This is a genomic window from Gilliamella sp. B2824 (assembly GCF_026536245.1).
Classification (GTDB): domain Bacteria; phylum Pseudomonadota; class Gammaproteobacteria; order Enterobacterales; family Orbaceae; genus Gilliamella.
Map to the genome: position 1 here is coordinate 1 of NZ_JAFNON010000007.1, position 115,343 is coordinate 115,343.

General features: G+C 35.4%; 101 protein-coding genes (1 of these 101 running past the window's edge). 39 read left to right on the forward strand and 62 right to left on the reverse strand.

The window, feature by feature from the left end; genetic code table 11:
- Positions 1–257 precede the first annotated feature (257 nt).
- Positions 258–680 carry an STY0301 family protein gene (locus J3U56_RS07745; RefSeq protein ID WP_267333832.1) on the forward strand — a complete coding sequence of 141 codons (423 nt, stop codon included), beginning with the start codon at positions 258–260 and terminating at the stop codon, positions 678–680.
- 7 nt (positions 681–687) lie between these two features.
- On the opposite strand, the gene J3U56_RS07750 is transcribed toward J3U56_RS07745, so the two are convergent.
- The 6 genes from J3U56_RS07750 to murA form a co-directional block, all read right to left on the reverse strand.
- Entirely contained in the window at positions 688–1,758 is a 1,071-nt protein-coding gene (locus J3U56_RS07750; RefSeq protein ID WP_267344878.1) for an acyltransferase, read from the reverse strand.
- A 150-nt stretch (positions 1,759–1,908) separates the two neighbouring features.
- Entirely contained in the window at positions 1,909–2,160 is a 252-nt protein-coding gene (locus J3U56_RS07755; protein WP_065634940.1) for a GNAT family N-acetyltransferase, read from the reverse strand.
- A 295-nt stretch (positions 2,161–2,455) separates the two neighbouring features.
- The gene (pfkA, locus tag J3U56_RS07760) at positions 2,456–3,418 is read right to left on the reverse strand and encodes a 6-phosphofructokinase (protein WP_267333834.1); all 963 of its coding nucleotides are present in this window, start codon (positions 3,416–3,418) and stop codon (positions 2,456–2,458) included.
- A 92-nt stretch (positions 3,419–3,510) separates the two neighbouring features.
- Entirely contained in the window at positions 3,511–4,407 is an 897-nt protein-coding gene (locus J3U56_RS07765) for a cation diffusion facilitator family transporter (protein ID WP_267367257.1), read from the reverse strand.
- 7 nt (positions 4,408–4,414) lie between these two features.
- The gene (gene yajL / locus J3U56_RS07770; protein WP_267344882.1) at positions 4,415–4,990 is read right to left on the reverse strand and encodes a protein deglycase YajL; all 576 of its coding nucleotides are present in this window, start codon (positions 4,988–4,990) and stop codon (positions 4,415–4,417) included.
- Positions 4,991–5,044: 54 nt separating this feature from the next.
- A complete protein-coding gene (gene murA / locus J3U56_RS07775) occupies positions 5,045–6,298 on the reverse strand; it encodes a UDP-N-acetylglucosamine 1-carboxyvinyltransferase (RefSeq protein WP_267367259.1) in 1,254 nt (417 codons plus the stop codon).
- 291 nt (positions 6,299–6,589) lie between these two features.
- On the opposite strand from murA, the gene J3U56_RS07780 reads away from it, so the two are divergent.
- The 4 genes from J3U56_RS07780 (at position 6,590) to can (ending at position 9,808) form a co-directional block, all read left to right on the forward strand.
- Entirely contained in the window at positions 6,590–6,787 is a 198-nt protein-coding gene (locus J3U56_RS07780) for a YbdD/YjiX family protein (RefSeq protein ID WP_065577812.1), read from the forward strand.
- A gap of 25 nt (positions 6,788–6,812) precedes the next feature.
- A complete protein-coding gene (locus J3U56_RS07785) occupies positions 6,813–7,853 on the forward strand; it encodes a CobW family GTP-binding protein (protein WP_267367262.1) in 1,041 nt (346 codons plus the stop codon).
- A 169-nt stretch (positions 7,854–8,022) separates the two neighbouring features.
- Positions 8,023–9,081: an FAD-binding protein gene (locus tag J3U56_RS07790; RefSeq protein ID WP_267333839.1), complete on the forward strand. Its 1,059-nt coding sequence runs from the start codon at positions 8,023–8,025 to the stop codon at positions 9,079–9,081.
- Between the two features lie 67 nt (positions 9,082–9,148).
- Complete coding sequence (gene can / locus J3U56_RS07795; protein ID WP_065634946.1) at positions 9,149–9,808, forward strand: carbonate dehydratase; 660 nt, start codon at positions 9,149–9,151, stop codon at positions 9,806–9,808.
- A gap of 12 nt (positions 9,809–9,820) precedes the next feature.
- Here can and nrdG read toward each other — a convergent pair whose 3' ends face one another.
- The 5 genes from nrdG to trxA form a co-directional block, all read right to left on the reverse strand.
- Positions 9,821–10,288, reverse strand: coding sequence for an anaerobic ribonucleoside-triphosphate reductase-activating protein (gene nrdG / locus J3U56_RS07800; RefSeq protein ID WP_267349145.1), 468 nt, complete (start codon positions 10,286–10,288; stop codon positions 9,821–9,823).
- 16 nt (positions 10,289–10,304) lie between these two features.
- Complete coding sequence (gene nrdD / locus J3U56_RS07805) at positions 10,305–12,440, reverse strand: anaerobic ribonucleoside-triphosphate reductase (protein WP_267367265.1); 2,136 nt, start codon at positions 12,438–12,440, stop codon at positions 10,305–10,307.
- 379 nt (positions 12,441–12,819) lie between these two features.
- Positions 12,820–14,235 carry an NADP-dependent phosphogluconate dehydrogenase gene (gene gndA / locus J3U56_RS07810; protein ID WP_267333841.1) on the reverse strand — a complete coding sequence of 472 codons (1,416 nt, stop codon included), beginning with the start codon at positions 14,233–14,235 and terminating at the stop codon, positions 12,820–12,822.
- 163 nt (positions 14,236–14,398) lie between these two features.
- The gene (gene rho, locus J3U56_RS07815; protein ID WP_065617994.1) at positions 14,399–15,661 is read right to left on the reverse strand and encodes a transcription termination factor Rho; all 1,263 of its coding nucleotides are present in this window, start codon (positions 15,659–15,661) and stop codon (positions 14,399–14,401) included.
- Between the two features lie 365 nt (positions 15,662–16,026).
- Positions 16,027–16,353: a thioredoxin TrxA gene (gene trxA, locus J3U56_RS07820; protein ID WP_267333842.1), complete on the reverse strand. Its 327-nt coding sequence runs from the start codon at positions 16,351–16,353 to the stop codon at positions 16,027–16,029.
- 161 nt (positions 16,354–16,514) lie between these two features.
- Between trxA and rhlB the strand changes: the two genes are divergently transcribed.
- A complete protein-coding gene (gene rhlB / locus J3U56_RS07825) occupies positions 16,515–17,744 on the forward strand; it encodes an ATP-dependent RNA helicase RhlB (RefSeq protein ID WP_267333843.1) in 1,230 nt (409 codons plus the stop codon).
- A 103-nt stretch (positions 17,745–17,847) separates the two neighbouring features.
- Here the strand turns inward: rhlB and J3U56_RS07830 are convergent, their stop codons facing one another.
- On the reverse strand, positions 17,848–18,462 hold the full coding sequence (locus J3U56_RS07830; RefSeq protein ID WP_267333844.1) for a TfoX/Sxy family protein: 615 nt from the start codon (positions 18,460–18,462) through the stop codon (positions 17,848–17,850).
- 340 nt (positions 18,463–18,802) lie between these two features.
- Between J3U56_RS07830 and J3U56_RS07835 the strand changes: the two genes are divergently transcribed.
- Complete coding sequence (locus J3U56_RS07835) at positions 18,803–19,426, forward strand: hypothetical protein (RefSeq protein WP_267333845.1); 624 nt, start codon at positions 18,803–18,805, stop codon at positions 19,424–19,426.
- Between the two features lie 6 nt (positions 19,427–19,432).
- On the opposite strand, the gene glnB is transcribed toward J3U56_RS07835, so the two are convergent.
- The gene (gene glnB, locus J3U56_RS07840; protein WP_267333846.1) at positions 19,433–19,771 is read right to left on the reverse strand and encodes a nitrogen regulatory protein P-II; all 339 of its coding nucleotides are present in this window, start codon (positions 19,769–19,771) and stop codon (positions 19,433–19,435) included.
- A gap of 2 nt (positions 19,772–19,773) precedes the next feature.
- The gene (locus tag J3U56_RS07845; protein WP_267367267.1) at positions 19,774–21,402 is read right to left on the reverse strand and encodes an NAD+ synthase; all 1,629 of its coding nucleotides are present in this window, start codon (positions 21,400–21,402) and stop codon (positions 19,774–19,776) included.
- Between the two features lie 120 nt (positions 21,403–21,522).
- Between J3U56_RS07845 and aroB the strand changes: the two genes are divergently transcribed.
- Positions 21,523–22,602 (forward strand): 3-dehydroquinate synthase, encoded by a 1,080-nt coding sequence (gene aroB, locus J3U56_RS07850; protein ID WP_267367269.1) that lies wholly within the window; start codon positions 21,523–21,525, stop codon positions 22,600–22,602.
- A gap of 97 nt (positions 22,603–22,699) precedes the next feature.
- On the opposite strand, the gene J3U56_RS07855 is transcribed toward aroB, so the two are convergent.
- Genes J3U56_RS07855 through J3U56_RS07865 form a run of 3 tightly spaced genes read right to left on the reverse strand, consistent with a single transcriptional unit; the run spans position 22,700 to position 26,989 of the window.
- Entirely contained in the window at positions 22,700–23,926 is a 1,227-nt protein-coding gene (locus J3U56_RS07855; protein ID WP_267333849.1) for an OFA family MFS transporter, read from the reverse strand.
- The gene (locus tag J3U56_RS07860) at positions 23,910–26,366 is read right to left on the reverse strand and encodes a flavocytochrome c (RefSeq protein WP_267333850.1); all 2,457 of its coding nucleotides are present in this window, start codon (positions 26,364–26,366) and stop codon (positions 23,910–23,912) included. The genes J3U56_RS07855 and J3U56_RS07860 overlap by 17 nt, the downstream gene beginning before the upstream one ends.
- Complete coding sequence (locus tag J3U56_RS07865) at positions 26,363–26,989, reverse strand: NADPH-dependent FMN reductase (RefSeq protein WP_267367272.1); 627 nt, start codon at positions 26,987–26,989, stop codon at positions 26,363–26,365. Before J3U56_RS07865 ends, J3U56_RS07860 begins: the two co-directional genes overlap by 4 nt.
- A 242-nt stretch (positions 26,990–27,231) precedes the next feature.
- On the opposite strand from J3U56_RS07865, the gene J3U56_RS07870 reads away from it, so the two are divergent.
- Entirely contained in the window at positions 27,232–28,158 is a 927-nt protein-coding gene (locus J3U56_RS07870) for a LysR family transcriptional regulator (RefSeq protein WP_267333851.1), read from the forward strand.
- A 51-nt stretch (positions 28,159–28,209) separates the two neighbouring features.
- Here the strand turns inward: J3U56_RS07870 and J3U56_RS07875 are convergent, their stop codons facing one another.
- Entirely contained in the window at positions 28,210–29,130 is a 921-nt protein-coding gene (locus J3U56_RS07875; protein ID WP_267367273.1) for an FAD:protein FMN transferase, read from the reverse strand.
- Positions 29,131–29,448: 318 nt separating this feature from the next.
- Between J3U56_RS07875 and J3U56_RS07880 the strand changes: the two genes are divergently transcribed.
- Positions 29,449–30,534 (forward strand): 3-deoxy-7-phosphoheptulonate synthase, encoded by a 1,086-nt coding sequence (locus tag J3U56_RS07880; RefSeq protein WP_267367276.1) that lies wholly within the window; start codon positions 29,449–29,451, stop codon positions 30,532–30,534.
- Between the two features lie 49 nt (positions 30,535–30,583).
- Here J3U56_RS07880 and purL read toward each other — a convergent pair whose 3' ends face one another.
- From purL to J3U56_RS07905, 5 genes are all read right to left on the reverse strand, one after another.
- A complete protein-coding gene (gene purL, locus J3U56_RS07885) occupies positions 30,584–34,486 on the reverse strand; it encodes a phosphoribosylformylglycinamidine synthase (protein ID WP_267367278.1) in 3,903 nt (1,300 codons plus the stop codon).
- A 442-nt stretch (positions 34,487–34,928) separates the two neighbouring features.
- Positions 34,929–36,614 (reverse strand): glutamine--tRNA ligase, encoded by a 1,686-nt coding sequence (glnS, locus tag J3U56_RS07890; protein WP_065634533.1) that lies wholly within the window; start codon positions 36,612–36,614, stop codon positions 34,929–34,931.
- Positions 36,615–36,912: 298 nt separating this feature from the next.
- Positions 36,913–38,124, reverse strand: coding sequence for an MFS transporter (locus J3U56_RS07895; protein WP_267348777.1), 1,212 nt, complete (start codon positions 38,122–38,124; stop codon positions 36,913–36,915).
- Between the two features lie 122 nt (positions 38,125–38,246).
- Positions 38,247–39,590 (reverse strand): ATP-binding protein, encoded by a 1,344-nt coding sequence (locus tag J3U56_RS07900; protein ID WP_267367280.1) that lies wholly within the window; start codon positions 39,588–39,590, stop codon positions 38,247–38,249.
- Positions 39,587–40,315 carry a winged helix-turn-helix domain-containing protein gene (locus J3U56_RS07905; protein WP_267333868.1) on the reverse strand — a complete coding sequence of 243 codons (729 nt, stop codon included), beginning with the start codon at positions 40,313–40,315 and terminating at the stop codon, positions 39,587–39,589. The genes J3U56_RS07900 and J3U56_RS07905 overlap by 4 nt, the downstream gene beginning before the upstream one ends.
- Before the next feature lie 156 nt (positions 40,316–40,471).
- Between J3U56_RS07905 and J3U56_RS07910 the strand changes: the two genes are divergently transcribed.
- The 4 genes from J3U56_RS07910 to J3U56_RS07925 are packed head-to-tail and all read left to right on the forward strand — an operon-like array spanning position 40,472 to position 42,793.
- Complete coding sequence (locus J3U56_RS07910; RefSeq protein ID WP_267367283.1) at positions 40,472–41,200, forward strand: MtnX-like HAD-IB family phosphatase; 729 nt, start codon at positions 40,472–40,474, stop codon at positions 41,198–41,200.
- A 12-nt stretch (positions 41,201–41,212) separates the two neighbouring features.
- Complete coding sequence (locus J3U56_RS07915; protein ID WP_267367286.1) at positions 41,213–42,046, forward strand: alpha/beta hydrolase; 834 nt, start codon at positions 41,213–41,215, stop codon at positions 42,044–42,046.
- Positions 42,046–42,402 carry an EamA family transporter gene (locus J3U56_RS07920; protein WP_267333870.1) on the forward strand — a complete coding sequence of 119 codons (357 nt, stop codon included), beginning with the start codon at positions 42,046–42,048 and terminating at the stop codon, positions 42,400–42,402. Before J3U56_RS07915 ends, J3U56_RS07920 begins: the two co-directional genes overlap by 1 nt.
- 1 nt (position 42,403) lies before the next feature.
- Positions 42,404–42,793 (forward strand): DMT family transporter, encoded by a 390-nt coding sequence (locus J3U56_RS07925; RefSeq protein ID WP_065634527.1) that lies wholly within the window; start codon positions 42,404–42,406, stop codon positions 42,791–42,793.
- Positions 42,794–42,868: 75 nt separating this feature from the next.
- Here J3U56_RS07925 and J3U56_RS07930 read toward each other — a convergent pair whose 3' ends face one another.
- From J3U56_RS07930 to J3U56_RS07940, 3 genes are all read right to left on the reverse strand, one after another.
- Positions 42,869–43,741 carry an arginase family protein gene (locus tag J3U56_RS07930; protein WP_267333871.1) on the reverse strand — a complete coding sequence of 291 codons (873 nt, stop codon included), beginning with the start codon at positions 43,739–43,741 and terminating at the stop codon, positions 42,869–42,871.
- The gene (locus tag J3U56_RS07935) at positions 43,738–44,787 is read right to left on the reverse strand and encodes a GNAT family N-acetyltransferase (protein ID WP_267333872.1); all 1,050 of its coding nucleotides are present in this window, start codon (positions 44,785–44,787) and stop codon (positions 43,738–43,740) included. The genes J3U56_RS07930 and J3U56_RS07935 overlap by 4 nt, the downstream gene beginning before the upstream one ends.
- An 80-nt stretch (positions 44,788–44,867) precedes the next feature.
- On the reverse strand, positions 44,868–46,277 hold the full coding sequence (locus tag J3U56_RS07940; protein WP_141671563.1) for an aspartate aminotransferase family protein: 1,410 nt from the start codon (positions 46,275–46,277) through the stop codon (positions 44,868–44,870).
- Between the two features lie 176 nt (positions 46,278–46,453).
- On the opposite strand from J3U56_RS07940, the gene J3U56_RS07945 reads away from it, so the two are divergent.
- From J3U56_RS07945 to gyrB, 7 genes are all read left to right on the forward strand, one after another.
- Entirely contained in the window at positions 46,454–47,203 is a 750-nt protein-coding gene (locus tag J3U56_RS07945; protein WP_267344431.1) for a MipA/OmpV family protein, read from the forward strand.
- A gap of 130 nt (positions 47,204–47,333) precedes the next feature.
- Positions 47,334–48,242 (forward strand): recombination-associated protein RdgC, encoded by a 909-nt coding sequence (locus J3U56_RS07950; RefSeq protein WP_267367288.1) that lies wholly within the window; start codon positions 47,334–47,336, stop codon positions 48,240–48,242.
- Between the two features lie 192 nt (positions 48,243–48,434).
- Positions 48,435–49,532 (forward strand): porin OmpA, encoded by a 1,098-nt coding sequence (gene ompA / locus J3U56_RS07955; protein ID WP_267344429.1) that lies wholly within the window; start codon positions 48,435–48,437, stop codon positions 49,530–49,532.
- A 162-nt stretch (positions 49,533–49,694) separates the two neighbouring features.
- Entirely contained in the window at positions 49,695–51,053 is a 1,359-nt protein-coding gene (dnaA, locus tag J3U56_RS07960) for a chromosomal replication initiator protein DnaA (RefSeq protein ID WP_267367290.1), read from the forward strand.
- Positions 51,054–51,068: 15 nt separating this feature from the next.
- Complete coding sequence (gene dnaN, locus J3U56_RS07965) at positions 51,069–52,172, forward strand: DNA polymerase III subunit beta (protein ID WP_267333878.1); 1,104 nt, start codon at positions 51,069–51,071, stop codon at positions 52,170–52,172.
- A 52-nt stretch (positions 52,173–52,224) separates the two neighbouring features.
- The gene (gene recF / locus J3U56_RS07970) at positions 52,225–53,298 is read left to right on the forward strand and encodes a DNA replication/repair protein RecF (protein WP_267367292.1); all 1,074 of its coding nucleotides are present in this window, start codon (positions 52,225–52,227) and stop codon (positions 53,296–53,298) included.
- Positions 53,299–53,340: 42 nt separating this feature from the next.
- Positions 53,341–55,752 (forward strand): DNA topoisomerase (ATP-hydrolyzing) subunit B, encoded by a 2,412-nt coding sequence (gyrB, locus tag J3U56_RS07975; RefSeq protein ID WP_267333880.1) that lies wholly within the window; start codon positions 53,341–53,343, stop codon positions 55,750–55,752.
- Between the two features lie 137 nt (positions 55,753–55,889).
- Here the strand turns inward: gyrB and J3U56_RS07980 are convergent, their stop codons facing one another.
- The 13 genes from J3U56_RS07980 to gss all read right to left on the reverse strand — a co-directional run bounded on the left by J3U56_RS07980 (position 55,890) and on the right by gss (position 76,135).
- Positions 55,890–57,374 (reverse strand): hypothetical protein, encoded by a 1,485-nt coding sequence (locus J3U56_RS07980; RefSeq protein WP_267367295.1) that lies wholly within the window; start codon positions 57,372–57,374, stop codon positions 55,890–55,892.
- Positions 57,375–57,473: 99 nt separating this feature from the next.
- Positions 57,474–58,862, reverse strand: a complete 1,389-nt coding sequence (locus J3U56_RS07985) for a VWA domain-containing protein (RefSeq protein WP_267367297.1) — start codon at positions 58,860–58,862, stop codon at positions 57,474–57,476.
- Positions 58,863–58,924: 62 nt separating this feature from the next.
- The gene (locus J3U56_RS07990; protein WP_267333883.1) at positions 58,925–59,407 is read right to left on the reverse strand and encodes a hypothetical protein; all 483 of its coding nucleotides are present in this window, start codon (positions 59,405–59,407) and stop codon (positions 58,925–58,927) included.
- A 2-nt stretch (positions 59,408–59,409) separates the two neighbouring features.
- Positions 59,410–60,102 (reverse strand): hypothetical protein, encoded by a 693-nt coding sequence (locus J3U56_RS07995; RefSeq protein WP_267367300.1) that lies wholly within the window; start codon positions 60,100–60,102, stop codon positions 59,410–59,412.
- Positions 60,102–61,715: an SUMF1/EgtB/PvdO family nonheme iron enzyme gene (locus J3U56_RS08000; RefSeq protein WP_267344425.1), complete on the reverse strand. Its 1,614-nt coding sequence runs from the start codon at positions 61,713–61,715 to the stop codon at positions 60,102–60,104. The genes J3U56_RS07995 and J3U56_RS08000 overlap by 1 nt, the downstream gene beginning before the upstream one ends.
- Positions 61,672–62,895: an ABC transporter permease gene (locus tag J3U56_RS08005; RefSeq protein WP_267333886.1), complete on the reverse strand. Its 1,224-nt coding sequence runs from the start codon at positions 62,893–62,895 to the stop codon at positions 61,672–61,674. The genes J3U56_RS08000 and J3U56_RS08005 overlap by 44 nt, the downstream gene beginning before the upstream one ends.
- Positions 62,888–63,616, reverse strand: coding sequence for an ABC transporter ATP-binding protein (locus tag J3U56_RS08010; RefSeq protein ID WP_267367302.1), 729 nt, complete (start codon positions 63,614–63,616; stop codon positions 62,888–62,890). Before J3U56_RS08010 ends, J3U56_RS08005 begins: the two co-directional genes overlap by 8 nt.
- Before the next feature lie 5 nt (positions 63,617–63,621).
- The gene (locus tag J3U56_RS08015) at positions 63,622–65,595 is read right to left on the reverse strand and encodes a vWA domain-containing protein (RefSeq protein ID WP_267367304.1); all 1,974 of its coding nucleotides are present in this window, start codon (positions 65,593–65,595) and stop codon (positions 63,622–63,624) included.
- A 14-nt stretch (positions 65,596–65,609) separates the two neighbouring features.
- Entirely contained in the window at positions 65,610–66,620 is a 1,011-nt protein-coding gene (locus J3U56_RS08020) for a hypothetical protein (protein ID WP_267367305.1), read from the reverse strand.
- A 130-nt stretch (positions 66,621–66,750) separates the two neighbouring features.
- Positions 66,751–69,429, reverse strand: coding sequence for a putative virulence factor (locus J3U56_RS08025; RefSeq protein ID WP_267367306.1), 2,679 nt, complete (start codon positions 69,427–69,429; stop codon positions 66,751–66,753).
- The gene (locus J3U56_RS08030) at positions 69,426–72,452 is read right to left on the reverse strand and encodes a virulence factor SrfB (protein WP_267367308.1); all 3,027 of its coding nucleotides are present in this window, start codon (positions 72,450–72,452) and stop codon (positions 69,426–69,428) included. The genes J3U56_RS08025 and J3U56_RS08030 overlap by 4 nt, the downstream gene beginning before the upstream one ends.
- Positions 72,453–72,460: 8 nt before the next feature.
- The gene (locus J3U56_RS08035) at positions 72,461–74,002 is read right to left on the reverse strand and encodes an SrfA family protein (protein ID WP_267333892.1); all 1,542 of its coding nucleotides are present in this window, start codon (positions 74,000–74,002) and stop codon (positions 72,461–72,463) included.
- 258 nt (positions 74,003–74,260) lie between these two features.
- Positions 74,261–76,135 carry a bifunctional glutathionylspermidine amidase/synthase gene (gene gss, locus J3U56_RS08040; protein WP_267333893.1) on the reverse strand — a complete coding sequence of 625 codons (1,875 nt, stop codon included), beginning with the start codon at positions 76,133–76,135 and terminating at the stop codon, positions 74,261–74,263.
- A 195-nt stretch (positions 76,136–76,330) separates the two neighbouring features.
- Here gss and ybeD point away from each other — a divergent pair, with 195 nt between their 5' ends.
- Both ybeD and J3U56_RS08050 read left to right on the forward strand, forming a co-directional pair.
- Complete coding sequence (gene ybeD / locus J3U56_RS08045) at positions 76,331–76,600, forward strand: DUF493 family protein YbeD (RefSeq protein WP_065634508.1); 270 nt, start codon at positions 76,331–76,333, stop codon at positions 76,598–76,600.
- A 74-nt stretch (positions 76,601–76,674) separates the two neighbouring features.
- A complete protein-coding gene (locus J3U56_RS08050) occupies positions 76,675–77,952 on the forward strand; it encodes a bifunctional O-acetylhomoserine aminocarboxypropyltransferase/cysteine synthase (protein ID WP_267344418.1) in 1,278 nt (425 codons plus the stop codon).
- 53 nt (positions 77,953–78,005) lie between these two features.
- Here the strand turns inward: J3U56_RS08050 and adk are convergent, their stop codons facing one another.
- The 11 genes from adk to putP form a co-directional block, all read right to left on the reverse strand.
- Complete coding sequence (gene adk, locus J3U56_RS08055; protein WP_267333895.1) at positions 78,006–78,650, reverse strand: adenylate kinase; 645 nt, start codon at positions 78,648–78,650, stop codon at positions 78,006–78,008.
- 39 nt (positions 78,651–78,689) lie between these two features.
- Positions 78,690–78,938, reverse strand: a complete 249-nt coding sequence (locus J3U56_RS08060; RefSeq protein ID WP_267333896.1) for a zinc-ribbon domain-containing protein — start codon at positions 78,936–78,938, stop codon at positions 78,690–78,692.
- 3 nt (positions 78,939–78,941) lie between these two features.
- On the reverse strand, positions 78,942–80,408 hold the full coding sequence (gene der, locus J3U56_RS08065; RefSeq protein ID WP_267348791.1) for a ribosome biogenesis GTPase Der: 1,467 nt from the start codon (positions 80,406–80,408) through the stop codon (positions 78,942–78,944).
- Between the two features lie 15 nt (positions 80,409–80,423).
- Positions 80,424–81,596: an outer membrane protein assembly factor BamB gene (gene bamB, locus J3U56_RS08070; RefSeq protein WP_267333898.1), complete on the reverse strand. Its 1,173-nt coding sequence runs from the start codon at positions 81,594–81,596 to the stop codon at positions 80,424–80,426.
- Between the two features lie 26 nt (positions 81,597–81,622).
- On the reverse strand, positions 81,623–82,339 hold the full coding sequence (locus tag J3U56_RS08075; RefSeq protein WP_267333899.1) for a YfgM family protein: 717 nt from the start codon (positions 82,337–82,339) through the stop codon (positions 81,623–81,625).
- 18 nt (positions 82,340–82,357) lie between these two features.
- Positions 82,358–83,635, reverse strand: coding sequence for a histidine--tRNA ligase (gene hisS, locus J3U56_RS08080; protein WP_267333900.1), 1,278 nt, complete (start codon positions 83,633–83,635; stop codon positions 82,358–82,360).
- A 24-nt stretch (positions 83,636–83,659) separates the two neighbouring features.
- Positions 83,660–84,769 carry a flavodoxin-dependent (E)-4-hydroxy-3-methylbut-2-enyl-diphosphate synthase gene (ispG, locus tag J3U56_RS08085; protein ID WP_065634500.1) on the reverse strand — a complete coding sequence of 370 codons (1,110 nt, stop codon included), beginning with the start codon at positions 84,767–84,769 and terminating at the stop codon, positions 83,660–83,662.
- Between the two features lie 86 nt (positions 84,770–84,855).
- On the reverse strand, positions 84,856–85,290 hold the full coding sequence (locus J3U56_RS08090) for a helix-turn-helix domain-containing protein (protein ID WP_267367310.1): 435 nt from the start codon (positions 85,288–85,290) through the stop codon (positions 84,856–84,858).
- Between the two features lie 58 nt (positions 85,291–85,348).
- Positions 85,349–86,215, reverse strand: coding sequence for a pyridoxal kinase PdxY (gene pdxY / locus J3U56_RS08095; protein WP_267367312.1), 867 nt, complete (start codon positions 86,213–86,215; stop codon positions 85,349–85,351).
- A 4-nt stretch (positions 86,216–86,219) separates the two neighbouring features.
- A complete protein-coding gene (gene tyrS / locus J3U56_RS08100) occupies positions 86,220–87,491 on the reverse strand; it encodes a tyrosine--tRNA ligase (RefSeq protein ID WP_267367315.1) in 1,272 nt (423 codons plus the stop codon).
- A 53-nt stretch (positions 87,492–87,544) separates the two neighbouring features.
- A complete protein-coding gene (gene putP, locus J3U56_RS08105) occupies positions 87,545–89,038 on the reverse strand; it encodes a sodium/proline symporter PutP (protein ID WP_416379671.1) in 1,494 nt (497 codons plus the stop codon).
- Positions 89,039–89,293: 255 nt separating this feature from the next.
- Between putP and nth the strand changes: the two genes are divergently transcribed.
- Complete coding sequence (gene nth / locus J3U56_RS08110) at positions 89,294–89,932, forward strand: endonuclease III (protein WP_065634495.1); 639 nt, start codon at positions 89,294–89,296, stop codon at positions 89,930–89,932.
- 6 nt (positions 89,933–89,938) lie between these two features.
- Entirely contained in the window at positions 89,939–90,469 is a 531-nt protein-coding gene (gene smrB / locus J3U56_RS08115; RefSeq protein ID WP_267333904.1) for an endonuclease SmrB, read from the forward strand.
- A gap of 639 nt (positions 90,470–91,108) precedes the next feature.
- Here the strand turns inward: smrB and cgtA are convergent.
- The 4 genes from cgtA to rplU form a co-directional block, all read right to left on the reverse strand.
- Positions 91,109–92,275: an Obg family GTPase CgtA gene (gene cgtA / locus J3U56_RS08120; protein WP_267344414.1), complete on the reverse strand. Its 1,167-nt coding sequence runs from the start codon at positions 92,273–92,275 to the stop codon at positions 91,109–91,111.
- Positions 92,272–93,240, reverse strand: a complete 969-nt coding sequence (locus J3U56_RS08125) for a DMT family transporter (RefSeq protein WP_065634545.1) — start codon at positions 93,238–93,240, stop codon at positions 92,272–92,274. Before J3U56_RS08125 ends, cgtA begins: the two co-directional genes overlap by 4 nt.
- Before the next feature lie 87 nt (positions 93,241–93,327).
- Complete coding sequence (rpmA, locus tag J3U56_RS08130; protein ID WP_034915250.1) at positions 93,328–93,588, reverse strand: 50S ribosomal protein L27; 261 nt, start codon at positions 93,586–93,588, stop codon at positions 93,328–93,330.
- Between the two features lie 15 nt (positions 93,589–93,603).
- Positions 93,604–93,912 (reverse strand): 50S ribosomal protein L21, encoded by a 309-nt coding sequence (rplU, locus tag J3U56_RS08135; RefSeq protein WP_025314436.1) that lies wholly within the window; start codon positions 93,910–93,912, stop codon positions 93,604–93,606.
- A 739-nt stretch (positions 93,913–94,651) separates the two neighbouring features.
- Here rplU and J3U56_RS08140 point away from each other — a divergent pair.
- The 4 genes from J3U56_RS08140 (at position 94,652) to J3U56_RS08155 (ending at position 98,854) form a co-directional block, all read left to right on the forward strand.
- Entirely contained in the window at positions 94,652–95,674 is a 1,023-nt protein-coding gene (locus J3U56_RS08140) for a DUF4272 domain-containing protein (protein ID WP_267333907.1), read from the forward strand.
- A gap of 307 nt (positions 95,675–95,981) precedes the next feature.
- Entirely contained in the window at positions 95,982–96,479 is a 498-nt protein-coding gene (locus J3U56_RS08145) for a MarR family winged helix-turn-helix transcriptional regulator (protein ID WP_267333908.1), read from the forward strand.
- Positions 96,480–96,554: 75 nt separating this feature from the next.
- The gene (locus J3U56_RS08150) at positions 96,555–97,673 is read left to right on the forward strand and encodes an HlyD family secretion protein (RefSeq protein WP_065634490.1); all 1,119 of its coding nucleotides are present in this window, start codon (positions 96,555–96,557) and stop codon (positions 97,671–97,673) included.
- Entirely contained in the window at positions 97,673–98,854 is a 1,182-nt protein-coding gene (locus tag J3U56_RS08155; protein ID WP_267367318.1) for an ABC transporter permease, read from the forward strand. Before J3U56_RS08150 ends, J3U56_RS08155 begins: the two co-directional genes overlap by 1 nt.
- Positions 98,855–99,062: 208 nt before the next feature.
- Here the strand turns inward: J3U56_RS08155 and J3U56_RS08160 are convergent, their stop codons facing one another.
- Positions 99,063–99,488: a lipoprotein gene (locus tag J3U56_RS08160; protein ID WP_267367320.1), complete on the reverse strand. Its 426-nt coding sequence runs from the start codon at positions 99,486–99,488 to the stop codon at positions 99,063–99,065.
- An 808-nt stretch (positions 99,489–100,296) separates the two neighbouring features.
- Between J3U56_RS08160 and agaR the strand changes: the two genes are divergently transcribed.
- The 8 genes from agaR (at position 100,297) to agp (ending at position 107,472) form a co-directional block, all read left to right on the forward strand.
- Complete coding sequence (gene agaR, locus J3U56_RS08165; RefSeq protein ID WP_416379600.1) at positions 100,297–101,067, forward strand: transcriptional repressor AgaR; 771 nt, start codon at positions 100,297–100,299, stop codon at positions 101,065–101,067.
- A 50-nt stretch (positions 101,068–101,117) separates the two neighbouring features.
- Positions 101,118–102,284 carry an SIS domain-containing protein gene (locus J3U56_RS08170; RefSeq protein WP_267367322.1) on the forward strand — a complete coding sequence of 389 codons (1,167 nt, stop codon included), beginning with the start codon at positions 101,118–101,120 and terminating at the stop codon, positions 102,282–102,284.
- A 42-nt stretch (positions 102,285–102,326) separates the two neighbouring features.
- Positions 102,327–102,815, forward strand: coding sequence for a PTS N-acetylgalactosamine transporter subunit IIB (gene agaV, locus J3U56_RS08175; RefSeq protein ID WP_267333913.1), 489 nt, complete (start codon positions 102,327–102,329; stop codon positions 102,813–102,815).
- A gap of 16 nt (positions 102,816–102,831) precedes the next feature.
- Positions 102,832–103,608, forward strand: a complete 777-nt coding sequence (gene agaW / locus J3U56_RS08180) for a PTS N-acetylgalactosamine transporter subunit IIC (protein WP_065634485.1) — start codon at positions 102,832–102,834, stop codon at positions 103,606–103,608.
- Positions 103,598–104,494, forward strand: a complete 897-nt coding sequence (locus tag J3U56_RS08185; RefSeq protein WP_267333914.1) for a PTS system mannose/fructose/sorbose family transporter subunit IID — start codon at positions 103,598–103,600, stop codon at positions 104,492–104,494. Before agaW ends, J3U56_RS08185 begins: the two co-directional genes overlap by 11 nt.
- Before the next feature lie 10 nt (positions 104,495–104,504).
- Positions 104,505–104,942, forward strand: coding sequence for a PTS galactosamine/N-acetylgalactosamine transporter subunit IIA (gene agaF / locus J3U56_RS08190; RefSeq protein WP_267333915.1), 438 nt, complete (start codon positions 104,505–104,507; stop codon positions 104,940–104,942).
- Positions 104,932–106,092, forward strand: a complete 1,161-nt coding sequence (nagA, locus tag J3U56_RS08195) for an N-acetylglucosamine-6-phosphate deacetylase (RefSeq protein ID WP_267367324.1) — start codon at positions 104,932–104,934, stop codon at positions 106,090–106,092. Before agaF ends, nagA begins: the two co-directional genes overlap by 11 nt.
- 120 nt (positions 106,093–106,212) lie before the next feature.
- Positions 106,213–107,472, forward strand: coding sequence for a bifunctional glucose-1-phosphatase/inositol phosphatase (gene agp, locus J3U56_RS08200; protein WP_267344410.1), 1,260 nt, complete (start codon positions 106,213–106,215; stop codon positions 107,470–107,472).
- Positions 107,473–107,544: 72 nt separating this feature from the next.
- Here the strand turns inward: agp and J3U56_RS08205 are convergent, their stop codons facing one another.
- The 7 genes from J3U56_RS08205 to gatA form a co-directional block, all read right to left on the reverse strand.
- Positions 107,545–108,204 (reverse strand): HAD-IA family hydrolase, encoded by a 660-nt coding sequence (locus J3U56_RS08205; RefSeq protein WP_267367327.1) that lies wholly within the window; start codon positions 108,202–108,204, stop codon positions 107,545–107,547.
- A 327-nt stretch (positions 108,205–108,531) separates the two neighbouring features.
- Complete coding sequence (locus tag J3U56_RS08210; RefSeq protein ID WP_267333919.1) at positions 108,532–109,476, reverse strand: hexose kinase; 945 nt, start codon at positions 109,474–109,476, stop codon at positions 108,532–108,534.
- A gap of 184 nt (positions 109,477–109,660) precedes the next feature.
- Positions 109,661–110,434 (reverse strand): DeoR/GlpR family DNA-binding transcription regulator, encoded by a 774-nt coding sequence (locus tag J3U56_RS08215; RefSeq protein WP_267348801.1) that lies wholly within the window; start codon positions 110,432–110,434, stop codon positions 109,661–109,663.
- Between the two features lie 92 nt (positions 110,435–110,526).
- Positions 110,527–111,570: an alcohol dehydrogenase catalytic domain-containing protein gene (locus J3U56_RS08220; RefSeq protein WP_267367329.1), complete on the reverse strand. Its 1,044-nt coding sequence runs from the start codon at positions 111,568–111,570 to the stop codon at positions 110,527–110,529.
- A gap of 102 nt (positions 111,571–111,672) precedes the next feature.
- Positions 111,673–113,049, reverse strand: coding sequence for a PTS galactitol transporter subunit IIC (locus J3U56_RS08225; RefSeq protein ID WP_267333922.1), 1,377 nt, complete (start codon positions 113,047–113,049; stop codon positions 111,673–111,675).
- A 4-nt stretch (positions 113,050–113,053) separates the two neighbouring features.
- A complete protein-coding gene (gatB, locus tag J3U56_RS08230; RefSeq protein WP_065634476.1) occupies positions 113,054–113,338 on the reverse strand; it encodes a PTS galactitol transporter subunit IIB in 285 nt (94 codons plus the stop codon).
- Positions 113,339–113,353: 15 nt separating this feature from the next.
- On the reverse strand, positions 113,354–113,806 hold the full coding sequence (gatA, locus tag J3U56_RS08235) for a PTS galactitol transporter subunit IIA (protein ID WP_267333923.1): 453 nt from the start codon (positions 113,804–113,806) through the stop codon (positions 113,354–113,356).
- Between the two features lie 269 nt (positions 113,807–114,075).
- Here gatA and J3U56_RS08240 point away from each other — a divergent pair, with 269 nt between their 5' ends.
- Both J3U56_RS08240 and edd read left to right on the forward strand, forming a co-directional pair.
- Positions 114,076–114,606 (forward strand): gluconokinase, GntK/IdnK-type, encoded by a 531-nt coding sequence (locus J3U56_RS08240; protein WP_267333924.1) that lies wholly within the window; start codon positions 114,076–114,078, stop codon positions 114,604–114,606.
- A gap of 46 nt (positions 114,607–114,652) precedes the next feature.
- A protein-coding gene (gene edd / locus J3U56_RS08245; protein WP_267367332.1) for a phosphogluconate dehydratase crosses the window boundary here: on the forward strand, positions 114,653–115,343 show its beginning. It continues 1,115 nt past the right edge of the window; the window shows 691 of its 1,806 coding nt (coding positions 1–691); it begins with the start codon at positions 114,653–114,655; the stop codon falls past the right edge of the window.

The following is a 115,343-nucleotide window of genomic DNA, read 5'->3' on the forward strand; positions in this document are numbered from 1 at the left end:
TAACGCCGTGTCAGTGGATGCGCATTATAGGCACTTAAAAAATTCCTGCAAGTGTTTATTGCTATTTTTTTTCTGTTTGTGTTTTATTTGCTCAATTTAATTGTTGTATAGACAATTATCGTAAAATAAATAAACATTAATAAGTTTATTAAAAAATAATTTATTACTTTAATATTAGTTTATTAACTTGAACAGGAATTAATATCCTCGTATTATCTGATAATAATAGAAAGCTTAATAAGATATTGGGTTAAACAATGAAGAAGTTTGTATTATTAACTACTGGTCTACTTTTTACGTTCAATAGTTATGCTGATGAAATGGTATTTGATTGTCCTGAAGTGGTTTATATTGATTCAGTTGTATTAGAGCATAATCGTCCTTTACCTTTTAATATCGATGTGAATGCTTTTACTAAACCAAAAGCACATCTAACTAGCATTAATCTTTATAATAATGATAAACCCATACCCTCTGAAAACAAGGGCAATAAAAACTATCATTGGAAAGATTTAAATTCTTATAATCAGGGATTTAATGATTGGATTTACTTCGTTTGCCAGTATGAAAATAGTATTCAATTAACCAAAAAAGCTATTTATGTTTCTGATTGCAAAGCACTTACTGTGCCGTCAAATAATAACAAATATCTCATAAGCGCTGAATTTCAATGCGAATAATTGAGGATTAGCGACTTCCCCCAATAAAAAATTTAGCTTTATCTTTGAAGATAAATTTTATTGCATTAGCTATAACAATACTAATAGATAATGTTAATACTAAAAAGCTAATTGCACCTAATGATGCGAGTTGACCATTATCAGTTTTAATGACATCTCCTATAGCTGAATTAATCACTTGCTGCTCAAGTTCTAATACGATAATTTCATGTATAAAATAAATTGGAAAGCTGATATTAGCCATGTAAGAGAAAAATTTATAAACTCGACCATCGTTGTTTTTATGATTTAGTGGATCCAATAAATAGAGTGCTAATATGAATAAAATAATTTTTTGCAATGTATCAAAATAAAGATTTTCAATACCCAATTGGCTAATATATCGATAAGCAAAGGGCACAAAAAAGCATAAACAGAAAAAGGATATAAACAAAAATAGGTTATCTTTCACTGCCTTCATAATAGTTTGATAATTTTGCTTAATCATCATACCAATTAGATAAACCGGACCATAATGCAATAAATTTAAAATAGGCTGAGTAAAATCAGGTTTGGTAAAAATCACGACCCAAAACATAGACATTAAACCAGCAACAATTAAATTTTTATGTGACCACATATACAATAAAGGAGCCATTAAATAAATAATAATAATCATTGGCATAAACCATAACGGTAATAACTGTGTTCCAGTCAACATCATTTTAGTTATTGTGCTTAATATGCTAGGCTCTGTTGATGAAATCCACGGTAAATCAGATAAATATTGATAATGAAAAAACAGAAAACAAAAAATAGAGACTGAAATATATGGGCATACTACTGTTTTAAATTTCGATAAATAGTAAGTTTTAGTATTAAATTTATAAGTCAAATGTTGAAATAAAAATCCGGCAATGAGTACAAAAAATGTTGTGAAATTAAAGGCAAATAGATTTAAAAAAGAAAATAAGTAACTGTTTGCAATTAAATTACTATTTTTAAACACACCTAAACAGTGGCTAAAAACAATCATGATAATAGCAACACCACGTAAAACGTGGATTGAGTGAATTTTTTGTGATTTTGCAGATTCCATCTTAAATATCGAAATTCTACGTTTAGGAAATTGCTATACATTAGCACATATTCACTTAACTATAATTAAATTTGTAAAAAATAATAATCAAAATAAAACTTGACAGTATTTGATTCAAATTTTTTAGTTTATTTGAATATGGTTCCAGTATTATTTCATCAATTTTTTAGCTGCATAAGAACAGATAGGAATAATTTCACGTTGTTCTTGTTGCAATTTGGTCACAACCAAATTTAATAATTTATCTGCAATCCCTTTGCCACGATATTCAGGATCAATATAAGTATGATTAATTGTTGCTTTATTTTGACCAACTCTAGTAAACGTCATTTCTGCTATTTGCTTATTGTTAGCATCACAAACATAGAAACGCTCATGATCTTCTAAATAATTTAATGCCATTATTTATCTCCCCTCTTCAATAATTAATTACTTATAATTGATAATAATAATGAAATGAAACTTTATTGAAGCATTTATCAATGCTAATGACTAAAGTGGTGCATAAACCAGTTAATTTGCACTTTTGTAAAGACTATTATTTAAGAATAACGAACTAACTTAATTTTATCAGCTGATAACTAAGAACTTCAATGAAAAAAGTGAATACTTATTTGGTTAAATTATTACCAATAAGCATTCACCTAAATTGTTTTATTTTCATAACACTATTAATCGTGCGGGATCAAACTCACCGCTAGAAAAGACGTTTTGCTGTATTATAAAGATCCATATCAAATGGTCGTTTCATATTGTTAATTGCATCAATAATATCATGATGAACTAACTTACCATTTTGCACACCGACACTTCTACCTGCATGCCCTTCTAGAAGTAATTGAACGGCATATGCACCCATACGTGAGCCAAGTATACGATCATAAGGAACAGGACTTCCACCACGTTGCACATGTCCTAAAACAGTAGCACGAGTTTCATGATCTACCGCATCTTCAATGTCTTTAGCTAGCTGATTAACATCACACATATGCTCAGTGACAGTGACAATGGCATGTCTCTTACCTTTAGCAAAGCCTAATTTAATTTCTTCAATCAAATCTTCTTTAGTATAAGAAACCTCAGGAATGATCATGAACTCACACCCGCCAGCTACCGCTGCATTTAAGGTTAGATCACCACAATCGCGCCCCATGATTTCAATAACTGAAATTCGATGATGTGATGAACAAGTGTCACGCAGTCTATCAATAGCTTCAACCGCTGTACTTAACGCAGTGAAATAACCAATAGTATAATCAGTACCACGAATATCGTTATCGATAGTACCCGGTAAACCGATACATGGAAAACCTTCTTCGGTTAAACGCATGGCGCCCATATAAGAACCATCACCACCAATAACTACTAATGCATCAATACCGTGTTTTTTTAAATTCTCGATACCTTTTTTTCTAACTTCTTTATCTTTAAACTCAGGAAATCTAGCCGAACCCAAGAAAGTACCGCCACGAGTGATAATATCGGAAACACTATAACGATCAAGTTGAGATATGCGATCCTCACACAGCCCTAAATAACCATCATAAACACCATAAACATCTAAACCTTCTGTTAACGCAGTTCTAACTACTCCTCGAATAGCAGCATTCATTCCCGGAGCATCACCACCACTCGTTAAAATACCTATTTTTTTTATCATACAAAATAACTCCAACTAATTAAATTTTAACTATTATAGAGTTTAAACAGATATCTAACAATAGATGATAAAAGCTATTTTGCTGAAATTGTCTACTGCATCATTTCGATAGGTACAACAGAAATAGGATCTTGATGGATAATAACAGTTGCCGGTGAGAACTCTTCTGAAATACGTTTTTCAACACTATCGGCAATAGCATGGGCTTGAATTAAAGGCATATCATCATCTAGCTCAAGATGTAATTGAATAAATTTTAATGGTCCGGCTTGTCTGGTTTTAAGATCATGAAAACCACGCACATCGGGATAGGCAGCAATAATTTCAGCAATTTTGGCATTATCACTATCCGGTAAAGAGCGATCAAGTAAATCTTGAATAGCATTATAAGCTATTTGATAAGCGCTATAGCAAATATATAAAGCAATAAAGAAAGCAAAAAAAGCATCAGCATAAGCCACGCCATACCAACTTAAAGCTAAGGCAAATATGACAGCAATATTCATTAACATATCCGAAGAATAATGCAACATATCAGCTTCAATTGCTTTACTTCTTGTCAATTTTATGACGTACTTTTGATATAAGACTAAAAATGCAGTTATGACAGTCGATATAATTGAGATAATGATACCGAGTAAAGGAACCTGAATTTCACTAGGCGAAATAACTGATTTTACACTCGACAACAATACAATTGTTGCCGACCCTATAATAAAAGTACTTTGTGCTAAAGCAGCTAGTGATTCAGCTTTACCATGTCCAAAAGTATGATCATCATCTGCCGGCTTTAACGCATAACGAACCAAAAAAAAATTCAATCCTGAAGCAAGCAAATCAATACTTGAATCTAATAAAGATGCCAACAAACTTATTGATCCTGTAATCCAACAAGTTAGCAGTTTTATTATGATCAAAACAATAGAAATTAAAACAGCACTAAGTGTCGCGCGTTTTACTAACTTTTCATACAAATGTGAATTTAACATTTGATACCTATTGATAGCATTCAATACCTGATGGTAGAACAAGTTGCTGTGCAACTTCAGCGGCTTTTTTACGACCGAGTAAAACATCAATAATTTTTAGCGCAAAATCAATCGATGTGGCAGGACCTTGACTGGTAATCACGTTATTTTTTTGATCAAAATAAACTCTTTCATCTTTCCAAAGTTGAAAGGCATCTTTCGTTGTTGGGTACCCAGTCATATAAGCGTTAGGAAATAAATGATGATGCTGTAAAACCATTGCTGGTGAAGCACAGATTGCAGCAACGATATTTCCAGCTTGATGGGTTTGCTGTAGTTTTTCAATAAGCGCAGGACAATCACGAAAATTTTCTGCGCCTTTTAATCCACCAGGTAAAATAACAACATCAAAATTAAGTTCTTTAACTTCAAGCCAAGTTTTTTGAGCTAAAATAGTCACCCCTCTTGAGCAATGCACTTCTCTATCCTGCGAAATACTTGCGGTGGCAACATTAATACCCGCTCGGGTTAAAAGGTCAATTGTTGTTACAGCTTCTGTTTCTTCACAACCATTTGATAAACAGACCAAAGCTTGTTTTGTCACGATTACACTCCTTTATCACCTTACGTTGTATTTACAAGTATTTTAAGTTAAAAACTACTTAATTCTTTCAATATTAGCGCCTAATTTTCTAAGCTTATCTTCAATATTATCATAACCACGATCTATGTGATAAATACGATCAACCAATGTCGAACCTTCAGCAATACAACCGGCTAAAACCAAACTAGCTGAAGCGCGTAAATCAGTTGCCATAACTTGGGCACCACTTAGTTTATCAACTCCATGCGTGATTAAAGTGTTACCTTCAATCTCGGCTCTAGCCCCCATTCGAATAAGTTCAGGAACATGCATAAATCGATTTTCAAAAATTGTTTCTTTAATAATTCCTGTACCTTGAGCAACCATATTAAGTAAAGAGAATTGAGCTTGCATATCAGTTGGAAACCCAGGATAAGGAGCAGTATGGATATTAACTGCATTAAGCTGTTTACCTTGCATATCTAAGCAAATCCAGTCATCGCCAGTTTGGATATCAGCGCCCGCTTCTTTTAGTTTAGATAATACAGCATCGAGCAATTTTGGATCTGTTTTACGACAGGTAATTTTACCTTTTGATATCGCTGCTGCAACCAAAAAGGTACCGGTTTCGATGCGATCTGAAACCACTTCATGTACGCCGCCGCCTAATCGCTCTACGCCTTCTATCTCAATACGCACGGTACCAGCACCCGAGATTTTAGCACCTAACGTATTTAAAAATTTAGCAGTATCAACAATTTCAGGCTCACAGGCAGCATTTTCGATTATCGTTTTTCCTTCCGCTAAGGTTGCAGCCGACATAATAGTCACAGTAGCACCAACACTGACTTTATCCATTACGATATGCGCACCTTTTAATCGACCATCGACAGTTGCTTTAACATACCCCTCATCAAGAGTAATTGTAGCCCCTAATTGTTGCAAGCCAATAATATGTAAATCAACAGGTCGAGCGCCAATAGCACATCCCCCTGGTAAAGATACTTGACCATGACCAAATCGAGCAACTAATGGGCCTAATGCCCAAATGGATGCGCGCATAGTTTTGACTAGCTCATAAGGTGCGCAATAATTATTAACTTGCCCTGCATCTAAATGAATCGAGCCATTGCGGGTACATTTCACACCTAACTGACTGAGTAATTCTAACGTTGTATCAATATCTTTTAACTTAGGGATATTTTGAATTTCAACGGGTTTTTCAGCTAAAATTGCAGCAAATAAAATAGGTAGGGCTGCATTTTTAGCCCCAGAAATCACAACTTCACCATTTAAAGAAGTTGGACCAGTAAGGTGAAACTTTTCCATTATAGACTCTTATTAGAATTAAATTGCCCGATATTATAAAAGTTATTTACTCATAGATAAATCAATTTATTGAAACCTTTTTTAAAACATCACCACTTGAATTTAATTAATCAAAATTATACTTTCTTTTTAGCTTTTATAGCATTGTATAAATTAGTATTAATCAGCAATTGACTCAAACAAATTAGCACTTTATAGTGAATCAACAGTAATTCGTGATTTATGTGTCACAGATTATAATGAAGAAATAAGATCTACTTATCAATATCTTTAGCTAATAAGAGATAAAATATGTTTGATTCAATCGCCAAAGCAGGAAAATATCTAGGCCAAGCAGCTAAACTTATGGTCGGTATTCCAGATTATGATACTTATGTTCAACATATGAAACTTACCCACCCAGAACAAACGCCTATGACTTATGAAGAGTTTTTTAAAGAAAGGCAAGATGCACGTTACGGTGGTAAAGGCGGATTCAAATGTTGCTAGTTGCTAAATAGTAAAGAATGAAGAAATGACAATACAAACCAGTTCCCCATCAATACCTGTCACTTTATTAACTGGATTTTTAGGTTCAGGTAAAACCACATTAATTAATCATTTGTTAGCACAGAATCCTAACGAAAAAATAATTATTATCGAAAATGAGTTTGGCCCGATAAACGTTGATAGCCATCTGCTAAATGTAACAACCGACATTAAAATTGTTGAAATGACTAATGGATGCATCTGCTGTACAGTACAAGGAGAGCTAACCGATGCCTTATACCAATTACACGATCAGCGCATAGCAGGAGAGTTATTATTTGATCGATTAATAATTGAAACAACTGGACTTGCCGATCCTGCACCAATTATTCAACTATTTTTTATTGATGATTTGATTCGTCAAAGCTTTCAACTTGATGCAATTATTACTTTAGTCGATGCCCAGCATATCTTACAGCATCTTGATGAGCATCGCGTCACGCTTTCACAAATTGGGTTTGCAGATCGCATTATTGTGACTAAAACTGACTGCATTAGTAATTCAGAAAAATTAAAAGTGATTAATCGAATTAACAACATCAACCATAAAGCCACAATCATTGAAGCTGTAAACGGGCAAATACCTAAATCGCAGTGGATTGATATACATGCTTTTGATCTAACGGATGATCTAAGTATTCATAAAGGCTATTTTGTCATTAATCCCGCCAAAAAATTTATGGCCGATTTCACTGTTCTGCCTCGACAAAAGCAAACTCAATCATGGAATGATGATATTTGCTCTTATCTTTTTGAAGCAGGTGAGCTTGATATCAAAAAAATTGGCTCTTTTATGGAAAATTTAGTCGAGCAATACGGCAATGACATGCTACGATACAAAGGTGTACTTGCTATCAAAAATAATCCACAACGCTTAATTGTTCAAGGCGTCCACAAAGTCGTTGGCTTTGATTATGGTTCACCCTGGCAAGATTCTGCAGAAAAACTATCACGTTTAGTCATAATTAGCCGAACTTTACCCTTTGAAGAATTAAATCACGCTTTCTTGACCACCGTTGCCAGTTAAAAAAAGCCAATTTTAACTTAGCTATATGGATTAATATCCATATAGCTTAATAAATACTATGTCAACGATACCTAAGTTACCCTATTCTCGTCCTTGATTAGCCACATTTCACTTTAAATGTGATAATATAACATTAGTCAAAAATTGATAGGGCAAATAACATAATTTTATGGATTACGATATTGCAATTATTGGTCTAGGGCCTGCCGGTAGTACGTTGGCACGATTACTTAGTCCTTCATTTAAAATTATTGCACTAGACAAAAAAAACCAAACAGGTCATGATGGCTTTCATAAACCATGTGGTGGATTACTGGCAAATGATGCGCAAAAATCTTTTGTCAGACAAAAATTAAACATACCTGCTGACATTTTAACCGATCCACAAATATTTAGCGTTAAAACCATCGATTTGCAAACTCAACTAGTTCGTAATTATCAACGCAGTTATATCAGCTTTGATCGACATAAGTTTGATCTATGGCTAAAGTCACTCATTCCCGAAACCGTTACTGTTTTACATAATACGTTATGCAAAGAAGTAAGAAGAATCATTGATGGATACCAAGTCACTTATGTTGATGAAAATAATAGAGAACAAAAATTCACTGCTCAATATGTCGTAGGTGCTGATGGTGCTAATTCCATTGTAAGGCGAATGCGTTACCCTAAACATTCCATTAGACAATATGTCGCTATTCAGCAATGGTTTGCTGAAAAACATACTACACCTTTTTATTCTTGCATTTTTGACAACAATTTAACTAACTGTTATGCATGGAGTATGTCTAAAGATGGTTACTTTATTTTAGGTGGAGCCTTTGCAAAAAAAGAAGCAAATCAACATTTCGAAAAGTTAAAACAAAAATTAACGCAACAAGGTTTTATTTTTAGTGATTTAGTCAAAACTGAAAAATGCCTCGTTATCTATCCAAATCGTTTACGTGATTTTTACACGGGCAATGAGAACATATTTTTAATCGGTGAAGCGGCTGGTTTTATTAGTGCAAGTTCTTTGGAAGGAATTAGCTATGCACTCGATAGCGCTGAGATTCTAAGTAAAATATTAAATAGCGGCCAAGCAAAACCCAATAAACTGTATTACCAAAAAACACTACTATTACGTCTAAAATTATACAGCAAAATTATCAAGGCCAAAATTTTAACCACACCAATGTGGCGAAAATTAATAATGAAAAGTAAAATCCAACACATTGAAACCAATTAAATAATATAAAGTTTATTTTCAAAAATAATACAATCTTATAATAATGAAATATTAAAGGAATAGATGAATGGTAAATGTAAACGATTTAATTCGTTTTAATCACGAGTGGTCAGAAAAAATTGAGCAAGAAGATCCCGAATTTTTTAAACAACTAGCAATTGCCCAAAATCCTAAATTTTTATGGATCGGCTGTTCTGATAGCCGGGTTCCTGCCGAAAAACTGATTAAATTGCAACCTGGTGAATTATTTGTCCATCGAAATGTAGGTAATTTAGTCATTCATACCGATCTCAATTGTTTATCTGTCGTCCAATATGCCGTTGATGTACTTAAAATTGAAGATATTATTGTCTGTGGCCATTTAGGATGTGGTGGAATACGCTCAGCTGTTGAAAACCCAGATTTAGGTTTAATTAACAATTGGCTTCTACATATTCGAGATTTATGGTTTCGATATAGCTCACTTATTGGTGAATTTCCAGCGCATATTCGCCTAGATATTTTATGTGAACTCAACGTCATTGAGCAAGTTTATAATTTAGGTCACTCAACCATTATTCAATCGGCATGGCAGCGCGGTCAAAAAGTTAATTTGCACGGATGGGTTTATGGTATTGATAATGGTAAAATTACTGACTTACACATCACCTCGTCTAGCAGTGAAAATCTAGAAATTAATTATCGTGAAGCGATTTCTTATCTTTTAAACTTACACAAATCGCAATAATGGCAAATAATTTTATTGTTTAAATCGATGTATGATTTGATTGCTGCTTCCTCGCCATAACAGCCGAGGATCAGCAAGTTCTTGAATAAATTTACCATCAATCAATACATCAATATAAGGCACTACTACTTGTTGTTCGGCGGTTAATTCATCAAGTTTATACCCTGTCCAAAGCCAAATATCTTTGTTTATACATTCTGATTTAACCCGTTGAACTAATTTTAATATAGCTGGAACATTTTGTGGATGCAAAGGATCACCACCAGAAAGCGATAATCCTTGGCGTTTAATCTCTGTGTCTTGCAGATCTTTGATAATTTGATCTTCAAGCGATTGTGTAAAAGGTACGCCTGAATTGATTCCCCATGTACTTTTGTTATAACAACCAGGACACTGATGTACGCAACCTGCGACAAACAATACACAGCGCGTACCTTCACCATTTACAACATCTACAGGATAATAACGATGATAATTCATAACTATTTAATTAATATTATCCAATTTGACCATTGTTCAAATGTTTAACTCGTCGTTTTACTTCCTCTTGTTTACCGGCATTAAATGGACGGGCATCAGGACTACCTAAATAGCCACAAACTCGGCGAGTAACAGAGACTTTTGACGAATCATGATTACCACAACTAGGACAAACAAAACCTTTACTTGTACACGAAAATTCACCGGTATAACCACACTCATAGCACTCATCAATCGGGGTGTTAGTCCCATAGTAAGGAACTCGACTATAACTATAATCCCAAACATCCTCTAATGCTTTAATATTATTCATCATGTTAGGGTATTCACCATAACAAATGAATCCGCCATTAGCTACTTCAGGATAAGGCTTTTCAAACTCTATTTTTTCGTATGGATTGACTTTCTTCTCTACATCTAAATGAAAACTATTTGTATAATAACCTTTGTCAGTTACCCCTGGAATAACACCAAATTCAGCAGTATCAAGTCGACAAAAACGATCACAAAGGTTTTCGCTTGGCGTACTATACAAACTAAATCCATAACCCGTTTCAGCTTTCCACTGTTCCACAGCTTGTCGTAAACGTTGAACAATAGCTACGCCTTTTTCGCGTAATGTATCATTATCAAATGGATGCGTTTTATTTCCATAAAGTGCATTTAATGTTTCGTGAATACCAATATAGCCTAAAGAAATCGAAGCTCGACCATTTTTGAATATTTCACAAACACTATCATCTTCTTTTAATCTCACACCACAAGCCCCTTCCATATATAAAATAGGCGCGACGCGAGCTTTTACCCCTTCAAGACGAGCAATACGTGTCATTAAGGCTTCTTTACATAACTCTAAACGCTTATCTAAAATCTGCCAGAAACGAGATTCATCACCTTGGGCTTCAATGGCAATACGCGGCAGATTCAAACTAATCACGCCAAGATTATTACGGCCATCGTGAATTTGCTGACCATCTTCTTCGTAAACACCTAAAAAGCTTCGACATCCCATTGGAGTTTTAAATGATCCGGTGACTTCAACCACTTTATCGTAATTCAAGATATCAGGATACATACGCTTACTTGCGCACTCTAACGCTAGCGCTTTAATATCGTAATTAATATCACCTTGTTTGTGATTAATACCATCTTTAATGGCAAATACCAATTTTGGGAAAACTGCTGTTTTATGATTTTTACCTAAACCCTTAATGCGAACTTTTAGAATAGATTCTTGAATTAAACGTGATTCCCAACTTGTTCCTAAACCAAAACCAAAAGTAACAAAAGGAGTTTGGCCATTAGCAGTATGTAAAGTATTAACTTCATACTCTAAAGATTGAAACGCATCATAACACTCTTTTTGAGTACGGCTTTCTGCATATGCCTCTGGATTAGGTATATCCCACTCTTGAGCGATTTGTTTATGTTTTTGATAACTAATGGTAACAAATTTCGCTAGCACTTCATCGATACGATTAATAGTTGTACCACCATAAATATGGCTCGCAACTTGTGCAATTATTTGTGCGGTGACCGCTGTCGCTGTTGCAATCGACTTTGGTGGCTCAATTTCAGCGTTACCCATTTTAAAGCCATTGGTCAACATACCATCTAAATCAATTAACATACAGTTAAACATAGGAAAAAATGGTGCATAATCTAAATCATGATAATGAATCTCGCCACAATCATGAGCGCGTGATATTTCTTTTGGTAATAAATATTGTTTAGCATAATGCCTTGCTACAATACCGGCTAACAAATCGCGTTGTGTTGGAATAACTTTACTATCTTTATTAGCATTTTCATTCAAAATTGCAACATTACTCTGTTCAATTAAGCCGCGAATATCTTGAGTCAAACGACTACGTTGGTCTCGCGCTCGGTCACGATCATGTCGATATTCAATATAAGTCCTTGCCAGTTTTTTATAAGGTCCTGACATTAACTGATTTTCAACCGCATTTTGAATTTCGTTAATATCAACACTTTCACGTTCTGTCATTTGATTAGTCACAACGCGAGCAACAGCAGCACAATAATCAGGATCATTCACATTAGCAGCAACAGCTGCTTTAACTATGGCATCTTTAATCCGACCTTCATTAAATGCGGTTTGACAACCATCACGTTTGATGACTACGGGCATATATACTCCTCAATATTCATGGTTTATTAGCGGTTAATGGGTCATATATCAATGTTAATACTCATTATAATTATCGGGATTTCTTAAATCTTTATTAGAATATTAGACTTAATTTGATATACGCCGGAATTTTCACATCGCTTGACTGATACTATATATAGTAAATATATTATGATTATACACCATATATTGTGTTTTTCTACAATTTAAAAAAAATAAAATTGCTTGACAAGCCTAAGATTAATGCACGCAACGGTTTTTATTTTTAATAATAGAAATGAGCTTAATAAAGCGGGGCGGATTCAAAGAATTTTTTAGTTAGAGCGGAAGGTATACTTACACTCTAACTAAAAAATAGATGTAACAGTATTACGACCAATTACGATTCAATATTTAACCAATCAGTGTGAAATACACCTTCTTTGTCTAAACGTTTATAGGTATGCGCACCAAAATAATCTCGTTGTGCTTGAATTAAATTCGCTGGTAAAACAGGTGAACGATAACTATCGTAATAAGCAATAGCAGCAGAAAGCGTTGGCACTGCAATACCTTGTTGAACGGCTAAACAAACCACATCACGTAATGCTTGCTGATAAGCTTGAGCTGTTTGAGAAAAATAAGGTGTTAATAACAAATTATCTATATCATTATTGTCTGCGTAAGCATCAGTAATTTTTTGTAAAAATTGTGCACGAATAATGCATCCTGCTCTAAATATTTTAGCAATTTCACCAAAATTTAACTGCCAATTATAATGAGTTGATGCAGCTTTGAGTTGTGCAAAACCTTGAGCATAAGAGATAATTTTTCCCATATAAAGTGCTTTGCGAACCTTCTCAATTAATTCTTTTTTATCACCAGTATAAGTCACTTGTTGTGGCCCTTTTAAAACTTTTGCCGCAGCAACACGCTGATCTTTAATAGCCGAAATGTAACGGGCAAATACTGATTCAGTAATCAATGATAAAGGCTCACCTAAATCTAATGCACTTTGACTGGTCCATTTACCGGTTCCTTTATTACCTGCTGCATCTAAAATCACATCTATCAGATATTGACCTTGTTCATCCTTATATTTAAAAATATCAGCAGTAATTTCAATTAAATAACTATTTAACTCGCCCTTATTCCAGTCAGTAAACACACTTGATAATTGCTCATTATCTAATCCGACCACATGTTTTAATACTGAATAGCTTTCAGCAATTAGCTGCATATCACCATACTCAATACCATTGTGAGCCATTTTCACATAATGGCCTGCGCCATCGGGTCCAATATAAGTAACACATGGTTCACCGTCAGCTTTGGCAGCGATTTTCTCTAATATTGGTGCAACTAAATCATAGGCTTCTTTTTGACCACCAGGCATAATAGATGGTCCTTTAAGTGCTCCTTCCTCACCACCAGAAACACCAGTACCAATAAAATTAAAACCCTCATCTGAAAGCATTTTATTGCGACGGATGGTATCTTCAAAATAGGCGTTACCACCATCAATAATAATGTCGCCTTTATCTAACAGGGGGCGTAGCTCATCAATTACGGCATCCGTTCCTTTACCTGCTTGTACCATTATCAGAATACGGCGCGGTTTTTCTAATGAAGCAACAAAATCTTCAATCGTAAAATGGGGAACCAATTGTTTATCGGGATGTTCAGCCATCACTTGCTCGGTTTTATCTTTAGAGCGATTATAAATCGCGACAGTATATCCACGGCTTTCAATATTAAGAGCAAGATTTCGCCCCATTACTGCCATTCCAATAACACCGATTTGTTGTTTAGACATGATTTGGCTCCTTTATATAATCTCACATGACCTTGATAATAAGGTTTTTACAACTTAAAACTTAAACGGGTTTTATAAATTATCTTATATTTTGCCATAAAAAAACCGTATCAAGATATAATACGGCTATTTTATTTTTGACTAAGCTAATTGATTCCCAAAATCATGAGCGTTTCATCATTTCAAAAAACTCGTCATTGGTTTTGGTCATCGCTAATTTATCAATTAAAAATTCCATCGCATCAATTTCACCCATTGGGTTTAAGATCTTACGTAGAATCCACATTTTTTGTAGTTCATCAGGCGAAGTCATTAAATCTTCTTTACGTGTACCTGAACGATTAAAATCAATAGCAGGGAAAACACGACGCTCAGCAATCTTACGAGATAAGTGTACTTCCATATTACCGGTACCTTTAAACTCCTCGTAAATAACTTCGTCCATTTTTGAACCGGTATCAATTAATGCTGTTGCAATAATGGTTAAGCTACCGCCCTCTTCTACATTACGTGCTGCACCAAAAAAGCGTTTAGGGCGATGTAAAGCATTTGCATCCACACCACCTGTTAATACTTTGCCCGATGAAGGAATAACAGTATTGTAAGCACGCGCCAAACGAGTAATTGAGTCTAATAGAATAATCACATCTTTTTTATGTTCAACTAAACGTTTTGCTCGTTCAATTACCATTTCCGCAACTTGAACATGTCTTGCTGCTGGTTCATCAAAAGTTGAAGCAACCACTTCACCTTTAACTAAACGTTGCATCTCGGTAACTTCTTCAGGACGTTCATCAATCATCAAGACAACTAACTCACATTCAGGATGATTTACCGCTAAACTTTGTGCGATATTTTGCAGAAGCATGGTTTTACCTGCTTTCGGTGGAGCAACAATCAAACCACGTTGACCTTTACCGATAGGTGATGCTAAATCAAGTACTCTTGCTGTGATATCTTCTGTTGAACCATTACCTCGTTCCATACGTAATCGAGAATTTGGGTGAAGCGGAGTTAAGTTTTCAAAGAGGATTTTATTGCGGGCATCTTCAGGTTTATCATGATTAACTTCATTAACTTTTAATAAAGCAAAATAACGTTCACCTTCTTTAGGCGGTCTTATTTTACCGGCAATTGTATCACCCGTCCGCAAGTTAAATCGTCTGATTTGACTAGGTGAAACATAAATATCATCAGGACCCGCTAAATACGAACTATCAGCAGAACGTAAAAAGCCAAATCCATCTTGCAAAATTTCAAGCACACCGTCACCAAAGATATCTTCACCACTTTTGGCATGCTGTTTTAAAATAGCAAAAATAATGTCTTGTTTTCTAAGGCGAGCAAGATTTTCAAGACCCATTGTTTTTTCGCCAAGCGTTACAAGCTCGGAAACAGAAGTGTTTTTTAATTCAGTTAAATTCATAATTTTAAAAATTCTTGAGGATAAAATTGATATGTTTGCAATTACTGCTATTTTTGTATATTTCTTTCATTTATTAATAAAAAAATCTCTTTCTTACAATATACAAACGCAATGAATTACTAAGTTTTCAATGATAATTATGCGTTTAAATATAGACTGTTCACCCACTTAATCAATAAAAACAATGGATTGCAGAAAGGAGCTTTCGTAAGAAGTTAGCAATTTACACTAAAAAAGGTAGTCTGTCTATATTTAATTATGTTATTGAAAATAACAACGCACTTGATTTAAGCAGTAATAAGCGTAATTTTTATTACGCTTATTACTGTTTTTTATTGATTTTGTGAGGGCAGCAATCACAACTATTACAGTTGTGCTTCAATAAAACTTTTCAATTGGGCTTTAGATAACGCGCCAACTTGTGTTGAAACAACTTCACCATTTTTGAAAATGAGTAATGTAGGAATGCCACGAATACCAAACTTAGGTGCTATATTAGGATTTTCTTCAACATTTAGTTTAGCAATAACGATACGATCACTATATTCTTGAGCTATTTCTTCTAAAATAGGCGCAACCATTTTACAAGGACCACACCATTCAGCCCAAAAATCAACTAGTACGGGTTTAGTTGCTTCGTTAATGGTTTTCTCAAAACTTGCTTCAGTTAACGCAACAATATTATGACTCATTTTATTATCTCCAATAATAATATAATTTTTATGGTTTTAAATGTTAAAATATTTTCAAAGCACGCGCTAGTAATTATTATAATAGGAGATAATTATTAGTGATGTCAGTATGACTAATATGTTATAATTAAAAAACTTTGATAATTAACTTTGAAACCATAATGATTCAATCCTATCTCACCAAAACGACTTTTAGTCAGTTTCCTTTACATCCATTAGTACTAAAAGCCCTTGATCAAAATGGCTTTACTTATTGTACGCCAATTCAAGAAAAGACGTTACCGTTAACCACAAAAGGAATTGATATTGCTGGGCAGGGACAAACAGGGACAGGAAAAACCATCGCGTTTTTAGCCTCAACGTTTAATTATTTATTGAATCATCAACCATTACCTGATCATCAAACCAACCAACCTCGAGCAATCATTATCGCGCCAACTCGCGAACTCGTTGTGCAAATCTATCATGATGCTCAAGTATTATCAGAACAAACAGGTCTAAAACTAGGTTTAGCATTTGGTGGTGATGGTTATGATAAACAATTAAAAATGTTATCAGCTGGCGTCGATATTCTCATCGCAACGACAGGTCGTTTGATCGATTATGCTAAACAAAATTATATAAATCTTGAGTCAATACAAGTTGTTGTTTTAGATGAAGCTGACCGTATGTTTGACTTAGGATTTATTCGGGATGTTCGTTGGATTTTTAGACACATGACGCCACCACAAAAACGATTAACTATGCTATTTTCTGCAACACTCACGCATAATGTCCGTGAATTAGCATTTGAGCATATGAATAATCCACAATATGTTGAAGTGGAACCAGAACAAAAAATTGGTCATCGTATAAAAGAAGAACTATTTTTCCCATCGAATGAAGATAAATTAGCGCTGTTACAAACACTAATAGAAGAAGAGTGGCCAGATCGCTGTATTGTGTTTGCCAATACCAAAGTTGCGTGTGAAAAAATATGGCGCCATTTAGTTGCAGATGGCCATCGAGTTGGATTATTAACTGGTGATATTGCACAAAAGAAACGTTTATCGATTCTTGAACAATTTACGCAAGGCGATTTAGATATTTTAGTGGCAACAGATGTGGCTGCGCGAGGTTTACATATTCCTCATGTAACACATGTTTTTAATTACGACTTACCCGATGACTGTGATGATTACAGACATAGAATCGGGCGTACTGGTCGTGCTGGTGCAGAAGGTTATTCTATTTCACTTGCTTGTGAACGTTACTCACAAAATTTACCCGCTATCGAAAAAGCGATTGATCATGCTATTCCTGTTAGCCAATACGATCCAACAGCACTATTAACGAATTTACCTACACCAAAGCCATTTAAACGAACATCACGTCGTAGAACGTCTTCATAACAATATTTACAAAAAAACAGTTATCCTAACATGAATTGATTTCAGGATAACTGTTATTTTCATGGTTGACTGATAATCATAATAATAGATAAAAGTTTACAACTTAATTATCCGATATATTGTCTAAAAAATCTTGATATGCAACTTCAATATCAGTTTTTGTCGATTTAGATAATACTTCTACATGGCAATAATTTAATGCACTATATAAAACAAATAGAACATTGTCCGAAATAGTCGATTTTATACTCTTAATTCGGTAAAAAGCCTCCAGATAACCAACTTTATTAAATATTTCTATATTGGTTATACCAACGCTAAATAATAGTTTTTCCAAAGATAAGTTGATATTAGGTAAAGTCTTAATTTGCTGATTTTTTAATTGAATTTTCTCACTATGTTCTAAAATAGCATATTCAATGACCATTTTGACCATAGCGTGAAGCTTATTAGGATGTTTTAACAATTCATCACTCACTTTATAATAATCAAGTGATTTTCTAGACATTGCGGTTGGTAGTGTTAATGTGGGCATATCCAAATCAATAAAAACTGAACGATAGTGATCATGCCCCCTTAAATATATCTCACCTTTACCAATCCATCCAAACATGACTCCTTTGCTATTGATACTAAATCCACCAAAAAATGTTTTGATTGAAATATCCTCAAAGCAAGAAAAATCTTCTAGTATTTTATTTGCAAATGTTGAACTCATAATTTATTTCCATTTAAAATTAATTGACTGAATAACATAAACAACTTACTGCTCAAATAAAATTATAGTAATTTTTCTAATACTCAAACTATTTTTCAAATAAATTCATCATTTTGGGATCAGTCTTCCATAAATAAAGATAAATAAGATTATTGCTTGATAAAATATATAATTATATTGTTAGATTTACTCAATACCTTTAATAAAGGTTAAGTATTCACCAATCTTAATAATTCTTTAAAAAAGAAAAGGGGGATTAACATTGTTATTATTCTTTAAAAATTATACAATCAAGGCAACTTAACTTAATAATTTTTATTTTTTGTCAACTCCAACCAACATGATCAAAAGCGTTATTACAGTAATACTAATAGTTTGTTCTTTTGTCGCATCAGCCGATAAATTACCATTAATAGAGTCATTATCTCTCTGTAATACCAATTTTTTCAAAGCTATATATGATAATAAAGATGAGTTACTAAAAGTAACAAATGTCAATGTAATTAATAATAATCAGGCCTTTATTCCCGTTGAAAATCGCAGTGACACTAATAAAAATTATGTTTATTTTCAAACCCCTATCCACTATAACAATCTAACAATTAAAGGTTATTATGATAGTGCGATGGATTTAGGCAAAATAGGAAAATATTATTTTTGGGGTTTTATTATTGATAACGATATAAATCAAATAAAAGAGACATTAAATTTTATCAATTGGAAAGATATGGAAGATGACTTACTGTACATCGCCAATCCAATGATTCGTAACATTAATGATGATGTTCATGTATGGAAAGAAAACACCGGTACTGTAGTTGGTGTAAAAACAATTCCAGCACCGGATACAACAGAAAAATTACTCTTAATTGAAAAAGGCACAAATATGAATCTGCTTATTTGTTCTATGCAGGGCATTGTGACTAATGAATTACTCAAACAAGAGCGACCTGATATCAAATAATCTCAATTAAATTGCAGAATCATCCATCTCACCAGTACGAATACGGATAACTTGTTCTACATTATAGACAAAAATTTTACCGTCACCAATTTTGCCTGTTTGCGCTGTTTTCATAATGGTATCAATGCACATTTCTAAAATATCATCTGATACAACCAGTTCGATTTTTACTTTGGGTAAAAAGTCCACCATGTATTCAGCGCCACGATAAAGCTCAGTATGGCCTTTTTGACGACCAAAGCCTTTAACCTCAGTCACGGTCATCCCCGTAATACCTTGATCAGCTAGTGCCTCACGAATATCATCTAGTTTAAATGGTTTGATGATAGCTTCTATTTTTTTCATATCTATTTGCCCTTAATTGCCGATGGCCAATTGTTAAATCCAAAAGCAGAAGTAATTGGATAGCGTCTGCCTTTTCCAAAGTTGCGCGTTGTAATTTTAGGACCGACAGCTGCTTGACGTCTTTTATATTCATTTATATCAACCAGTTTAATTACCTGTCTTATGGTTTGCTCTTCATACCCTTGTGACTTAAGTTGTAAAACGGTAAGATCTTGCTCAACATAACCTTTTAATATGCCATCCAAAATTTCATATGGCGGTAAACTGTCTTCATCTTTCTGATCGGGTGCAAGCTCCGCTGAAGGTGGACGAGTAATAACTCTGTCAGGAATAACATAAGAACGTGTATTGCGGAATTGAGATAATGCAAACACCATCGTTTTAGGCACATCTTTAAGTACGTCAAACCCACCTGCCATATCACCATAAAGCGTTGCATAACCAACCGACATTTCACTTTTATTGCCAGTAGTTAAAACCAGTCTACGGCGTTTGTTAGAAAGTGCCATTAAAATAACACCTCGACAACGTGCTTGCAGATTTTCTTCGGTAGTATCTTTTTGTGTTCCTGCAAATAAGGGAGTTAATGAAGACATAAATGCATCAAACATTGGTTCAATCGAGATAATATCAAATTCAACACCTAATATTTCAGCCTCTTCTTTAGCATCAGCAATACTAATATCGGCCGTATATCGAAATGGCATCATGACGGCTTGTACTTTATCTTTACCAAGCGCATCAACGGCAATAGCAAGCGTCAAAGCAGAATCGATCCCACCAGATAGTCCCAATACCGCCCCTTGAAAACCATTTTTAGTAATATAATCACGGGTTGCCAAAACTAATGCATCATATACCGATGCTAATTGAGATTGTTCTGTTATCTCAACTTGTTGAGATGGGTAATTAGAAGAAAACGCAAAAAAGGCAACTTGCTCTTGAAAGGATTTCAATTGGCAAATGATATCGCCATGCTCATTACAGACAAAAGAATCACCGTCAAATATCAGCTCATCTTGCCCCCCTACTTGATTAACATAAATAATCGGTAATTGAGTACGAGTAGCATGTGCTTTAATTAAATCTTGTCGTTGCTTTTGTTTTTGATAATCATAAGGTGAAGCGTTGATAGTGATAACAAAATCGGCTTGTGCTTGTTTGATATCATCAATAGGTTGATTTTGCCAAAGATCTTCACAAATTAATAAGCCTATTTTTTGACCTTTAAATTGCACTACACAAGTTTGTGTTCCAGCAGTAAAGTAACGTTTTTCATCAAATACATCATAATTAGGAAGCAACTGTTTATGATAAGCCGCTAACAATTTTCCTTCGGCAAAAAACGAAAGTGAGTTATAAATTTTATCACCTTGCCAATCAGGATGACCAACAATCACAGCACATTTTGTGCTAGCTTGTTGGATATTTGATAAAGCTTTTTGGCAACGTTGTTTAAAATCTGAACGAAAGATAAGATCTTCAGGTGGATAACCACATAACGCTAATTCTGAAAAGATAATAAGATCACAAGATACATGGCTATTGATTAATTCAATAATTTTTTGAGCATTGCCTTCTATATCGCCTACGCGCCAATTTTTTTGAGCTAAAACAAGAGATATTGACATATTAAATTTAATATTACTAAACAAAATTGGCGATAAGTTTAAATGATTCTAAGTTGCACTGCTACTTTTTTATCGCTAACATGCAACAATAAATTAGCTTTGACTTGTCTGGGTATTATTATGCAAAAAATTTTAAATGTGGCGCTAGCAAAACGTAGTTATCCTATTACTATTGGCGAAAATCTTTTAACTCAATTTAAACATTTCAAACTCCAGCCAGGTCAACGTGTATTAATCGCAACAAATGACACCATTGCTCCACTATATTTACAAACTTTAATTGATATGCTTGAAGACAACGGTATAAAAACTGATTCTGTCATTTTGCCTGATGGTGAACAATATAAAACCATGGAAACATGGAATAAAATTCTTACCGCTTTGCTTGCCAATAATCATACGCGCAATTCCAGACTAATTGCATTAGGTGGTGGTGTTATTGGTGATGTCGCTGGATTTGCGGCATCAGCGTATCAACGAGGAATTAAATTTATACAGGTGCCCACAACTTTACTTTCGCAAGTAGACTCGTCTGTTGGTGGTAAAACCGCCATTAATCACCCTCTTGGTAAAAATATGATTGGCGCATTTTATCAACCTCAATCAGTGGTTATCGATCTCAATTGTTTAAAAACGTTACCACAGCGTGAATTATCAGCAGGTCTGGCCGAAGTCATAAAATATGGCATTATTATGGATGCTGATTTTTTTTATTGGTTAGAATTGCACATTGACCAGTTACTTAAATTAGATGTCGAAGCACTCAGTTATTGCATTTATCGCTGCTGCGAACTCAAAGCACAGGTAGTTGCGGCCGACGAAACCGAACAAGATATGCGTGCAATTTTAAATCTGGGTCATACTTATGGTCATGCCATCGAAGCAGAATTAGGTTATGGTAATTGGTTACATGGTGAGGCTGTCAGTGTCGGTATGTTGATGGCTGCTCAAACAGCTAAACTGTTGGGTAAATTTACAACCGCTGATATTGATCGTATTAAAACACTACTTATTAGAGCAAAACTTCCAGTTACTCGGCCATCTCAAATGACAAGTGATGCTTATATTCCTCACATGTTACGCGATAAAAAAGTTTTATCAGGCAAACTCAGGCTAGTTATTCCGACACAAATTGGACAAGTTGAAGTGCTTGATGGCATTGATAAAAACATCGTCCTTGAGTCGATAGAACGAACATAATAATGTATATAATAGTGAATTATTAGATTGGTAGTTAAGTATACAAAATAAGGAGCACAGAAATCTGTGCTCCTTTAGCTTAAATGCGAACTTATTATTAATTGTTCGATTGTCTTTGTTTAGTAAATTTATAAATCATGTTTAACACTAAGCCAACAAAGGCTACAGCGATCGCAATATAAAATGCGTAAGTATAACTGCCATTATTATTGATAAGGATATCCGCCGTTAATTTTGGTGCAAAAAATGCCGCTGAAGAATAACCCACAAAAATAATACCGTAGTTAACACCTTGGTGAATCGGTCCATAATTTTCCATAACCATTGGTGGGAACACGCCCATCACACCACCAAAGCATAAACCAAGCGCGATAATTCCTATTGCAAATCCTGCTTGTGTTGGAATAAATAAAAATGCCATAAAAGCCAAAATAATTACCGAAAAGATAATATCTAATGTTCGATTACGACCAAGTTTATCCGATACCGTTCCCCAAACAACTCGCCCAGCACAATTACTTAATGAATATAAACTGACATAAAATGCTGCTGCCACAGAAGATAGCCCAAACATGTTTTGCCCAATACTCGATGCATTCGAAGCTATCATCAACCCAGAAAATGCACCAGTACCTAACATAAAAAATATGAGGTAAAAATATGGCGTTTGTAGCATTTGTTGCCAATTTTTGTTAACAATAGGCGCATTTTGTTGGCTGTGTGCTTGAGTCCAACCTTGCGGTTGATAATTAGCGGGTGCTACCTTTATAAAGAAACTGGCAACAATAACCACAGCTATATAGGTACAACCTAGAATTTGGAAAGCATATAGCACATCAAAACGCTCAATCAAATGGTTACCGATTGGTGCTGATATAATTGCAGCGCCCCCCATACCTGCTGTAATGATACCTGAAGCGAGACCTTTTTTATCAGGAAATAATTTAATGGTATTACTTAAACAGCCCGAATAAGCAAGCCCTTGACCAAAGCCACTTAATAAGCCATAAGTCACATAAAGCATTAGTGGACTGGTCACATAACCCGTCAGAAAAAAGCCTAGTCCAAACAGCAAACCACCTAAAACACTAGACCATTTAGCTAATCCTCTATCCGTTAAAAAGCCACCTAAAATCATAGGAATTGGGCCAACAGCTGAATTAATAGCAAACGCTGTCATCACCTCTGACATACTCCAATTTTTAGCGGCACTTAAAGGACCGGCAAAAACACTAAAAGCATAAATCGCACCAGTACAAAGCAAGATTGATGTTGATGCTATCAGTACAAGCCATCGATTGAGATTTCTAGTTTGTTGTTCCATGTCCAGACTCCATTCTTGACTTGATATCTTTCAAAGCAGTTTTTCCCGCAATTCGTCCAAAGGTAAAAATATCGGTTAGTGAATTACCACCCAATCTATTACCCGCATGGATACCCCCTGCTACTTCTCCTGCCGCATATAAGCCAGAAATTTTTTGTCCTGATTTATCCAAAACATGGGTTTGTGTATCGATTTTTAGTCCACCCATTGTATGATGCACCGCTGGTTTTCTTGGTGTTGCATAAAATGGAGCGACTTCTACTTTCAAATCAAATACATCTTTACCAAATTCAGGATCATACCCAGCATCAGCATACGCATTATAGTTGGCAATCGTTTGTTTAAAAATATCAGCATCCATTCCCAGTTTTTCGGCCAATTCTTCTAAAGTGTCTGCACAAAATAGCGTACCAGCCGCAATTTGCTTATCAATTTTTTCTTGTGATGTGTTGTAAGCCGTCTTTTTGATTTCTTCATCAGCTATTAAATAAAATAATCCACCATTATCAATAGCGGCTTGTGTAAGTTTGTCTCGGCTGCCATATTCATTAACAAAACGTTTTCCTTGTTTGTTAACCATAATGAAATTTTGTGGTGGAACTTGTAACCCACTAAATAATGCCCCAGTCTCTGGGTCAGAAACAGGCATCATTTGTGAAAAGCCCATACCAACCAGATCCGCACCAACACTTTGTCCTAACAAAATACCATCACCAGTGATTGCCGGAGAATTAGAGGTTTTAATATTGTCATCAATTTCAGTCCAATAAGTGTTATACTCTTTGAGCATTTTGGTATTAGCACCAAAACCACCCGATGCCAAAATGACAGCATCGGCTTTAACGGTAACTTTTTTACCATTTAAACCTTGTCCAATTACCCCAGACACATGCCCATCTTCAACAATTAACGATTTAACAGCCGTATCGGTTATGATAATTCCTCCCTTATCTTCTACATATTTTTGCAATGCAGAAACATAAGCATAACCTTCACTTTTTAACGGTTTATGACCTCGACGCCATAAAGCTCCTACAGGCATAGTGACATCATGTTTATCAAATTCAACACCAATATTTTCAAGCCATTTAACCGATTCTAGCGCCTCATCAGTCAAGATTTTAACCAGATCATATTGTCCATAAATTACATTTCCTAATTGGTCGGTACGCTTACCGCCAAGATAGGTTTGAATACGATGAAGTAGTGCCGAATCAAATAGGTAACCGGTTTTGCCTTTATTTTCTGATAAATAATCATTAATTTGCTGTTTTAAGCTTCTAAAATCTTGCAAATATTCAGGATCAATCACGGACTCATCAATTGCTACTATTTCAGATAAAGTATGGCTTTCGCCCGCGATAGCATCGAAAGTATTTTGCCATTTAGGATTGGCGGCATTCATTGGACCACCAGTACGGACAGTATTCCCACCAACGGCTGGAAATTTTTCAACAACGACAACGCGCTTGCCTTCTTGTAAAATACTTGCCGCGGCTGATAATCCTGCACCACCAGCACCAACCACAACGACATCTGTTACATATTGCGCATCACTATTATCAAGCGCGCTTGGTGCTTTTGGTCTTTTCCTTAATACATCAGGATTAGCACCTGCCATTTTAATGGCTTTTGCCACACCATCAATAACACCATTACTTGTAACCGATGCACCAGAAATCAAATCGACATTCAGTGTCTGACCTTCAAGGATTTGGGATGGAATACGTTTAAACACAACGTCAGCAATACCTTCTGACTCGCCTTCGGTATCAATATCAATCGATTCAATGCGGTCAGTTGATAAAGTAACAACCATAGGTAAATCGCCATTATGACCCGGTGCTGTTACACAATATTTACCTGGTTCATACGAGATTTCTTCCGGCACATTAAGTAAATTGACAACTTGAGTAAATCGCAAAAAACGTAAAAAACAGCTTTCTAAAAAATCGACTGTTCGTTCTGATTTAAGATTACCTTGCTCATCAAAAGCTTGATGGGCTCGACCAAGTAAAAATTCAGAACCCGGCATAACCGTTGCATTAACCCCTGGCGCATCAAGGATTTGACGTAAATGTAATTGTGCTCGAGAAGAGCCTTGTACATCATAAGATGCACCAACAATCATAACCGGTTTACCATCAAACGGATGCAAATTAAATGACAACCATTCAATGATACTTTTTAAGGCTGATGGAATTGAGTGATTATGCTCTGGCGTGGCAAGAATAACACCATCTGCTTGAATAATTTTATTATTAAAATTCTGAATGATAGGACTATTAGATTGGTCATCTGACTCATTAAACATTGGAACATCAGTCAACTCTAATATTTCAATTTCGGCTTTATGACTAAAATGTTTTTGCATAAATTGCAATAACATGCGGTTATAAGATTCTTGAGCATTTGTTCCTACTATACCAATAAATTTCATAACGATGCTCCTTCTTCTGCGGCCTGTTTCCAACTAAATTTTTTATTTTGATCTGTATTAATTTTTGCTGTTTTGAGTAATTGATTAGTAATGGACACAAATAATAAAAATTCATCAAAGCATTCATCTAACTCTTTGACTTTATCAGCATAAATAAGATTACCTTGATCATCAAAAGCCTGTAACGACTGCCCTAATAAAAACTCCGAGCTTGGCATAATTCGTGCTTTTAATTCTGGCGCATCCAAAATTTGGCGTAAATGAGCCTGAGCCCTTGATGACCCCAACATACCATGTGAAGCACCGACAATCATTACACATTTATTAATCAGAGGGCGGGTAGTATAAGACAACCACTCAATAACACTTTTCAACGCAGCGGTAATGGAATGATCATATTCGGGAGTAGCAATAATCACACCATCTGCGGCTAGTATTTTATCTGATAGCTCTTTTACTGCTGCTGGCGGAGTTTTATCCTTAGGTTCATTAAATGCTGGTAATGATTTAATTTCACAGACCTCAATTTCTGCTTTTTCGGCAAAATGCGTTCGCATAAAATGCAGTAATTTTCTATTAGTAGAACGATCAGAATTCGTTCCGACTATAGCAACAAATTTCACTTTAAAACCTCACTTAGTACCTTGCGGCACAATTTTGTTAATATTTAATTTTCGTAATACAAATTCTTTAGCTAATCACACAAAATGGTAAAATAAATTCTTGTTCTATTAATTATGTTAATTATTGTGCAATATGATTTGTTATCTAGTGTAAAATAGAAAAAAATATTTGTGAAATAGCTGATTAATTATGGGGTTATAACTAATTTGTTATAATCTTAAAAAGGATGAAAACAAGCGGAATGGCTAAAATTAATTCACTAATAATGCTGCAATATATTGATGTTTTAGTTAAGCATGGTAATTATACCAAAGCAGCACAAAACCTTTATATCTCGCAATCTTACCTAACACAAACCATAAAAAAAATTGAAAATGAACTAGGTATTGAAATCATCAATCGACAAACCGTCCCATTACAGTTAACCGAAGCGGGAAAAATTTATTATGAATATCTCACGTCGTTAGTCAACAAACAGGAACAGTTTAGAAAAAAAATCCAAAAATATACTGATACTAACTACACAGCAATTCAAATCGGTGTATTGCCAAGCTTAGGAACCTACTTATTACCTCTAGTTCTACCTGCTTTTATGCAAAAATATCCCAATATTAAAATCGAATTACATGAATATATGCCCAAAAACAGTGAAGAAAAAACCATTAACCAAACTCTCGATTTTTTTATTGGGCAAAATCCTGAAACAATATCCCCAAATTTAATTAGTCATAAATGTGGTAAACATCATTATTATGCACTTATACCAGAAAGTTCTAAACTTTATCGAAAAAAAACAAGTAATATTGAATGTAATCATTCTTTTATAAAAAAATTATTGCAAGAAAAACTTATTCTAACGTCTCACGGTTCAGGTATACGACAACAAATTGAATACCTCATTGCAAAATATAAGATTAAACCCGATATCGTACTTGAAAGCAGTAACATTTTTACTCTTGTCGAATTAGCAAAAAAAGGAATGGGGGTGACGTTTATTCCGGAAAGTGTCAATATCTGCGGAAAAACTGGCGATTTAGCATATAATTTGATCCCCCTACCATTAGAATTCATCTCGTTAAGTTATTTCATTGCATATTCAGCAAATAAAATGCTTAGCGTGGCTGAAAAAGAATTCGTCAACCTTTTCGTCTCTTCTTTTAATCAATAATACAAAGATGAAAACTAAACGAGTGTTAACGCGGTAACATCATATAAATACCTAGATCAATAGACCATTAGAACTAGCATATTCATGATTTTTGGTGATAACTATCCCTTCGATATGGTCAATTTTATTTATTTGCTTAATTACCTGTTGAGCAGAATAACCATATAATTGTGTAGTCCATATTTCGCCATCTATAGCATGCTCAGTCACAATAGTAATACTTTCAATATCGGTTTCAACAGGATAACCTGTTTGACTATCAAAAATATGATGATAGGTTTTACCATTATAGTTAAATGTTCTTTCATAAATACCAGAAGTCACCACTGATTGATTTTGAATCTTCAAAACAGTAATCACATTGCCTCTGGTTAAGAAGGGATTTTGAATGCCTACTCGCCAATATCCATCATCATGAAAAGGACACGCCCCAAATGTTAATACATTTCCACCTAAATCAATATACGCTGCGTGAGCATTTTGTTGTTTAAAAAATTCAATAACTTTATCAGCAAAATAACCTTTGGCTAACGCACCTAAATCGATTGCCATTCCAGAATGCTTTAACAACACAGATGAATTATCTTCATCTAAAAGAATATCATTAGGGTTAATGAGTGTTAAAAGTTGATTGATTTCTGAAACAGAAGGATATCTAGCATCATTAAAGCCAACCCGCCACGCTTGAATAAGTGGTCCTATTGCAATATTTAAAAAACTATTTTTTGCTAAACTCTGAGTTTTGCCTATTTTTATTAATCTAAAAAGATCAGATTGCAGTTTTACGGGTTTAATACCCGCATTAAGATTAACCTGCATTAATTGAGAATCTAAGCGATTAGCACTAAAGCGCTGTTCGTAGTCGATTAACATTTTTTGAGCTTGATTCAATAAGTGTTCAACCTCATCATGTTCTAGCCATATTTGAATCTTCGTGCCCATCAAATTAAGCAAGCGCTTACCTTGGTTCATTTTGCTTTGTTCCTAAAATTAATATCTTAATACCTTACAATGATAAAATAGGAAAATCTAGCCATCACCAAAGACTTGTTAATAATAAATCATTTCAAACATGCAAAGTGTAAATATTTCATTACAATAAAGTGTAAAATAGCTTTTCTGGTATAGAAAAAATCAAAAAAACATCGATTATACCAACATTAAATTATTATCTTTGTAAAATTCACAAAATATCATTTACTATAATGTAATTTTGTGTTTACATATTAACCGTTAATTGTAATATTTTTTTTACAAAAAAGTTTAAATGATTTTAACTAGGAAAATACAATGTTAAAAGACACACTGAATAATGTTCGAATTCGAGATGAACACATGCTCATTACACCTGATGAAATAAAAAAACTTTATCCATTATCAAGTGAGTTAGAAAAACAAATTACTTTATCTAGACAAACAGTCGTTGATATTTTAGAACGCCGCGATCACCGGCTACTTGTTGTTTGTGGCCCTTGCTCAATTCATGATACCGATGCTGCAATTGAGTATGCGCATCGATTAAAAAAACTTTCAGATGAAGTAAAAGATAATCTATTTATTGTGATGCGTGTTTATTTTGAAAAACCAAGAACCACCGTTGGTTGGAAAGGCATGATCAACGATCCACATATGGATAGTTCATTTGATATTGAATATGGTCTAAAAAAAGCACGAAAATTATTACTGGATATCGCGCAAATTGGCTTGCCAATGGCAACAGAAGCTTTAGATCCTAACACTCCACAGTATATCGGTGACTTAATTAGTTGGTCTGCTATCGGTGCAAGAACCACTGAATCACAAACACATCGAGAAATGGCTTCTGGATTATCGATGCCAGTTGGTTTTAAAAATGGAACAGATGGCAGTTTAGATGTTGCAATCAATGCGATGAAATCAGCGTCTATGGCACATCGTTTTGTTGGTATCAATCAACAAGGGCAAGTTACTGTCCTACAGACAATGGGTAATCCACACGGGCATGTTATTTTACGTGGTGGAAAAACGCCAAACTATGATGCTCAAAACGTATCATTATGTGAAATTCAAATGAAAAAAGCCGGTTTAGTACCAAATTTAATGATTGATTGTAGCCACGCTAATTCCAATAAAGATTATCGTAATCAACCAATTGTAGCTAATTCAATTATTGAGCAAATTGAGAACGGTAATAATTCAATTATTGGGGTTATGATTGAAAGTAACTTATTTGAAGGTAATCAATCGTCAGAACAACCAAAAGAAAACTTTAAATATGGTGTATCGATTACTGATGCTTGTATTAATTGGGACAGCACTGATGAGTTATTACGAAAAATGAATAGCTTGTTAGCTGAGCCTTTATTAAAAAGACAACAACAACCAATAACCGCTTAATTGGTTGAAAACACATTATCGCCGACTTTTATCGGCGATAATTTTTATGTTAACCTAATTGCCGACGAGCGTTACGGAATATCCGCATCCATGGGCTATCTTCCCCCCAATTATTAGGGTGCCATGAATTACTTACCGTTCTAAATACCCGCTCTGGATGCGGCATCATAATTGTTGCACGTCCATCTTTAGATGTCACAGCAGTAATACCATTAGGTGAACCATTTGGATTAGCCGGATATTGCTGGGTAACTTGACCAAAGTGGTCAATATAACGCACAGCAACAAGTTTGGCTGCCTCTAAATGAGTTAGATGATTTTCGTCATTAACTTCAACCAGTCCTTCCCCATGTGAAACTGCAATTGGCATATGACAACCCGCCATATCAGTAAAGAATAAAGAAGGGCTTTGCTGAATCTGCACTAAACTAAAGCGCGCTTCAAAGCGTTCTGATAAATTACGCACAAAACGTGGCCATAATTCAGCACCTGGAATCAGATCTTTCAAATTAGACATCATTTGACAACCATTACAGACACCAAGAGATAGCGTATCGTTACGATTAAAAAACTGTTCAAACTCATGACGAACACGTTCATTAAAAAGCACTGATTTAGCCCAGCCTTCACCGGCCCCTAACACATCACCATATGAGAAGCCACCACAAGCAACAACGGCTTTAAATTGATCTAAACTGGTGTCACCAGCAAGTAAATCGGTCATATGCACATCGATTGCAGCAAAACCAGCCCGATCAAAGGCGGCAGCCATCTCGACATGTGAATTTACACCTTGTTCACGTAAAATAGCGACTTTAGGTTTTATACCTTTGGCTATAAATGGGGCTGCTATATCTTGCTGTGGATCGAATGTTAATAACACATTTAGTCCCGGATCGTTTTCATTTTGTTTTGCCAGATGTTCTTGATCGGCACATAGCGGATTATCACGTAAGCGTTGCATCTGCCAAGTGGTTTCTGCCCACCACGTTCTTAACGTTAAACGTGACTCACTAAAAACGACTGCTGATTGATTTCGAATAATAAACTGCTGCCCAACTTTAGCACTACCAAGCACTTGCACGCAGTGAGATAAATTAAACTGCTTAAAGCACGCCATTACCTGATCTAAGTGACTATTTGCAATTTGAATAACAGCACCTAATTCCTCATTAAACAGCGCGGCAATCACATCATGACCTAGCATCGAAATATCAACATCTATACCACAATGTCCAGCAAAAGCCATCTCAGCTAAGGTAACCACTAAGCCGCCATCTGAACGATCATGATAGGCAAGCAATAAATGTTGATTCACTAGCATTTGCATAGCTTGATAAAAATCAGCCAACGCTTTAGCATCATGAACATCTGCCGTTTTTTGACCTAAATGGCGATAGACTTGAGCAAGGGCTGTCGCACCAAGAGCCTGATGACCTTTTGATAAATCGATAAATAATAATGTATTATCTTGATCTACACAAAGTTGAGGTGTAACAGTTTTGCGAACATCTTCAACCCGAGCAAAGGCCGAAATCACCAATGATAACGGCGAAGTTACCGATCTTTGTTCACCATCTTGCTGCCAAGTGGTTTTCATTGACATGGAATCTTTTCCAACAGGAATAGCAAGTCCCAAAGCCGGGCATAACTCTTCACCAATAGCTTTCACTGCTTGATAAAGTCCGGCATCTTCGCCTGGGTGACCAGCAGCGGCCATCCAGTTAGCCGAAAGTTTAATTCGTTTAATATCACCAATATTCGTTGCTGCAATATTGGTAATCGCTTCACCAACAGCTAACCTTGCTGAAGCGGCAAAGTTGAGTAATGCAACTGGCGCACGTTCACCAATTGACATTGCTTCACCATAATAACTATCTAAACTCGCTGTGGTAACAGCACAATCAGCCACCGGTACTTGCCATGGACCGACCATCTGATCACGTGCCACCATACCCGTGACAGTTCGATCACCAATAGTAATTAAAAATGTTTTTTCAGCAACTGTTGGTAAATGTAACACACGTTTTACCGCATCATATAAATTAATGTCAGAGGTTGAAAAATTATCACCATGAGCTTGATAGGTTTTTACATCGCGTAACATTTTCGGTGTTTTACCTAAAAGAACATCTAAAGGTAGATCAATAGGATTATTGTTAAAGTGATTATCATGCAAAACCAACGCTTTATTTAACGTTGCACTACCAATTACAGCATAAGGCGCACGTTCTCGCTGACACAATTTATCAAAAAGCATCAAACTTTCGGGGCGAATAGCTAGCACATAACGTTCTTGTGATTCATTACACCAAATTTCTAACGGTGACATGCCAGGCTCATCGTTTAAGATATTTCTCAATTCAAATTGACCACCACAACCACCATCATTAACAAGCTCCGGCATGGCATTAGATAACCCACCCGCCCCAACATCATGAATAAATAAAATAGGGTTGTCGTCGCCTAATTGCCAACAGCGATCTATCACTTCCTGACAACGACGCTCCATTTCAGGGTTATCACGTTGTACTGAAGCAAAATCCAGATCAGCATCAGATTGACCGGATGTCATTGAGGATGCGGCTCCGCCACCTAATCCGATATTCATAGCAGGTCCACCTAAAACAATCAATTTAGAACCTACCGGAAATTCACCTTTTTGAATATGATCACGACGAATATTTCCTATTCCTCCCGCAAGCATAATGGGTTTATGGTAACCTCTAACTTCTTCACCATTGTAACTATTTACCTTTTCTTCATAAGTACGAAAATAACCCAATAAAGCAGGACGACCAAATTCGTTATTAAAAGCAGCCCCACCTAAAGGTCCGTCAATCATGATATCAAGCGCACTCACGATACGATCAGGCTTACCAAAATCATATTCCCAAGGTTGAACAAAATCTGGTATACGTAAATTTGATACTGAAAAACCAACTAATCCTGCTTTTGGTTTGGCGCCGCGCCCTGTCGCACCCTCATCTCGAATTTCACCGCCACTACCGGTTGCCGCTCCAGGCCAAGGTGATATTGCTGTTGGGTGATTATGCGTTTCAACTTTCATTAAAATATCTGCATATTCTTGAGAATAGCTATAGGTTTTATTTTCGTTATCAGCAAAAAAACGTCCAACCATAGAGCCATCCATCACCGCTGCATTATCTTTATAAGCCGAGGAGACATAATCAGGTGTGCTTTCAAACGTATTTTTGATCATTTTAAATAGCGATTTAGGCTGCTTTTTGCCATCTATAACCCAATCAGCATTAAAAATTTTATGTCGACAATGTTCAGAATTCGCTTGTGCAAACATATAAAGTTCAATATCGGTCGGATTACGATTTAACTTTTTAAAATTTTCGATTAAATATTCAATTTCATCCGATGCTAATGCTAAACCCAATTTAAGATTGGCTTGCTCTAAAGCTTGTCGCCCCTGCCCTAACAAATCAATGGTAACAACTGGTGCGGGTTGTTCAATTTTAAATAGTTGATCAGCTTGATCAAAACTCGTTAATACCGATTCCATCATCCGATCATGTATTAATGCTGCAAACTCATTTTTTTGGATGTCGGTTAACGCCGAACTCACTTGCACATAATAAGCAATACCTCGCTCAATGCGATGGATGTGCGATAAACCACAATTATGTGCAATATCAGTTGCTTTTGATGACCATGGCGAAATCGTACCGGCTCGAGGTGTAACTAAAAAGAGTAATTTACTGTCTTTATTTTGAATATCGATTTGGGCATTTTTAGAACCATATTGCAACAAACTTTCGAGCGTAGATTGTTGATCCGCTGTTAAATCACCAAACAAGTCAATAAAGTGAATGTATTGCGCTTCTAAGTTAATAACAGGAATCGATGTTTCACGGCAAGTTGATAAGATTTTACTAATACGAAATGCAGATAGAGCAGAACAACCAGCTAAGATTTTCATGTAAGTTACTCTTTTTAAGCCAAAAATAAGTAAAAATAGAGCAATATTATAAAAGAAAGTAACCCAAGTGGCTATCTTAAAAATTTAATAAATTAAGCAACAATATTGATAAAATTGTTACTAACACACTATAACTAATCGACTTATCAATATTTATTTTAGAATTTCCTTATAATAACTTAATAATTTTGCATACTCATCATTTGTACTTTATTCAATTGTTGTTTAGTCTTTTATATCGAGTTTTACACTAAATAAGTTGTCAATTTATATCTTTACTGATGTATTGTAATCAAAGCCAAGAAACGTATGATCTCTATCTAAGTCAAACAAACTAATTAATAGTAAAAAGTTGCATAGTTATGTATTAAAATAGGTCTTAACACGATTTGCTTAAAATTTGCTTAGTGAATAAAACGCCGACTGAAGTCGGCGATAATCATTACTTAGCTTGAGTTTCGTTCCAGCTATCTCTTAATCCAACCGTTCGGTTGAATACTAAATTGTCATCAGTTGCATATTTACTATCTAAACAGAAGTAGCCTTCACGTTCAAATTGGTAAGCTTTGCCAACTTCAGCATGTTGCAGGCTTGGTTCAACAAACCCTTTTTTGATAATCAATGATTCTGGATTAATAGTTGATAAAAAGTCTTCAGCCGCCCCAGGATTTGGAGTATTAAATAAACGATCATAAAGACGAATTTCGGCTGGTTTTGCAAATTTAGCCGATACCCAATGAATCACACCTTTAATTTTACGTCCATCTTCTGGGTTTTTATTAAGGGTGGTTGGATCATAACTACAATAGATAGTTTGTATATTACCTTCTGCATCTTTTTCAACGCGATCAGCACGAATAACATAAGCATTACGTAAACGGACTTCTTTTCCTAATACTAAGCGCTTATAATTTTTGTTCGCCTCTTCTTTAAAATCAGCGCGATCAATATAAATTTCGCGGGTAAATGGTGCTTCACGATTGCCCATCTCCGGACGATTTGGATGATTTGGCATGCTGAGCACTTCATCTAAGGTTTCTGAAAAGTTTTCAATCACAACTTTCACTGGGTCAAGCACAGCCATTGCTCGTGGTGCGTTTTCGTTAAGATCTTCACGAATACAAAATTCTAGCGTGCTCATTTCAACGGTATTTTCTTGTTTGGTTACACCAATGCGGTTACAAAATTCACGAATGGAAGCAGGTGTATAACCACGGCGACGTAAACCTGAAATAGTTGGCATACGTGGATCATTCCAACCATCAACAATTTGTTCTGACACGAGTAAATTTAATTTACGTTTTGAGGTGATAGCATACTCTAAATTTAATCGAGAAAACTCATATTGATGTGGGCGAGCGTCAATTGTGATGTTATCTAATACCCAGTCATATAAACGGCGATTGTCTTGAAATTCAAGTGTGCATAATGAGTGAGTAATATTTTCAATTGCATCAGAAATACAATGAGTAAAATCGTACATTGGGTAAATACACCATTTATTGCCGGTTTGATGATGTTCGGCAAATTTAATACGATATAACACTGGATCTCGCATAACAATGAAAGGGGAAGCCATATCAATTTTTGCTCTTAAACACGCTTTTCCTTCAGCAAATTTTCCTTCTTTCATTTGTTGGAATAGCGTTAAATTTTCATCGATACTACGATCACGATAAGGACTATTTTTGCCGGGCTCTTTTAATGTGCCACGATATTCACGAATTTCATCTGCTGAAAGTTCATCAACATAAGCAAGACCTTTATTAATTAACTCAATTGCATATTCATATAATCGGTCGAAATAATCAGATGAGTAACAGATTTCACCATCCCACTCAAAACCTAACCAATGAACATCTTCTTTAATCGATTCAACGTATTCAACATCCTCTTTGACTGGATTAGTATCATCAAATCGTAAATTACATTTACCCTGATAATCTTGAGCAATACCAAAATTTAAACAAATTGATTTAGCATGACCAATATGCAAATACCCATTTGGTTCAGGTGGAAAACGCGTATGCGTGGTTTTATATTTACCTGCTGCTAAATCTGCATCAATAATTTGACGAATAAAGTTAGTTGGACGATTTTCTGTCTCTGTCGGTAAGGAACCGCTCATAAAAAAACCTCTGATTAAATATTTCAATGACGAATTTAGAAATTTGTTTTGTCACTTTTTATCATTTTGGCCAAAGAATATAACAAATTTTTTGTTTTTCTGAAATGGAAAAACGTGTATTTACTGTGACAAAATAATGTTTTTTATAAAATCGATGGTTTTCCTAAAAATTGCATGTGACGACAACCTAAAAAGTGACATTACTCAAATATAATTAAAACAACTATTAAAATTGGGTATTATTTATATTTGAGTAAACTAGTGAGTTTAAAATTTTAGTTTTAGTAATAAGATAATGTTAATTTTTATTTTTCTTTTCATTGACAAAAAGCATAGCGGTTATACCCACTAAAGTTAACGCTGCGGCTAAATAAAAACCACTATTTAAACTACCTGTTTTATCCGCTATCAATCCAGTAAAATAAGGAGCACAAATTGATGCGCTCATACCAAAAAAGTTGTATAACCCAAAAGCCGTACTAAGCGAAGCTTTAGGCGCATTATCGGCAACTAAAGCGATTAATACTGGATTCAAGCTTATTTTACCAATAAAACCATATAATATAAGTACTGCAATTAATACAGCATATGATTCACTATACACAATCGAAAAAATAGCAATTAATGATAATGGCATCATGCATAACACTACCGGTTTACGTCGACCAAGTTTATCCGATATATAGCTACACAACAAAGTACCAATAATTGAGATCCAAGGTACAATTGATGCAATTTGTGAAGCTTGTAATTTATCCATTCCTCTTTCTGCTTCAAGATAGTTTGGTAACCAGGTGATAATGACAAAAAAACCATATATTGAACAAAAGATTGTAATATAAGCTAAAACCAAATTGCGGTTCTTGAACAATTCCGAAAATTTTATAGACTGTGAAACCTGTGTTGCTGTCGGTTTGGCCACTTTTTCTTTAATACACACAGCCATCAGTAAAGTAACGATTATTATTGGAATAGCAACAACCACAAACGGTAGTTGCCAAGAACTATGGAATACTGAAATCATCACACTTGATAGATAATATCCCATGGCAATACCAAATGACATTCCACTGCCAATAATAGCACTGCCTAACGTTATCCATTTTTTAGGAATAGCTTCTGATGATAACGCATATTGTGGTCCATAATAACAGCCTTGTGCCGCACCAGCTAATATCCAAAGAATCAAAAAGATTATGAAAGAAGGAGCAAAATATATTGATGCAATAAAAATGGCATATAATATGAATCCTGTCACAAGCACACGCTTGCGACCTATTTTATCGCCAAATATACCTGAAGGTATTTGAAATACGGTATAAGCAAGAAAAAACAGGCTCATTATACCGCCAGTTTCAGCCTTATTTAAGCCAAACTGAGTTTGTAATTCACCAATAAGCGGACTTAAAACTGATCGCCCAGCATAAATAACAATCCAGCCCAAAAAGAAAATGATAACTAATTTGATCCAATAAGCATTTGGAGTGGCGTTTTTTGAATCGCTTGCCATGTTACTCACCTTACCGTTGCATAAAGTAAGTATCATCTTATGATAACGTCAAAAAAATAAATTACTCACATATCACAATTATGATTATTTTTAATAAAAAAACATTGATTATAAAAAAATAATTAACAATCATTCGATTTTAATGAAACAACAAATCGTGCGCCACCCAATGGACTTGTCACCACAAATGCTTTGCCATCGTGAAATTCAGCCATTAGTTTTACATAAGCTAAACCAAGACCATAGCCGCCCGTTGAACGAGTTCGACTAGTATCTAACCGCGCAAAAGGCATAAAAATTTTTTCTCGAGCATCAAATGGAATACCTGGACCATCATCATCGATTTCAAACACAACGCCATTTTCTTGTTTGGTGATATTTAATACCGCTTTATGTGCTGCATATTTAAAAGCATTTAGCAGTAAATTTTTAACAATGGTTTCGGCTAAATTGATATCTATCACGGCTTGAGCATCTTGACTATTACACACTAACTCAAAGTCTTTGGGTTTGAATAATGCGAGTGATTGGCAAACTTTTTCGCTCCACTGTTTGAGTGATACTGTTGTTAAATTTAGCTCAATATTACTCTGCTGCATTTTAAAGTAACTTAAACTAGCATTAATTAACGTTTCAAGTTCGTTAATGTCATCATTCATACCTTTTTGTAGCAATAACCGTTCTTGTTCGTCGGTTGACTCTTCAAGCATGCTAAGTTCAAATCGCATTCGTGCCAGTGGGGTTCGAAGTTCATGCGCCATGGCATGTGAAATAGTTTGATTGGTCCCAACTAAATGTTCAATATGTGTCCCCATGTTATTAAGGACATTAGCCAATGGCTGAAATAACCAACCTTTGACATTTTCCGTTCGCGCCTTAAGATTACCCTGTCCTAACTGCTCAGCTGTCTGCCTAATATTAACTAAATCTTTCCAGACCGCACTGAAAGCAAAATAGATCAAAATAAAAAAGATAATAGCGCTAAATAATGCCCATATAATTAAAAAAACACTAAGTGACATAGTGTTAGATTTTAAAATATCGCGCATAACCATGGGCCCGAGTTGTAGCAACTTGCCATCGTTTAAATCGATATAGACAACCTCTTCATCACCATCGTATGAAAAACCTAATTTTTTTAACTCGTTGTGTACAGTTTCAGGCAGTGGTGTATTAGCGGGTAAAATGGTTATTGGATAACCAAAATAGGGTTGTAATTCATTGACCACTTCTTGAAGAGGACGATGTTTATTTTCATTAATGCGCATGCGTATCAGGTTGACTGTGCCTCGTTGTGACTCACGAAACACAATATGATCATCTGGCATATCGGTTAATGATGAAGGTAAAGAATCAAATACGAGTAATGCACCATAAGCAATGATACATTGCAATGAAAGCAAAATGACCAGATAAAATACGATGCGGCGATTAAAAAAAAGGGGTTTTGCTAATAATTGGCTCAATGATTATCCCCTTCTCGCATAAATAAATAACCTTTGCCTCTTACTGTTTTAATGCGTGATGGATTATCGGGATCATCAAGTAATTTTCGACGTAGTCGAGAAATCCGAGCGTCAATTGAACGATCACTACCATCAAAATCAATTCCTCGAACTTGAGAAAAAATATCATCACGAGTCAATATATTACCGGCGTTAACAGCGAGTAACCAAAGCAAATCAAATTCAGCGGTGGTTAAATCAATTTCTTGATCTTGTAATAGCACCTTACGATTTTCACCATCAATAGTAAGATTATCAAAAACTAATGTTTTGTTATTGAGCGGAGCGGCTGTTTCTTTACTGCTATCTTTGTCTAATTCAATTTGTTTTCGCCGAAGTAGCGCTCGAATACGTGCAAGTAATAATCTTGGTTCAACAGGTTTAGCCAAATAGTCATCGGCACCCAGTTCTAAACCGACAATTTCATCAATATTATCTTCACTTGCTGTCATAATAAGAATGTAATTATTGAACCAAGTACGTATATCACGGCAGATATCAAAGCCAGATTTTTCCGGTAACATGACATCTAAAATGACTAAATCGGGATTAAATTGTTGAATTTTTTCTTCTGCACCATTACCACTATTATGCCATTGAACAAGATAACCTTGTCGAATCAAATAAACTTGTATTAAATTAGCAAGTCGCTGGTCATCTTCAATAATTAGTATACGTTCACTCATTCTTATTCTCAGTATGGTAACAGTAAGTAGTAAGGCCTTATTATACAGGCAATTTTATTCTCGTTACAAAATATATACAAAGAGCCTACAAAGTTTGAAATCACTCTATGAGAAAATTTGCGACAATATCGATAAATAGGCTATTTAATTTCAAAAATGAATAATTTTTCATCAATTACAAGTCATCTATTTCATCCATCTTATTCACAACATCATACGCCAATCGTGTTGTGTGATTTTGATGGTACCATTAGTGTTAAAGATGTAACAGATACTTTACTGAATCATTTCGGTAAAGATGGATGTGACGAGCTTGAAGAGTTATGGGTGAATGGTAAAATTGGTTCTCAAGAGTGCATGAGTAAGCAAATTGCTTTGATGGATGCCAGTTTAGCAGAACTTAATGAAGTTTTATCACAAATTGAAATTGACCCAACCTTTAAGGCATTCATTGATTACACTGATCAAAACAACATACCGGTTCACGTTGTCAGCGACGGATTAGATTACGCAATTGAATTTGTGTTAAAACGTCATGGCATAGAAAATTTACCTATTTTTGCTAATAGATTATTACACGATAATGAACGTAGCTGGCGTCTTGAATTTCCTTATGCTAATCAAAATTGCATTAAACAAAGTGGAAATTGTAAATGTAATCACGTTAAAAAACAGCAATATTTTCCACAAATTCTTTATGTTGGTGATGGAACGTCTGATTATTGTGTTTCTCATAATGTGGATTTTGTTTTTGCCAAAGATAAATTGATTCATTATTGCAAAAAAAATAATATTGAACATAGTGCTATTAAATATTTTTCTGATGTTACTCAAGCATTAAAACAGTCACAGCAAGCACTTATTCCAACTGTGATGGTAAAATAATAGGAAATAATAATGAGTACAATTCAAGATTTATCTTACTTTTTACCAGGTAATAAAAATGGGGTGCTTTTAATTCATGGATTAACAGGTACACCAAATGAGATGAGAATTTTAGCAAATGGCCTACATAAAGCTGGATTCACCGTTTATGCAATACAATTAGCTGGCCATTGTGGGACTGAAGCCGATCTTTGTAAAACCACATGGCAAGATTGGTATAAAAGCGTACAAGATGGCGCAGATTATCTAGCCAACCATGTAGATAATATTTTTGTGGCGGGATTATCTATGGGCGCCCTGCTAGCGTTAAAATTAGCAGCTGACAGACCTGAACAAATTAAGGGAGTGGGTGTGCTTGCGCCCACTTTTTATTATGATGGTTGGAGTATGCCTTTTTGGGCAAAAAAATTCTTTTTCTTACTCGTCTATTTTAAAAAATTAGGTATTTTTCAAAAAGTTTCTTTTATTGAAAAGCCGCCTTACGGGCTTAAAGATGAACGAATTCGTGCTGTCGTTTCAGAAAGTATGCTTAGTGGCGATGCAGCGTCTGCCGGCCTTGCTGGTAACCCTTTTCCGGCGCTGGCAGAAATGCAACTATTAGCAAAAAATGTGCGACAAATTTTGCCGAATGTTACCTCACCTTGTTTAATTATGCATTCGGGTAATGATGATATCGCAAATATTGAAACCAATGCCAAATTAGTTGAAAAGCATGTATCGGGACCTAAAAAATTAATCGTATTAAATGAGAGTTATCATTTAATCACCATTGATTCTCAACGCCGCGAAGTGATTAAAGAATGTGTTTCTTTTTTTAAAGGTATAGTAGAAGGAACAAACACTTAATGTCACCATTAGTCATCATACTTTGGGTTAGCAATATCTGTTTTGATACTTTAGGGCAAATAGCCTTTAAATTCGCTGCAACTTCAACAAATAATCGTGACGGTTGGTACTATTGGATCGATTTATCAAAAAATCATTGGATTTGGATTGGTATTATATCCTATATTGCTGAATTCCTACTTTGGTTAGCATTTTTAACATTAGTTCCACTGTCACAGGGTGTTTTACTTGCCTCATTTAATATTATTACCATCATGTTGGTTGGTCGTATTGTTTTTAAGGAACTTCTCACCTTTCATCGTATAGTTGGTATGCTTTTAATCACAGCTGGCGTTATTTTTGTGGGATTGTCTTAATATGGCACGATTTTATTTAATTGGCTTCACAGTATTACTCATCTTTGATACGATTGCACAATGCAGTTTTAAATTAGCAGCAATTCACGCTGAACCTTTAGCGATGAGTATTGATTGGCTGGTTCGCGTATTTACTAATCCATGGATCTATATATCAATTGCTGGTTATATTTTCACATTTTTTACCTGGATGACCTTACTAAAAAAAGCACCAGTTGGACCTGCTTTTGCCGCTTCTCATTTTGAAGTGGTGACAGTTATGATCGCATCAATTTGGTTATTTAACGAGCCAATAACCTTATTTAAATTGATTGGAACAATATTAATTGTGTCAGGAATTGTGTTTTTAGCGATAGCTGAAAACAAATTAACTCAACAAAACAATCATTAAATTAAACCTAAATTATTCAACAAAGTGTAGGTGGTTTTCTATTAAAACAACTACACTTTCTATTCGATTTTTCAGTTATATAACTAATGCTTTTAACAAGGTCAAATTAAGCTGATGTTGTTCGCTTTGCCAAGTTTGTAACTTATCAGCCGGTATGATGGGTTGTTTATCTAATGAACTTAAAAAGCGCTTAAACCAGTTCGATGGTTGCCATATTGACAATTCGCCGGTGATATCACTACCAATAACACGCTGTTTAATCGATGAAATAACATCCAATAGGTGGTAAGTCTGTAACTGACCTTGATCCCAATTGGTATGAATAACCTCTTCACTTAATACATCTTTATCAATCGATAAATAAACGGGTTCTGCATTGTGATACTGTTCAGATAAAAAACTCGCAATAAGATCATCTGGAGTAGAAAAATGCCGAAATGCATGACCTAAACCTATTTTTTTTGCCCATGACACATTAACACCTAGGCTCCAATAAGTGAGTTTTTTATGAAAAAGTGGTTTCCATCTATTTTCCCAAAAATGGCTAATGCCAATATCATGTGAGGTAATACCCAATACGTGTACCTGTTTCACAAACGGTAAGCTTGCGACATAACTGACCCATGAACCACAATGAATACCAAATAAGTAACGCATATTATCGGGATGATTATCAAAAATTATTACTTCAATGGGATTTTCTGCTGAGTAATATTTCGCTAAACGCGCAATCAATAATAGTGAGATATGATGATAATCCCCGCTTCCCATCAAAACTGTACCATAATGCTCAGGTAAAAATTGTTGAAGTTTTGCGCTAAATTGTTGAAATTTAGTTCGAGAGCATCCAAAACGCAGAGTCTCTTGCCAAGCGGTTAAATCTATTTTTTTAGCATCACTAATTTCACCGACACTTTGATCAAAGTCGAGAATTATAGGGCATTTCATGCTACTTTCTCCTTGTCACTTTCAAAGTGACCAATCAATTTACGTATTACCACTCTTAATAAAGGATTGCGGATATAAACTAAATGCTTTGTTAACGTAAATTTGGCACCAAGTGATGCTTTAACTTCGGGATCGGTCCAACCGGCAATATAGTGACTAAAGCCGTTTTCAACTGCATATTCAAGATTAACAAACCAACTGACAAAATAGAGATTGAGATTTTGAGCTTGGGGGTAAACCATACCAATATATTTATCAATTAACATGTTATTGACCACGTAGCAGATATTGTAACCAATAAGTTCATTGTCATGATAATAAGTAAAAATACGTGTTTGAGCAGATTTGTTCTGTAATAATTGCACGAAAAATGGTTTAGTTAACAAATCAAAATGGACGTCGCTTTGCTGATAAACATTAAGATAAAGTTGATAATATTTATCTAAAACAGCATCATTAAAAAAACAGTCATCGCCACTATTTAAAACATTAATCTCTAGCTTTTGGCGAGATTTTAATTTCCGCCTAAAATTTTTTCGACGACTATATGAAAAACGTGAAAAAACTTCATCTAAGCTATCAAAATCTATAGGTAACCAAGCTAATGCTTGCCCTTCAACTTCAATAAAACCTTGATTTTTTAACGCCGATATAAATTCGGCAGAATATTGATTATCTTTATCACTCAATAAGGGGGAAGATAAAGGTAAATCTTTAACAATAACAAAAGGATATTCTTTGCTATAACTTGCTTTCAGGTTACCCGCTAATTTTTTTGCATCAACTTTATCATTGAGCATGCCATATTCAGAGACAGTTGTCCCAACAAAACATGTTTTAGGTTGTAACCAGTGCCGCCATTTTTTGGATAGTGGTAATTTTTCAATTTTATTTTTGAAATTATCATCAGCTGTTGTCAATAAATCGAACTTTGCTGAAAAAACAGGCACACCACCATCACTTAGCCAAGCAGCAAAATTATGTGGAGGATGATTTAAAAAATTGTCTATTAATTCATTAGGCTCTAACTGATTAATATATTTCATAACGATATAAATGTTAACTGTTTGAATTGAATAAGAGATCCCGCTAATAGCCATTAGCGGGAAAATTTAGAAATAATGGATTAAAGCTCTTTTTTAGCTCGAGTAATTAACTGATCCAGTAATTCAATACCTTGATCAATCTCTTGACGAGTAATGTGTAGCGAAGGGGCAAATGTAATTACGTTTTTGTAATAACCACCGATATCAAGCACTAAGCCCATTTTCGTACCTTTCCAATCAAGATCGCCTGACATACCAATGTCTACCATTTTATCAACCAAAGCTTTATTGGCTGTAAAACCATCATCAGTACAAATTTCAGCACGAAGTGCTAGACCTAAACCATCTACTTCACCGATCTCTTTGTGTTTTTTCTCTAGTGTTTTTAAGCCCTCAAGGAAATATGCACCGCTATCCATTACCATTTTTTCGTAATCAGTTTCAGACGTCATTTTTAACACTTCAAGACCAACGGCTGTACCTAGTGGATTTGATGCAAAAGTTGAATGCGTCGATCCAACAGGGAACACTTCTGGATTAATTAACTCTTCACGAGCCCACAAACCACCTAATGGATTTAAACCATTAGTTAATGCTTTAGCAAATACCACCACATCAGGTTTAACATCAAAATGTTCAATTGACCATAATTTACCAGTACGGTAAAAGCCCATTTGGATTTCATCTACAACTAATAAAATACCATATTGATCGAGAACTTTTTTCAAACCTTTAAAATAATTACGTGGCGGAACAATATAACCACCCGTTGCTTGTAGTGGCTCAGCATAAAATGCAGCATATTCAGCCTGACCTACTTTTGGATCCCATACACCGTGATATTCAGTTTCAAATAAACGTGCAAATTCAGCAACTAAATGTTCACCATACTCTTCAGCAGTCATGCCTTTTGGACGACGGAACGGATATGGGAATGGAACAAACATAGCACGATCACCAAAATGTCCATAACGACGACGGTAACGGTAGCTTGACGTAATTGAAGAGGCACCCAGTGTACGTCCATGATATCCACCTTGGAAAGCAAACATCAGTGACTTACCACCTGTTGCATTACGAACAACTTTTAGCGAATCTTCAATACATTGTGAACCACCAACATTGAAATGCACTCGACCTTGATAACCAAATCGCTGCTCCATACCTTGAGCAATGGTTTTTGCTAATTCGATCTTGGTTGGATGCAAATATTGGCTTGCACACTGTGGTAAGGTATCAATCTGTTTTTTTAGAACATTGTTTAATCGTTCATTTGCATAACCAAAGTTACATGCTGAATACCACATTTGTAAATCAAGAAAGGCTTTACCTTCTTTGTCGTACATGTAGCTACCTTCACAGCCATCGAAAATTTTTGGCGGTTCAACATAATGAACGGTATCACCAAAAGAGCAATATTTGGCTTCGTCGGCTAATAGAGTGGCATCATCAGGGCGACTGTTAATCATTTCTAAAGTTGGTTTACTCATAATTTATCTCACTAATCCATATTCAAATATGATAAAATGTGGCATTATTATTCAAGAAATTTGTTTGTTACAATGTACAATTAATGTATAGATTTTGTGACCATTCATTTTAATTCAATTAAAACAAAAATATTCGACCAGATAATGGCATTAGAAATTTAATGGGTATAAAGAAAATGAAAAAATCGCGCTGTGCTACTTATATATTTACACTAATGACTTTAACATACATACCTATTGCTTCTGCTGATCCAACTTCTATTGGAATTGGAGCAGGTTGGGCAACATCACCATATAAGAATTACAGCTCGAAAATTTATCCAGTTCCACATATTGATTATGATAACGGTGTATTTTTTATCGATGATTTATCTGCAGGTGTTTATGCATATCAGGCCAATGGACAAAGTCTTTCAATTGGTGCTCGCTATTTAGCTAATGAATTTAAACCTCATGATTCTGATAATCACCGCTTAAAACAATTAGATACTCGCCATTCTACTCTACTTGCAGAAATCGAATATTCAATTGATACTGACTTCGGCAGTTTTTCTAGTAGTGTTGGTACCGATGTTCTTAATGAAAGTAACAGCATTTTAGCTAATGCTGATTATAGCTTACCTTACCTAGAGGGTAATTTAGTTATAGTACCAACCATTGGTATCAATTGGGCAAACAGCAAACATAACGATTATTACTATGGTGTGTCTCACAGAGAATCATCTCGCTCTGGATTACGTTATTTTAATGCTGATAGTTCAGTAACCCCTTATGCTGAAATCGGCGCCCAATATTCATTAACGGATAATATTGCTACTTTTGGTGGTGTTCACGTTGATAAATTAACCGGTGATGCTGCCGATAGTCCAATGGTAGACAGCAGTACAATTACTTCTGTTTATATGGGATTATCTTATAAATTCTAAGTGTTTTGGTCTATTTTAGAATTAAAGCTGATGATAAAACAATAGGTCAATCGTATTATTATCGTACGCTTTATTTACGACAATTATGGTAAAATAGTTATCCTAAATAAAACTTAGGAAGTGTAATAACATGCTTTGGTTTAAAAATGCCATTATTTACCAACTTAATAATGACACCTTACTAAATAAAGACACTATTGAAAAAGCAGTCAAATCCCAACTGTTTACACCCTGTGGTAACCTTGATACCACTAAAATAGGTTGGGTATCACCTTATCGTGATGATAACCAAGATAATTTAATTATTGATATCAATGGCCAATATTTACTACGTATAAAAAAAGAGACAAAAATATTACCTGCGCCAGTTATCAAACAAGCATTATTAGAAAAGATAGATAAACAAGAGCAAACATTAAGTAGAAAATTAACTAAAAATGAGAAAGCGACATTAAAAGATGAAGTCATGATTGATCTCATGCCTCGAGCCTTTAGTAAATATAATCACTATTGGCTTTGGATTGATACCAACAATAAACGTATCATTGTCGATAGTAGCAATTTTAAACAAGCCGAAGATATTTTAGCTATTTTACGTAAAGAGTTAGGCGCACTTGCCTTAACACCGTTATCAATTGATAAACCGCTAGAACAAATATTAACAACTTGGGCTAAAGAAAAACTTAGCTTTCCACCTTTTATATTAGGCGATCAAGCTGAATTGAAAGATCCGCTTGAAGGAAATGGCATTATTAGTTGTAAAAATCAAGATATCACTAGTGATGAAATGCTAATTCATTTTGATTCAGGAAAATGGATCACAAAAATGAAAATTATTGATGATAGAGGTGTGAATTTCATTGTACACAGTGATTTGACGTTAAAAAGAATCAAGTTTGACTCTATCATTTTAGATGAAAATGAAGACATCGGTTCAGATGAATTTGATAAGCGTCTCGAAGCTGATTTTATTATTATGTCAAACGTTTTAGCTAATACCATTAATGAGTTTACACTCGTGATTAACAAAATTATTTGATAATATTATTTAAATATTTTTTTAGTGTTCTATCATAAACTCTAGCTTTGCATATAAAGTATGCTATAATTACGAAAGATTATGTATAGCATAATTTACTTGAAGATAAATTATTATTAGTTTATTTCAAATAAACTTAAATAAAAACAAACTAAACAACGTCTATAACAACATATAAGTTGAGGCAAGAAAATGAAAAAAACAACTCTAGCTCTAGCAATTGCAGTTGCAAGCTTAACAGCTACTGCCGCTAACGCAGCATATGAAGACAACACTTTTTATACAGGTGCTAAATTAGGTTGGGGAGAACTTTATAGCTTAGATGCACATAAAGTTCGTGGTGATGATGAAATTGGCATTAAAACTTCAGACCGTAGCAACGTTGCTGGTGGTGCTTTTGTAGGCTTCCAAGCTAACCCTTATTTAGCATTTGAATTAGGCTATGATTGGTTAGGTTCAGCTAAATATAAAAGAACTTGGTCAGATGATAATACCAAAGCAGGTAACAGCAAAGTTTCTGCGCAAGGTGTTTCTTTAACTGGTAAATTAAGCTATCCATTATCATTCATCTCTGACGATTTAGATGTTTACGGTCGTGCTGGTGGTATGGTGACTATTGCTAAATGGAAAAACAGTGGTGACTATAAAGACTATTATGGTCATGGTGGCACTAAAACTGATGTATCTCCAGTTTATGCATTAGGTCTTGATTATCGCTTAGACGAAGACTTCTCTACTCGTTTAGAGTACCAATACACTCAACATATTCATACTAAAAGTGATGCATCACCTGATTCAGGCTTGTTAACTTTAGGTATTACTTACCGTTTAGGTTCTCCAGCAGTTGCTGCTCCAGAAGTTGAAGTTAAAACTCAAGAAAACCGTTATGTATTAAACGAAGATGTTCTATTTGCTTATGCAAAAGCTGATTTAAAACCAGAAGGACGTCAAGCACTTGATAACCTATTAACATCTCTTGTTAAAATTAACCCAACTCAAAGTGCAATTGTTGTAATTGGTCATACTGACCGTATTGGTTCAGACAGCTACAACCAAAAACTATCTGAACAACGTGCACATTCAGTAATGAAATACCTAGTAGAAAAAGGTGTTCCAGCTGATTTAATTAGTGCTCGTGGTATGGGTAAATCTCAACCAGTTACAGGTACTAAATGTAATGCACTTCGCGGCGCTGACTTAAAAGCATGTTTAGCACCAGATCGTCGTGTTGAAATTGAAGTTAAAGCACGTAACGTTAAAGAAGTGAAAGTGATCGACTCAACCAATTAATTTTGATTGATTTAATCACTAAAACCCGGCTGATGCCGGGTTTTTTTATTTATAAGATTTGGTTAGTAACTAAATAATATATCACCTTCGATCTATAAATTACCCACAAAAAAGATTATAATCAGTACTGTTTTGTTAGTAATTATAATTAAAGGGGTTATTGTGCCTACCGCTATTTGGCAAGATTGTCTTTCTCAATTACAAGAAGAACTTCCGACAACTGAATTTAATTTATGGATTCGGCCATTGCAAGCGGAAATGGTTGATAATAAACTTTACATCTATGCCCCAAATAGATTTGTGCTCGATTGGGTTCGAAATAAATATCTCTCAACTATCACACAACTATTAAATAAACATTTCAATAACGATTCTTTAAAGCTATATCTTGAAGTTGGCTCTACGTTATCAATTGATAAAAAAGTCAAAAAGGAACAACCGAAAGCTGATCTGGCTCCGGCATGGAAAACAACTAAAGAAAATAATAGTAACTATAATTATCATTCAGGAATCAATCAAAAACATACCTTTGATAGTTTTGTAGAAGGTAAATCTAACCAACTTGCTGTCGCGGCGGCAAAACAAGTGGCAGAAAACCCAGGTAAAGCCTATAACCCATTATTTTTATATGGATCAACGGGTTTAGGCAAAACACATTTATTGCATGCAGTTGGTAACCAAATAATTGAAGAACAAAATAATGCAAAAGTTGTTTATATGCATTCGGAACGATTTGTGCAGGATATGGTCAAAGCATTACAAAATAATGCTATTGAAGAATTTAAAAATTACTATCGATCAGTTGATGCGTTATTAATTGATGATATCCAATTTTTTGCCAATAAAGAGCGTTCACAAGAAGAATTTTTTCATACTTTTAACTCATTATTAGAAGGTAATCAACAAATTATCTTGACATCTGATCGCTATCCGAAAGAAATAAATGGTGTTGAAGATCGTTTAAAATCACGTTTTGGTTGGGGGCTAACAATAGCAATAGAACCACCAGAGCTTGAAACTCGCGTTGCAATACTAATGAAAAAAGCAGAAGAAAATCATATAAAGTTACTTGAAGAAGTAGCATTTTTTATTGCTAAACGCTTACGTTCTAATGTACGAGAACTAGAAGGTGCATTAAACCGAGTCATTGCCAATGCTAATTTTACAGGTAAAGCGATAACGATTGATTTTGTTAAAGATGCGTTAAAAGATTTACTCGCATTGCAAGAAAAACTTGTGACTATTGAAAATATTCAAAAAACTGTGGCGGAATATTATAAAATTAAAGTATCAGACCTATTATCTAAACGCCGCTCTCGCTCTGTAGCAAGACCTCGTCAAGTTGCGATGGCATTAGCTAAAGAATTAACCAATAAAAGTTTACCTGAAATTGGTGATGGATTTGGTGGCAGAGATCACACTACAGTTTTACATGCATGTCGAAAAATTGCAGAATTAAAAGAAGAAAACAATGATATTAAAGAGGATTATTCCAATTTAATTCGAACATTATCAACTTAAAAAAGAATCAACATTATGAAATTTATTATTGATCGCGAAAAACTTATCAAACCACTGCAACTTGTCAGCGCACCTTTAAGTAGCCGTCCAACGTTACCCATTTTAGGTAATTTATTATTACAAGTGAACGATAATACTTTATCAATGACAGGCACCGATCTTGAAATCGAAATGATTGCGCATTTACCTTTAACCGAAGCAAATGAACCGGGTGCAACAACAGTTCCAGCAAGAAAATTCCTCGATATCTGTCGAAATTTACCCAATAATGCGCAAATTTCGATAACCGTTGACGATAATCGATTAATAATTCAATCGGGTCGAAGTAAATTTTCCTTAGCGACCTTACCTGCTAGTGATTTTCCTAATTTAGAAAATTGGCAAAGCGATGTTGATCTTGCAGTTCCGCAAAAAACAATAAAACGACTTATTGATGCTGTTCAATTTTCAATGGCTAATCAAGATGTAAGATATTACTTAAATGGTATGTTATTTGAAATTGAAGACGGTCTATTAAAGACAGTTGCAACTGATGGGCATCGTTTAGCCGTTTGTGCTCAACCAATTGGTCAAAATATTGCTAGCCCTTGCTCAGTCATTATGCCAAGAAAAGGGGTGATAGAACTTGCAAAATTAGTTGCCGATAATGAAGAACTGATTAATATGCAAATTGGTAATAATAATTTACGCGTTAATCTTGGCGATTTTACCTTCACTTCAAAACTCATCGATGGTAGATTTCCCGACTATAAACGCGTATTACCTAGAAACCCAGATAAACCACTTGAAGTATCCTGTGATGAATTAAGAAATGCATTATCTCGCGTGGCAATTTTATCCAACGAAAAATTTCGTGGAATAAGATTATACGTACATAATGATCAGATAAAAATTACGGCCAATAACCCAGAACAAGAAGAAGCAGAAGAATTAATTGATGTTAAATATCAATCATCAGAGCTCGAAATCGGCTTCAATGTCACCTATTTATTAGATATATTAAATACTCTAAGATGTGATAGCGTACAACTTTTATTAACTGATGCAACATCCAGTGTTCAAATTGAAGATATCAATGATCAATCTGCCACATATGTTGTCATGCCAATGCGCTTATAATCATAACTTCTCTTAGCTTCTGATCCCAGTCAGAAGCCTTATTTTATACTATATGACAATTTCACAAATCAAAATTCATCATTTTCGTAATATTGATCATGCCGAGTTATCGTTATCTCGGCATTTTAACTACATCATTGGTGATAATGGTAGTGGAAAAACTAGCCTACTTGAAGCAATATACATGCTTGGACATGGCCGAGCATTTAGACATATTCAATCCAATCGGATTATACAACATGAACAACCTGAATTAATTTTATTTAGCCAAATTGAATCTGCCAATCAACAAACCCACACAATTGGCTTATCAAAAACACGCAATAATGAAAATAAAATAAAAATTGATGGTGATGAAGGTTTTCGGCTCACTGATTTAGCAAAACTATTGCCTATTGAACTCATTACGCCAGAGGGTTTTGATTTACTCACTGGTGGTCCTAAATATCGACGAGCTTTTATCGATTGGGGCTGCTTTCACCATTATCCCGAATTTGTCTATCTTTGGAACAATTTAAAACGATTATATAAACAGCGTAATGCATTATTAAAACAATCTTATAACTATAACCAACTATTACCTTGGGATAAACAGCTAGTTCCGGTTGCTGAAAAAATAAGCCAGATTAGGGCTGATTATACTCAACATATTTTTCCAGAAATTATAAAAACCTGTGAAGATTTTCTACCTGAATATCAATTAAATTGCCTGTACTATCAAGGTTGGGAACACAGCAGTGATTATGCAGAAATACTTTATAAGCAATTTGAACGAGATAAATTAATTAATTATACCTCGCTAGGTCCACATAAAGCAGATATCAAATTGCGAGTTGACAACATTCCCGTTGAAGATCTTTTATCACGTGGTCAGTTAAAACTACTCATGTGTGCTTTACGTTTATCACAAGGTGAGTATTATTCAAAACAAACAGGGCAATCATGTATCTATTTAATTGATGATTTTGCTTCTGAACTTGATAACAATAAACGAAATCTATTAGCAAAACGTTTAAAACTTGCAAATTCACAAGTGTTTATTACAGCCGTTAACCAAGACCAAATAACCCAGATGATCGATGAAAATGATAAGATTTTTAACATAAAATCTGGTATAATTTCATAATTGTACGAAACGATAAAAGAAATTAAATAGGTCAAAAAATCCATGTCTAACTCTTATGATTCATCTAGTATTAAAGTGCTTAAAGGGCTTGATGCAGTCCGCAAACGTCCTGGTATGTATATTGGAGATACCGATGATGGAACAGGCCTTCATCATATGGTTTTTGAAGTCGTTGATAATGCCATTGACGAAGCATTAGCAGGTTACTGTAACCATATCGAAGTAATCATTCATCCTGATAACTCTGTATCCGTTCGTGATGATGGACGCGGTATTCCAACGGGTATACATAAAGAAGAAGGTATCTCAGCAGCTGAAGTCATCATGACTGTTTTGCATGCTGGTGGTAAATTCGATGATAATTCCTATAAAGTATCAGGTGGTTTACACGGTGTTGGTGTTTCGGTAGTTAATGCTTTATCTGATAAATTAGAACTTGTCATTTATCGTGAAGGAAAAATACACAAGCAAACCTATCATTTAGGTGTACCAGAAGAACCGCTTAAAGTTATTGGTGAAACCACTGAATCAGGGACTTATGTTCGTTTTTGGCCAAGTCCAAAAACGTTCACCAATATTGAATTTGTCTATGAACATTTAGCAAAAAGGCTACGCGAACTATCATTTTTAAACTCTGGTGTTTCTATTAAACTCATTGATGAACGTACAGGTAAAAGTGAGCACTACCATTATGAAGGTGGTATTAAAGCATTTGTAGAATATTTGAATAAGAATAAGAATCCAATTCATCCTAAAATATTCTACTTTAGTACCGAAAAAGATAATATTGGTGTTGAAGTTGCATTGCAATGGAACGATGGTTACCAAGAAAATATCTACTGTTTTACTAATAATATTCCTCAACGTGATGGTGGTACCCATTTAGCCGGTTTTCGTGGTGCTATGACTCGTACACTAAACAATTACATGGAAAGCGAAGGATACAGTAAAAAAGCAAAAATTAGTGCCACCGGTGACGATGCACGTGAAGGGCTTATTGCTGTCGTATCTGTCAAGGTTCCCGACCCTAAATTCTCATCACAAACAAAGGACAAATTGGTTTCATCAGAAGTTAAATCAGCAGTGGAATCGGTTATGGGTGAAAAGTTAACCGAATACCTACTTGAAAATCCTTCTGATGCGAAAATTGTTGTCGGTAAAATTATCGATGCAGCCAGAGCGCGTGAAGCAGCACGTAAAGCACGTGAAATGACTCGACGCAAAGGCGCATTGGATTTAGGCGGTTTACCTGGCAAACTTGCTGACTGCCAAGAAAAAGATCCTGCTTTATCTGAACTTTATTTAGTGGAAGGGGACTCTGCGGGCGGTTCAGCCAAACAAGGACGAAACCGTAAAAACCAAGCAATTTTACCATTAAAAGGTAAAATTCTAAATGTTGAAAAAGCTCGCTTTGATAAAATGCTCTCTTCTCAAGAAGTCGCAACATTAATTACAGCATTAGGTTGTGGGATTGGTCGTGATGAGTATAATCCAGATAAAATGCGATATCATAGCATTATCATCATGACCGATGCCGATGTCGATGGTTCACATATTCGCACATTATTACTCACGTTTTTCTATCGTCAAATGCCAGAAATTATTGAACGTGGTTATGTTTATATCGCACAACCTCCACTCTATAAAGTTAAAAAAGGCAAACAGGAACAATACATTAAAGATGATGATGCAATGACACAATTTCAAATTGCATTAGCATTAGAAGATGCCTCATTACATGTTAATGATCATGCACCAGCACTTGCTGGCGAAGCGCTTGAAAAACTGATTGCTGAATATCAAAAAGTTGAAAAACTCATTACCAAAATGGAACGTCGTTACCCTAAAGCGTTACTTTCTGAATTGGTTTATCATGATGTTTTAGATGAAAGTATTTTACAGAATCAACAATCAGCACAACATTGGGCTAAAACCATTATTGATAATTTAGCCAGCAAAGAACAACACGGTAGCAGTTATCGCTATTCAGCAGACTACAACGATAAAACACAATTATATGTGCCAATAATTAAAGTAAGAACACATGGTGTTGATAATAATTATGCATTAGATCAAGTGTTTATTCATAGTAATGAATACCGTAATATTTGTCATTTAGGTGCGCAATTAAAAGGTTTACTGGAAGATGGTGCTTTCATTCAACGAGGTGATCGCAAACAGCCAGTTAACTCATTTGAAGAGGCAGTAGATTGGTTAATTCGTGAATCTCGTCGTGGTTTAACCATTCAACGCTATAAAGGGCTTGGTGAAATGAACCCAGAACAGTTATGGGAAACAACTATGGATCCAACCAGCCGTCGCATGTTACAAGTGACCATAAAAGATGCAATCGAAGCTGATCAGCTGTTTACTACCTTAATGGGAGATGAAGTTGAACCACGTCGCTTATTTATTGAAGAAAATGCGTTAAAAGCGGCTAATCTTGATTTTTAACAGCCTATCAGCCCTATTACAGATAACAAAAAACCAGATAAACATCTGGTTTTTTTATAGTGATTAATAGTGATAGCTAAAGCAAATTAGCCTTATTTTGTAAGATAAGTTAATGCCTTAATACTTTATTATTGTCTTTATTGGCAAACAGGTCTATTTATTTTCAAATCAGACACCGCATTGTTCATCTGTTTAATCATATCTTTTGGACTCTGAGCGATATAGACCTTCCCTCCTGTCATATCCGCAACACAATCAATTTTATGTTCGCCTGCTATATCGACAATGTTAATTTTTAATTTTGGTTTCTGCGTCGAAATATAATTCGCTAAAGTACAAATATTATTCCTTGAACAGCTATCTTCACCATCACTGATGATCAAGATATAATCATTACGATTCACACCATCTAACATACTACTCGCTTTTTCAAGTCCACTATAAAGTGGTGTTCCACCCCCACCTGCACCTGATGGATTAAGTCTGGTGATATTATTTTTTAAAATACTACGACCAGCATAATCATAAAATTGCGTAAAATTTGCCGCCGGACAGCGATTTAACGTGACAAGCGATATACCAATATTGGGTTGTATTTTATCGATACTCGATAACGCTACGCTTTTACTTGTCGATAAACGACTGGGTAAACGCGTCATTTTTTTCTGATAATCAACTTTTTCCTGTTCGGACATATTACGAGGATAACCATAAGACAGGTATTGAAAAAATTGCTCAACTTCTGCTGGCGATTCAGCTAAAGTTGCAGTCATCGATAGGGAATTATCAAACACAATAACCATTTTCGATGGATTTGGATTGTTCTTTATCTCATCTTGAGTGATACAATTAGGCGGATTTTTAACCTTAGGTTTTGGTTTAACTTTGGGTACTTCTTGAGTATTAATGATAGGCTCTGGCTCTATAGCAGGTACGGGATCAGGTTCTGGCGTAGCGACAACTTGCGGCGCTTTCGGAGGTTCCACTACCAGTGCCGGCTTAGATACAGGTTCAGGTTTATTGACTAATACTGGCGGAATAATAATTAACTCAGGTACAGATTGCACCTTGTTTTCTGGTGAAGATGGATAAAAAAAGTACCACAATAGGCTCAATAATCCTAGTAATAGCAATGCCAAAATTAACCAGTACCACCAACGCCAAAATGATTTTGAAACCGTAACAGGGGGAATAACCGGTTGCGATAAAACGGGTTTTGCTAGATCGAAAATAATAACGGGTTCATCATTAATAACAAAAATTTGATTGGCTAAATTTTTTATTCTAGGCAACCATAAAGCTACCAATTTTTGTTGTTCATCATTTAAAGGAATTGATTTAATCGCCGTTTCAATATCATTAATTCGCGTGGTTAATGTATCTTTTATTTTTTGCTTATGCGATTCATCTGCAACATGATCAATTAATATCGGTTGCCCTTCAAGATGAGTATACCAACCTAAATAGTCATTGTTACTCATAAGTTTAGGTATAGCAAAAATGGAAAAAGTGCGTTCTGTCAAATGCGGTTTTAACAACGATAACATTAAGGAGTATTGCTCCAATAAAGCCAACTTAGTTAAATCATTATGATCAATTGAAATCCGGGTTATTCGTTGCATTATTCACGCATTTCCTTCTATTTTGAACGTATAATAAACAAGCTTATTAACTCAAGGCTGTTTTTATCAACAACATCAAAAATTTATTATCGCTTTACACTACTCACAAATCGGTTTACTAATATTCATATCAGACACAGCATGATTCATTTGATTGACAATTTCTGTTGGATTTTGTGCAATGTAAACTTTACCACCAGTACTTTGAGCAACACAGTCAATTTTATGTTGCCCTGCAATGTCGACAATATTAATTTTCAAACGTGGTTGCTTAGCCGCTATATTACTCGCTAACGTACAAATATTACTTTTAGTACAATTATCATCACCATCACTAATAATTAAAATATAGTCATCACGATTTACGCCATTAAGTAATTTACTGGCTTGTTGTATACCACTATAAAGTGGCGTTGCGCTGTTATATTCTAACGGATTTAATTTATTGATTTTATTTTTTAACTTTGATCGATTAGTATAATTATAAAATGATGTGGTTTGAGCGACTGGGCAACTTGTAAGTGTCACTAATGCGATATCAATATTTTGCTGTATTTTATCAATTGTGGATAGTGCCACTTTTTTACTACTTGATAACCGATTAGGTAACCTAGTCATCTTTGCTTCATAAGCGTTGGCTTGACTTTCTGACATGGAATTCAAATTAGTTTTTAAATATTGATCTATTGCGGATTTTGACTCCATTAATGTCAATGTCATTGATGCTGAATTATCAAATATTATTACCATTTTAGAGGCGTCATTATTATGGGCGACGTCTTCTTTTCGAATACAATTTTTAGCTACTGGCTCAGGCACAGGTTGCTGAACAACAGGTTCAGGCTCTTTCGTCGGCGGTTCAACAACAGGAGCTGGTGGCTTGTTAACTAACACAGGCGGAATAATTATTAACGCCGGAATAACATCAGGCTTTTTATCTTTATTAAATGGGCAAAAAAAGTACCCTAACACACCTAAAAGTCCTAATAGCAATAATGCCAACAATAACAAATACCACCATCGCCAAAATGATTTTGGGGCAACCACAGGAGGAACCGGCGTAGGTTTGGGTAAAATTGGTTCTTCAAAAGAATTAACAATGACAGGTTCACCATTAACAATATAAATTTGATTACCTAAACTTTTAATTCTTGGTAACCAAGACGAAACTAATGTTTGTTGCTCACTATCTAAACGCATTGACTTAACGGATAATTCAATATCGTTGATGCGTGTTTGTAACGTTTCAGTAACTTGTTTCTTCACGAGCTCATCATTAACATCACTCAGTGAAGTAGGCTGTCCTTGAAGTTCAGTATACCAACCTAAATATTGATTATCATCAATTAATCGAGGTATCGCGAGAATTGAAAATGATCGCTGAGTTAAATTGGGCTTTAACAACGATAACAAAGAATTATATTGATCCAATAAAGCCATTTTTTGTGAGTCATTATGGTCAACTATAACCCTTGCTATTCGTTGCATGCGCAATATATTCCTTAATTTTAACTTTTCAAATAAATAATACTGTTCAAGTTTTCAGATAGCTAAATATTTAGTGCTTTCTGTAATTGTTGAAGTTTTTTATTTAATTTATCCAGTTCGACCTGTTTTTCTACTTCTGATTTGTTTGATTTATTTACTTGATTATACTGTTGCTCAATGTCATTAACTTGTTTTAATAAATCGTCACGACCTTTCGCTTTTGCTTTTATTTCGCTCGTTAATTTAGACAGATCTTGCTTTAACTTCTGCTGCTGAGCTTGTTTCTGTTTTACACTCAACGTAGTATCGTTTTTCTGTTTTTCGATATTTGCATAAATCTCTTTAAATTGTTGATTAGCCCTTTGTTCGTTCTCAAGAATTTGTTTTTTCTGATCAATTCTAGCCTGATAATTACCGGAATAATTGCAACTTATTTTATCCATAATACCGATATTAGTATTTTTAGGATCACATTGTTCTGGAGTTGTAGAACAGCCGGCGAGTAAAGCAAGCGATAAAATAGAGATAAAAGATATTTTTTTCATAATTAACCAACCTTAACAGCTGAGCGTTGTTGAGTAACTAAATTCACTTGTTTTTCAAGTGCTGCTATTTGTTTATGTAATTGACCGATTTCTTGATCCAATCTAGTGACGTTCACACCGGATCGTTGTTCCTGAACAGACAGGTTAACCCAATCATTTTCAACTTTCTTAATTCGTTTTAATTTATCATTTAAATAAGCAATATTCGCGTCGATTTGAGTTAACTCTTTCTGAGCCTGCTTTTTATTGACACTTTCGCTTTTTATTTGTTGATTTAAAGCGTTAAGCGTAGCTAAATTTCTATCCACAACATCTTTAGCACTTTGTGTAATTGATTGCACTTCTGCGGTATTTTGTTGAACATCATGAATATAGGCATCAATGCGCGCCTCAGCATTAGCATATTCTGCTCGTTTTTTATCCAGATAATAATTTCCGCCCATCATTACTCCACAACCAACAGCGGCAGAAGCAAGGCATGCAGCAGGTTTTCCACCTAATAACACACAGCCAAGCCCACTAATACCTGCACCTATGGCACAAGATTGCCATGCAGATTTACTAAAAAATTCAGCAGTTGAACCTTTAGTTAATTCAGGATCGACATTTTTTGTACTCGCTCCGCCAGATGTAGATTGACAACCTGCCAAAACTAGAGAAATGCATAAAGCAAGTGTACCTATCATTTTGTTCATTATTTCTTTCCTTTTATCTCATTACAAGATTGCAGCCAAGTTGTTCTTTCAATCTTACCAGACTCAATATATTGATTAATATGTTGTAAATAAAGTTTTAAGTAATCACTCATATTCGCTTTACCACTGTTTTCTAAAATAAATTGCGTGGGCTTTGCTTGCTCATCAAGAGTATTTTTTTCATAGTTTGATGCGGTATTAACAATGGTGTCAGCATAATATTTTAAAATAAAGTCTCTGGCATTTTTCGACTCATCAAGAACGTGTTTTAAATTATTGAGTTTTTCGGGTGAACACACACCGTCATTATTAACATTTTCTGAATCTTTTGTTTCACAAACTTCATTATTTATGGTGTTATATAAATTATTATTATATTCAAATTTACTATTTAAGTCAGAGACATTTGCACACAAAAAAGCGCCTAACTGTAGCGCGGATTGAATTGAGCGGTTTCGCTGTTCGTCGCGAGCTTGATTGGCACTACGTAAAAGGGTATTTAGTTGATTGAGTTCTTTTTTAGTCTTTTCATCTTCGACTTGTTTAGTGATTTTTTCAAGCTCACTCACCACATTTTGTTTTTGATTTTCTTCGGCTTCTGAGCCTAATTCATTCCATTCTTTGTCTAATTCTTTGATAATATCGCTACTAGACATCACTTCAGTTGTATAGACCACTCGAAAACCGACATCCATACTTTTATAAGCACCTTTATCATCGTAATACGGTTTTTCAATACGAAAAGCAGTGGTGATTGACGATTCAGGTGTCAAATAACTGCCACCTCTAACCGTCATACCACCAGGTTGACCATGATAACGATCAAGTTTATTCATACGAAAAGAATCAAACATCATTTCGCTAGCATTGCCTAACATATCATAAAGATCAACAGGATTAGGCTGTAAGCGTCCAATAAGCTGTAATTTACCATTGGCTGATTTTGCACCAGAAAACCATGCATAATTTTCTAAATTTGCCGTCATTGGGAAACGCATTTCACGGAACTCAGAATCTGTCACTTTTGACCCTCCACGAGCTGCATATTCCCATTCGGTATTATTAGGTAGACGGATATAACCTTTCGGTAAGGTATTAGCGTTAATCTTCGACTGATTTTCAATCAACCAACGATTATATTTATCAGTAAAAGCAACAGCATCAAACCAACTAATGTTGGTAATAGGAAAGGTAAGTGCTAGTTTTGCTGTGGGGCAAGTATCACTCATGACAGCTTGATATTGCAAAGCGGTTATTTCATATTTGCCAATCAAATAATAACGCTCTTTTCCCTTTTCAGAAAAACTACCAGAAATATAATTGGGGGTTGCATATTCGGCAAAACCGAGCTCTTTTTGATTACTGCCTAAAATAACTTTAATATCATCTAAAGGCTTATTCGTTGGTGTATAGATTTTTTTCATTACCAAACTACCATCACATGGCATAGGCAAAATAACATCATCTTTTGCTGGTTTTGGATTGAAAAAATTACTATTCCAAGGTTCAGCATAGCAACTTAACGGAAATAAACTGATAGTTAATCCCCAAAAAGCAATTTGTTTTAAGTTACGCTTCGCGTAAACTTTCTGCTGGTTGGATCTTAATAGCACGTCGACCTCCTATGGCTACAACGACACCTGAAATAACTATACACAACAAAAATGCAATGATAAGGTGGTAAAATTGTAAGCGACTTACAATTGGTTGTGAAATCAAATTTTTACCTAACACAGCATTAAAGGCATAATTGCCTAATAAAAATAACACAAAGGAAACGAAAAACGCCAAACAACTCAAAATAACGGCTTGATTGATTAAATACCCCATTATCGCTTTGGATTGGAAACCAAGTAATCGCATAAAAGCAATATCTTTGCGCTTACGTTCAATATTTGATAGAAACGAACCCGCAAACGATAAAATACAACCTAGTCCTGCGGTTATTGCAATCACGCTAAAAATAAAATTGAGTACCCGATCAATCGCCTTAACATTTTCAATGACATTAGACTGCGTGCGTGTTTCGATGTTCTTTTCTCTTAATTTAAACGACAATGGTGCTACGTTATCTAACGAATTGGCATAAATGCGAGCCCTTGCAAATAATGAATGGGGTGGCGGATTATTTTTACCGGTATTAGTTGCAAATAATTCACTTTGATAGCCATCATAAAAATTTTCCATTGCAATGAGTAAATCTAAACTGACAAACGCAGCAGCACGACTATAGCGATTGTCAGGAATAATACCTTTGACCTCTAATTCAATTGATCCTTTCTCGAACTTGCCATCTAATTGACGGGTAATAAATAATTTTATATGACTACCCACAGTTACTTGCAATTTTTCCGCTGATAATGCACTTAATAAAATTTGAGTTTTATCATTAATAGAAGGCAAATCCTGTGTAAGCGGATCGCCACTCGCTGTAGGAATAATTTCAGCACTGCTCACAAAGTGGCTTGAATCTTTGACTAGATCGGCTTGAGTATTAAGCGAACGCGTTAAAGGAATCACAAAGCCAGTTTCAGGTTGTTTTTTTATCCAGTCAAACATGGCATCATCCAGATTTAAATTACCCACAATCTTTATCTCTAAATTTTGTGGATCATTAAGTAGTTGCTGCCGTAGCTGCGAAACTACGCCATATTTTAAGCTGAACAATAACAATAATGGTGTAATGACCGATATGACCGATGCGATAATACAAAATGAGACTTTTTTGTCGTACCATAAATCAGACAATGATAACCGTATGATTAGCAACCATTTTAATATCATTTTACTCATCGACGCATACCTTGCTTTGTAATGGTAAAAAAACTGATGATTGTGGAGAGTTTAATTTGGCCGATAAAGTAAATAAGCCTTTACTTTCAATACGTTGCCAATCATGCGTAACAATCATCGCGGCAATATTATCTTGTTTTGCCTGTTCAATAATCAAATCAAACAGTAAATTGGCGTTATATGGATCTAACGCTGAAGTCGGTTCATCAGCGAGTAATAGTGCTGGTTTATGAATAATCGAACGAATAAACGATGCTCGTTGCCTTTCACCAATTGATAACTGCTTAGGATATTTACTGAGTAAATGTGCAATGTTAAGCTTGTCGACTAAATAATCGAATCTTGACATATCAACGGGTAGCTGAAGTAATTTAAGCGGTAATACAATATTTTCCCAAATAGTCAAAAACGGCAGTAAACCACCAGTTTGTAACATAAATCCTAAATAACGAGCACGAATAATCGCTAACTCATCGATATCATTACGGTGAATTAATTTAGCTATATCAATATCACTATTATCTAAAACTAATTTATAACAATCCAGCTCATCAGGTTTTAAAATCATGCCAATCATTTCAAGCAACGTACTTTTACCCGATCCGCTATCGCCTTGTATCACGACAACTTGCCCTGCGTTTAATGATAGCTCTGGCAGGCAAACGTTGAAAAAAGATTTGCCTGTAGAGCGAGAGATGGCTAATTGCTTTATTGTTAACATGAGCTTTACGGTAACATTTCTAATGGGATAGGATAAACATTATCACGAGCATCACTACCTTCAGCTAATGAAATCCAACGATCAACATCGGCATTACATTTCTGATAATAACGAATTTTGCTATTAAGATTACGAATAAATTTTTCTTGTTCAAGTCCACTCATGCTTTTCCAAGTATCTTGATCCAGTCCAGTAACATCACTTTTATAAGGAATATTATCCAAATATTCGCCAAGCAAACCTAAATCAGCAATTTTGGTAACTGAATCTGATTTTAGTTTACTTGGATCTTGCCCCATAGCTGCGGCAACAGAACGTAATTGTGAAAACATATCATCAGAAGAAATCAATCCATCATTAGCTGCATTAGCAATTTTACTAACCACATCACTTAAGTCACTCAATTGCGACTTAGTTAATAAAATCCGAGGCTCTGCTGTTGGTATTGTTGGTTTAACAAAATCTTTATCCGCAATCCACGCTTTAAAAACTGAAGGGGCTTTCGTTCCATTGGTATCACCTAAATAAGCAAGCTGCATTGCTTTACTCAATAATAATGCATCTTTTAGCATATCCGAATCATCATCTTTAGCATTAAGTGCATTACCTACAGATGCTTCACCTTTATATGCTAATTTCACTTGTTCAGACAACGCATCAGCTAATAAATCAACCTTCTTACCAAATTCTTGAACATCACCAGCATTAACAGGGTAATAAAGTGATTTATGAATAAAATCATTGTAGGTTAAATCAGAATATTGCGCGGCAGCGACTTGATGATCTTTTTCACCACTTGGTGTTTTTAAATGCAGTGCATAAATAGCAACACCTTTATGCTGAGCTTCAAGCCTTAATTGTGCAGCATCCATACCGGTGCTAGACAGTTTATCGTCACCAGGAATGGCACTAGCATCAGTAATTAAAATCATATATCGCGCGCCAAAACTATTCCAATTGATATCATTTAGCGCTTGTGCAACACCTGCATAAGAATCTTCTGCAAAATAAGAAGTTGAAACAGTCGCTTGCTTGAGTGAAGCACTTAATTTCATGAACTCTTCTTTATTTTGAACTTTATTAGGATCAACAAAAATTTTAGAAACAAACTCCAATTTATCAGACGCTTTTAAACTAGAACGGAACGATACTAAACCAAATTTAACCTGATTTTGTAAGTGTTCCTTTTCAATATGTTGATAAACACGTTCAACTGCCTCTTTGGTTCTCGAAATATAAGGATCCATTGATATGGTTGAATCAATGACAAAAACAATTGCAGCTTTAAATGGTACAACTTGATTGGCCGTATTATCATCCGAGCTTTGGTTATTAGTGGAGTTAGAATTAGTGTTATTTTTAACCAATTTATCTTGTTTACTCACTGAAGCGACTTCTAAAACTCGCTCATAAAAACCTTTACCATTCATCACCTCTTCACCTTGTAAAATAGGTAATAAATAAAAGTTTGTTTTAAAATCAATATACGCTTTCGGCTCTTGCGCCACAATTTCAGGCGTTGCTTTATCAGCGTTTAGTGAGTCTCGAATGGGTTTTAACAAAGTTTCGGGCTGATCTGAATCTACAATTTTGGTTAAAGCCGCTTTATCTTTAAAAAATAATAGAGGATCACGATCAACTGGGTTGGTAAAAACCAATGTCATTTGCATATTCCATGCTATTGCACAGGAATTATTTATCCAACCTACTGTATTACCATATGAATCAGGTCCAATACTAAGCCACTCTTGATTATTATCTGTTTTTCGTTCATACACATAATACCGAGAAAAAGCAGGTAATGTAGCGCCTGTTGGATCCGTAATATTTTTTTTCAATTCACAAGTTGGTGTACTTAGCACTCGTTGATAAAGTGTTGTTTTACCCTCTTGTTTTAGTGGTTCAGCAGCTGAACTTATCAACGGCATACAGGCAAGCGTTAGACTGATAACTAATTTTGAAACGGCTATTTTTTTCATACCTGTGTTCCCCATTATTTTTGTAACTCGTCTAATCGTTCTTTAGCTAATGTATTATTCGGATCACGGTCTAATGCAGTTTCATACCAATAACTTGCTGTACCTTTATCTGCTTTAAAACAATTATTTGCTTGATAAAATTTTTCGTCATACTCTTTAGCATAAAGGAAAGCAATCTGACCATTTTGCTGGGCTTGATTTGCATATAGACGCTGAGCAATATTACATTTATCCGCCTTTTTTGCATCATTAATTAACTGGATAATTGCCTGAGTATCAGGCTTGGTTTGTAAACACTGTTGAATAAAAGCCAGATCGTCAGTTGTGGTATTATTTAAACTGCATTGCGCATTAACTTGAGCTGTAGGTTCGACAGGTTGTGTTTTTTGAAACACTAAAAAATACCATGCAGCTAGGCCAAGACCAGCTAAAATCAATAGAACAATGATAATGGTGATAACCAAGCCTAATTTACTCTTCGATTTTTTTAACTGAGGAGTCTGAGCAATCTCTGGTTCAATTACTGTTTCGACGTCAAGTTTAACCGGCTCAATAAGGTCATCATTTTGCGTCTCAATGTTGGGGATTTGTTCTGGTTCTTCAGGTAGTTCAACAGGTTCGGTAAGTGATTTGGTTTCAACCGATGGATTATCTAATGGCGGTTGAACAACATTTAATGCTGTTGAAGCAAGTACATCTTCGGCAATACTAACAACACCACCATCAATATAACGTTGGTTTTGTTTGTCGCGTAACTGTATTAGAAATCGTTTGGTATTGTCCTGAGATAATAACGAATCAACTAACCATTCACTCACATAACCACTAATTTGTTGGTTATCTACTGACAAATCAGCTATTGAATGCCAACACTTTTCGGGTCCCCATTGTTGCAAACCAGATAAATAATAACCATCTTGATTACGCTGTATAAGCATATCGATATCAGCACTACCATTCCACTTTTTTGCCGAAAACTTCGCAATTCCAGGTTTATAACCTTCTAATTCAATTCTTAATGCCATAGTACCCTCTATTTCGCCTCCCAATCACCAACCTATTTTGTCATTCAGTAATCAATAACAAAACTTTCATTTAAAATCAGGAAGATCTAATATTATTTTTAGTTAATTTTTCAATCTTATTGTTATCACATTAATTTATATAAGCTTGCTTAAAACTAGCCAAAATCTCGCCCAGACGACTATTTTGTTCTTGACTAATTTCACGCCCAGCATGATGTCCAATGTTTTCTTGAGCAAGCATCGCAAATGCAATAAACCAATCGAATATTGCATACTGAGAATAATTTTTAGTTTTCTCATCTAATATAGGCAATGGATGCGATTGCTGATGCGTAAATTCAGCTACCGGTGAAGAAAAAATAGGTTTACCTTGATTCACCCGGCTCATTGGTATATCAACAGCTTGTCCCTGAACAAAACCAAGCCAAGCAATAAAATCTGCTAATAAAGTATGAATGGTGCTCACTTGTCTTGACTCAAGATCATCACGTTTACTACCCGTATTTTCATTATTTAAAATGCGATCAGTTAAATTTGCCTCAAGCTTTAAACGATTTGCAGCTGTGATTAACTCTTCGACGATAAAAGATAACGATTTCTGATGTAAACCAAAGAACTGCAAAACATGTTTATCTAATACCATATTTCTTAAATAATCCAACCAAGCGGTAAAAACTGTTTTGGCTAATTTTGACTCGGTAGGTAACGAAGATGTAAGCGTCACTTCAGACGAAAAGGTTGCATCAGAAAATAACTCAAAATCAGTATTTAAGCCAAAATCAGTTGATAAATCATCACTATTTGCATGCACATTATGAGTATCTTGAGTTGTTTCAGTATCAATATTACTCGTATGATAAAGCGCACGGATAGTTTGATCTGGCAGTTCTAAAGTTTTGAGTAATTCGCCAAGTAATAATGCTTTCCCTTGTAGTTCTTTCACTACATCAGTAATAATCTGTTTTTTCTTACTTAGTTCTTCATCACTATCAGCATGATACCAAGTATCAAAACGCATATTTATAATATAATCAATTTTTTCATTAAGCTGTTCTAAAATACGCTGTTGCTTAACTTCAGTAATGGCAACTTGTTCTAAATATTGGCTAATGCGTTCAATCCCACCATCATTTAGCTGCAACATAGCATCCCACGCATTAGCCGGTTGATTAACATATTGCTCAATATCAGGATTTTCAATAAATGTTTTTCTCAATAGCAACATTTTTTGTTGATAACTTTCGTTATAAGATAATTCACGATTGGAAGTGGCATCAACGTTTAAAAACGGCACATCAAAACCGGGTTTTCGCACTAAAAAAACATTATTGAATTTATGACCATTTGACCAATTTGTTAACCAATCATAATTACCAAAGCGCTCTAAAATAGTTTGTTGTAGTAACCCACCTTTACCCCAGCTATTTTTGAGATTATCTTCTGAAAGTATTAATGAGCTACCAATACGTTTATCAAACATGGTAATCGCCCATAATAATCCTGCTTTTTTTGTTGCTCTTTTTTCAGCTGTCTCACCTTGGGTTTTATCAATCCAACGTTCAAGCACGGGGCCGACATCGTTAACATCAGACTGTTTGTCTGATGGCGTACAGACAACCAGTACGTTCATTTCTTGATTATCAGTATATTTTTCAAAAAGATAAGCCACTTTACCTCGCAATAAAAGCTGAGCAATCGGGTTACCTTCTTTAACATCAGAGACAGAAATCAAATTCAAACGGCCGCGATACCCAGGAAAATCAAGCAAATCAACTTTTTCAAAAGTAGTAACCCGTGTTGGATTGACTAAAGGAAAAATCAGCTCAGCAGTCAAAAATGCTAATTGAGCGATAGATATTGTAGTTGGCTCACCATTTAGTGGCGTAATAGTGACTTGAGTATCGCGATCGGTATTTAATCGTTCAAGAATATCGACATTCATAATGCTATCAATTTGCGATTTAACACCATCATTATCTTTCACTAATACTGATAGTGGAGCATAAACAGTATCAACATGGTTTAAGCTGCTTAACGTTGTGGCGAGTTGGGTATAAGCCACAGTCAATTCGTTTATGCCACCCCATAACACCGAAAAAAGTTCACCTCGATCAAGTATTGAAAGATAGGGGAGTAATTGCATCGCCTTTTCCCAATAGCCGCCTTTCAATCCTTCTAAAGCATTGCCAAAATTTTCGGAAAGATAATCATAAAGATCAACAATATCGTCTTCGGTTATCCCACTAGTGCGCTCAGTTTGCTTCTTGCCTTCAAGCTGTAGAAGCAGCTGTTTCAATGAAGAGAATTCGATTTTATTCGTGATTTTTTGTTGATCAAAATCTTTAAAATAAGCATTAATTAGAATTTTTACAATTTCAATCTCTTGAAATAATCTTAATTCTAATGGGTAGTTGGCTATTCCCCCTTTGGCTATACGACTAAAACGGGTAACCAGTCCAGTTGCTTCTTTACCACTTCCAACAGGATTAACATGTTCAATAAAGTCTAACACTTGATTGTCAACAACTGTTTCAAGTTTACCGTTTTCACCGGCAGCTAATGCCGAGATAAGATAAGATTTACCCGCTTGCGATAACCCAAAAAAACCGACCGCCACAGATTTACTTGAGACATCACCCAATCTTTTGGCTGTATTACGTAAACGACGAAGATCAAGAATTAAGTTATCAGCCTCGCTATTCAATCGTTTGGATGAATCACGAGTCTGTTTCACCCATTCAATCGCTTGTGCTGACGCTTGATACACTTGATCCCAAGATTTAGGAAGTTGTTCATTTAAATTATTCATCGTTTTATCATTCCACTATCAAGCCAATATTGTGTACTTATTAATCCAGAATTAACCATTGTATTTAGGTTCAATTTGATATCATGATTTTTATTACAAGCACGCCCATCAGAGGCTTTAACATCTTTAATATAAAAATTCTCAATGGTTTTTTGTCGACTTTTTATGCCTAATGTCACTTCTAATACCACACCTTCAGTACTCAAGCGTTTAGCCACTTCACTGTTTTCTATAGTTAAAATATAAATTGGTGACGCCGGCCAACGTTCGATTTCTAATTGCTTGAAACCGAGCCGTGTGGTGCCACGGATCTCAAAAGAGGTATCGGGAAAGTCATAATCAGGATCATCTAAATCAATATCTCGGTAATAAACATTTTCCTTTTTTATCATATTAAGATTATCTAAAAGACCAATATATTTAACTGTAGAATATAAATCGATATTTGATGATCTAAAATAAAAATTAGGTAAACGTAAATTTTTACTTAAAAAGCATAACATAGCTCCAACAGCCGCTGTTGTTTTAGGATCGTCAATACGTTCTTGTTTATGGAATGGATACCAACCGCCAGTATAATAACCATGTAATGGTAAGATTCTTCCGGCTGGAATTGACAAGCGCGATCGAAAATAACTTTGTACACCAGGTAAACGTGACGGGCGACCGGTTAACAATAATACATCACATTGATAACAACTAATGATTTCAGACAGCGCGTCAAACGTTTTACAAATATTGTAATAATCACCACGTATAAATAAATAATGAATTCGTTTAAGATTAATCTCAATATTTAAGTCCAATACTGAAAAAGTAGGATTATTCAGTGCTCGCCGAATCGGTTCATTAATAAAATTAAGCACATGATCAGTCATGACATTATGCTGTAATAGCTCCCTAAAAGTAGCATTATACACATGTTGCTCGGCATGCAGCGGATCATAAAGCTCATACCTTTTTAGTACTTGCAAACCTAATGGCGTAAATAACTGTAAAGTTAATTGTTGACGTAATACCGCATCTTGAATAGAAAGCTGCTGAGAACCAATAATTGCTGATAAAATTGGATTAGGATCAGTAAGCCCAGCTTGTTTTAAGCCATTAGTCAAAGCTGTGAGTACAGTGTCTTGAATAATATCAAGTAAAATATCATCGCCCGCCACTTTAAAGCCATCACGAAAACGTTGAATTGGAACAATATAAGCATTACTGCTATTGATTTGCTTGCTGGTACCGTAATCAAGCTCATAATCATTTATGACTAAATCAGTAGTACCACCACCAATATCTACTGTTGCAATTGTGAGCTTTTGTTTATTGGTTTTATCTGGACGTACCATTGATGCAATAAATTCTTCACTGCGTCCATTGTAATTATTTTGTGTTTCGTTAAATAAATATACAACTTGTCCACAAGTTGCTTCATCCCATTGAATATAAACTTCAGGGATGTTTGGCCAAATACTTTTTAATTGTTCTGGATTATTAAAATCAATATTATCATCAGAACTATCCCAACCAAGACTTTTCCATACAAGTCCAATAGCTTGGTATACACAACTTTTAAAAATGGCTTGTTCTGGTTTTGGCATTGCAGGTGGAATAGTCAAAATAATAGAACGTAGGTTACGCGGCGTTTTAGCGTGTTCGAGTTTATTACGTTGCGCAACGCTATTCATCTGCATTAATGCATGCATCAAAACTTCACAGAGCATGAATGTCATTAACGAACTTCGCGAATATTTTGGATGAAAAACCGGCATTTTGCGATCAAACTCTTCCTCAATATCATTGCTTAAAATATGTAGTGCTTCACCATATTCGTTAATTAAACTCGAAAATGGTTCAGCGGTGGCAAAGGGTTCATGATCACTTTTTACATAATGGGAATTAAAACGCCAACCTTGCTCATATTTATCTTGATCCCATAAATAGCGTTTAGGGCTAGAAAGGCCAGTAGCACCTTCATTGCCTTCTCGTTGACTAGCTAAACGGCTTGCCTCAGTCCCAACACGAACAATACTTGGCCAACGGAATGTGTCTCGTCTTCCACTTTGTAACGAAAAATGTTCCTTACCAAAAAAAGTTTGCGCAAATTCAACACGGCTTTCGAAAGGTTCATTATAGATATGCTCAGGCTGACCTAAATCACGAATCTCAAGCTCATAACGACGATTTAAGCTATCTTTATCTTGCACATGATCTTCAATCAATATTCCACAAGTGCGTGAATTACCCACATCAAGAATCATATCAACGGGTATTGATTTAATCACATCATCTTTAGCATTTGATACAATCTTAATAGTTGGTAATTGTAATGAATCAGCAAGTAAATTGATGATATTTAGATAGTGTCCATAATAAGCTTTATTATTAATTTCTGTATTAATATCATCTTTATGTATTTTTAAACGATCAGTTTGAGGCGCTAGCTCTTGAAACAAATCAATTAGCCAGCTTGTTACCCATTTAAGTTCTAAATACCATGAAACGTGATCTGAACGATGTGCCAAACTAAATACTGCTCCAGTTTTAACATCATTTTCGGTAGGCGCTAAATAGATCACATCTTGCATATTGGTGAAAATTTTAGTATCAAATGCAAAGGTGATGCGATGGGTATTACCATCAGGATCTTCACCCTCAGGGATACTGACAATTCGCACGCGGCTCCAATTATGCGGTCCTTTATCAAAACGTTCTGGAGGAATCGATCTTAAGACAGGAATTGGCAACCAAATCCCATCATATAATTTTAGTGATTGCTCAACACTTATTTCTTGTGTTGGTTTAACCGCAAAAGATAAATCATCTGGCGCAAAAAATTTACCACTCTCGGCATTCTCAATCAGTCTTATTAATGCCCCGCTTTCAGATGGGTCAATAAAATAACCATTTAATTTACTGCGCCATTGATTATCTTTCCAATCTATCTTAAGTGCAAAATCAAGAAACTGAATACCACTATTCATAATAAGTGTGACTTCTTGACCATAATTGCGTAATTCTGGAAGCATATACTACCTTATTGTTTTTTCATAGTAATTGGGAATGTTTTCCCGTTATCATAAACCCCTTGGCAATCAGCTTGATTGTTTTTACCAGGCGTACATTGAATTTTTGGTAATTGATATTTACTATTGTCACTACATATTGCTTCAGTATTGCTGGCAATATTTAAATTCGACTTGTTAATACCGCTCTCTACTTTACCTACACACTTAACACCATCACTACGTGTTACGGTAACTTGACCATTACCTTCATTAAAGTCATAACTCAATTGTAATGGTTTGCCTGTAGCTTTATCTTGAATACCGCCTCCAACAGACCATTGACCATCTAAAAATTTAGTTGATCCTTGTTTAAGTTGATCTTGAGATAAAGCTAAATTATTAGTTTGATCTGGGTTAGTTCCTGTGCCTGTTTGCTTACCATCATCTAAATCGGGAGGAATTGATCCTTTGCTATTTTCATCTTTTTTATCAGGTTCATTAGTCGGCGACTTATCATCGTTATTATTTTGATTATCAACTTTATCTTTTTCTGAATGATTAACCTGCTCATCTTTATTTAACGTGTCTGAGTTTTGGTTAAGACTATTATCATCTTTAACATCATTAGGTAATGTAGCGGAATCAACAGGATTAACGGTGTTAGCTACAACATCACCATTCACTCGGGTACCATTGGCATCAATAATATCATGACCGTTGGTTGTTACTCCGTTAACCACTTTAATGTTTCTATCGATTACTTTATCAGTAGGTTCAGGATCTTTTTTATCTTGTTCCAGCTTTTCATCGGTAACAGTAGAAGAAGAAACATGATTATCTCTACCTAAATCAGCATTAATCGATACTACAGGGGATTGCCAACAGCCTCGAAGCCAAAAAATCGCCAATAAAAGTAATAATAGAGGCAGTAATGCAAGTAACCAGAGCCACCAGCGTTTCCACCATGGTTTGTTAATAGTGGCCGGCTCAGTAAATGTATGAGTGGCTGATGGAGTTGGTTGTTTGAATGATTCTAAACAATAAAATGGTGAATTGACTTGCGCAGTTTGCGGATAAACAAATCCCCAAAAAGTAATAACAGGTTTACCGTTAACAATATAGACAAATTGATTACTTGGAAATCGAATTGCCATCAAATTGGGTTCTAGGTCATCACTCTTATTGTTGGGATCATAAATCAAGCGACTAAAAAGCAGTTGATCGCCTTCTAAATTAGGGTTGCTTGCTAACTGTTTACCAAAATTCAATACTTTGTGTTCAAACTCTTTGAGTAAAATCAAAGCTGATTCTTGCTCTGATTCGCTCGCTGATGTCCAAGGTACAATATCATATTGCCCATCAGGTTGATCTGATTCAAAAGGAATGTACCAATCAATAATATTACCTTGATCATTACGTTGTGGTATAGCTAAACAATCGGCATATTGTTTACCTAATTTAATTCTAAACATTTCACGGATTTGCGCCGCAACAAGATAAGCGGCTTTCCCATCATGCCCAAGCATTTTGAAATCTTTAATATCACCACTTCGAAGTAATGTATTTACCATATATTCCTTTTTATCCCATTATTTTAATTATATTTATGTAACTCAATCAATTTCAACAAAAACCTAATTATAAACATAACCACACTACATGATAGTGTAAGTTTTTCATCGAATTTTTTTAGTCGACTAGGGTTAGTCAATAACAATGAGAACTTATTAAAAATAAATTAATCAAGTGATAGTCATTTACCTATCTAAAATATGTCTATTCTTGTTACATCTGGTATAACTATAACCTGAAAATTCTTTACAAAGAAATTATTTCATAAATTGCTCATCAGTTAATACACGTAGTGGTTGCATATCACTTTCACCTTTTATCACCAAAGTGGGATCTGAACGTAAACACGCGCCACCATAATGACCTCCAACAGTGAAAGTACAAACTTGTAAATATCGATCATCGACCTTAGGTAAACACCAAAGCTCTTGGTAAATATTTTCTTGCTTAGCAAATTGACCAACCGTTTTGCCTAGTGTTTGTTCTTGACTACTGACTAATTCAATATCACTACCGCGTCGACCGGCAATAGGTTTAATGGCATACCCTTTTTTGATAAGATCTGCATTAAGTTCAAACGTTGATTCTAATAAATAACGATGATTAGGAAACAATGACCATAGCACTGGTAAAATCGCTTTATTACTTGGTATTACTGTCCATAAAGGCTCAAAAACCGAGACTTCAGGTCTTAAAAGCACGTCAATTAATCGGACCGCATTTTCAGGATGCCAAGTACGAATCGGTAAGCCAGCAACTTGCGCCTCACTTTCTTGTCGCAGCTGCTCTAATACTGTTTCCCATGCCCATGTTTTCCATACACAAGTGACCTGCCTGTTTTCATCATCAACTAATTGCCCTTGCTTATCCCATTTTAAACCAGTTAAGCCACGTAATATTTTGCTTTTAAAACCAGCTAAAGTCAGGGCTTTTTGCATAAACAAAGCGTGATAATTTTCCTCACTATCATTATCTTGCATGATGTGTACAAAAGCTTGAGCATCACTATGCTTCCAACAGTTAGCAAGCGAATTGAGTAACCCTGCACTCGGATTAGTACCAATATTGAGTTCAGCTTGTACCGCCCATTTTTCCAAAATTTGCCCGGCTTCTGTATGACAAGATGCAGAATCTGCATTGTATTCATAGACTTTTAAACCGCGCTCATCCATACAAAAATCTAAACGACCTGTTATCATTTGATAGCGGCGCTGTTGCCATGAAAGCCTTAATCTTGGCCAAAGTATTTCTGGAATATTAAAATTATTTAATAAATGATCGTCTTTTAGCACTTTATCCGTTGCATGCAAATACATCAAATGTAATTCATTCGTCGCACGGATTAATTCTTGTTCAGCACTTTCTGAAATAGTGAAGTAACGATAATGATCATCATGACTAATTGCATGACCTGCGGCTAACACATAGGTGCTTTCTAAAGGATCTGACTCATCAAGCCATTTTTTTTCAAATTGTTCTTTATTCGTTATATGAGCACTATGAATTTGTAGTAAGGGTTTTGCTACTTCAGGTTGCGGTAAACTATGTTCAGTTTTATCTGTTTGAATCATCCAACCTAAAATTTTCGTATCATCAAAGGTATCATGTAATAAATAACCTTCATTTGTTACTGTCATCTTAAGTTCACGCGTCCATTGTTGACCAATAGGTAAACGCGTATGTATCACATTTTGTTCAGCTATTCTAATTTTGTCATCAAATACTTCGGTAATAACTGCAACATGCCCCGTTCTATCAAATACGCCACCATCATCCCAGATTAATAATGAGCCTGCTTCGGGTATTTTTTTACTACCATTAGCAAAAGCTTGTAAAGGTAAAATAGCTTCATTAACCACTTGCCTTAAAAAGCGTAGTGAAAATATTTCGTGAGCCATACCAACATCAGTGAAAACAATCCCATAATTCAAAAACAAAAAACGCCTTGCAAATTCGACACATTGCCACTTATAGCCCATATATTCGTATCCTGAATAACTACGAAAGGATGCATCATCAGGGTATTGTTCGGGATCTAATGTTTCATAATCTGAAGAATAAATGGCAACGCCGCCCGGTGCATAACCTAATAATGTGCCAAAGGGTTCTTTATTGTTGGACTGAGATAACATGCTGTATGGCCTTATGATTGATAGTTAAGATATGTTTTATAAGTCATAATAGAATTTTATTATCATAGATCAAATTAGAGCCTTTAAAAAGCGATGTTTATTTTTTGTTACTTGAAGAATCATAAAATGCCTATATATAGGAAAAAGTAGATTACACTAGTAATTAAAAATACCGATTAACTGAGAAATCAAATTATGCAACAGAAAACAAAATTAAATGAATTATTAGAATTTCCATGCTCTTTCACGTATAAAGTAATGGGAGAAGCAAAACCTGAATTAGTTGACAAAGTGGTGACAGTCATTCAAAAACATGCGCCGGGTGATTATACACCTTCAGTTAAACCAAGTAGCAAAGGTAATTATCATTCGGTTTCAATTACAATTAATGCAACGCACATTGATCAAATTGAGAATCTATATAAAGAGTTAGGTGATATTGATATCGTAAGAATGGTATTATAACACTTTACCTTTTCAGGATTTTTTGCGCAAAATAGAGCCTTGTTGTTATATTATTATAATTATGAGGCTCTAACATGAAACCAGAAACAATTGCTCTACACACAGGCTATAGTCCAGAACCAACCACCCATGCTGTTGCTGTCCCCATTTATCAAACAACATCATATGCTTTTGATGATACTCAACATGGCGCTGATCTTTTTGATTTAAAAGTCGCTGGCAATATTTACACACGTATTACTAACCCAACCAATGCTGTACTGGAAGCGCGCATAGCTGCTCTCGAAGGAGGAATAGGTGCATTGGCTGTCGCCTCAGGTATGGCCGCAATTACTTATGCAATTCAAGCTATTACATTTGCCGGTGAAAATATTGTTTCGGTTTCCAAATTATATGGCGGAACGTATAATTTATTTGCTCACACACTACCTAACTTCGGCATTACAACCAAGTTTGCACCGCATGATAACCTTCAAGCTATCGAACAACAAATTGATGATAAAACCAAAGCGTTATATTGTGAAAGTATTGGTAATCCAGCCGGAAATATTGTTGATTTATCGGCGCTTGCGGAGATCGCTCATCGGCATGGCATTCCTTTAATTGTCGATAACACTGTAGCAAGTCCAGCACTTTGTCGTCCTTTTGAGTTTGGTGCCGACATTGTAGTGCATTCATTAACTAAATATATTGGCGGCCACGGCAATAGTTTAGGTGGCATGATTGTCGATTCCGGTAAATTTCCATGGAAAAAATATCCGGAAAAATATCCAATGTTAAATCAACCCGATCCCTCTTATCATGGTGTTTCATATACTGAAACTTTTGGCGATGCTGCTTATATTGCGCGTTGTCGAGTTATTCCATTGCGTAATATGGGAGCGGCACTTTCACCATTTAATACTTTTTTATTACTGCAAGGGCTTGAAACATTATCTTTACGTATTGAACGTCACTGTCAAAACACCTTAAAAGTCGCTCGATATTTAGCATCTCATCCACAAGTAAGTTGGGTTAACTATGCCGGTCTTGATACTCACCCTGAGCATTACTTAGCGGTTAAACAGATGGATAAGGGGTTGCCGGCTGGAATTTTATCTTTTGGTATAAAAGGCGGCATACAAGCTGGGGCTAAGTTTATTGATGCTTTAAAGCTAATTCTGCGTTTAGTTAATATTGGTGATACACGTTCACTTGCTTGTCATCCAGCGTCAACAACTCATCGTCAACTTAATGATGAAGAATTACAAAAAGCCGGAGTAAGTCAAGAAATGGTGAGATTATCTATCGGAATAGAACATATCGATGATATTATTGCCGATTTAGAACAAGCGCTTAACGCTGCAAAATAATGTCAAAAAGAGCAAGATAAAATTAACTTCTTGCTCTTTTAGTTAACCCGTAATTATCCTAAAATTTTAGCTAACTCTTTAGTGACCTCTGCCACAGGTTGCGTTCCATCAATACGGAAATATTGCGTATGACCTTGTTTAGCTTCATGCTGATAATAACTCACTAAAGGTTTAGTTAATTGATGATATTCAACAAGACGTTTACGCACGATATCTTCGTGATCATCTTTACGAATAGTTAATGGTTCACCAGTAACATCGTCAATATTCTCAACTTTTGGTGGATTATGGCGAACATGATAAACCCGTCCTGACGGTGCATGAATTCGTCTGCCACTCATACGGTCAATGATTACTGAATCAGGAACATCGAACTCAAGCACATAATCTATGTCAATATCTGCCGCTTTCATTGCATCAGCTTGCGGTACTGTGCGAGGAAAACCATCTAGTAAAAAACCATTAGCACAATCACTTTGCGCAATACGCTCTTTAACTAACGCAATCACCAGCTCATCAGTAACAAGCTTACCGGCATCCATTAGTTCTTTAGCCTGCAAACCAAGTGGACTACCCGATTTAACTGCTGCACGTAACATATCCCCTGTTGAAATTTGGGGAATACCATATTTTTGCATAATAAATTGTGCTTGAGTGCCTTTTCCAGCGCCTGGCGCACCTAATAAAATAATTCGCATAAAATAACCTCTTATGACTCTAATATAGATAAAGTCTTTTTACTCTGGTAAATAGTGAAATATCACCTTACTGCTAGCAATTAAACCATCAGTATGACAAATATAATTAATTGCACCACAACCTTTAATCATTTGAGCATTTTGCTGACAAATGGGACAAATGTATTGTTCAAGGTAGTGCTGCTTACAATGAGAACAGACATAGTGTTGAGGTGAAACAACTTGCATTTTACAATGGCATTTAGGACAAAAACCCTCTTTACCATCTATACTAACTTGCTCTGACATAAACTACTTTCGCCCCCTAACATGTTTCATCAATCGACGGCGTTTACGTTGTTGAGATGCGGTTAAACTATTTTTTCTGCCTTCAAATGGATTAGCACCTTCTTTAAATTGAATACGAATAGGTGATCCCATAATTTTCAATGAGCGTCTAAAATAATTCATCAAGTAGCGCTTATATGAATCAGGTAACTCTTCAACTTGATTACCATGAATCACAACGATCGGTGGATTATATCCTCCCGCATGAGCATATTTTAATTTAACTCTGCGCCCTTTAACTAAAGGTGGTTGATGATCATCTTGAGCCATCTGCATAATTTTAGTTAATAATGCAGTGTTAACTCGTCGTGTTGCACAATCATAGGCTTCTTGAATTGAATCAAACAAGTTGCCAACACCACTGCCATGGAGAGCAGAAATAAAATGAACACGTGCAAAATCGATAAAATCCAGTCTATCATCTAGCGTAGTTTTCACTTGTTCTTTAATATCTTGCGATAAGCCATCCCATTTATTCACCGCAATAACAAGTGAGCGCCCACTATTAATAATAAAGCCAAGGAGTGATAAATCCTGATCAGATATACCCTCTCTAGCATCAATGACTAAAATCACAACATTGGCATCTTCAATAGCTTGTAGTGTTTTAATAACAGAAAATTTTTCAACGGTTTCTGTCACCTTGCCACGCTTACGAACACCAGCAGTATCTATCACAACATATTCGCGCTCATCACGGGTCATAGGGATATAAATACTATCACGAGTGGTGCCGGGCATGTCATACACGACAACGCGCTCTTCACCTAGAATACGATTTGTTAGTGTTGACTTACCAACATTTGGACGACCAACAATAGCTACTTTAATTGGCTGATTAATCAATGATTCGGTTTCATCACCTAAATCATCGTATGATTCAGGTAAATCATCTAGTTCATTGTGAACACTAACTTCAGTTGCTTCTTCTGATTCAAATTGAAAAATTGGATCTAAGACAGTTTCGATTAATGAGGTTACGCCACGACCATGACTAGCCGCGATGGGGTGAATTTCACCTAATCCTAAGCCATAAAAGTCAGAAACAGCAGTATCGACATCAATACCATCAATTTTGTTAGCAACTAAAAAAGTCGCTTTTTGACGTGAGCGTAAATGCTTGGCAATAGCATGATCAGCAGGCATAACACCCGATCTAGCATCGACCAGAAAAAGCACAATATCGGCTTCTTCAATTGCTTGTAGGGATTGTTCAGCCATAAAGCTTTCAACCCCTTCTTCTGTGCCATCGATACCGCCGGTATCAATCACGATATATTCATGACCTTTGATCTCAGCTCGGCCATATTTACGATCACGAGTTAATCCTGGAAAATCAGCGACTAAGGCGTCTCGAGTCCGAGTTAAGCGATTAAATAAAGTCGACTTTCCAACATTCGGACGACCAACTAGTGCTACTACAGGTATCATGTTTATCTAATTACCTTAATTTTTTGTAAATGCGTAAATATCACCATTTTTTGCTTGGACAATTAATTTATTGTCCACAACTAATGGTCGGGAGATTAATCCACTACTACTTACTTGTGTTTTAGCAACAATTTCACCATTGTCTTTATTTAGCCAATACAAATAACCCTCAAAATCACCCACAACAATATAATTTTGATACACAACAGGATCGGTTAATTGACGATGTAAAAGACTGGATTGAGTCCAATCAACAGCCCCACCATTTTTAGTGATAGCTTGGATATTGTCATCTTGATCAACAACAAATAGTTGATGAGAATCAACTGCAAAACTGTGCGTTGAGCCAATTTGTTTTTTCCATACAACTTGACCATTACTTAAATCTAATGCAGCAACATTACCATTATACCCTACAGCATAAACAAGATTGCCTTCAACAACTGGTGTGGAATCAACATCGTTCAATTTTGCAATTTCAGTTGAACCTGTTGGCTGCGAAATACGCTGCTGCCAAATAAGTTGTCCATCTTTAATAAAGTAAGCATCAACACGTCCATTATCATCACCGACAATTGCAGCACCATGAGCTATAGTTGGTGTTGAATTCCCCCTTAAAGATAAAGCAGGAACATCAAAAGACACATCCCATAATTCATCGCCAGTGTTACGATTAAGTCCTTGTAGTACACCGTTAGCAGTATGTATGATTAATTTATCTTCTGAAGATACAGGGCGCGCTAAGACTTCACCTTTCACCGGTTTTTCCCAGACCACTTTACCACTATTGCGTTCTAAAGCATAAACAACTGCTCGTTCACTGCCTACATATACATAATTATCATCTGCACTTACGCCACCAGAAAATAAAGCTGTTTTACTGCTAAATAAGGTACTTTGTGATAAATTGATATCCCAAATCGTATTACCGCTTGATAAATCAAGGGCTTTTACCTGACCACTACGACTCGCTACATAAATAGCATTATCATAATTAATCGGCCCTAATAAAGAGTAAATTTGCGTATTACCTGATGTACTATTTCGCCAAATTTGTTGAATAGGAAATTGATTGTTGACTGTCGGTGATGGTGAAATTTGAACCACATCTTCTTCACCACCAAATAACGAGCATCCAGCAAGTGAGAACATTAAAACACCGGTAAAAAAACATTTTGATAACTTCATTTTAAAGACCCTTATAGCAGGATAAATTAATTTTTATTTTGTTCTGTTGTTGCTTGTTGTGTCTGAGCTTTCTGCTCAGTTTTAGCTTGTTCTTCTTGTTCAACTTGTTGTTTAGCTTTTAAATATTCAGCTTGATTTAACTTCATTTTGATATTTGTTTCTAACTCTTTAGTTGGTCCCGAAGTTAAAGCGAGATTATATGCATCAACTGCATCACTGTAACGCTCTAATTTGACTAATATATCACCACGCAGATCGTTAACAATTGGCGCCCAACTTTTTTCAGTGATATTCGTTAACGAATTTAAGCTATCTTGATATTGACCTTGCTGATTTTGTAAGCGAGCAATACGAACATAAATAAGCGATTTTATCGGTTCTGCATCAGTCTTTTTCAGCGAATCAGTTAGCAATGTTTGCGCGCCAGCATAATCTTTTAATACATCAACATAAAACTTAGCTGCACGTAAATTAGCAAACACACTATAAACAGTATCATTATCTTTAGCAAAGGCAACTAATTCATTGACAGAATCGGATTTTGTCTCATCTAACTTTTTAATTAATTGCTCATATCGATCTGATGATTCTATCGATTGATTCACTTTATAAGATTGCCAGTAACGCCATCCATAAAAGCCTAATAATCCAATTACGATAACTGCTACAATAATTTTCCATGTCTTAGCAAGAAATTCTTTTATCATCGAAAATTGTTCTTCACTCGTTAATTGATGACTCACTTTTTTCTCCTATTTTCCTTATTCTATTGCTAAACAAGTTTGAACAATGTTGGCCTTTGCAACTTCAATTTGTTCACCTGTTTTCAAATTTTTAATCGTAACTGTTTGGTTTGCAATTTCATTTTCGCCAATAATGACGGCTATTTTAGCACCTAATTTATCTGCTTTCGCAAATTGTTTCTTAAAATTACTTGATCCATAATTAGTCACAATTCGTTTGTTAGGTAATCCATCGCGTAATTGTTCTGCAATACATTGTGCCGCTGAAATCGTTTTTTCATCGCCTGATGAAATCATATAGATATCAATCGCGTTTTCTTGCGTAAATGATGGATTTACCGCCTGAACTAATAATACTAAACGTTCAAGCCCCATCGCAAATCCTACTGCTGGCGTAGGTTGCCCACCGAGTTGGCTAACCAGTCCATCATAACGACCGCCACCACAAACAGTCCCTTGCGCACCTAAACTACTTGTTACCCATTCAAAAACAGTACGATTATAGTAATCTAAGCCGCGAACTAATCTTTGATTAATATTGTATTTTATTCCTGCATTATCTAACAATCGACATAAGCCTTCAAAATGCTGCTTAGAATCGTCATCTAAATAATCAAATAATTTTGGCGCTTGGTTAAGCAACTCTTGTACTACTGGATTTTTTGAATCAAGGACTCTTAGTGGATTAGTATACATTCTACGTAAACAGTCTTCATCCAATTTATCTTTATGTTGCTCAAGAAAGTCAACTAAAGCTTTTCGATAATTCGCTCTTGCCTCAAGTGAACCGATTGAATTTAATTCTAAAGAAGTATGTTTTTCAATACCTAAGGCTTTCCAAAAGCGTGCAGTTAACAATATCAGTTCAGCGTCAATATTGGGACCTTCAAGTCCAAATACTTCAACACCAAATTGATGAAATTGACGATATCGTCCTTTTTGCGGTTTTTCATAGCGAAAAGCAGGACCTAAATACCAAAGGCGCTGTTCTTGGTTATAAAACAGCCCATGCTCAATACCTGCACGTACACAACCAGCCGTTATTTCTGGACGTAAGGTAATACTTTCATCATTACGATCGTTGAAAGTATACATCTCTTTTTCAACAATATCAGTTACTTCACCTACGGCTCTTTTGAAGAGTGCTGTATCTTCAACAATGGGGGTTCTTATTTCATTATAGCCATAGCTATTTAAAACACCTTTGACAATTTTTTCTATCTGTTGCCAACTTGCACTATCTGCTGGGAGTAAATCATTCATTCCCCGTATTGATTGGATTTTTTTCTCTGCCATTCGTTTATTCGCTATTAAATAAAATTATAATTCAGTTGCTACAATTCGGTTTTTCAAAATCGAGGCTTTGGCTCGAATTTTGGATTCTAATTCATCAATCATTTTTTCGTTATCAATTCGACCTATACGCACACCATCTTCATAAAAGCCACTTTTATTATGTCCACCAGCAACGCCCATTGTCGACGCAAGTGCCTCACCAGGGCCATTGACAACACATCCAATAATAGAGACATCCATTGGAGTAATAATATCTTCTAATCGTTGCTCTAATATATTTACAGTGTTAATTACATCAAACTCTTGTCTTGAACAGGTAGGGCATGCAATAAAATTGATGCCTCTTGCGCGTATACGTAACGATTTTAAAATATCAAATCCGACTTTAACTTCTTCAGTCGGGTCTGCCGCTAACGATACACGAAGCGTATCACCAATACCTTCAGACAGAAGTAAACCTAACCCTATTGCCGATTTTACCGCACCACTACGCACGCCCCCCGCTTCAGTTATACCTAAATGTAAGGGTTGCTTAATTTGCTTCGCTAATAATCGATAAGCATCTACCGCAGTAAAAACGTCCGATGCTTTAACGCTTACTTTAAATTGTTCAAAACCAAGCCGGTCGAGTATATCCACATGCCGCATCGCCGATTCAACAATTGCTTGAGGTGTCGGTTCGCCATATTTTTCTTGAATATCTTTTTCTAAAGAACCCGAGTTAACACCAATTCTTATCGGAATGTTTTTATCTTTTGCACAATCAACAACCGAGCGAATTCGGGTTTCATTACCAATATTACCGGGATTAATTCTTAAACAATCCACACCATATTCAGCAACTTTTAAAGCAATACGATAGTCAAAATGAATATCAGCTATGAGTGGAACTTTAGCCTGTTGTTTAATATATTTAAACGCTTCAGCTGCATCCATAGTTGGAACTGATACTCGCACAATATCAACACCTACGCGTTCAAGTGCTTGTATTTGAGCAACTGTTTTGGCAACATCAGTTGTACGAGTATTGGTCATCGATTGAACTGCTATAGGCGCACCACCACCTATAGGTACGTTGCCAACATAAATCCTTGTAGATTCTCGTCTAATAATCGGTGAATCTTGATGACTCATAACCTGCCTAATTATATTACAAAATAACTAGCCAGTAATCTTAACAAGATTTAAAGCAAAAGTCTGTATGAGAATAACAAAATTTGCTAACTATTAACATGGTTAGACGTCGATGGAGAAATATAATGGCTAACTTCAACAAAATTACTTTTATTTGCTTTATTAACACAATATAGAGTGATACCTAATGCACATAAAATGACAAAAATAATCATAAACCAGATTCCTTTTCCGCGTTTACGCTTATAATTACATTGATAATTACTCTTTTGTTGGGAAGGATATTGCTCAGATAGCTGATCAATATAAGGTTGATACTCTTGAGCGGATAAACCAACAAGCTCAGCATAAGAACGAATATACCCTTTAACAAATACGAGGGGGGTTGTAATTATTTGTCCGGTTTCAATATCTTCAATAATCGTTTTGCGGACATGGATTTTATTGGCGATATCATCTTGAGTTAACCCCATTTTTTCCCTTAAAGCTGAAAGTTTTTCTCCTAATGATATAGTATCCATTATCCCCTCATTTATTTTGTTAAACGCAATTTAGTTTTATTTTTACATATTTTAATAATTAATCAATTTTTTTTGCACGAAACCAATGAGTTGGTTTTTCAATTTCATTTTGTGCTGCAACTAATTGTAATTCATATTCGTGTTGTTTTAAAGTTTCAAGCATCACTGCATATACCGCAGCAGTGGTATGTTCTAATGCCTCAACAAGCGATTTTCCAAGTAATATATTCGCCAAAAATAATCCACTTGTCATATCACCGACACCAACCGGTTGTTTAACACCAAAATCAACTAATGGACGGCTTATATGCCAAGCTTCATGTTGTGTAACTAGTAACATTTCAAAATTATCTTTGTTATAGCCTGCTCGGCTTAAATGTTTGACTAAAATAACTTTAGGACCTTTATTACAAATTTTTCGGCAAGCAATAACTGCTTCATCAACATTACTAATGTGTTGTTTATCATTTAGCTCTTCTAATTCGAGAATGTTAGGCGCCATCATATCAGCAACAGATAAAGCGGTATTACATAAAAACTCAGCAACACCGGGCGCAACAACACAACCTTTTTCAGGATGTCCCATTACAGGATCGCAAAAATAAATCGCATTTGGGTTGACCGTTTTGACCTTTTTAACAATCTCAATAATTGCATTGCCTTGTTCTGGCGAACCCATATATCCACTTAAAACTGCATCACACCGCTTTAATTCATGAATTTGATTAATTCCATCAACAATCTCAGTTAAGTGCGATGCTGGCATTACCGTTCCAGTCCATTGTTGATATTGTGTATGATTAGAAAATTGCACTGTATTTAAAGGCCATACATTTACACCAATACGACGCATAGGAAATACAGCCGCACTATTACCAGCATGACCAAATACCACATGTGACTGGATCGATAAAATATTTTTCACTCGATTATCCCCAAATTAACAAACAGTAATATTTTTTACCACGACGCAGTAAAGTATAACGATTAAACAGTTTATCGCTATCAGTAAAACGGTAATCAATTGTTGAGTTACGTTCTCCATTTACCGAAATGGCATTTGATTCTATCATGGTTCTGGCCTGACCTCGGGAAGGTGCAAACTGTGCATTAACGATTGCTTGTTGTAAATCAGCATCATTTTCAATTGATAGTGTTGGCATACCATCTTGCGCTAACTGTTCAAAATCTGCTTGCGATAAATCACTTAATTTTCCTGAAAAAAGACTTTCGGTAATACGTTTCGCGGCAATTAGCCCCTCTTCACCATGCACTAATCGAGTCACTTCTTCTGCCAATACATATTGAGCCCTTGGTGCAACGCCACTATTTTTGTCTTCTTCTTCCAGTGCATCAATTTCACTTAATGGCATGAAAGTGAAGAATTTTAAGAAGCGATATACATCAGCATCAGCCGTATTAATCCAAAATTGATAGAATTTATATGGACTAGTCTTTTTCGGATCAAGCCAAACAGCACCACTTTCTGTTTTACCAAATTTAGTTCCGTCAGATTTTGTGATTAATGGCACAGTTAAGCCATATACCTGTTTTTGATGTAAACGGCGGGTTAAATCAATACCTGCGGTAATATTTCCCCATTGATCTGAACCACCAATTTGTAATACGACACTGTGAGATTTATTTAAGCACGCAAAATCATAAGATTGTAATAGACTATAAGAAAACTCAGTAAATGAAATGCCTTGCTCATCGCGGTCAATACGTTGCTTCACTGATTCTTTATTAATCATAGCATTGACTGAAAAATACTTACCAACATCACGTAAAAAAGTGAGCACATTCATACCACTAAACCAATCATAGTTGTTGGCAACAATGGCGGCATTTTCACCACAATTAAAATCTAAAAATGGTGACACTTGTTGTTTAATTTTTTCACTCCATTCAACAACTGTTTCTTCTGTATTGAGTTTACGTTCAACGGCTTTAAAACTCGGGTCACCAATTAAACCCGTTGCGCCACCGACCAAAGCTATCGGTTTATGGCCAGCTAATTGAAAGCGTTTTAAACAAAGTAAAGGAACTAAATGACCAAGATGCAAACTATCGGCAGTAGGATCAAAACCACAATAAAGCGCAATGGGATGTTGTTCTATGAGTTCTACCAGTGCTTTTTCATCAGTAAGCTGAGCAATCAGTCCACGCTCTTGCAGTTGTTTGATCACATTTTTTGTCATGATATTTACCTATTATATTTTGTTACGTTTAGAGTTTACTTTAAATAAAAATTTTATTCTGCTTTATTATGAAAACGTTTATACGCCTGTTTAAAATGATCTGCCACAACTTCGTTAGGTCTGTTATCGCATAAACTAACAATCACAATGGCAATAGATGCAAATAAAAATCCAGGAATAAGTGAGTAAAGGTTAAACCAATTAAAATTGATCCAAAGCAACACGGTTATTGCACCAATCACCATTCCCGCTAATGCACCATTACGTGTCATTCTTGACCAAAATACAGAAAAAACAATAATTGGTCCAAAAGCTGCGCCAAATCCTGCCCAAGCATGACTAACTAAATCAAGTACACTGTTATTAGGGTTTATTGCTAATAAAATAGCGATAACCGAAACCAATAGCACCATAATACGCCCCACCCAAACAAGTTCGCGCTGTTTAGCGTTTGGTCTTAAAAAGGCACGGTAAAAATCTTCGGTTAAAGCACTTGAGCAAACAAGTAGCTGACAACTTAACGTGCTCATTACTGCAGCTAAGATTGCAGCAAGTAAAATACCAGCAATCCAAGGATTAAACAGTAATTTTGATAGCTCAATAAAAATACGTTCATGCTTACCATTATTAATTAAGTAAGCTAAACCTGGATTATTAGCAAAATAGGCGATTCCAAAAAAACCAACCGTAATGGCACCGACTAAACATAAAATCATCCATGTCATACTAATTCGACGAGCATTTTTCATTACCTCATGTGAATCAGCAGCCATAAACCTTGCTAAAATATGCGGTTGACCAAAATAACCTAATCCCCATCCTAATAAAGAGATAATAGAGATAAAGTCCATATGGGCAAAGATATTTATATAATCGGGATTAAGTGATTCAATATGAACAATAGCATCATTAAAACCACCTGCATTAGCTATAACCATAATTGGGGTTAAAATCAGGGCAAACATCATTAAACTAGCTTGAATCGTATCAGTCCAGCTCACCGCTAAAAACCCCCCAATAAAAGTATAGGCAATAGTCGCACCAGCGCCAGCTAACATTGCCCAACCATAGCTCATACCAAATGTACTTTCGAATAATTTTGCGCCAGCAACGACACCAGAAGCACAATAAATGGTAAAAAAGATCAGAATAATTACTGCCGAAATAATACGAAGTAAAGAGCTCTTATCATCAAATCGTCGAGCAAAATAGTCTGGTAATGTTAAAGAATTATGGTTAATTTCGGTAAAAACACGTAACCTGCCAGCAATGAGTAACCAATTTAGATAAGCACCGATTATCAAACCAATAGCAATCCAACTCTGAGATATACCGAATAAAAAAACGGCACCGGGAAGCCCCATTAACAACCAGCCACTCATATCAGAAGCACCGGCTGAAAGTGCTGTCACAACACTACCGATACGACGCCCACCGAGAATATAATCACCAAAGTTTTGCGTTGCACGAAACGCAAAAAAACCGATCGCAATCATCCCTAAAATGTACACACTAAAGGTGACAATCATTGGTAACGACATTTTTATAAAAAACCTTGTATTATGAAATTGAAATAGTGGGGTAGCTTATCATAAAAAGACGATGCTAAAAAGCAGGCTATTTAGGTATTTGAATCAATAAAAAATCAATAGCAAACCGTTATAAACATTATACTATTGGCTAATAGTCATATAGTATTGCTTATATTTATTTTAAATAACGCAATTTAACTTACCGATAAAGTCCAAATAAAGTATATAATATTAACCCAACATTCCACTATTTTTGATTATAATTAGTTTGTGAAACAATCAACTCGAATTCAGATTCTAGAAAGACTGAAAGAACATATTAAAGATCCTACAACAGAACTAGTATATCAAACACCCTTTGAATTACTTATTGCTGTTGTATTATCTGCTCAAGCAACTGACGTTAGTGTTAATAAAGCAACCAAACCGCTATTTGCTGTTGCTAACACGGCTGAGCAAATATTAGCACTGGGTGTTGATAAGTTGAAAAGTTATATCCGCACCATCGGTTTATATAATAGTAAAGCCGAAAATATCATTAAAACTTGCCAGATATTAGTCAATAAATATCAAGGTCAAGTGCCAGAAAATTTTGATTCATTAATTGAACTGCCAGGAGTTGGCAGGAAAACCGCTAATGTAGTACTTAACACAGCTTTTGGTTGGCCTACAATTGCTGTTGATACCCATATTTTTCGTGTATGTAACCGGACTGGTTTTGCACCCGGTAAAAACGTAGAGCAAGTCGAAGAAAAACTGTTAAAAGTTGTACCTAAAGCGTACAAACTAAACTGCCATCACTGGCTGATTTTACATGGTCGATATACTTGTATTGCTAGAAAACCAAGATGTGGCTCTTGTGTTATTGAAGATTTATGTGAATTTAAAGAAAAAATCTACCCTGAGTGATAATCAATGACAAATAAATATACATTGGATGACGAAGATATAAACTTATTTAAAAGTAGTATTGGTCATACTAAACAATTAAAACAAGATACTGTCATTCATCAACCGCAAAAACGGTCACAAAAAATAATGGAAACACAAAAACTTCAACATGAAAAAGGTCATGCTGAGTTCTATTTTTCTGACACCTATCAACCACTATTACAAGATGACCCAATTCGTTATATACGAGAAAATGCCGATCCATTTGAACTTAAGAAATTACGACGAGGTTTTTACGATCCCGAATTTTTTTTAGATTTGCATGGTTTAACCCAACAAGAGGCAAAAAAGGAAATAGCAGCCCTTATCGCAGCCTGCTTAAAAGAAGGGGCACACTGCGCTTGTATTATGTATGGTCATGGTAAGAATATTTTAAAAAAACAAACACCAATGTGGTTAGCCCAGCATCCGCATATAATCTGTTTTCATCAAGCCCCCAAAGAATTTGGCGGCAGTGCAGCATTATTGATTTTATTTGATATAATTAATCAATAGATATTGCTAATTCTATCCCAACAATTATTTGAATTGAGCATAATGATTGTATATCGTTGATTCAACGCTATTTTTATAAAACTAATAAAACTCATACCCTAAAAAGTCTATAGCCTTGGGTCTAATTAAAAATAGCATTATTTATTATATAGAATTTTTTGATCTCTATTTAACGATGTCACAACATTTATAGATGATATTTCTAAATAGTGTATTAGAATTTAATACATTATTTTAAAATTTGGCTTTGTTGGTTAATGGAATAAATGCAATAGCGCACAATAATAAGTGGCTTATTAATTATACAAAAAACGGATTTAGCTTAGTGATAAATGAAAAAAGCCAGCTTAGTTAGTGCTAGGCTGGCAAACATTGGAAGCAATGTGAGCAATGTCATACTTTTTCAGAAGTCTTGCGACGCTCTAACAAAGTACAGATTAATGATAATAATTCTCATTACTAAAATCAAGCATTATTTTTGACTTTTTTCAAAAAAAGGGTAAAAAAACTTTCAAACTCAATGGTTTTTAATTTTGACAATGAAGAATATTTAGAAAAAACAGTTAAAAAAGCAGAGCATAACCCTGCTTTTTTGTAAGAGATTAAATTTTGTAAAGAATAAAAAATGCATATCAACATCTATTTTTGGTAAATAAATTCGACGCCTTCCTCATCACTTTCATCCCAGTCGTCAAAATCATCATCGTCATCAAAAGCATCGTCCATAGCTTGTTGATGATAATCATCCCACATAAATTCAACTTTTTCTGGTGAGTTTTCTTCTTGTTCAATTTCTCGTGGGTGAGCATTCATATATTCCATCAGATCCCAACACAAAGATTTTACACCTTCATGATTGACCGCAGAAATCAAATAATATTTATCATCCCAATTAAGTGCCTTCGCGATTTCGGCTGCTCGTTTAGCGCTTTCTTCTTCACCTAATACGTCCATTTTATTAAACACTAACCAGCGTGGTTTACTGGCGAGTTTTTCACTATATTGATGGAGTTCTTGAATGATCACTTTTGCATTTTCAACAGGATCAGTACCATCAATCGGTGCAATATCAACTAAATGGACTAATACCCGGCATCGTTCAAGATGTTTTAAAAAGCGAATTCCAAGCCCTGCCCCTTCAGCAGCACCTTCAATCAACCCAGGTATATCAGCAACCACAAAGCTTTGTTCGTTATCCATTCTAACCACACCTAAACTCGGTACTAATGTTGTAAAAGGATAATCTGCAACTTTAGGCTTAGCTGCCGATACTGAACGAATAAACGTTGATTTACCCGCATTAGGTAAACCAAGCATTCCCACATCAGCAAGTAATAATAACTCTAATAAAACATCTCGCTTTTCACCCGGCGTACCATCAGTTTTCTGCCTTGGCGCGCGGTTAACTGACGATTTGAAACGAGCATTTCCCAAGCCATGAAAGCCACCTTTGGCAACTAAGACTTTTTGTTGATGATGAGTTAAATCACCAATTATTTCACCAGTATATTTATCGGTAATACGTGTTCCAACAGGCACTTTAACGGTAATATCTTTACCACGTTTACCCGTACAATCAGAACCTTGCCCATTTTGTCCGCGCTCTGCGCGATAATTTTTTTCAAACTGAAAATCAACCAAGGTGTTCAAGTTTTCATCGGCAACAAAAAACACATCACCACCGTCACCACCATCACCACCATCTGGACCACCTTTAGGTATATACTTTTCCCGACGAAAACCTACACAACCATTGCCACCATCTCCGGCTTCAACTCGAATTGTAGCTTCATCAACAAATTTCATAAATTTTCCTCTTTTTTTCGGTTAATCAGCAAACCTTTTCTTGGTTGCCAAATATGGTGTCCAATTGTTGCAAACATCGCCCCTGCAACAACCGATATTGCGCCAATATAACCTAAAATATTTAAATATTGCATGGCAAACTTTTCTGGCCAAATTAATGCAAATAAATCAGAGAAGATCAATGAAAACAACGGTGTGAGTGTTGTTATAGCACTAACTTGAGCAGCCTGCCAACGCTCCATAGCCATCACTAATGCGCCATAAGCGATAATAGTATTTAAACCACAAAAAATAATGGCAAATAATTGTGTTGCATCAGCATGAGCAATTTTACTTGGCGAAGCAAGTGGCCATAAAAATACAGTACAAATTAGATAAATTAACCAAAGTAATTGTTCTGCGCGCAATTTACGTAATAATACCTTTTGCGCAAGAGCATAACTGGCCCACGAAACAGATGCAAGCAAGCCCAGCCAAACACCAATACCATAAGTAGACATATTAGAAAAAAGGTCAACAATATTTTTATTAAAAAATAGTACTAAACCAGTTAACAATACCAAAATACCAATAACTTGGGTTGGTCTTAATCTTTCTTTAAAGATGAAAGCACTTGCTATCATAAATATCACAATACCGGTTTGGCCAACAACTTGCGCAGTTGTCGCCGACAGATATTGAACAGCGCTAGCAAATAACGCAAAATTACCGAGCAAACCAAACCCAGCAATCATTAATAAGATAAAACGGCGACGTTTTTTAAACATAATTAAATTAGGAAATTGCTTTTTATAAGCAAGCCATATCGTAATTCCAATCGCAGACATCCCTAGCCGAGACCACGCTAAAGTCAATGGATCAACAACGGCTAATGCATATTTCATTGCAATTGGCACTATGCCCCACATAACTGCCGTTAACATGGCTAATGCAAAACCTAATTTTACATTTTGCTGTTTTATCATAATAGATAATATTATATAAAATTTAAGAAATGAAAAAAGCCCCACAATAACTGTGAGGCTTCTATAATTTTTTTAAACCGTTTCTAATTAGCTGTTAGCAACGACACTAACATACCGACGGTTTTTCGGACCTTTAACTTCGAACTTTACTTGTCCGTCAATTAAAGCAAATAAGGTATGGTCACGACCACAACCTACATTAGTACCTGGGTGAAATTGCGTTCCACGCTGACGAACTAAAATATTACCAGCAAGAACTTCTTGACTACCATAACGTTTAACACCTAAACGTTTACTTTGGGAATCACGACCGTTACGTGATGAACCACCAGCCTTCTTATGTGCCATTGTTCGATACTCCTATTAAGCGATTGCAGTGATCTTCACATCAGTGAACCACTGACGGTGACCTTGTTGTTTACGATAGTGTTTACGACGACGGAATTTAACAATTTTTACCTTGTCACCACGACCGTGTTCAACAATTTCTGCTTTAATTGTTGCACCTTCAACAAACGGAGCACCAACTTTGATGTCTTCACCATTTGCTACCATTAAAACTTTATCGAAAACAACTTCTGCGCCGGTTTCGACTTCAATTTTTTCCAAGCGAACGACTTGTCCTTCGCTAACTCGGTGTTGCTTACCACCACTTTGGAAAACTGCGTACATACTTAACTCCGCAATAAAAAGCAGACGATTACTTGATTTAAAATATATGTCTGCATTGATTAATCTTATAGGGCGTGAATTTTACGCAAAATTTATCCTTGTTGCAAGCTCTGATTTCTAAAAGATCGCAAAAAGTTACAAAAAAGATCAGAGGCATACACTTTTCAACTTAGAATAACGATAAATGATTATTTCTTTTACGATATTTATTATCAAATACTATTGAGTCTTAACGCGGTAAAAATAAAGCTACGCTGTCATGTATCAATTATAACCGCTCTTGGTTTTCAAGTGAAATAGCTTAGTTTCACTTTTTTACTTACTCTAATCAGATAACAAGAATATGCAGTATATTTACCAATAAGCTTAATCCGTGATTAATTAAACTGAAAAGCCATCAAATTTTAACCACAATGACATTAAATAAAATACCGTATCATCAATTAGATGATATCAAGATATTCGTTATTAAATTGTCAGTAAAATACGTAAAAAGTAGACATCAAAGGTCTCTAACAAAACTAAATTTTAAAGTCAGAAAAATAATAGCAGGTTGTTTATATTGTATAACAGTAAATTCAATAAAAAAGCCAAGTATGACTTAACCTCGTTGCATAAATAAAATGTTCCCTTTTATTAATTAATATAAACTAATTAATTAGTTGATAAAAAACTTATTTTTATTATGATAAATTTTATACTTCTATATACATGAAATTTAAGATAAGGTCAGTTTAAAATGTCTACATTAATTACTGCTTACTCAACCCTCACCAATCCACCTGCTATTGATTTTCCGTGTAAACTACTTAATCAACTAAGCTTAGAATCATCTGAACTTCCCGATCACCTTGATGATTTTATCGGTTTTGTGATGAACGCAGGAGACGGAGAAATGAATTCTCGTCGTTATGCTTTATATCGTCATATACAAAGAGTACGACATCTGTTTAGTATTGAAATTGACGAAGATAAATTTGATCAGTTCGCCGATTGGGGCTGGCGAGCTAACGTAATTATTTATCTATATGACAATACTATTCGTAACCCTGACGGCGATGTGTTGCAAGATCCTTATGGTAAGTTTGATAAAAATGCCACCATGCCTTATCCTTTAGATGCAAAACAACGTAAAGCAAAAACAGAACAATATTTAAAAGAACTTGGTATAAACGTTCCCACCAGTTTACCGCCTGTCGTTGCTGAATCTGAAGTAGTATTAAGATCGCCTGACGAGATAGCCCATCGAGCTTTAGCTTTGATGATATGTTGCATTCAAGCAGAAGGCTTTTATGAAAACGACCCCATCGATCCTGATGAGTTTAAACAGCGTTGCCCGATCGGTTATGCTGCTCTATCCGATAATGAACGAGCGTTTATCCACAGCAAGCAACCAGAACAAAAAGATGTAATCAATAAGTCTTGGCGATATGAAGCTTTATTAGCTTTACAATGGGCAATTGAGTGGCAATCTCAGTTACCTTTTGCGGATACTGTATGTGATTCATCTGATTTAGTTAATCAAGCAATGAACTATAACCAACAACCAAATCAGTCTGTCAATTTAAGACCAGTGAGTGAAATATTGGATGCTTTAGATTTACATTATCGTTTACATTGGTTAACAAGAGAATACGGGCGTGAGGATAAGGCGCTTCCTGCATCAATTAACGGCGGTGTGATTTACGAACGCCATTACGCATTAAACTGGCTAACCAATTTTGAAAATGCTGATTGGGATGATGTGGATACGCCAACTTGATTTATAAGTGCTATTTAAAACCATAAACCCTCTGAACAAATAGAGGGAATTGCCATCAATCGATACACAAACGAACACAATAATTTAGATTTTAACTGCAAGATGTTTTACTTAAAATCCACATAATCCTAACTAAAGGATTATGTTAAGTGAAGTAAGCACATACTTGTGGTGAGATCTTATCCGTAAAATCTAATTATTTAACAAAACTTGCTAATATTTGACACTAAAAAGCGTGTAAAAAATTAATTGATAATTGTAGTGAAATTTGTATAATTAGCCGACTAAATAAATTGAGTAATGATAATTGAATTACAATTCAAGAATGCTACCATCTCGTGAAACTTTAGCACGAGCGCAAAGATTTAATGATGATGTTGTTGACGTTTCGGGTGTGGATCTAGTATTAAGCTTGATCACCACAGCCGATTTAATTCGAGCAAATATTTATGCACAGTTAACCAAAGATTATGGTGTATCTGAAGGCAAGTTTGCTTTATTAATGTCGCTCTATTCTGAAGGCGAAACTAATGCCAGCGATTTAGCATTGCGAATAGGCGTAACACCGGCAACCGTTTCAATTATGGTCAAGCGAATGCTTGCAGCATCAAGCCCTTTAATATCAATGAGCAAAAGTGGAGAAGATGGCCGTACACGTCTGATCGCTTTAACTGATGCTGGCATTAAACTTATTCATAACGCATTACCCAATCATCTCAAAGCTATCCGGGCTTTTGCTCAAGTTTTAGATAGCCAAGAACAAGAATCTTTAATACAGATGTTACGTAAATTATTACGAAAATAAACGACTTTATTACCTTAAAGTCATATTACTTTATCTTAATACTTAGCTGACTAAATAAATGGAAAATAAGCTATAATGAATATGCCAAAAAATATTAAAATCCCCGTTATATTTTTACTACTGCTTTTATTAGGATCAACATTAATTTATTTTGGTTCTCGAAACGACGCTGTATCGGTTGCCAAAAGCATTAAATCAGGTGTACTCACTGCTGATGAAATTAATGTCGCTTTCCAAAATGTTAGTGGTAAATTGTTAAAACGTACCGTCCAAGAATCACAACATGTGAAAAAAGGTGATGTTTTAATGGTACTGGAAGATACCGATACACAGCTTGCTATTGATCAACTTAAAGCAGTAATAGCAGGTCAAGAAGCGGCAATTAATCAAGAACAGGCCGCAATAAAAATTGCTGAAGATGAAACTAATCTATCAGAAGTATCAACGTGGCGAAATATTGAATCAACACAAGCCAATATTGATGCGGCAATTTCAGCAAGAGATTTTGCAAATACAGAATATGATCGCCACACCCAACTTCGTAAAACGGGTGGTGCATCACAATCGCAATTAGATAGTACGCGTAATACTTATATTTCAACTAAGATGAGTGTTATCCAATTACAAAGTCAATTAGCTACATTAATGGTCGGTGCAACACCAGATCAAATAAAACAATTTGCTCAAACTAAAAATGCTACCGGCATGACTTTACAATCGATTATTAATGCGCGTCATAATATTGAAAATCGTCAAAATCAATTAGCACAATTGCGTGCACAATTAGCACAATCACAAGCAGAATTAAAACAACTTGAGATCAATTATCAACGATTAACCCTTACCGCGCCAGAAGATGGAAAAGTCTTAAAACTCATGTATGAAGAAGGGGAATTAGTTCCTACTGGCGCACCAGCAGTGCTGTTAGAAACTGATCGTCAATATGTTGATATTTATGTCAATGAAAAGATGGTTAACGATTTCCAACCAGGTACTAGCGTAAGTGCTAATGTAATTGCGCTTGATAAAACAGTTAAAGGCAAGGTTAGATTTGCGACTGCAGCGCCGTCTTTTGCTGATTTACGCATGACTCGAGAAAGAGGACAAGCCGACTTAACATCTTATCAAGTTAGAATTTATGTTGATCCTATCCCACACTTATTAACGGGTATGACATTAGAGGTCGATCGATAATGCAAAACATGATTAAATCTATGCTTGAAGAGCTTGATGCTATGCTGTCCGGTCACTTTATACCTTATTATAAAGTAGCGATCGGTTTAGCGGCAATTGTTGCACTCATTTTTTCGCTCGTTCTTAGTCATGGAGCCGTGTTTGAAGGTAAAATTGCGGTAATTGATCTTGATGGTTCTAAATATTCTACTGAATTAATTAGTAAAGTGAACACTTCACCTTATATCCAAGTTGCTGAAGTGATAAGATCACCGGTTAATCCGATTACCCTAGTGTCACACGATCGTAATTTGGGGGTGTTATATATTCCTAAAGGCTTAGAAAAAAGTTTAAAAAAAGGTGATCAGACCGTTCGTTTAGGTTATTTTGCCGATGACACCAATGACGCGCAAAATGCGAAAGTGTTACAAAGTCTGAATGAATATATACCTGAATCAGGTGCGGAGCTAAGTGTTAGTCGTGTTTCTGCGTTAGGATTAGGTCGTGAAGGCACCGAGGCAGCATTATCACCAATGCAAATCAAAACACGGTATATGTTTAACCCAGCAAGTTCTTCGACCATATCGACCATTATTTATTTTGTCTACTTTTTTTCTTCTTTAACTTATGGTTTAACATCGTTAATGATCATAGGTCGCCTAAAAGTAACAGGCATGTGGCAAACGGTGTTAGAACGAGGTTTTATGCCATTATTGGCAAGAACAATACCTTATGCACTATTTTATACAACAGGGCTAACCTTGATTACGGCTATATTAGTAATATTTGGACAATTACGCTTTGATGGTAATTATTTTGCTTTTGTACCGAGTATTTTTATGACAGGACTTGCTTTTGGCTGGTTAGGTTTATTGCTATCTTGGAACACCAACAACCCAGGTGAAGGAGCTAGTCGTATGATCTTTTTGGTACCACCTGGATTTATTATGGGGGGATCAACCATGGCCGTAGGTATCATGCCAATATGGGCTTATTATATCAGTCATGCCTTTCCTTTAGTGTGGCTTTTTCGCTTTTTCCGAGATTTTGCCATGCGAGGACGTTCATTAATTGATATGTTAGCAACATATGGCATGTTTATTATCTATCTGACCATTATTGCTTTTGTCGTCATGATAGTAATTAATCATGTTAGAAAGAAAACAGGTATTGAAAATGTAAACCAGATAAAAGATTACTAGTTAAAATACACTAAAATTTTATACTGAAACGCATTTATTTTCTTAACGTTTTTACAAAATTTGGTACTGTTTATTCTATGTGATTTAGATATTGTTAATTTTGGTGATAACGTGTTAACCCAAAGGGGGATGATCTGCCCCCCGCTTAAATCTCAATTCAAATACGACAATAATAATATGCTTTTTGTACTATATTCTGGTCAACAGATTAATATATAGTCGTTGGCAAGATATCTGTATTGCCATTTTGATCTATAAACAAACGGAACACTTTTTTTTCACCATTGTTAAGGGTAAATTCACGTTCACGACGAGGTGCATTGAAACTACACAATCCCTTTCCTTGTATTGATGCGCCAACTAAAATGTTTCCACTAGGTGCATACAATGAAACATACTCTTTTGTTTCTAGCTTTGCTGCCTCGTTACCATTAATGAATACATTAATATAACAGCCACTACCGACAAAGCCTTTATCTCTTATTAATAGCAAATTGGCATAATTATCGACTCTATTGTCAAATCCTAAAATTCTCTCTTTTGGGGTATACTTAGCTTCACTCAATAAAGTCGGAGTAGTTGAGCAACCAGCAAGAAAGGTGACAATTAACAATGCAATAATTACTTTTTTCATCTTCTTTCCTAAATCACTTATTTTTCGTAATGTCATGTGATTTTATTGATTTAATTAATAAGATTCAAACATAATCGCTTCAATAAAACGGTCAATGAACCAATTGCATCAAAAACGAGAAAATTGCAAAATAAGTTTCTGACAGAAATTTTAAGGAACCTTATGTGTTTAAGTATAAAAATATTTAGTACTACTCTATAATTCGGGATAACACATAAAGTAGGATTAAAGACAACTTTGTCCTTGATGTTGCGTTAGAATGTTAGGGTATTTTGCAGCACATATCCCTATTTAAAATTATGACTAAAACGATAAAAACCTAAACATCAAGTGCTTACAATTTGAAATCAAAAAAATCCCTTATAGATATAAAAAAATAAAGTCACCGCATTATCCTTTTAACCCAGATACAATATTTGTAATAACAAAATAGTTTTACATAAACCATCCACAATCTAAATAACCACAAATACCCGCTTTTAAAAATGTTCGTATTTATATAAAAAGATGAAACTTGTGATCAAGATCACTTCGCTAATCGAAATCGACTATTTTGTAAATTGGTCAAATTGTTTTCTTTTACTTCTTATCAAGAATTACCTAACAGACTAAATTTACTAATAATATTCTATTTTTTGTTTTCTCCTATTTTCCCAATCCTTTCGTTTAATTTAAAAAAGAAAGCAATATTTACCGTTATTTTCATAAAAGCATTTTGTGACTTATCTATCATTTTCATTGTCTTTCGTGTGTTTAAATTTAATAACTCAATGAAAGTAATGTGAATGAACGTGTTATGAATGATGAAATGATGACCACACTGCAACGCCGAGAAAAAATAATTCATTTACTTGATAACCAAAATACAGTTTCGGTTAATAAGTTGAGTAAATTATTTAAAGTATCAACAGTGACTATTCGTAATGATTTACGTCATTTAGAAGATAAAGGCTGCGTATTACGCTGTTATGGTGGTGCTATATTAAATAAGGCCTTTGCCTTTGATAAACCATTGTTAGATAAAAGCCGCATCAATTCAAACATAAAAAATAAAATAGCCCAAAAAGCTGCCGAGCTAGTGCAAGATGGCGATCGTATTATCCTTGATTCTGGCTCGACAACAGCAGCAATGGTGCCATATTTATATAAAAAACAGAACTTAATTGTTTTTACCAACGCTATCAATATTGCTTACGACTTATCAACCAATACCGATATTGATGTGATTATTGCTGGTGGCAATATTAGAAAAAAAGCCTACTCGATTTCAGGCCCTACTGTTGAAGAGCAACTAAAAATGTTTCACTTCAATAAGCTCTTTTTAGGCGTTGATGGATTTGACTTAAATGCTGGGATCACAACACCTAATTTTGCTGAAGCTGTTGTTAATCGAATCATGTGTCAAGTATCAAGCGACATTATTGCTATTACTGATTCGACCAAATTTGGACGTAAAAGTTTTTGTCTGATCGAAAAGATCAATTGTATTAATACGCTAATTACTGATTCAAAAATTCCAAAAGACTACTTAACGCAATTACATACATTAGGCATCAATGTCGTTATTGCAGATTCATAAACGACTTTATTTTTATCAAAACAAATTAATCACTAAACAGGGTTCTTATTATGCAACAATACTTTAATTATTCACTAGATTGGTTAACACAACGTAATGCACAACATACCGCTAAAGAAATTTGGCAACAACCACAAATTTGGCGCGAAGTTCTTGAACTAATTCAGCAAAAACAACCTGAACTACAACAATTTTTGCAACCTATACTGGCTGATGCCAATTCAGATATCATTTTAACTGGCGCTGGTTCATCTGCTTTTGGTGGTGTTGCGCTTGCCCCTTGGCTTCGTGAGCATACCCACCGCAACTTTTTTGCCTATGGCACAACCGAAATTGTCGCAGATCCACTACAATACCTACGTCCTAATAAAAAAACCTTAATCATATCCTTTGCGCGTTCAGGAAACAGTCCTGAAAGTGTGGCAACAGTTCAACTTGCAGACCAATTAGTGGCAGATTGTTATCACCTTTTTATAACTTGTAATCCGAATAGTGCTTTAACCCAATATGCAGCTAACGCCAACAATAGCAAACGAATGTTTGAGCTCATTATGCCAGAAGGTACCAATGATTTAAGCTTTGCTATGACATCAAGTATTAGCAGCATGATGCTAGCAACATTACTGATTTTTGGTCATTTTGATAACCAAACAACTCTCAATGCTGTTAATAAAATTGCTGATATAGCAGAGCAAAAATTGATAAGCTGGCAAGATATTACTAAACAATTAGCAGCAAAATCACATCAACGAGTGATCTATGTGGGTAGTAGCTGTTTTACCGGACTTGCTCAAGAATCAGCATTAAAAATTTTAGAACTAACAGCCGGCAAAATAGCCAGCCGTTTTGACTCAATACTAGGGCTTCGCCATGGTCCTAAATTTATGGTAGATAAACAAAGTCTAGTTATTTGTTTATGTTCGAATGATGCCTATATACACAAATATGATAACGATTTATTTAATGAGTTAGTTCACGATCATATCGCTACCGATGTTCTAGCCCTTAGTGGCAAAAACAATAACACCCCAAATGTCTTATCGATTGATAGTGATCTGGCTGATTGTTGGCTACTCTTCCCTTATCTTGTTTTTGCCCAAATGCTCGCTTTTGAAAAATCATTAAGCTGTGGCTTAACGCCCGACAATCCATGTCCTACTGGTGAAGTAAATAGGGTTGTAAAAGGTGTGACTATTTATCCATTTAATCGAGTCTAAACGGTAATTATTTTATATCAAACCACTAAGGAGGGAATCAGTATGGGGACGCCAAATATTCTAATGACACGCATAGATAATCGTTTAGTCCATGGTCAAGTCGGAGTCACTTGGGTAAATGCACTTGGTGCTAATTTATTATTAGTTGCCAATGACAGTGCTGCACAAGATCCAGTCCAGCAAAACCTTATGGATATGGTCATCGCTGAAGGTATTCAAACCCGTTATTTTACTTTGCAAAAAACGATCGACATCATCGGCAAAGCCGCCGATCGTCAAAAAATTTTTATTGTTTGTAAAACACCACAAGATGTTCTTACGCTAGTAAAAGGTGGCGTACCTATCAAATTTGTCAATGTCGGTAATATGCATTTTTCAGAAGGGAAAAAACAGATACATAAAACGGTATCGGTTGACGAAAGTGATATTGCCGCATTTAAAGAACTTCACCAATTGGGTGTCACTTGCGAAATTCGCCGAGTGCCCGATGAGTCCGGTGAAAAAATTTCAGATTTACTCAACTTTTGTTAATAACAGGGAGCACTATATGTTAATCGATGCGTTATTAATTGGGCTATTAGCAGGTATTGCTGGCGTTGATCTGTTTGATGGACTCACGCATTTACATAGACCGGTTGTTATTGGTCCTTTGGTCGGTCTAATTTTGGGCGATGTCACAACAGGTTTATATGTTGGCGGTTCATTGGAATTGGTCTGGATGGGGATGGTACCGTTAGCCGGTGCACAACCACCAAATGTGGTCATTGGTGGTGTAATTGGTACCACATTTGCCGTTTTAACTCATGCCGATCCTAAAGTAGCGATTGGAATTGCCGTACCATTTGCTATTGCAGTGCAAGGTTGCATTACTATTTTATTTACTATCTACTCACCAATGATGCATAAATGCGACAAATTTGTCGATCAACTCAACTTCAAAGGTATTGAATGGGTCAACTACTTAGGAATGATTATATTATTTTGTTTCTATTTTATTGTCGCATTTTTACCTATCTATTTTGGTGCAGATGCAGCTACTGAGTTAGTCAAAAAATCACCACAATGGTTACTTGATGGGTTAAGTATTGCCGGTGGTATGATGCCTGCAATTGGCTTTGCCATGTTAATGAAAATTATGATGAAAAAAACTTATATCGCTTATTTTATTCTCGGTTTTCTTGGCGTGACATTTCTAAAATTACCTATTTTGGCAATTGCATTAGGCGCACTTGCCATTGCAATGATCGATTTCTTTAATTATAGCCGTGATAACAATCAAAGTAACAAGCCAGCCGGCTCAATGGAGGTGGAAGATGGGATTTAATAACGATAGTGAAAGCCAAATGGCACAAAAAGCAGAAAAGCGTATGGAACAAGCGTTAGCTACCAGCAAAGTATCGACCGATACCTACAGTGATCAAAGCCAAAATATCACATTAACTAAGAGTGATATCAATCGTATGGCATTTCGATCACTTGCATTACAAGCTTCATTCAATTATGAACGTATGCAAGCGGGCGGTTGGCTATTTACAATTTTACCTGCATTACGAAAAATTCATCAAAATAAAGATGATTTAAAAAATTCAATGCATATGCATATGGAATTTATTAATGTCCACCCTTTTGATGCGACATTCTTGTCTGGACTGGTATTAGCCATGGAAAAAGGCAAAGAAAATATTTCAACCATCCGAGCAGTTAAAGTTGCATTAATGGGGCCTTTAGGCGGTATAGGTGACGCATTATTCTGGCTGACATTATTACCTATTTGTGCAGGAATTGGGGCATCATTGGCATTAGAAGGTAGCTTATTTGGACCAATTATCTTTCTATTAATGTTTAACGTGGTACACTTTGGATTACGTTTTGGCCTTGCTCACTACGGTTATCGGGCTGGTATCAGCACTTTACCATTATTAAAAACGCACACTAAACGTATTTCGCATGCTGCATCAATAGTTGGCATGACCGTTATTGGTGCTTTAGTTGCCTCGTATGTACATTTAGCCACACCACTAGAAATTAATGCAGGACAGGCACATATTGCACTACAAACCGATGTACTGGATAAATTAATGCCTAATCTATTACCGTTAGGATTTACATTAATGGTTTATTCACTCATGAAACGTAACTTTTCACCGGTTAAATTAATTGGTTTAACTGTAGTAATTGGTGTTTTAGGTAAATTAGTTGGTTTTTTATAAAGGACAAATTATGATAGGTGTGATATTAACCGGTCACGGTAGCTTTGCTACCGGCCTTTTTCAGGCTGCAACACAAATTATTGGCGAACAAATACAATTTAGCGCAGTTGATTTTCCTGATGGGATGAGTAGTGAACAACTTGAACAACAGCTCAAAGCATCATTAAAATCAAACGATACCGGTGAAGGCGTCATTTTTTTGACCGACATTGTTGGTGGATCTCCTTTTAAACTATCGGCTACGCTTAGCTTCGAATTTGAGAAAATCGAGGTGATTAGTGGTATTAATATGCCGCTATTATTAGAAATATTGTTACAACGCGATGAATTGGATTTGCAAACCTTACGTTTAAAAATTGTTGAAAATGCCGATAAAAGTATTAGTAGCTTATGGCATGAACAACAAAAAAAATCAACTTATGAGAAGGAATGTTCAGATGGCATCTAAGCAAATTCATGCAAAACAAGTTTTAACACCTATTGGTTGGTTAGAAAATGCCATTATCACTATTGAAAAAGATAGAATCACCAATATTGAACTTAGTGATAAACCCAGTGTCAATGAGATTAAAGTATTACCAGCACTAATTGATACCCATATTCATGGCGTAATGGGTGCAGATACGATGGATGCAACGCATACCGCTCTTGATACCATGAGTCGTTTTCTAGCACAGCGTGGTGTAGGTGCTTTTTTGGCAACAACAGTAACGGAAAGTCATGAAAAAATTGAAGCGGCTTTAATACAAGTAAAAAATAGTATTAAACAAGGGGTATCTGGTGCAACCTTACTTGGGTCATATCTAGAAGGACCTTTTTTTACCGCAACACACAAAGGTGCACACCCACAAGAACTACTACATGCCCCCAATCAATTACTCATTGAAAAATGGTTAAAACTTGCAGAAGGGACATTAAAGTGCATCGCTTTAGCGCCTGAATATCCTGAATCGATAGCGATAATCAAATGGCTATCTAGCCAAAAAATACGTGTCATGCTAGGACATACTGATGCAGACTATTCAACTACTAAAGCGGCACTGTTGGCCGGCGCAAGTGGCGTAGTACATTGTTATAATGGGATGTCAGGTTTACAGCATCGTAATCCCGGTGTTGTTGGCGCAGCACTCAGTATTGACAATTGCCAAGCAGAAATCATTGTTGATGGCCACCATGTTCATCCTGCAGCTGTTGCCATTGCTCACAAATGTTGTGGTAAAAATTTATTGCTCATCACGGATGCTATGCGAGCAACCGGTATGCCTAATGGAGATTATCAATTAGGCAAATTAGTCGTACATATGCAAGATAATGTTGTACGCACCGATGAAGGAAGTCTTGCTGGAAGTGTATTAACGCTGGATCGTGCTGTTAACAATTTTGCTAAATTTACAGATATTTGTTTTGAACAAGCATGGCTACATGCTAGCTATTACCCAGCAAAAGCATTAGGTATTGATGAAGATTTAGGTAGTATTTCCATCAATAAATTAGCTAATTTAGTCTTACTTAATAAGCAAAATGAACTAGTTGCAACTATTGTTAATGGTAAAGTGGTATATAAATCAAAAGAATATGATGATCATTATTTTTGCTAAATGCTGAACAAAGCATAATTATGATCACTAAACCACACCTAAAGAATATTTTTATGCTATAACCAAAAGAGTATAACAATGTTATAACTCACGTTTTTAAATGACATAAAAGGAGGTCATATGAAACAAATCCTATTTAAAGGAATATTAGGTTTAACAGCATTGTTGTCATTTTCAACATATGCAACAGATACGCTAGATGATTATACTTTAGAACAAGTGGTCGTATTTAGCCGTCATGGTTTACGTGCACCATTAGCAAGTCCAACAAGCACACTAGGGAAAGTCACGCCAAACCAATGGCCACAATGGGATACACCAGCGAGTTATTTGACCATACGCGGCGGTGTGTTAGAAACATATTTTGGTCACTATTTTAGCCAATGGCTTGTGGATAATAAATTATTGAATGCCGATAGTTGCCCAACAGAAAAAGATGTTTACATTTACACCAACAGCCTTCAACGAACAATTGCGACCGGACAATATTTTGCGGTTGGTGCTTTTCCTGGCTGTATAGTGCCTATTATTCATAAAGAAAAACTCGGTACGATGGATCCACTGTTTTTTCCCGTTATTCGAGATGATAGTCCTGAATTTAAACAAGCTGCTATTAATTCAATTAATCAAAATGCAGATTCTAATGGTATTGACGGGTTAAATAAAAAGCTAAATAAAGCCTATCGAGACATGGCTAATGTCATCAATTATCCAAAATCAAAAGATTGTTTAAACAACAAGCAATGTGACTTTATTGCTTTACCAACACAATTGATCATCGAAAAAGGTAAAGAACCTGGTATTACTGGACCACTACGAACAGGAACATCTATTGCCGATGCCTTTATATTACAATACTATGAAGGCGTACCTTTAGCAAAAGTAGCTTGGGGCAAAATAAAAAATGAGCAGCAATTTAAACAACTAGTTGCCATTAAAGAAGATTATAATAAGGTTCTGTTTGGCTCACCTGTTGTGGCAAAACACGTCGCTGCAAATTTAGTTAATTATATTAATCAAGCATTCACTGAAAATGACTCAACTATAAAGTTTACTTTTTTAGTAGGGCATGACTCCAATGTAGCTTCTTTATTTTCAACACTGCAGATTCAACCTTATAACTTACCAAACCAGTTTGAAACAACACCTATTGGCGGCAAAGTGGTATTCGAAAAATGGCGAAACAACAGTAGTGGCGAAAAATTTATGAAAATTGAGTATGTTTATCAATCTACAGATCAAATTCGCAACTTATCACCATTGAATCGTGATAATCCACCACAAAAAGTCACCTTAAACATGACAAAATGCCCAACAAATGCAATGGGACTTTGCTCATTCACCACCTTCAAACAAGTGATGGATGATATCAGCAAATAGTGTTATTTATTAATAGTAAGCAAAAACTGTTAACTGCGTTTTATGCTTACTATCCATTATGTTTATCTAAGGTTATTCAGCATTAATTTTTGAAATCACAATATCCGTTGGCATAACTTTTTTAATGATTAATTCATCAAAACTATTAATGTTCAATGCAATGTTTGCCTGAGCACAGTTAAGTAAATTAACACCAATAACTTGGCATTTAGCATTAAAAGCAGATTGTATTCCTGCAGTCGAATCCTCAAAAACAATACATTGCTCAGCAAGTAATCCAAGTGCTTTTGCGCCTTGCAAGTAACCGTCCGGAGCAGGTTTAGTCTTTGCTACCATTTCACCCGTGATAAAAACGGGTGGTTTCGCTACGCCAAGCAGGTTGAATCGAGATTCAGCAACTATTTTAGTGCCAGAAGTCACAATGCCCCAAGGTATATTTTGCGATGATAACAATTGTAAAAATTTACTCGCGCCGGGTATTTCACCTATGCCATCTAAGTCTTGTGATTCTAATTGCTCCATCCAGTTAAACTCTTGTTTTATCTCTTCATTAGGTTTATCCGGTAAAAAAAACTTTATATTGTCAATCGCTTTACGCCCATGAATTGAAGTCAACACATAATCATGATCTAGATGATGACGCTTGGCAAATTTTAACCAACAACGCTCAACTGCTGATAATGAGTTGACTAATGTCCCATCTAAATCAAAAAGAAGTCCTTTAACTTGCATATTATAATTTTCCTGTACGACTACATTGAATTTACTGTTCTATCGATTTTTGCATTAACTGATTTCCATTTAATGCAAATAACGTCAATCAATCACTTTTGCCATACCTGTATAGAGACTCATTAAACATTCAATCTCAACACAACAATACGCTGCTGATATTGTCACAAGTATCACAACAGGCTGCGACTGCATAGCCACATGAACTCACCGTTGAAATAGTTAACAAGTGATAAATAGTAAAAGTCGTTATCTGCTAACTTTATTATTGTGCTTTTTAGTATTTATTAAGATGAAATAAGTTAAATAGCCCCGCCTTTTCAAGCGTTATTTATCCATTACTTGTTGGACAACAACTTGCTGGAAATAGCCATCATAGTTTTGCATATTGACAAAACCAGTTTGTGACTCCATCGTATTTAACATGCCCATCGTCATAGCTCGTTTAAGCATCACCTCTACCGGTTCATGTTGGTGAATACCAACAGCCAGCCCAGCTAAAGTTACATCTCCAGAACCGACAGGATTAACCACATTAATTTTAGGAATTGTTACTCGATAATATTGTCCATGACAACGAGCAAAGGCGCCATTTTTACCCAATGATACAATGACAAAAGCGATGTTATCCAACAAAGGATGATTAACCGCTGAAATCAGTGAATCAATATTTTGTTCATCAATATTAACTTGTAGAATTTGTTGTAGTTCACTCTTATTGGGTTTTATCAAATATGGTTTATTTTGGGAGATTAACACCTCATGCAGCATGTTGCCAGATGAATCAAGTAAAACGGGAATATTGTTTTTATTCGCTTTTTCAATAAGTTGAGCATAAAAATTAACAGGAAAACCTTGGGGCAACGATCCAGAAATTGTGATTACTTTGGCCTGACTTAATAGTGTTTGATAATGATTGAAAAAATGAATCACATCTTGTTCAGTAAGTATAGGTCCTGATTCAAGAATTTCAGTTTGATTCCCCTCATGTAAAATCGCTATACAATTTCTTGATTCCTGCTTTGTAATATAAAAATCATATTTAATATCATCTTCAGTCAATTTTTTTTGAATATATTCACCCGTAGTGCCACCAACAATACCCGAAGCTAATACATCTATCCCCGAATATTTAATCCCCCGAGTTACATTCAGTCCCTTCCCTCCGGCTGTTTTTCTGACGTCTTTTACTCGATTAATATCATTAATGTTAAATTTTGCCAGTGGATAAGAGATATCCACCGAAGGGTTCATTGTAATGGTTAATATCATGTTTTTTTCCTACACAAATGATACTCTACTATTGTTTATGAGAAATATTCAACTTACTTAATTTGGTTAATATGATGTAAGAAAAAAGTTTGTAACAGTATTAGTCTTTGCTTAAATTGGATAAGCTGAAATTGATGATTTTTTTATAAACGACATTCCATCGAAATCCCATCATCCTTGTATTTTATACAGCTATAAAACCAACACCTTTTGCTTCAAATTCTTGTTTACATCGACTATTAACATCAACATCTGTAATAATTACATCAAGCTGGCTCATAGGTAACACAACATTGATACCATTACGCCCAAACTTTGATGAATCTAAAACCGCAATCACATGTTTTGCAGCTTTAGCCATAACGCTACTTATAGTATAACCTTCATTAAACGTTGTTATTCCTCTTTCAGCATCAATCCCGTCTGCGCCAACAAACAAAATATCTGCTGAAATGCCGGCTAATGATTGCTCAGCAATTTTTCCATGAAAAGAGCGTGTTTTGTGTCTGAGCGTACCTCCACACATAAACAACATGATGTCACTATTGTCTGATAAGATAAATGCTGACGTCAGACTATTGGTAATCACTGTAATATGTTTTAGTTTTACCAGCTCTTCAGCTATTAGCATAGTTGTACTACCGCTATCTAAAATAATAGTATCACCTTCTTTAACATGTTTAACTGCCTCAATTGCAATACGTTTTTTTGCTTCTATAAATCGCTGATAGCGATCTTCTAATTGCAACTCTTTAAACGATTTCATTTCTCCATTATCAACGATTTTAGTTGCGCCACCATGAAAACGTATTAATACGCCTTGTTTTTCTAGCAATCTGAGATCAGTTCGAATCGTGACTTCTGAAACATCATATTGCTGAGATAAATCACTCACCAATAAAGTACCTTTCATATTAATAAGCGCTAATATCTGTTGACGTCTTTCACTTGCATTCATATTATTTCCTTTTTCGAAAATTTTTCAGCAGTGTATAACAAACAAAATCAAAAGATAAGCGCTCTTTTTCATGGTGGAATTAATTTAAAATTCTAACGGCAATTCAATAAAATTTTGCCATTCATGGGTTGTCCATTCAAACTACTCACTTCATGAACAAAAGCGTCAAAATCACCAATCACAGCAATGAGATCATCAAGCTTAATTTTGCCTTCTACAAAAAATTGGCTCACCAGTTGCCACTCTTTACCAGGCCAAGGATCGGAATAGTTCATCCAACTACCTAAGATTGCAAGCTCCTTCCTTAAAATCAAACCAAATGTTTTTTCTGGCAAGGTAAGATCATTATGCAGTGTGCCAATCAAACAGACCTTGGCCCTAGGACCGGCAATTTCGATAGCTAATTTAACCGTAATAGGCGATCCTGCAGTTTCTAAAACAATTTGCTCAAAACGGCATGATGACAAAGCTTGATGAATATCTTGAACGGTTAAATCTTTAGAATTATAGACAGCATCAGCGCCTAATTTTTGAGCTAGTTTTAAACGCTCATCATTGATATCAACAACCGTAATCGATTTAGCCCCCATCGCTTTGGCACATAACAGGGTAAGTAACCCTATTGTGCCACCACCAACAATCACTAAATTTTTATCTTGGCATCCTTTAGCCAATAATAGTGCATGCATACCCACTGTCATTGGCTCAAAAAAAGCGCCTTCCAATGCATTTACTCCTTCGGGTAATTTAAATGCGTTTTTTTGATCTAATACTATATATTGAGCAAATCCACCTGCCATTCTTGATCCGACAAAGGTATAGTTTTTACACAGTGAATAATAGTGTTTTTGGCATTCATCACATTTAAAACAAGGCAATAAAGGCACACAAGAGATCAAATCACCAATCGCAAAGCCTGTGACTGCCTCGCCTTTTTCAACCACGGTACCACTAAACTCATGACCCAGTGTAATTGGATAAAAATGTGCAGCATGATGAAAGATTCTTGGGATATCAGAACCACATAAACCACAATAAGCCACTTTTACTAAAATTTGATTTTGCGAGGTTATTTTAGGTACTTCAACATGTTGTACAGCTAAAGTTCCGCCTTCATTGACAATAACCGTTTTCATTTTCATTTCCTTACGTTAGTCATCACATTTTGTTAATGTATTGCTTTGACTTATTACGCATAGTCAAAGCCAGTTAATTTTTTTTAAAGTGCAACTTCGAATTTATTGATTTATCTGGTCTTTTGCTATTATTTGCTGTTGCAATAATTTATGTTTTTGTGCGCGTTTCCAGGTTAAATACAGGCAGAACAAATAAAAGATACCAATAACTGCAAAACCAATAGGTTGATTTAAATTAACTAACTGAACCATGATATAGGTAATAGGCGAACCACCTTGATCCATCGCACCAACCGAGATGCCATTACCAGCAGTAATAGTACCGGCATTGACGGCAAGCTGAGTGGTTAGTGGCACCATTTGAGTTGCAATCCAAAGCGTAATAGCAATAATGATTGAACCGGAAATAATAATCCTAAACAGATTGCCTTGATGAATCGCCACACCCATTGCGATAAAAAAGCCAATTGTTGCTAAATCACCAAAAGGTAATACCTCATTACCGGGAAGAACGATTGCAATAAAAATACTTAATGGAATAAAAATTAAACTGGCAGATACGACTGTTGAGTGACCGAGTAATAAGGCAGGATCTAAACCAATTAAAAAGTCTTGCCCGCCAAATTTTGATTGTAAATGTTTACGTGCTTGTTTAGAAATGGGAGTTAATCCATCCATGATGGGTTTAATCACTCTAGGCATTAATAACATGACTGCCGCGGTTTGAATCGCCAGTTGTAATGTTTGTTTGACGCCATAACCTGCAAGTAATCCTAACAATATCCCCATAAATAAACCAACTGTAACCGGTTCGCCAAATGCGCCAAACCGTTTTTGCATATCAACAGCATTAAAATTAATTTTGTTAATGAAAGGAATTTTTTCAATTACTGTATCAACAAACACAGCTATCGGACCACAATATGCTGAGGTACCATGAGGCACGGCAATTCCATCTAACTCAAAAAAATCTTTTGTATCGTTAGCAAACCAATCACCTAATTTATAAGCAATAATGGCATGAACAATAACACCTAAAATACCTAACCAATAAGAACCAGTCGCGATATAAACAAGTGCACCTGTAAATGTCATGTGCCAGATATTCCAAATATCAACATTCACCACACGCGTCAATTTTAAAATTAACATAACTATATTGACGACAATGGCGATAGGAATGGCAACTAAGGCAATTTGTGAGGCCCAAGTCATTGGCGCTGCACCAGGCCATCCAACATCAACAATACTAAGACTAATATCAAACCGTTCCGCCATTGCTTGCGCCGCAGGTCCGACCGAACTAGTTAATAAACCAACAACCAATCCAATACCGACAAAACCAATACCTATATGGATTCCAGCTTTTAATGAATCACCCAGTTTCATTCTTAATGCTAACGAAAATAGGATAATGACAATAGGTAACATTACTGATGGACCTAGATCCAAAATGTACTGCATAATTTCAGTAAACATAGATTTATCCTTTTAAAATAGATAAGATTTTTTGTTTAAGTTGATCGATACCTACACCAGACACAAAAGGCATGCCATGTACAATAGGAATATCACCAAACTGTTGATCCATCTTTGCTGTAGTACAAATTAAGTCGACATCATCAATAAACGTGTTTATTTCGTTTATACGACATTGAATAAGATCAAGTTGAATATTATTTTCATTGCATAGTTCTTTTATTTCTTCCGCGGCTAATGTCGAAGTTGCAACAGCACCACCACAGGCAACAATAATCTTTTTTTTCATAAAAACTCCTGTAACTCATTGATGAAATATTACATTTTCAAAATGCGTCGTAATTTGTTCTTGCGATGCATTTAGAAGAAACTGATAAAATTCTTCATGTTGCAAATTAGTAAATAAGGCTTTTAAAAGCGCTAATTGATCTGCAGGCGAGGTAACAACTAACGAAATAATTAGCGAGACATCAACTAAACTATCATCATCAGCCCGATTGAAAGCAACCGGTGAACCTGTTCGCAAAATAAAAATAGCAGGGGTATTGGCATGTTCAGCTTCACAGTGAGGAATCGCAACAGCATAATTATCAAATGCAATGCCGGTTGGAAAGGCATTTTCTCTTGCGATAAGTGCTTGCAAATGACTTTTTTTAACAATTGTTTTTTGCTGCAATTGCTCACTGATATAGGTTAATGCTTCTAATTGATTTTTAAAAACAAGGTTGTCTTCGAAAAGAAGCCGGCATTTTTTCATAATTAATCTCCATACTTGATTTATGTTATTTCGAAAACAAAAGCTATATCGAAAGATTATTTTCTTTCGAATATAAAAGCAAACAGCAATAATAAGTTTTGTGATCGAAATCTATTTTTTTCAAATAAAGAGAAATAAATCATCTCCATCTAATTGAGATAGCAAGAGATAAAATCTGATCACGATCACAAAAAAATGTTTTATCTATTGCAAAAAAAGATTAATGTGACAAAATGTTACCCGTAACAAAGGAATAATAAGGATAAACAATGACTAAAAAAAATAAACAAGTTTTTGTTTTTATGGGAGTATCTGGTTGCGGAAAATCAGCAGTCGCAAAGCAAGTGGCTTATGACTTTGATGCTGCTTTTCTTGATGGTGATTTTTTACACTCTAAAGCAAATATCATAAAAATGCGTAATGGTATCCCATTAAATGATGATGATCGTATGCCTTGGCTCCATTTAATCAGTAATGCAGCATTTGCAATGAGTAATGTTAATAATATTTCGATCATAATTTGTTCATCGTTAAAAAAACGCTATCGAGATATTATTCGGGGTGAAAATGAAAATATTCACTTTATATACTTAAAAGGCAGCTTTAATGTTATTGCTGAACGGTTAGCAAAACGTGAAGGGCATTATCAAAAAGCCAATATGTTGCAATCACAATTTGATACCTTAGAAGAGCCGACGCCTGATGAAAAAGAGGTTTATACCATCAATATCGAACAGCCATTAGCAGGGGTTATCAACGATACTGAAAACGTCATCCGTTCAATTTGCCACTGCTTTTAACATATAAAAATTAAAAGAATATAACAATAAAAATTACGAGGTTAATGTGAATCCAACAGTTCAAGCAGTTACACAGCGTATTATAGCGCGCTCAAAAGCTTCGCGTGAAGCTTATTTACAGAAAATAGAACATGCCATGTCTAACAGAGTCAATCGAGCCAATCTGCCTTGCAGTAATTTAGCACATGGTTTTGCCGCTTGTTGTATTGATGATAAAAATGACTTAAAAAATATATTAAAAAGTAATATTGGCATTATTAGTGCTTATAACGATATGTTATCAGCACATAAACCTTATGAGTTTTATCCAGAACAGATACGAAAAGTGCTGCATAAACTAGGTGCTGTTGGCCAAATGGCTGGCGGTGTACCGGCCATGTGTGATGGCGTTACGCAAGGTGAGCCGGGGATGGAACTTTCGTTAATGAGTCGAGATATCATTGCTATGTCAGTTGCTATTGGTTTGTCACACAATATGTTTGATGGCGCTTTATATCTTGGTATATGTGATAAAATTATACCAGGATTATTTATCGGCGCGCTCACTTTTGGGCACTTACCTGCTATTTTTATACCAGCCGGCCCAATGCCTTCAGGTTTGCCAAATAAAGAAAAAGTTCGTATACGCCAGCTCTATTCAGAAGGAAAAGCCTCCCGCGAAGATTTATTAGAATCTGAATCAGCGTCATACCATACCAGTGGAACGTGTACTTTTTATGGCACCGCAAATAGTAATC

Excerpts from the sequence above, each read along its gene's own strand:
- J3U56_RS07745 (WP_267333832.1), top strand. The coding sequence starts at position 258 with ATGAAGAAGTTTGTATTATTAACTACTGGTCTACTTTTTACGTTCAAT.
- J3U56_RS07750 (WP_267344878.1), bottom strand. The coding sequence starts at position 1,758 with ATGGAATCTGCAAAATCACAAAAAATTCACTCAATCCACGTTTTACGT.
- J3U56_RS07755 (WP_065634940.1), bottom strand. The coding sequence starts at position 2,160 with ATGGCATTAAATTATTTAGAAGATCATGAGCGTTTCTATGTTTGTGAT.
- pfkA (WP_267333834.1), bottom strand. The coding sequence starts at position 3,418 with ATGATAAAAAAAATAGGTATTTTAACGAGTGGTGGTGATGCTCCGGGA.
- J3U56_RS07765 (WP_267367257.1), bottom strand. The coding sequence starts at position 4,407 with ATGTTAAATTCACATTTGTATGAAAAGTTAGTAAAACGCGCGACACTT.
- murA (WP_267367259.1), bottom strand. The coding sequence starts at position 6,298 with ATGGAAAAGTTTCACCTTACTGGTCCAACTTCTTTAAATGGTGAAGTT.
- J3U56_RS07780 (WP_065577812.1), top strand. The coding sequence starts at position 6,590 with ATGTTTGATTCAATCGCCAAAGCAGGAAAATATCTAGGCCAAGCAGCT.
- J3U56_RS07785 (WP_267367262.1), top strand. The coding sequence starts at position 6,813 with ATGACAATACAAACCAGTTCCCCATCAATACCTGTCACTTTATTAACT.
- J3U56_RS07790 (WP_267333839.1), top strand. The coding sequence starts at position 8,023 with ATGGATTACGATATTGCAATTATTGGTCTAGGGCCTGCCGGTAGTACG.
- can (WP_065634946.1), top strand. The coding sequence starts at position 9,149 with ATGGTAAATGTAAACGATTTAATTCGTTTTAATCACGAGTGGTCAGAA.
- nrdG (WP_267349145.1), bottom strand. The coding sequence starts at position 10,288 with ATGAATTATCATCGTTATTATCCTGTAGATGTTGTAAATGGTGAAGGT.
- nrdD (WP_267367265.1), bottom strand. The coding sequence starts at position 12,440 with ATGCCCGTAGTCATCAAACGTGATGGTTGTCAAACCGCATTTAATGAA.
- gndA (WP_267333841.1), bottom strand. The coding sequence starts at position 14,235 with ATGTCTAAACAACAAATCGGTGTTATTGGAATGGCAGTAATGGGGCGA.
- rho (WP_065617994.1), bottom strand. The coding sequence starts at position 15,661 with ATGAATTTAACTGAATTAAAAAACACTTCTGTTTCCGAGCTTGTAACG.
- trxA (WP_267333842.1), bottom strand. The coding sequence starts at position 16,353 with ATGAGTCATAATATTGTTGCGTTAACTGAAGCAAGTTTTGAGAAAACC.
- rhlB (WP_267333843.1), top strand. The coding sequence starts at position 16,515 with ATGATTCAATCCTATCTCACCAAAACGACTTTTAGTCAGTTTCCTTTA.
- J3U56_RS07830 (WP_267333844.1), bottom strand. The coding sequence starts at position 18,462 with ATGAGTTCAACATTTGCAAATAAAATACTAGAAGATTTTTCTTGCTTT.
- J3U56_RS07835 (WP_267333845.1), top strand. The coding sequence starts at position 18,803 with ATGATCAAAAGCGTTATTACAGTAATACTAATAGTTTGTTCTTTTGTC.
- glnB (WP_267333846.1), bottom strand. The coding sequence starts at position 19,771 with ATGAAAAAAATAGAAGCTATCATCAAACCATTTAAACTAGATGATATT.
- J3U56_RS07845 (WP_267367267.1), bottom strand. The coding sequence starts at position 21,402 with ATGTCAATATCTCTTGTTTTAGCTCAAAAAAATTGGCGCGTAGGCGAT.
- aroB (WP_267367269.1), top strand. The coding sequence starts at position 21,523 with ATGCAAAAAATTTTAAATGTGGCGCTAGCAAAACGTAGTTATCCTATT.
- J3U56_RS07855 (WP_267333849.1), bottom strand. The coding sequence starts at position 23,926 with ATGGAACAACAAACTAGAAATCTCAATCGATGGCTTGTACTGATAGCA.
- J3U56_RS07860 (WP_267333850.1), bottom strand. The coding sequence starts at position 26,366 with ATGAAATTTATTGGTATAGTAGGAACAAATGCTCAAGAATCTTATAAC.
- J3U56_RS07870 (WP_267333851.1), top strand. The coding sequence starts at position 27,232 with ATGGCTAAAATTAATTCACTAATAATGCTGCAATATATTGATGTTTTA.
- J3U56_RS07875 (WP_267367273.1), bottom strand. The coding sequence starts at position 29,130 with ATGAACCAAGGTAAGCGCTTGCTTAATTTGATGGGCACGAAGATTCAA.
- J3U56_RS07880 (WP_267367276.1), top strand. The coding sequence starts at position 29,449 with ATGTTAAAAGACACACTGAATAATGTTCGAATTCGAGATGAACACATG.
- purL (WP_267367278.1), bottom strand. The coding sequence starts at position 34,486 with ATGAAAATCTTAGCTGGTTGTTCTGCTCTATCTGCATTTCGTATTAGT.
- glnS (WP_065634533.1), bottom strand. The coding sequence starts at position 36,614 with ATGAGCGGTTCCTTACCGACAGAGACAGAAAATCGTCCAACTAACTTT.
- J3U56_RS07895 (WP_267348777.1), bottom strand. The coding sequence starts at position 38,124 with ATGGCAAGCGATTCAAAAAACGCCACTCCAAATGCTTATTGGATCAAA.
- J3U56_RS07905 (WP_267333868.1), bottom strand. The coding sequence starts at position 40,315 with ATGAGTGAACGTATACTAATTATTGAAGATGACCAGCGACTTGCTAAT.
- J3U56_RS07910 (WP_267367283.1), top strand. The coding sequence starts at position 40,472 with ATGAATAATTTTTCATCAATTACAAGTCATCTATTTCATCCATCTTAT.
- J3U56_RS07915 (WP_267367286.1), top strand. The coding sequence starts at position 41,213 with ATGAGTACAATTCAAGATTTATCTTACTTTTTACCAGGTAATAAAAAT.
- J3U56_RS07920 (WP_267333870.1), top strand. The coding sequence starts at position 42,046 with ATGTCACCATTAGTCATCATACTTTGGGTTAGCAATATCTGTTTTGAT.
- J3U56_RS07925 (WP_065634527.1), top strand. The coding sequence starts at position 42,404 with ATGGCACGATTTTATTTAATTGGCTTCACAGTATTACTCATCTTTGAT.
- J3U56_RS07930 (WP_267333871.1), bottom strand. The coding sequence starts at position 43,741 with ATGAAATGCCCTATAATTCTCGACTTTGATCAAAGTGTCGGTGAAATT.
- J3U56_RS07935 (WP_267333872.1), bottom strand. The coding sequence starts at position 44,787 with ATGAAATATATTAATCAGTTAGAGCCTAATGAATTAATAGACAATTTT.
- J3U56_RS07940 (WP_141671563.1), bottom strand. The coding sequence starts at position 46,277 with ATGAGTAAACCAACTTTAGAAATGATTAACAGTCGCCCTGATGATGCC.
- J3U56_RS07945 (WP_267344431.1), top strand. The coding sequence starts at position 46,454 with ATGAAAAAATCGCGCTGTGCTACTTATATATTTACACTAATGACTTTA.
- J3U56_RS07950 (WP_267367288.1), top strand. The coding sequence starts at position 47,334 with ATGCTTTGGTTTAAAAATGCCATTATTTACCAACTTAATAATGACACC.
- ompA (WP_267344429.1), top strand. The coding sequence starts at position 48,435 with ATGAAAAAAACAACTCTAGCTCTAGCAATTGCAGTTGCAAGCTTAACA.
- dnaN (WP_267333878.1), top strand. The coding sequence starts at position 51,069 with ATGAAATTTATTATTGATCGCGAAAAACTTATCAAACCACTGCAACTT.
- recF (WP_267367292.1), top strand. The coding sequence starts at position 52,225 with ATGACAATTTCACAAATCAAAATTCATCATTTTCGTAATATTGATCAT.
- gyrB (WP_267333880.1), top strand. The coding sequence starts at position 53,341 with ATGTCTAACTCTTATGATTCATCTAGTATTAAAGTGCTTAAAGGGCTT.
- J3U56_RS07980 (WP_267367295.1), bottom strand. The coding sequence starts at position 57,374 with ATGCAACGAATAACCCGGATTTCAATTGATCATAATGATTTAACTAAG.
- J3U56_RS07985 (WP_267367297.1), bottom strand. The coding sequence starts at position 58,862 with ATGCAACGAATAGCAAGGGTTATAGTTGACCATAATGACTCACAAAAA.
- J3U56_RS07990 (WP_267333883.1), bottom strand. The coding sequence starts at position 59,407 with ATGAAAAAAATATCTTTTATCTCTATTTTATCGCTTGCTTTACTCGCC.
- J3U56_RS07995 (WP_267367300.1), bottom strand. The coding sequence starts at position 60,102 with ATGAACAAAATGATAGGTACACTTGCTTTATGCATTTCTCTAGTTTTG.
- J3U56_RS08005 (WP_267333886.1), bottom strand. The coding sequence starts at position 62,895 with ATGAGTAAAATGATATTAAAATGGTTGCTAATCATACGGTTATCATTG.
- J3U56_RS08010 (WP_267367302.1), bottom strand. The coding sequence starts at position 63,616 with ATGTTAACAATAAAGCAATTAGCCATCTCTCGCTCTACAGGCAAATCT.
- J3U56_RS08015 (WP_267367304.1), bottom strand. The coding sequence starts at position 65,595 with ATGAAAAAAATAGCCGTTTCAAAATTAGTTATCAGTCTAACGCTTGCC.
- J3U56_RS08020 (WP_267367305.1), bottom strand. The coding sequence starts at position 66,620 with ATGGCATTAAGAATTGAATTAGAAGGTTATAAACCTGGAATTGCGAAG.
- J3U56_RS08025 (WP_267367306.1), bottom strand. The coding sequence starts at position 69,429 with ATGAATAATTTAAATGAACAACTTCCTAAATCTTGGGATCAAGTGTAT.
- J3U56_RS08030 (WP_267367308.1), bottom strand. The coding sequence starts at position 72,452 with ATGCTTCCAGAATTACGCAATTATGGTCAAGAAGTCACACTTATTATG.
- J3U56_RS08035 (WP_267333892.1), bottom strand. The coding sequence starts at position 74,002 with ATGGTAAATACATTACTTCGAAGTGGTGATATTAAAGATTTCAAAATG.
- gss (WP_267333893.1), bottom strand. The coding sequence starts at position 76,135 with ATGTTATCTCAGTCCAACAATAAAGAACCCTTTGGCACATTATTAGGT.
- ybeD (WP_065634508.1), top strand. The coding sequence starts at position 76,331 with ATGCAACAGAAAACAAAATTAAATGAATTATTAGAATTTCCATGCTCT.
- J3U56_RS08050 (WP_267344418.1), top strand. The coding sequence starts at position 76,675 with ATGAAACCAGAAACAATTGCTCTACACACAGGCTATAGTCCAGAACCA.
- adk (WP_267333895.1), bottom strand. The coding sequence starts at position 78,650 with ATGCGAATTATTTTATTAGGTGCGCCAGGCGCTGGAAAAGGCACTCAA.
- J3U56_RS08060 (WP_267333896.1), bottom strand. The coding sequence starts at position 78,938 with ATGTCAGAGCAAGTTAGTATAGATGGTAAAGAGGGTTTTTGTCCTAAA.
- der (WP_267348791.1), bottom strand. The coding sequence starts at position 80,408 with ATGATACCTGTAGTAGCACTAGTTGGTCGTCCGAATGTTGGAAAGTCG.
- bamB (WP_267333898.1), bottom strand. The coding sequence starts at position 81,596 with ATGAAGTTATCAAAATGTTTTTTTACCGGTGTTTTAATGTTCTCACTT.
- hisS (WP_267333900.1), bottom strand. The coding sequence starts at position 83,635 with ATGGCAGAGAAAAAAATCCAATCAATACGGGGAATGAATGATTTACTC.
- ispG (WP_065634500.1), bottom strand. The coding sequence starts at position 84,769 with ATGAGTCATCAAGATTCACCGATTATTAGACGAGAATCTACAAGGATT.
- J3U56_RS08090 (WP_267367310.1), bottom strand. The coding sequence starts at position 85,290 with ATGGATACTATATCATTAGGAGAAAAACTTTCAGCTTTAAGGGAAAAA.
- tyrS (WP_267367315.1), bottom strand. The coding sequence starts at position 87,491 with ATGACAAAAAATGTGATCAAACAACTGCAAGAGCGTGGACTGATTGCT.
- smrB (WP_267333904.1), top strand. The coding sequence starts at position 89,939 with ATGACAAATAAATATACATTGGATGACGAAGATATAAACTTATTTAAA.
- cgtA (WP_267344414.1), bottom strand. The coding sequence starts at position 92,275 with ATGAAATTTGTTGATGAAGCTACAATTCGAGTTGAAGCCGGAGATGGT.
- J3U56_RS08125 (WP_065634545.1), bottom strand. The coding sequence starts at position 93,240 with ATGATAAAACAGCAAAATGTAAAATTAGGTTTTGCATTAGCCATGTTA.
- rpmA (WP_034915250.1), bottom strand. The coding sequence starts at position 93,588 with ATGGCACATAAGAAGGCTGGTGGTTCATCACGTAACGGTCGTGATTCC.
- rplU (WP_025314436.1), bottom strand. The coding sequence starts at position 93,912 with ATGTACGCAGTTTTCCAAAGTGGTGGTAAGCAACACCGAGTTAGCGAA.
- J3U56_RS08140 (WP_267333907.1), top strand. The coding sequence starts at position 94,652 with ATGTCTACATTAATTACTGCTTACTCAACCCTCACCAATCCACCTGCT.
- J3U56_RS08150 (WP_065634490.1), top strand. The coding sequence starts at position 96,555 with ATGAATATGCCAAAAAATATTAAAATCCCCGTTATATTTTTACTACTG.
- J3U56_RS08155 (WP_267367318.1), top strand. The coding sequence starts at position 97,673 with ATGCAAAACATGATTAAATCTATGCTTGAAGAGCTTGATGCTATGCTG.
- J3U56_RS08160 (WP_267367320.1), bottom strand. The coding sequence starts at position 99,488 with ATGAAAAAAGTAATTATTGCATTGTTAATTGTCACCTTTCTTGCTGGT.
- agaR (WP_416379600.1), top strand. The coding sequence starts at position 100,297 with ATGATGACCACACTGCAACGCCGAGAAAAAATAATTCATTTACTTGAT.
- J3U56_RS08170 (WP_267367322.1), top strand. The coding sequence starts at position 101,118 with ATGCAACAATACTTTAATTATTCACTAGATTGGTTAACACAACGTAAT.
- agaV (WP_267333913.1), top strand. The coding sequence starts at position 102,327 with ATGGGGACGCCAAATATTCTAATGACACGCATAGATAATCGTTTAGTC.
- agaW (WP_065634485.1), top strand. The coding sequence starts at position 102,832 with ATGTTAATCGATGCGTTATTAATTGGGCTATTAGCAGGTATTGCTGGC.
- J3U56_RS08185 (WP_267333914.1), top strand. The coding sequence starts at position 103,598 with ATGGGATTTAATAACGATAGTGAAAGCCAAATGGCACAAAAAGCAGAA.
- agaF (WP_267333915.1), top strand. The coding sequence starts at position 104,505 with ATGATAGGTGTGATATTAACCGGTCACGGTAGCTTTGCTACCGGCCTT.
- nagA (WP_267367324.1), top strand. The coding sequence starts at position 104,932 with ATGGCATCTAAGCAAATTCATGCAAAACAAGTTTTAACACCTATTGGT.
- agp (WP_267344410.1), top strand. The coding sequence starts at position 106,213 with ATGAAACAAATCCTATTTAAAGGAATATTAGGTTTAACAGCATTGTTG.
- J3U56_RS08205 (WP_267367327.1), bottom strand. The coding sequence starts at position 108,204 with ATGCAAGTTAAAGGACTTCTTTTTGATTTAGATGGGACATTAGTCAAC.
- J3U56_RS08210 (WP_267333919.1), bottom strand. The coding sequence starts at position 109,476 with ATGATATTAACCATTACAATGAACCCTTCGGTGGATATCTCTTATCCA.
- J3U56_RS08215 (WP_267348801.1), bottom strand. The coding sequence starts at position 110,434 with ATGAATGCAAGTGAAAGACGTCAACAGATATTAGCGCTTATTAATATG.
- J3U56_RS08220 (WP_267367329.1), bottom strand. The coding sequence starts at position 111,570 with ATGAAAACGGTTATTGTCAATGAAGGCGGAACTTTAGCTGTACAACAT.
- J3U56_RS08225 (WP_267333922.1), bottom strand. The coding sequence starts at position 113,049 with ATGTTTACTGAAATTATGCAGTACATTTTGGATCTAGGTCCATCAGTA.
- gatB (WP_065634476.1), bottom strand. The coding sequence starts at position 113,338 with ATGAAAAAAAAGATTATTGTTGCCTGTGGTGGTGCTGTTGCAACTTCG.
- gatA (WP_267333923.1), bottom strand. The coding sequence starts at position 113,806 with ATGAAAAAATGCCGGCTTCTTTTCGAAGACAACCTTGTTTTTAAAAAT.
- J3U56_RS08240 (WP_267333924.1), top strand. The coding sequence starts at position 114,076 with ATGACTAAAAAAAATAAACAAGTTTTTGTTTTTATGGGAGTATCTGGT.